Origin of the sequence: Pseudoalteromonas sp. '520P1 No. 423', assembly GCF_001269985.1 — a bacterium.
GTDB lineage: Bacteria > Pseudomonadota > Gammaproteobacteria > Enterobacterales > Alteromonadaceae > Pseudoalteromonas.
The window spans coordinates 3,863,990-3,979,332 of record NZ_BBZB01000001.1 but is presented as its reverse complement, the minus strand read 5'-3'; the positions used below and the strand labels follow the sequence as shown (position 1 = coordinate 3,979,332).

The window sequence follows — 115,343 nt, the reverse complement described above, 5'->3', positions numbered from 1 at the left end:
TCGCTGTCAACTTCTGTATTAACTAATCGTTGACTTAATAATTCATTTTTTGTATCAGAAAATAGCGCATTGAGGGATGGTGCAATGCAGTTTAACGCTTTGATAGTATCTAGGACTTTTAAGAAAGTAAAAAAATTGCCATCAGATAATGATTTATCAAATTCCATCCATACACGCTCTGGTGTCAGTGTATTAAGGTCACCACTTGTAACCATATTAGCCATTAAGGCCATGGTTTCTTCTGCTATGGTAAAACCAAGATATTGATAGCGAGCAGCAAAGCGGGCAACACGTAAAACACGTAATGGGTCTTCACTAAATGCGCTAGATACATGGCGTAGTATTTTATTTTTGAGATCAGCTTTACCATTATAAGGGTCGATTATTTCCCCTGTTTCATCTTGTGCAATAGCATTTACTGTGAGATCGCGTCTAATTAAATCTTCTTCAAGTGTGATACTAGGATTAAAATCACATATAAAACCGGTATAGCCACTGCCTTGCTTTTTTTCTGTTCGTGCTAAGGCGTGTTCATCCTTGGTTTTTGGATGTAAAAATACCGGAAAGTCTTTACCGACTTGTGTAAATCCTTGATGTTTCATTTGAGCAATTGTCGCGCCAATCACCACATAATCACGTTCTTTGATTGTTCGATTCAATAATGCATCACGTACAGCACCACCTACTAAGTATATTTTCATTTTTAAATTTAAACTTGTCAGTAATTACGTTATTTTATCAGATTATAAATTGATTGTTTTAGTTTATGGGTAATATAGAAACCATAAAATATCATGTGGTTTTCCTTATTTGGTACTAAAAGCCGTTTAATTTATGTTTTATTGTATTTTTGTGAGCTGATTTTTGTCATTATAGTGTGGATTATCTTGTATATTTTGCAGTGAGGTTATTTGTGTATTTAAGCTTTTTTGGTTTAGAAGAAAAACCGTTTTCTATTGCCCCTAATCCAGAATACTTATTTTTAAGTGATAGACATAAAGAAGCTTTAGCGCATTTAACATTTGGCTTAGGTGATGCGGGAGGTTTTGTTTTGTTAACCGGTGAGGTTGGCACAGGTAAAACAACTGTTACTCGGTGTATGCTTGAAGAGCTGCCTGATACCACGCAGGTAGCCTTTGTATTAAACCCATCTTTGTCTGAGTTGGAGCTGCTTGCAAGTATTTGTGATGAGCTTCGCATTAGATATAAAAAATCTGATGCAAGTTTAAAAAATTTAACAGATAAAATTAAAAATAGACTGTTGAAAAACCATCAATCTGGTGGTCATACTATGTTGATTATTGACGAAGCACAGCATCTTGCACCTGCAGTATTAGAACAGTTAAGACTATTAACCAATTTAGAAACCAACCATAAAAAGCTATTGCAAATAATTCTAGTTGGTCAGCCGGAATTACAACAATTATTAAAACGTAATGAATTGCGCCAATTAGCACAAAGGATCACTGCGAGATATCACCTTTTACCTTTAACTGAGGCGCAGGTATTTGCTTATATTCAACATAGATTACATAAAGCGGGTACTGACGCTCCTATATTTGCAACTAATTCAATTAAATTGATCCATCAGCTTACAGCAGGGATCCCGAGGTTAATTAATTTATTATGCGATAGGGCACTGATGGGCGCATTTGCTAATCAGCAGCAATACGTTAATAAGCTCATAGTAAAACAAGCCGCAACAGAAGTGCTGCCTTTACAACAAGAGCAAGAGCCAAGTAAAATCACCTCTCCAGTAATGCTGTCTATTGCTGCATTATTGTGCATTACAACGGGTTTTGCTTTGTCATTTATTTTTTAAAAAGATCTGCTGCGTATCTCTATAAAGATCACTACGTGGTATGTATTACAAATTAATGCCCTTTTTCAAAGTTGAATAAGAGGCTAACAAATCCTGTTTTTACGGGAATTGAATTAGGATAGGATTTCATGTCATATTTATTAGATGCATTAAAGCAGTCAGAGCAAGGTGAAGTGAGCCGAGCTGCGCAAAATGCAAAAGATACAAGCCAAAATTATTCACAGCAAAAAGATTTGAATTTTTACCGTAAATTGGCTTTTTCATTAATAGCTGTATTGGCTTTAGTTGTTATTTTATCTGTTGGTTTTATGGCTGGAAGATGGTTTCAAGAGTCAAAAATTCCTACATCTAATATTGTAAAACAAAACTCTGTTGAAGCGATTAATGAAACATTAGTGACAAAACCACAGGCCCAAACATTGACCATGCCTGTGCAAACAGCGCCAGTTATTGTTCAGCAAACTATGCCAACACAATATCAATTAGTGCCAGTACAAAATAATTTTAATGGTCAAGCTTATCAGCCTATTGTCCAAAATGCGTACCCTAATAATCAAAAATTGCAGGTTGAAAATACACAACAAACACAGATTGATTACAGTAAATATAAAGTAGTTGGTAAGCCGATTGAGCAACTTTCTACAAACGTAAACAGTGCGCAAACTAATAGTGATAATAATGAAATCGCGAAATTACCAGACTCGTTGAAAACTGCATTTGCGAGGGCTGTTGCAGCAACCCAAGAAAATGATAGCTATGAAGTAACAACTGCAACCAAAGACTCAGCAATGGCGCAGCCAATTCAGTTATTGCCTGATGTAATACAAAGTTTAATTCCTGAAATTACTTATCAAGCTCATATTTATGCAACTGATGCTAGCAGACGTTGGATAAAATTAAATAATAAGGAATTGTATGAGGGAGATAGTTTAGGGCCTATAAAAATATTAGAGATAGCCCCTGAAATGACTTTAATGAGTATTGAGGGTTATCGCTTTAGTATGTCAGCTATGGATGATTGGTTACTTTAGCTTTATATACTATAAATAAACTTATATATATTGCTCTAACGCAAGTTTGTTATCGCTTTTATTTATGGTCGCTTCAATAGCATCTTCAATAAACTCTGCGTATAAATCAATATCAGATGCTTCTATATGATGGTTAAAGCGTGCATTAAAAAAACAGTGCACAATAGGCGAGCTTGCTGTATCGAGTTTAAACTCTTTTACATAACCGACTTTTCCAGTTTTGAGTTTGACTAAACTGCCAGCGACATACACACCACTACTTTTAATGATGGCTTGCAATAAATCGGGATCAAAAACTCTGGTGATTGAGTCATTAAATATTGATATGCCGAAGTCGAGCCTCTGGCTTATTTTTAAAATTTGCATTGTTAATTTAACATGTTGTTGCCGTTGAATATTCATTTCTTTAGTGAATGAATTAGAAGTTCTTTGTAGCTTTGTTTACAGTAATAATTTCCCTAAATCATGAACTAAGCCAGCTAATACAATTGGGATAGACTCTGAAAAATTTACTTTTCGTCTGGTTTGTTAAGTGTTTTTTTTCTTTTTGTTGTCGATCTAAATCTATAACAACTTCAATCACTCCTTCTCTTTTAAGCTCTGAGGTAGCCTTTTTATCTTTCACCCAGCCTGTTTTTATTATTGTACTTGGCTAAGTTGCTTAGATACTTTTTCTACATAAGAACCAATAGTGAGTTTAGTAATAGATACTTTTTTAAGATTATCCATTTAATTTAAAAATACGGTTTTAAAAAAGTGCATTAATTCGATATTAAAATCTTCTGGTTTTACTGATCTTTCGATTTCATCCGTGCAGTTTTTTTTGGATAAATCAATATCTTTCACTTCTGTATGGTGATGGTGTTTTGCACTATAAAATAATTTAACGCATGGCTTCAAAGGGTTTTGGAAGTTACTTTTAGATACAATACCTAGTTTTTGACTGGTTAATTTAACTAAAGTACCCACTGGATGAACTCCGATACATGCAATAAATTTATTTAACAGTACTTCGTCAAAACAGGCTGGAGTGTCTTTTTTTAATATTTTAAATGCTTTGATTGGTGGCATATCATTTTTATAAACACGTTTGGCTGTGAGCGCATCATATACATCCACAATTGAAATCATGCGAACATACTGGCTGATTTCATCTCCTTTTAAGCCATATGGGTAGCCATTACCATCAAGTCGCTCATGATGGTAACCAGCAATTTCTACAGCGATCCCTGATAATCCAGCCTCCTCGAGGGTTTCTTTGCTATAGCGGGCGTGATTTTTCATTTCATCAAATTCGCTATCTGTGAATTTTCCTGGTTTATTTAAAATTTCATCTTCAATTTTTATTTTTCCGATATCATGCAGCAAAGCACCCGTTGCTAGCTCATGAATTATTTCACGGTCTATATGTAGGTGTTTGGCGAAAATTGTCATTAATACAGATACATTGATAGAGTGCTCTAAAAGATAAGCTTCTTTTTCTCGAATACGGGTAATGCAAGCAAGTGCATCTTGATTACGAAATACTGAATCAATAAAACTATTGGCGACTTCTTTAAAAGGTTCTATTTCAACCTTTCTACCTGCTTTTATACTTTTAAACGCTTTGGTTTGTAGATCTTTGGCTTCTTTATAAAGTTTTTTAGCTTTGTTAATCTCTTTATCTAGGCTAACACTTGCATATGTTGGATCATAAGGTGCTTCATTTATCGGTTCTTCCTCTTCAGTTTGATTATTTGTTTTTTCAATAATCGTTTTACTTGAATCAATCTCGACTTCAAGAATACCTGATTTTATCAAATTATTAATGCTTGATTGTGTGCGTACCCAACCTTGATTTTTAACTTGAACACTGCCATTTTGCTTAGTCACATTATTGACAAACATTCCGGGTTGTAATTGACCTATCGATAGTTTCTGTAACATAAAGATTTGAAGAGCCAAAGCGCAGTAGATAGATTAAAACTAGCAAAATATAAGGGATAATTCCAATTTTAAAACTGAAATTTAAAATGTGGGAAGTTTAAAAATAATGTTAGCGAAGGGAGAGCTCCCTCCGCTAAATTTTCATAAGATAACTGAAATTAAGGTTTAATCTTCTTCAGTTAAAGTCATTAGAGAAGTATTGCCACCTGAGGCCGTTGTATCGATACTTACAGTTTTTTCAGTTACCAAACGATTAATTAACGTATCATAATACTCAGAACTGATCACAGGTAGAATCGCGCCACTGCGTGCAGCTAACTGCTCACTAACAAACCCTTTACGCTCACAACCGCTGCCTATCACTGAACCAGCCAATTTAGGATGTGCAAGAAGTGATTGTAAGTGACTTAATTTAGTTACTTGCAGTACACCTTCAGCAACACCAGTCGAAATTAATTTATCTCTAAATGCTAGAGCTTCGTCATGGAATAAGTCAGAAACGACTGTGATCACTGTATTACCCGTAGCAAGTGCTGTAACGATAGATAACACCCAAAAATTAAATGAAGTATCTTTATCTGCGTAACATGCAACACAGCCGCGAGGCTCAAGGTAAAGCATATTAGATTCGCCAGTTGGTCCTGGTAAAACAGTTGCCTTAGCTAAGCGTTTTTCAATGTTGTTTAATTGCGTGCGCGCATCAGATAACGTCAGTGCTAAATCATCGGCTAATTCATTTACGATCTCAACAGTTGCTACTTTTGCAAGTAGTTGACGTATGGCTGAAATACGATCATTAAGCGGTGCCATGCGCCATAAATTTTCTACTTTCATTGCATTTGTTAGTAGTTTATTTACTTGCTCTTGCGCTGAAGGTAAATTAGACATTTCAGTATCTGTCGCTTTAACACTTGTTGACTGAATGCTTGTTGGTGATGCTTTTTCAGTTACTAAGCGTGTTAAGTAATTTGGACCACCAGCTTTAGGGCCAGTTCCAGATAGACCGCGACCACCAAATGGTTGTACACCAACAACAGCGCCAATCATATTACGATTAATGTAAACATTACCGGCACGAGACATTTTAGCTAAGTAATTTGCGCGTTCTTCAATACGAGTATGAATACCCATAGTTAAACCAAAACCTGTGGCATTAACTTGGTTTATAACATTTTCTAAATCAGAGCCTTTAAAACGTATTACATGAACACATGGGCCAAATACTTCTTTTGTTAGTACTGATAAGTCACTGATTTCGTATAAACGAGGTGCAAAGAAGAAATTGCCTGTATCACCCATCTCTGGCGTTTTACATTCATAATGTAAAGTAGAGCGACCTTTAAGGTACTCAACGTGATCATTTAATGCATCAAATGCTTTTTGATCGATTACGGGACCAACATCTGTTGAAAGCATTGCTGGGTTACCAATATGTAGTTCTTGAAGCGCGCCTTTGAGCATTGTAATTACTTTATCAGCAATTTCTTCCTGAACAAACAATACTCTTAATGCTGAACAACGTTGACCTGCACTTTGAAAACCAGATGAAATCACATCATCAACAACTTGCTCAGGTAAAGCGGTAGAATCGACGATCATACAGTTTTGACCACCAGTTTCAGCAATTAATGGCACTTGATCGCCACCACGTTCAGCCAGTGTTTGAGAGATACGAGTTCCCGTTTCTGTCGAACCTGTGAACATTACTGCTTTAACACGGGTATCAGGCACAATCACTTGGCCTACTTTGCTACCGCGAGCAATAACTGCTTGTACTACGTTTTCAGGTAGGCCAACAGTTTTCATTAATTCAATAGTACGAAGTGCTACTAAACTTGTTTGCTCTGCTGGCTTAGCAATTACTGTATTACCAGTCACAATCGCTGCAGCAACTTGACCTAAGAAAATAGCTAGCGGGAAGTTCCATGGGCTGATACATAAAATCACACCGCGTGCTTCAAAGCGATCATCTTTTGCTAGCTCTTCGGCGCGAGCTGCGTAATAACGACAGAAATCTACTGCTTCACGTACTTCATCAATACCATCTTGTGGGATTTTACCCGCTTCTTTAATACAGATAGCAATTAGCTCATCGCGATGACGCTCTAAAATATCAGCTGTACGGCGTAATAACTCGGCTCTTTTTGCTATCGGTGTCGCAGACCAATCAGTATAAGCGGCTTCTGAATTAACAATCAGCTGCTTCATTTGTGCTTCATCGTGATGGGTTAAGTGGCCAATAATCTCATCATGATTTGCAGGGTTTAAAACCGCATGTGCACCTTCTGGTACATCAGATTTACTAATTTGATTTTCAGTGAACCACTTATCAAGATTTTCTTTGAAAGGTGAAATGTGGTTGATATCAGTTAAATCCATGCCTTTTGAGTTATCACGCTCTTCACCAAATATCTCAATCGGTAGTGCGATTTGTGTATTGGCTTTGTTTTTAAGAGACTGTGTTTTTTCTACCGGATCATGTAATAAAGTTTCAACTGGCTGTGTTTCATCAACAATCGCATTGACAAATGACGAGTTAGCACCATTTTCAAGTAAACGACGTACTAAGTACGCTAATAAGTCTTCATGTTCACCTACTGGTGCGTATATACGACATTGCACTTTATCTTCAGCAATAATTTGCTTGAATAAAGACTCGCCCATACCGTGTAAACACTGGAATTCAAAGTTAGAATGATTGTCACCAGCCATTTCTAAAATCGTTGTTGCTGAGTATGCGTTGTGCGTTGCAAATTGAGGAAAAATTACATCACGTGCATTCATTAACTTAATGGCACAGGCTTTGTAAGATACATCTGTAGATGCTTTACGTGTAAATACTGGGAAGTTTTCTAAACCATCTTGTTGAGATGTTTTAATTTCTGTATCCCAATATGCGCCTTTTACTAAGCGCACCATCATTTTACGGCCAGCTTTGTGTGCTAAGTTTACTAACCAATCAATTACAAAAGTAGCGCGTTTTTGGTATGCCTGAACAGCTAAACCAAAACCATTCCAGTCACCTAAATTATTATCTGAAAAAACAGCTTCAATGATATCTAAAGAGATATCTAAACGGTCAGCTTCTTCTGCATCAACTGTAAAACCTATATCATAGCTTTTAGCTACGAGTGCTAATTCTTTTACTTTAGGAATTAACTCTTCTACAACACGCTCAGAATGGCTAAATTCATAACGGGGATGAAGTGCAGATAATTTAATTGAAATACCTGGGCTTTTTATTGGGCCACGACCATTTGCCGCTTTACCAATAACATGAATCGCATTCATGTAGCTTTGGAAGTAACGCTCAGCATCCGTCATAGTACGAGCGCCTTCGCCTAACATATCGTAAGAGTAGGCATAACCATTTTTTTCTTTTTCAGTAGCGCGCTCTAAGGCTTCGTTAATATTACGGCCCATTACAAACTGTTTACCCATGATTTTCATCGCAACACGTACAGAACGACGAATAACAGGTTCACCTAAACGGCCTATGGTTTTTTTCAATAAGCCAAATTGCTCTTCTTTGCTTCTATCCGAGTAGTCTACAACTTTACCTGTTACTAATAGGCCCCAAGATGACGCATTTACGAATATAGAGTCGCTGTTGCCTAAGTGAGAACTCCAGTCGCCGCCTGATAGTTTATCGCGGATCAAAGCATCTTGTGTATCGCTATCTGGCACACGTAATAAAGCTTCAGCTAAACACATCAGTACGATGCCTTCTTCAGAAGACAGTGAAAATTCAATTAGTAAAGCATCAACACCGCCTTGACCTTGTTGATCTTCACGTATATTAACAACTAGTTGACGCGCGCGTTCCCATGCTCGGCTTCTTGCTGATACACCTACTTCAGCTAATGGTAAAATATGATCTATTACTTTATCTTCATCAATGCGATAAAAATCGCGGATCTTTTGACGAATTTCGCAATCTGTTTTTAAGTTGCCGTTAAATAACATGGGATGACCCTCTAAAATTCGGTATATATTATCAATTGGTGAGCATTTTATAGAAATGACAGCAGGATGTGCTGGCGAATTTTGCCAATATCCGCTATTTTAGTGGGTATTGATTTAATTTAACCGCAGATTATGCTGATATGTCTATTTCTATTAAAACTCGTGTACTAGATCGAATCGATTTAGCAATTTTAGATGCTTTACAGAAAAACGGTCGAATTTCGAACGTAAATTTAGCAGAGCAAGTGAATTTAAGTCCAAGTCCTTGTTTAGATCGCGTAAAGAAGCTAGAAGCTGATGGCTATATTGAGGGTTATTTTGCCAAGCTAAACGCAGAGAAACTAAATCAAAGCTTAGTATCTCATGTACAAGTGACACTTGAGAAATCAACCACAGAAGTATTTACAGAGTTTAGAAAGCATATTTTTGCGATACCGCAAGTAGTAGCGTGCGACATGGTGGCGGGAGGTTATGATTATTTGCTTAAAATAAGAGTTGCAGATATGGCGCAGTATAGAGAAGTTTTAGGTGATTTAGTTGATATACCGGGCGTTTCTACCCATCATACATATATGGTAATAGAAAATATCAAGCATGATGATGGTGTCGTAGTTCAAGAATCTTAATTACAGTGTGAGATAGCATAGGTCGAAAGTTCTGTGCGTTAATCGTTTTGAGGTGGATAGATGTTTTAAGTTAGCGAGACTTTGTTGTACTCGCTAACCCTATTTAATGTTCAATAGCTTATGCCCAACCGCTGCGTTTACGACGTGACAACATTAAAGTAAGCAAAATACCGATAAACAAACCGGTGAACGCAATACCACCACCATAAAGTAACAATTGTTGTTTTTCTTTTTCATTAGCGGCTTGTGTTGAATTTGATTGCTGCTCTATTTTATCATTCAGTGTTTTTATTTGTTGTTTTAAATCTGTATTCTCAGTTAACAAAATGGCACTTTGTTGTTGTAGCTTAGGTAGTTGAATCTGTGCTTCTCTTAAATCATTTTGTGCAATTGTCATTATTTGCGTTAATTCTTGATTTTTAAAAGCCAGTCCTGGCGTTTTAGAGATATAACGTTTATCAACCCAACCCGTTCTACCTTTAGTATCTTTTACTTTTGTGAAACCAGAGTCATCATCCTGTTCTAAAAAATCAAGTTCAGTGCCTGCATTAACAGAGCCTAATATTCTAAAGTTTTTACCAGCACCTGCATGCATATATATATAAAGGCTATCAGTAATATATATTTTTTTAGCATCAGTTTGCTCTGTATTGATTATATTGTCTTCGGCAACAACATGGGAGGCAAAGCTTAGCAATGCGATGACAAAAATGAATGGTTTTAACATATTGAGCCTTTGATTATTTTTTAAGATGAAAAGCGCCTTAATAATATGAAGTTAAAGGTTTAATAGCAAGGGTACATAATTTAGAAGGCATATTATTTTCCAAAAAATTTGCTTTTATACTAAGGATTAGTTTATTTTGACTACTTGTTTACTTATTAAAGTCATTTTCCAAACCGAATGGATACAGAACTAACGGATACTGAGATAGAGCTTAAATTTCTAGTCTCAGATAATGTCATCGCTCACATTCCTGCTATTATCACTGAATTTGCTAAAAAAGTGATAAATAAGCCATCTAGAAATTTACAAAATGCATATTTTGATACTGCTAGTCGAGAGTTTAGAGCGCTTGATATTGGATTAAGAACTCGCTGCTTTGGTGGTGAAACATGCAATGATAATCAATGTGAGCAAACCATTAAACTTGCCGGGAAAGTTGTTGGTGGCTTGCATCAACGACCAGAATACAATTTACCTTTAGAGGGTAAACATCCTGATTTATCATTATTTGACGCAAATATCTGGCCTCATGGTATGCAGATTGATGCAATAAATAAAAACATCTATCCAATATTTAGCACTAACTTTATACGCCGTACTTGGATCTTAGAAACTGAATCTGGCACTAAAATAGAGCTTGTTTTAGATAAAGGGGAGATCAGCGCATCAAATCAAGTTGAAACCATTTGTGAAGTTGAAATGGAGTTGGTCAGTGGTAGTCGTTCAGATTTATTTATACTCGCTCAAAAATTAATTTCGCATTCAGAGGTTAGGCTTGGATTATATAGTAAAGCTGCGCGAGGATATCGTATTGCAGACAATAAACCGCTTATCGCTGATAGCACATTAAACTCGGTGTCTTTAGCGCCAGATAGTACGTTAGAACAAGCATTTAGCGCATGTTTACAGTATGGTATCGAGTTTGTGCAAAAACATGAGCAATGTTACTTTGATGCCCCGGCTTTACATACTTTAAAGCGCATTAATGATGGTGTAAGCGTTATTATTCATGCTTTTGGTTTGTTTAGTAATATTTTAAATAAAGATAAAATCAAACCTTTATTAGATGAATTAAACTGGCTTTTAAAAGAGTTGAGTTGGGTTGAAACGGCTGTTCAACTAAAAAATTACACTTCAAAAAAACATGCTTATTATAAAAAGATAAAAAGCGCACCTGAGTTAAATCAAGTTATAGATAACTTAAAGCTACAACATCCTGACGTCAGCAAAATGCATCAAGTATTTTGTAGTGCGCGATACAATCATTTAATTTTAAATTTGACTATTTTTTTAGTTGATGAAAAATGGCAAAATGATTGGAATGCCACACACTTACTATTAGCTGAGCAGAAAGTAACAGATAAAGCCGCGAGTTTATTTGAAAAAGATTGGCATGAAATTAGAGGTTTAATTGGTTCAGAACAGGATATATCAGAAAAAACCTATATAGCCCAAAAAGAACAATTAGAGCGGAATTTATTAAGCGGCTGTTGTTTAGGTGACTTGTTTAATCAAGCATTAAGAGAAGAATTTAGAACTCCTTGGTTAGATATAATTGATGGCATTGATGAATTATGTACTTTAGATTACCTTAAACGTTTATGCTCAGCGCAAAATGATGACAGTTTAAGTAAAATCAAAATCTGGCTAGAACAAAAATCAGAAAATTTGCTTTCAGCAATGGAGCAAAGTCGTTTAGCGACATTTAAATCAGCACCATATTGGCGCTGAATACTGATGATGCGAAATGATTAGTAACTTGCTTATTAATGGAAAAATAAAATTATACTTGTTATTTATGCTTACTGTATTAAATATAAGCATGGCATATTCAACTGAGCCTTGGGTATTATATAAAAATAAATCTGGGATTAAAGTTTATAAAAAAAATACGCATACAGGCTTAGTTAAATTAAAAGCTCAGACGACATTAAAGGCTAAGGTAAGTGACTTTGTCTTTTTACTTGAAGATACTGAGAATGCCACACAATGGTTAGATGGTGTTATATCGGTATCTGTTATAAAACATTTATCTGAAGTTGAGAATATTGTTTATAGTGTATTTAATGCTCCTTGGCCTTTTAAAAATCGTGATATGCTGACTTATTCTATTTATCAGTATTATGACGATGGGAGCTTATTGATTAAAATGAAAACGGCTCCACCCAGTTTAACTGATGGCATTGAAAAAAATGGTAACAATATCGCTATAACGGGGGTTGAAGCCAGTTGGCGATTAACTCCAGTACAAGATGGTATGCTTGAAATAACTTATATGGCTTATGCTGAACCAGGTGGTTCATTACCGAACTGGTTAATTAACCAGTTCGCATTGTCAGGGGCATTTAATACATTCAAAAACTTATTCAAAGCGTTAAAATCTACTCCTTAAAAAAATCTTGCTCATTTGCTGCAAGCATGGCTTCAATATCCTCTATCATATCTGCAGATATTTCAGCATCAACTTTCATAGGTGACGAAATTTTATTATTCTCAAATGACCACTCGCCTAAATCAATTAATTGACAACGCTTAGAACAAAAAGGGCGATGTTCTGATTTTTCATTCCAAACAACTTTGTTTTGGCAAGTAGGGCAGTTTACTTCTAATGTCATGTTAAATAGTCTCGTTTTAAATTTTTGGTTTTGTAAATAAAAGCTCAATCTGCAGCTATTTTATCACTTGCTCTAAAGTCAGATATTTATAATATTTTACCTAATTTTAGCTTAAAGTGGATTGAAATATAAGTAATAGGCGTATATATCCTAAGCGATAGGAGGTTATTGTTAATTAAAGAACCAGCTTAGTATATGAGTAATATTGACTAGTTTATTAAGTCGCCTATTATTTGATTAGTGGATTTTTCATAATAAGTTGCAATGAGTAAAACGCGTTGCAATTCTTCATCAACAGTCATATTTTGTTTCTTAAATAATATTTTTACCGCCTGTATAACATTTGCATAATTTTTTAAATCAATGGATTGCTGTGCTGTTTCAATTTCAATTAAAGCTAATAATGCGGTGAACTCATGCGCAGGCAAAGTATTTAAATTAGTATTTGCCAGCATATATGCTTCTATTGGTGTTAAGTTTTTATAATCTCTTTGTGTTAAAGCAGAGCTGAGTGATTCATTACTTTCAAATAACATCATAGAGCGTAAGTAGTTAAATGGCGGTAACTCTGAGTATTGTGCTTTACCCACTAATAAAAAGTGCAGAGCATTTCTTTGTTGCTGATTTACTTTACTAAAATTGTCATTTAGCTGTAGTGCAGGCGTAAAAAAACTTAATGCGTCACTCGTATTAATTTGATTTATCAGTGTTTCGGGTAAGCCTTTTGATTCTATGAATTTAGTTGCAATTTGCTGGTAAAACTCAAACACAGATAAAGACTTTTGACCTTGCTGATATACAAATGCTAATTGGTCTATATTTTCAATCTCGTTAGATTGCTGGTAAAAAGCTAAAAGCGCTTTAAAGTCTTTTTTAGTCAATAAAGTGAGCAGTGTCTGAATATGTGGTTTCATTAAAAGGAAGCTTTAGATTAATACTTAAAGTTATTGTAATCATAGTTAGTAAGTGTCACAAATTTAATCTAATAAAATATGTGTAAAAGAATTTAAACACTAAAAAGCCGTACTTTAAAGTGCGGCTTTTTAGCTGATGACTGATTCTCAGTTTAAAGTTATTTATTACATATAACTTTAAATTTTAGCGATATATTGTGCCGGTTGTGTGCGGTAGCTATTAATTTTTTTAGCGACTTTATTGGCACCTTGTTCTTGTGCGAAGCTGGCAATATCAAGTCCATTACAGCTAACTACATCAGCGACTTTTTTCATTGAAAGGCGTGACTTTGTAACTGCTTGGCTAAACTTCATAAGCTTGCCTTTTGCTGCAGCAACACAAATTTCAGTTGAAACTGAGTTATCAGTCGCTTGAATATGTTTAGTATCTGCCATTGCAGAGCCTGCAAGTGTTACTGAAGATAATGCGATAGTTGCTGCTAATACTTTTAATGTTTTCATAGTCGTTCCCTGTGCTATATAAGCGTTAAATTATTGATGACTGTTTTGTTTTGATAGGTCTAGATTAGCGTTTTTAAAAAGAGAGATGAGACTTATGTGTTAAACGGATAAATTTGGTGATTAAGGGGGAAATTAAATGATAAATATGAGAATCAATTTAATACAGTTCTTTATATGGACTGTATTAACTTGTTTATATTTTTATTTTCTTTTATAAAAGTACATTTTAGCTGCGCCACTGCTCGATGCTTCGCTTAATGTATAAAATCCACTGCTATCTTGTTTCCATGCGATTGCTTCACCTTGTGGTTCGGCTTTATAGGGCAAACGTTGAGGTGCTGTTGTTAATAGTTCTTCAATGGACTCATTAGCTTGTTTTTTCCAGTAATAAATATTTTGATAGTCTTTTAATAATACTTCATTGCCAGCAACTGAAATATCACCCGCGACTATTTTATGGATATCAAGGGTTGCTACCTTAGTTAATATATTTATCTGTGTTGTTGATTGTGGGTAGCGAGCAACATAAACACCGACTTGCTTTTCTCGTTTTGAAATAACAAAAATATCTTTGGTGATCGGATCTACCATTAAAGTTTCAGCATCTCGCTTGCCATCAGGGAATTCGAAGGTGATAGTATCAATATGCTCTTTTGCAATGTTGATTTGGTTATCACTGGCTTGCTGACTGACATTAGGCTCCATAAAACGGTAAATTACTTTTTCTTTGTATTGAGCGCGGTTATCACCAATATCACCCACGTATAAATAGCTAGTATTAGCTTTGGGGCCTGGTCCTATACTGATATCTTCCCAATCTCGAGCAATCGCACCTTCTAAGGTATAAGTGCCTAGGTTGTCACCTGATTGAGATATTAAAAAAATGCGATTTTTATCTCCACTGTCGTTATGAGTCCAAAAAGCTCTTGGATTATTATGACTTGCGACTAAGCCGGATGCTTCATCTATCTCATCTAATTTGAGTTTGCCATGGTTAGCTGCTTGTTCAAAGAGAGCGCTATTTAAAGTGACATTTTCATTAACTTCATTTTTAGGAAGGTTGTGATAAACACCAATAGAAGCAACTATGATAATAACTGTGATAATCGTTTTTTTCATTATATTGTTTTAAGTGAGATTTAATGCAATTGAGTATACGTAAATGTGAAGAATAAAAAAGCCAGGATAACCTGGCTTTTTATAAAATATCTAACGCTTTGGGTATTATTTATGGCTGGTAATAAATAGGTGAACCAGGACCTACAGGCATATTAAAAACAAATACCCAAACATAAAATAAAGCAACCCAACCAAAAAAGAAGACAATACTATAAGGCAGCATCGTGGCGATAAGAGTACCTATGCCCATATCTTTTTTATATTTAACTGCTACCGCGAGAATTAAACCAAAATAACTCATCATAGGGGTGATTAAGTTTGTTACGGAATCGCCAATTCTATAAGCCGCTTGAATGGTTTCTGGTGCGTAACCAATTAACATTAGCATCGGCACAAAAATGGGTGCTGTAATAGCCCATTGTGCAGAAGAAGAGCCTAAGCTTAAGTTTACAAAGGCACACATTAGAATGAATAGTACAAATACTTCAGGACCTGTTAAGTTCATCGCTTGTAACAATGTCGCGCCATTTACCGCTAAAATAGTCCCTAGGTTTGTCCATTTGAAAAACGCAACAAATTGCGCTGCAAAAAAGACTAATACGATATACATGCCCATAGAACTCATGCTTTTAGACATCGCATCAATGACATCTCTATCATTACGCATAGTGCCAACAACACGACCATAAACAAAGCCAGGAATGGCAAATGTGATAAAGATAAATACAACGATGCCTTTTAAGAAAGGAGAGCCTGCTACTAGGCCTGTGTCTGGATGTCTTAAAATACCGTCACTTGGTGCGATTGTAAGTGCTAATAAGCCAGACATCACTAATAAAGCAATACCTGCATATTTTAGGCCTTTTTTCTCTGTTACAGTTAAGTGATCTATGCTGTTTTGGCTTAAATCAATACTGGCTTCATTGTCGTTATATTTACCTAAACGCGGCTCTACAATTTTTTCTGTAACAAAGGTGCCCAAAATAGCGATTAATACAGTTGAAATCATCATGAAATACCAGTTAGCCTCAGGACCTACTTGGTAATTAGGATCTATCATTTGCGCCGCGGGAGTTGTAATACCTGCAAGTAAAGGATCTATCGTGCCTAATAATAAGTTAGCACTATAACCACCAGATACGCCGGCAAATGCAGCTGCAAGACCCGCTAAAGGATGGCGACCTAAACTATGAAATATCATAGCGGCTAATGGGATCAGCACAACATAGCCTAGCTCTGATGCGGTATTAGACAATATAGCTGCAAATACCACCATAAAGGTAACTAATCTTTTTGATGCGCCCATTACCATGCCGCGCATTGATGCAGATAATAAACCTGAATGTTCAGCAACACTTACACCTAATAGTGCAACTAATACTGTGCCTAATGGTGCAAAACCGGTGAAGTTAGTTACTAAACCCGTAACGATTCTTTGTAATCCATCAGCACTCAATAAACTGACAACTTCAATCACGCCATCAGCTTCTCTACCTGCGGAACCTATTGGGCGCGGATCTATTGCAGATAAACCAAACCAACTGGCAATGCCGCTGAATATGATGATGGCTAAACAAAATAAAGCAAACAAGGTAATAGGGTGAGGTAACATGTTACCTAAAAATTCAACCGTAGCTAAAAAGCGATTAAACCAACCTTTTTCCTTATTAGGCGCTGAGACTGTAGTTGTCGTCATTAAAAAGTACTCAAATTTCAAAATTTCGTAACCATAACATTAATGGAAAAAATGACCTATTAAAATTGCGGTGAATTTTATTTTTTTACGATGTATAACTGAGGGTTTAAGTTTCATTAGTTAAAATTTAGGTTCTGTTTATATTTTACAAATTATAGCGGGGGTTTAAAAGGCAAATTAAATTTGCCTCAGTGTGGATTAAGTGTTTTTAGTGAGTAGGTAAATTACTAAATCATTATATTGACTTTGATTGCTAATTTTATGTGTTTCGACTTTATATTTGCCGTTAATAATTACCGTTGGTACAGTTGTTACGCCTTGTTTTCTTAAAACTGCGGTTTTTAGTTGTGCCTTATTAAATTGTGTTTTCACGGCAAAGCTATTAAAAGCTTTATCAAAATCCTTTTCTTTAATGCCATTTAATAAAAATATATTTTTAATGTCTTTGATGGAATTAAAGTTAGCTTTATTTTTATGAATATAGCTAAAAATAATTGGCGTTATCTGCTGTTTTACTTTAAGGATATCAGCCGTGATCAAAGCTTTAGTAAGTGCTTGTTCAATTTCTAAATTTTTACCTGGCATGCCATCAACATGATTTTTCTTAAAAATAACATCACTCGGTAAATTAGCGATGAGATTTTTCATCACGGGTTCTTGTTTATAACAATGCGGGCAATAAAAAGAGAAGAATTCAATAACAGACTTTTCTGTTTTAAAGGGGGTTTTAACTTCAGTATAATGTTCACCCAGTTTGAATTGTGTTGCATTAGCTAATGTTGAAACGAATAAAATAACTAAGGCTAAAAGTTTATATTTCATATCAGTTCCTAATTAAGAATTTGAGTGAGTTGCTTTGTTGTGAGGTATCCTGGAGTTATCGAGCCATCTGGAAATATGATTGTTGGCGTAGAATTAATGCCAAATTCAGAAGCTAAAGCAAGCTGCTGTTTTAAATTACTCTTGCATGCGTTATGAGTGCTAAATTGATTATTCATAGCCAAAGTCATATTATGTTGCGGGTTATCAGAGCACAATACGGAGTTTGTTTTATCAAATGAGGGAGAGTTTAATCCTGCTCTAGGTAACATAATGTAATTTACTGAAATTCCCCTGGCATTGAGTTCTGGAATTTGTTTATGAAATTGTCTGCAATAACCACAATCTATATCAGTAAATAAAGTGATTAGATGTTGCTCTTCAGTAGTGGATGCAAAGCTGAGTTGCATATTTTTAGATAAATTGTCTAATTTAAATTTTCTATTTTGTTTTTCTTTTAATTCAACAATGTTTGTTTTGCTGTGAGTATCTATTATTGCGCCAGCAAAAATATATTTACCATCGCTGCTTGCAAATAGTGTTTTAGTCCCTAAATTAATTTCAATTAACTGTGAATCGTACTGAGTTATTTTCAGTTCTTTTTTAGTTTGCAATAGTGCGATTATTTTATTTTTTATACTGGGTTCTACAATGATTTTAGTTTGGCTTTGAGCAAGATTGCTGCTTGAATAAAAGCATAATGAGAGTGCGAAACTCAGTGATTTTAATTTCATAATTTAACTCCTTTATTGTTAAGGAAGTTATATTATAAATTGTGTATATAAGTGAGTTAATTAATCTATAAAGACCTATAAATATCTATATATTAAGCTTAAACAATAGCTTATGAATTAAACGAGTCTTTCAGATAAATCGTGTTTGAAAGTAAAAATTCAGACTCTTTTAAAGGAATACATACTGCTTTTTTATCATGGATTGAGAGCTTTTTAATTTGATCGCACATATCTGAATATAATTTGTTTTGTTTTAAATCATCTTGATAGTTTTCGTTATTTTTATAATAGCTTTCGGCTATTTTATCTTTTTGTTGCTGAGAGTTATGGCTATCACCTATTACTTTTAATAATGATGTGACTCTTTCGTCAGTAGCAGCGATAGAGCATACCGATTGAGAGGCTTTTAAAACATTTGCACCATTAATCGCATATTGCAGTGCATCAAATACCATACCTTGCTTGTCGTAAATTCGACTTAATAGGTCTGAAGCCATCGAGTAGTTATATGATGAGGCTATTTTATTATTTAATATTTCTCTGGCGTATGACTCTGAAGCAGTTAATTTATTTTGTTGAAATAAACTTTCAGCTAATAACAGTTTTGTTTCTGTTGATTCTGGATTTTCTTTTAAGCTAAATTGCAACCACTTTTGAGCTTCTTGATTATCACCATGAGATAAAGCCACAACAGCTTTTGAATAAGCAGTGATTGCAGGTAAATTAGTATTGTTAATATCTGTTTGATTATTGCTTGTAAAAAATAAAGCAGATGAAGCGAGACATAAAATACTTACAGCTATGCCAAGGTATGCTTTTTGTTGTGTATTTTTAATTTCGCTGGTGGCAGCCACCCATTGGTAACCTAAATTAGGTTGTGTACGAATAAGCTCATTATCGGATAGTTTTCTTATCTCACTGATCACTTGAAATAAAGTATGGTCTTGCACATGCTCTGTCAGCCATACTGATTTGAATAGCTCTTTTTTACTGATTATTTTATGTCTATTTGCAATTAAATAAGCCAAAAGCATTGCAGTTTTTGGGCGAACAGTATGTTTGATTTTATTTTTTGTTAACTGGTAGTTTTCACTATTGAATTGAAACTGTTCAAATTTATATTGCGACATAAAAAATACTTATAACTTTTGTTTGTTAAAAGTTAGCAATTTATTTTGGTTGGTGCAATATTGTTACAATTTAGTTTTTATATAATGTGTATTTATCGCTCTGTTTTTTGAAATAGTTACTAGGTTTGTATATTATCTGCCAACTAATTTTATGAAGGTTTTTTATGACGCGTAATATTCCATTGCTACTAATAATAATGTTATTTAGTTGTAATGTTTTTTCTCAAAAGGTTACTGTTCCCAAGGTGCCCCAACCTTTAGAGGTTTACGCAAATCATATACCGCCTTATTCAATAATTGATAATGGTGAAATATCCGGTTTTAGTGAACTTATTTTTAGGCGTTTAACAGAAAAAACACAGTATCAGGTAAATTATAATCAAATTAATTGGGCTCGTGCTTATAAAAATATTACAACAGAACAATACGCTGTGATGCTTGCTTTATCACGTATACCAAAACGAGAAGCTTTATTTCATTGGGTTGGTAAAACGGGGCGCCTAACACCAAGTATTTGGTGTAAAAGTGAGAGAGCTAAAGAATATAATATTATGTTTGAACATGACATTTCTAATTATACATTTGCTGAAGTGAGGGGGTTTAGGTTTCATAGTTATTTAGAGTCATTAGATGGTTTCCCTAAAAAAAATTTACAGTTAACACGAGACAAAGATCAAGCTATTGGTTTGTTAATGAAAGAGCGCGTTGATTTCATGGCGGGGGATGAGCTCGTCTTAAGGTGGCGATTAAAAACATTAGGGCATAGCTTTACTGATGTTTCGCGTGTTTATCAATTTAATAATACAACGAATAATTTATATATAGCTATGAGTAAAAATACGCCATTAGAAATCGTTAATGATTTTAAGCAAGCATATGAGGAGCTAAAAACATCTGGCGAATTAGCTAACTTGCACCAAGCTTGGTTAAATAAATTAAATGTGGAAATAGATAAGAAATTATAAGTGCTTATCTATTTTTAAGGCTATTTAGCTTTTAATGCCAGGGCTTTAAATTCAATACCTTGCCAGCCTGTTTTCATAAAATTCCTGATATTTTGATGGTCGGTATTGGAAGGATTTTGCAATACATCATCTCGGTAATATTTACCAAAGTAAGCCAAAGTTTGTTCTTGGGTCAATTGGTTTAATTTAGCAAATGAAAAAATTTTACATGAGCCTGAATTGTCACCTGCTTGATTGACTAAATCACCATTTTTAAATTCTTGCGCTGTGAATTCGTAATTTTCATCTATAACAGCCATAGTATCAGTGAATTCAATTGTATTTTCTGCAAAGTTAAGTTTTTCTAAAAAACTATTCATTTCAATCCGTTATTTTTGTTCACCAGAGATATTTATTTCTTGCGCTATATGTAATCTCTTTGCTCAACCAAAAGTAAAGAGGAAACAACCTATGCGAGATTATAAAAGTTTGACCCATACAAGATGGGATTGTAAGTACCATATCGTTTTTATTCCTAAAAAATGTCAAAAATTGATATATGGAGCAATAAGAACATTTAGGTGACACTTTTCATGAATTAGCAAAACGAAAAGGCGTTATTATAGAAGTAGGACACTTGATGAAAGATCATGTTCATATGTGAATTAGTATTCCACCAAAATTTTCAGTTTCAACAATTGTTGGTTATATAAAAGGTAAAAGCGCGATTTCGATAGCAAAAAACTTTAGAGGAAAGCAACGAAACTTCAATGGTGAAAATTTCTGGGCTAGAGGGTATTTTGTTTCTACGATAGGTTTGGATGAAAATATGGTGATTGAGTATATTCGAAATCAAGAAAAAGTAGATGAGCATCGAGCTCAACTGAAATTTGGAATTTAATACGCCTTGGGCGTTAACTTTAGCCTTTCGAGGGCGTAATCAAATAAGCCTCCGGCTCTGCCGGCGGTAATTTAACTTAAATAGATTGATTTTTCTAAAGTAATTAGGTACGAGTTACGTTGGATTTTAATTTGAAGATATTGATAAATAATGAAAAAAATAAAATTACATGGAAAGTACATTAAAACAGCTTTCATTACTGCGACATTAGTTACAAGCTTTTTTGCTCAGGCAAATTTTGTTGAAGAAAAAATAGCAATAGATAACCCTAAAACTTGTTTTAGAGGGCCTTTTCAAAGTCATGATAAGTGGACTGGCTTTTTAAGCAAAAAAAAGGAAAACTTTAATAAAAATAAATTTAATGAAATGTTTCCACCAATAAAGTTCGAGCAGGTAAAAAACACAATTGAATGTATTGATTTCACTTATCAAGTAGACGGCTTTACAGTTGCTGGCTTTTACCTAAAGCCTAAGTTTATAAAAGGAGAAAAGCTACCTGTAATCATTTATAACAGAGGTGGAAATGGATCTTTTGGTGTAACTAAATTTATCACAAAAGTTGATAAGTTAGCTTCACTCGCTAAACAAGGCTTTATAGTTATAGGTAGTCAGTATAGAGGCAGCTCAAAGCATATTAAAAATAATGGTAAGGATGAATTTGGTGGTGCGGATGTTAACGATGTTTTAGCTTTGACCCAGTTGTTAGATGAAATACCTGATGCAGATAGTAGTAGAGTTGGTATGCATGGCTGGAGTCGTGGTGGTATGCAAACTTATATTGCGGCTAAATCATTACCTAATATAAAAGCAATTGCAGTTGGGGCTGGTAATAGTGATGAAGAAATGGCATTAAAGATACGTCCTAAATTTGAAAAAATGCTTATAAAAAGAGTGCCTAACTTTAAAGAAAATAGAGCTGAAGAATTAGAAAAACGTTCAGTTATTAAATGGACTGATAAATTACCAAAAAAAGCACCTATTTTGTTACTTCATGGTGATAAGGATTGGCGTGTCAATGTAGAGCAGTCTATTCAATTAGCTGCAGTACTAAAAAAAGAGAATCATCCTCATAAGTTAGTGGTTTACCCTGGTGGAAATCATGGGTTGACTAAACATCGACAAGAAGTAAACCAAGAATTAATAACTTGGTTTAAAAAATATTTATAAACAGATAAAAGGGGCTCAAAAGCCCCTTTAGAACTTAGCAATAATATCAATTACCAAGCTTTATCTTGTTCTATGATTGCTTTTGATACACTTGTTTGCGGTAATACCATCATTCTTGTTTGATCTGTCAAAATAATATTACTTAAAGAGTAAGGGCCTTTTGTTAGCGTGGAGACTTTAAAAGGCATATTTAAGCTTTCATCAAATGATAAAAATTTTGCAACTTCAGCTGTTGCGATATCTATTTTTTGATTGTTCAGAGTATAACCTTGCAAAGTGGCTTTTACGGCAAAACGACCTTCTTGAGCAATGTTTACTGGTACATTTACATTGATCAAACCTTTATTGTTAGACTGAATGTTTATATCTGTTGTCACTACATTTGCAGTTTGGGCCGTTTGAATAAAAGGCACCTTGATGGTTCTTTTTATTTTATTGGCTAAGTGTTTTGCACTGACATCAAGCTCTACTTGGTATAGTCCTTTTACTGCTCCTAGTTGCTCTAACTCATTAGAAAAATCTATCTTGCCTTGATTATATTTAAGCTCAACAGATTCACCTAAAGGGCTAATTAAACGCGCACTTACATCGGTATTATAAAACTGTTTATTAGTAAGCTCAGCTTTGATTGTTAATTGCGGTTGAAATTGCTTTTTAATTTCAAGCGGAGCAGTAACGTTTAATTTAAATGCTGAATTTTTATCTTTAACATGCACTATGTATTTATCGTCAGCAATAAGCGGTTGAGCATACTTTAAAACGCTAGGTGCATTGAGTGATGCATTTTGTACTTTTAAAGCAATACTGCCATCTTTAAATCCAGCTAATGCCATTTCTTTTTGTGCTGCAAGCTGTACTAACTTTTGCTTACTCGCTAGGTTATTTCCTAATTGAATGTGATTAAGTTCTAAATTTTGAGGCTTAAATACTGCTCCTTGATCAAATCTTGCTTTAGGGGTGAGTTTCACTAAAGTAGACGCATCGCTAAGATACACTTTAATGCCATTGTTTAGCTGGGCACCAGTTACAACTTGCCAATATTCATTACTGGTATATGTTTTTTTATTTTGTGTTGTTAGATCTGTTTTATAGCTAGATGGCCATTGATAAAATGTCGCCTCATCGTTGTTAGCTTGTGCATGTGAAGCACAAGATATCGCAATTGCTATTAATGTGACGGCTGTAGATAACTGATTTATTGTTTTTGAAGTTTTCATTGCTATCTCCTAAATACGATTACGTAATAAGCTATCTAAACCAAAACATTTACGTCGACTTTGCTGGTGGCTTAGGGGTTCTTTGCCATTTGATTTTTCTTTGTCTGTAAACCAAACACTGCCAGCAGCAGATTGTGAACTACAGTTTAAAAAGCCATCAGAGCAGCTGTCTAACCAATTTTGAGTCACCTCTAGTGCGACTTGGTACTGATAGCCTGCACAGTAGCTATCGCCATCCCAAAAAGCGGAATCTACATCACTTCCAACGACGGCTTCAAAGGTCGATTGCAAATTTGGTCTACCTGAGGTGCCAAATAACCATTGTTGGTTATAAAAGTTCATCCAACTCACTTGTTGCTGTTTTACCGCATCGCTGCCATAGCCTAATATCCAGCCTAAGCTGGTTTCAAAAGCATTGCCTGCAACAGCTGCATCGGCAAGGGGTGTTCCGCCGCTTGATGGTGCGAGTGCAATTGTATGCTTTACCTTGTTAATGATATTTGGATAGCGACTGTCATAAGTTGGATTAGATAAAATCCAACGAACAATGTTGCCGCCATTTGAATGTGTTATAAGTTTTAACTCAGTGATCCCTTGATTTGAAATGAAGTCTGTTAATCCCTGGGCTAAGCAACCAGAAGCATTTTCATTCCACATAAATTGATCGAAATCACAGTTTATGACTGTGTATTTATTTGAGTTAGGTAAGCCTTGTCTGACAGAGTCTATAAACTCTGATGTCCAGTAGTCATTTTTAGCATCGGTTTGTTTACCGGTACCATGAATGAATGCTAACCCTGTATTGGCATTTGCGACACAAGTCATTAGTGAAGCAAATATGAGTCCTGTTTTTATTGTTTTTTTCATTGTGTGTTCCTGTAAATTGATTATGTATTTACTGGTTGGAGGTTTGACCTTCGATCACAATTTATACAGTGAAGTTTAAAAAAACAACATTTATTTACATTTAAATTACAAGTGTACCGCTTTAGCTTGGTGTTGTTCGGCTTTTAACAATAGATGGTTGCTGAGTTTTAGCTCTAATTTGGCTGGGAAATTTTTTTATTTAAATATCGTTTTTATAAACACAATTTTTAAAAATATGAGTATCATATGCCTCTTTGGTTTTAATGCTTTATTAGTAGCGTTTGCGGTTTCGAGCAGATATGCCGGTTTTATAAAACCAATTTTAGGAATTATTTTATCTGTGATAATTATGAGGTTATTTCAGCTTTATAATATACCGGCGCTTACCGCGCCATTTATATTGTCCACTTGGATTATCTTAATTTTTAAATTCAATTATTTACACAGTTTTAAAAACTGGTTGTAATAAACAAAAAGTGAGCTGTTAACTTTATAAGTTACAGTTTTATTGTATTGATAATAATTTCTCATTAATTTTGTAGATGCTTTAGGTGTAAACTATTTAAATCAGCTATACTTAACTTGTTTCATGAAGAAGCTCATAACGGAATATTATTTAGCTTCGTTTTAGCTCACTTGCTTACCCTAGTGGGCTTCTTTCCTCTTAAAATATTCGTTTTATATTTCAATAGCTAAATTTAATAGAGCGTAGCGAAAAATCCTGGGGGCTTGCACCCGTGCTCAATAGTGTAGACTGAGCTTGCCTCAGTCTGTCGTATCCACTACATGAAACTTTAAAGAAATTCTCATCATGTTTTCAGACTAATGTATTACTTTGTGTGGATACCTAAGTATCGACGTAAAGTTTTTTCTGAGCCTTAGCGTGAAGCGATAAAAATTATAATTAAAAAAATTGGCTATGACTACGATATAGATATAGTCGAATTGGAAAAACCTGAAGACCATATTCATATGGTGGTAAGAAGTGAGCCAAAGATTTAACCAAGTCAGATCATGCAGGTGATAAAAAGTATTTCAGCCAGAGAGTTTTTCAAATTATACCCAGATATCAAAAAATGTTATTTCTGGGGAGGTAAACTTTGGACTCAGAGTTATTTCGTTGAAACAATTGGAAATGCAACGGAAGATACAATTCGAAAATATTTGCAAAACTAATTGATTGAATTGGATAAAAAAGAAGCTCACTGAAATTAGTTAGGACTCTTTTAAACTCGGTCGCTTGCGGCCGATTCTTTTATCTCTTTCTGATAGGCCACCCAATTTTTCACATAATCACAATTAGGGTTCACTTTTAAAAACGCTTCTATTGAGTCGTAAAAGTTAACTTCAATATCAATATCTTTCCAAGTGTCTATAAGTACATGTTTAACAAGGTTATTGCTCGGCATTAAGTAGTCGACTTTTTTGTAGCCTCTCGTAATCATATTTTCAAAATATTGTTTTGCGAGTTTTCGACTATCGTCAGTAACAAGCTGCCAATCAGATAAATTTACCACGGCATGGTTTGTGATGCTTTTAGGAAGGAAGTTAGTTGCAGCATACATTTCCTGAAAGAACTTATTCAATCCCTGTACGTTGAATTGACCTATTAATTCAACGTACATTACAGAGCCTTTAATATGATATGACCAGTCTCCATGAGCCATGAACATAAGCTTTCCTTTAATTTATTTAACCTGAGGTTTGGATAAGAGTTTTGTAACCAGTTTAGATAAAATAGCGTTATTGGGCAAATTATCTTATCTAAATTTCAGGTTGTTTAGCATATAAGTAATTAAACCAAAGTGGATTACTTTAAACAATAAAACCTAGACAAAAGTCTAAGCTTAATTTAACTAAATTTGTCACTATTCACTAGGGGCTGTTGATCTTTGTTTGAATTTTGAGCGTAAGTAACAATCTCATATAATTCACTTCGCCAAAACCAAACTAAACGAGATTGTCATGCCCCGATTAATGCCCACTGATGAACTGTGGTCGAAACTAAAAGCTATATTGCTTGAAGATAGAGTTTATAACAGGCTTGAACATCGAAAAACGCTAGAAGGAATACTTTATCGCTTACGTGTTGGTTGTCCGTGGCGTGATTTGCCTGAATATTTTGGGTTGTAAAATACCATTTATCGCCGTTTTCTTCTTTGGTCAAGAAAAGGCATATTAATGAGAATGTTCAAAACGTTAGCACAAAATAGTGATACTGAGTGGGAATTTATTGATGGTAGTTATATTAAAGCACACCAACACAGTACAGGTGCTGCATCTAAACACGAGCAAGCGATAGCATTAAGTCGTGGCGGTAATACCAGTAAAACTTCACCTTCAGGCAAATTGATAGCGGCGATAGACCCACCAAAAGAGACTAACTTATCATCGCTAATAATAGGTGCATAATTAAATCTAGTATTAAAGTTAAGTTGTTCATCTCCACCTTTATAATGATTTACATCTTGTCCATAGACACCATAATTTAAACTCCAATTATCACCCCATTGACGATCTGCAACGCCAATTGCACGATTTAAACCAAAAGCTTCAATAACTGTTGAGCGCTCTATGAAAGTAACGTCATTTGAGCTTGTTTTTGGTTTCATTGTAAAAGCTTCAATTTGGCTACCAATGAAAACTTCGGTGTTGTTAAAACCTTGTTATACAACATAAGCATCTTTTATTACCTCACTATAAATAAAGTCATATTGCAGTTTATAACCCCAATCTTCTATGTTGCCTTTTGCTGCAAATCGCGATCTTCTGACTTCGGTGCCATTATTTAAGTCAATGTCATCACTGTGATATACAGCTGCATCAGCTTGAATTCTACCATTAAATTTAAAGCTGTATTTACCATCATTAGACTTAATACCAAAACCACCTTGTGTGGTTGTTGTTGCTGAAAAAGCCGTAAACGAGCAAAAAATACTTGTAAAAAATAATGAATTTATCTTAAAAGTCTTATAAATAAGGGGTTTCCTAAAGTAAGGCAACAGGTTTAAAATAGGTATAGAGATGTTAAATTTTGAGTAATTAATGCGTAAAACAGATAAGAAAATAGATAACAATATTCGCAATGTTTTAAATCAAGTTTGCGAACAAGCACTAATAGAAGTAGATGGTTTTGTGTGGCTAACGCATCAGGTAAATTATGATAAGTTTCCCGCTAGTTTATCTATAGTATGTGTATTTGAATCAAATGATGATTTGATTCAAGCTAAATCATCTTCACTGGATGTGTTTTTGGTAGATTTAATAGTTAAGAAACTTGCTTCACTGAAAATAAAAATTAAACCGGAAAAACAAATTATTTTTGATACCGAAGAAAATTGTGCAGATGAACATAGCGGAAATTGGCAATTAAGATTGCGCACTTAAATAAAAATAAGAGAAAAAATGAATCAAAAAACATCAAACGAAACTCAGCAGCAGGCAATGGCTGTTGCCAAAAGTATTCAAAAATCAGGACAAACTAAAGAGCAAACAAAACTAATTGCTAAAGGTATAGAGAAAGGCATTAGTGAATTTAAAAAACAACAAAAAATAAAGTCTCGTCAAAGAGATAAATTTAAAAAGCAACAAGCAAAATCAAAATCTCAAGAAGATTCAACTTTAGAAGTTAAGGTCGAATCAAGTGTTGATTTTAAAAGTACATTGCCTTGGGTTTTGCTTGTAGTGAGTTGGTTTGGTTTTATTTTTTATTCGTTTTTTAGGTAGTATGAATAGGGATGCGGCGTCGACCAAAGTATTGACGGCTTTGACTAAAGTGACAATGCAATCGTTATGATAAAGCACAGTTATGTAAATTAGTACGCAAGTCTTTATCATATTCAATAAATAAACAGCATTATATTCCCTCGATACCTCCTACCTCTGAAGTTTTAAATCAAAAAAAGCGAGTTTTGTAACGCTTTATACACAAGGGGGGTTAAAAGGTTGTATGGGTACATATATTGCTGATGCACCTTTGTATAAAGATTTATGTGATCATACATATAGCAGTGCCTGCGAAGATCCATGCTTTTTACCTTTAACCCAAAGTGAACTTAAAACAGTGAGTTTTCATATTTCAATTTTATCTGAATTAGTTGAAATGGAAAACTTAGGTGAAAATATCTTATTTAAAAAATTAAAGCCCAAATTAGATGGCCTCATGCTAAAGCAAGGTAGTAAACGAGCTATTTTTTTACCTTTTGTGTGGGAGCAACTAGCAACAGTGGAAGAGTTTGTAACTGCTTTAAAACAAAAGGGAGGTTGACGAGCTGAATATTGGAGTCAAGATATTGAGCTATTTAAATTTAATGTATGCTCAATTGAAGCTGACTATGAATAATGGGTTTTATATCTTAAAAAGTATTTTTTACCGTTAGTAACCATTGTGCAGATTCAACATCTTCTGATTTATCTAATGGGATCGCTAAATCTATATGTATGACGGTTTTAGAATTAGCCTTAGAAGGCGCCAATCTAAGCCCTATACCGATATCTTTGAGTGTGCCACCATTAATGCCATTGTCTTTATTTGAATACCAGGCTCTGCCAATATCAAAAAAAGCAGCACCACCAACGCTAAATAACTGTAAAAAGTTATACTCCCAATAATAGCGCTTTTCTATATTAAATAAGACACTTTGATCGCCATTTTGATACTGAATAGGATAGCCTCTAAGACCTGTATCGCCTCCTAAAGTTAATTGGTTATCTAAGGTTAAGTTTTTACTATATTGCACTTTTAGTTTTGCATACCAAGATTGACTTAGATTGGTATTGTAATGTACTTGTGCTGATGAACTTAAGAGCGCATTTTCTATTTCAGCATGTTTAAAATTCCAATACCCATAAAGCCCTGCATTAAAACGCCATAGAATATCTTTTGATTGAAAGTGAGCTTTATTTATAGATGTTTGGTAAATGAGTCGATTATCATCATTAGATAAATTTTTATCTGAATAGCCCATTTTTGCTGAAAAATCCCAGCCTAGATTTAAGTCTTCGGTGCGGGATATAGAGTCAAAGTTATTTATTTTTATATAGTTATCTTGTAGCCACCTAATAGAGAACCAAGGGTAGTTGAGATTACGATCTTCTGCGACTGGGATTGTTGAATTTATTAGCTCTGAAAATTCATGCTTTTCTATTTGATAACCAAATGAAATTCTTTTTACCCATGTTTGCTCTCTAGATGATAAGCCAAAATGAAATTGGTTGATTTGTGTGTTTTGTGAAAATTCAGAAATAACTTCGCCACGATTATAAATCTGCTCGGTACGTCTATTTGAATAAGTTTTAAAGCCATAGCTATAAGGTGTACTTAAAGCAAAAAAAGGATAGTTAATGTCAAAATAATAGTGTTCGCCATCAGAGTTATCTGAGTATTCTAAATGGCTACGATACCTTGAATTTAATATATTGGGATCGTCATATATAAATAAGTATCCATCTCGATCAGCATTTGATGTTTTTGATATAGAGATGCGTTTACCTAAGCCAAATAAATTAGAATCTCTAAAACCAATTTTTGATTTATTTTCGCCTCCCGAGCGACTAAAATTAATTTCGGGTACTAATGTCCATAGCTCTTTAGTAATGACGTTAATATCTACTGTGTTATGGCAATTTATTTCAGCTGTAATTCGTGCATCGTATAAATAAGATGCATTTCTTAATAAGCGTTCTGATTCTAATAATATTTTTGGAGAATAAAGTTCATCAGGTGCAAAAAGTAGTTGTGATTCTATCACGTCCTCTCTTGTTGCAAGGTGCAGTTTATTGGCCAACCTGAATAGTGCAATATCTTCATCTGGGTTTGAAGTATCAAAAATATCGAGGCGCTTAAATGTGATTTTTCCTACTTTTAGACCCGGTAATGCTTTAGGTAATGTATAGCTATTATCTAATATAGCGTGTGCTTCTTCATTAGACTTACCATCTTTTGGTGTTTTTGATTTACAACTATTGGCTAACTTTATTGGCAATGGGGCATCTTGTGCAAAGCTAAGCATTGCACATGTAAATAAATAACTCATTGATAATATTATTAATAGTTTAATTGCAAAAATAACCTGTTCAATAACTTTTATATTTATAGTGTATCGTAATAGATTATTTTTGCTTGATATTTAAGCGTCTATTCTTTATCGTTTATAACAAATACCTAAAATAAATTGAATATCAATGACTTAATAGGTACTGATATAACTCAGGTAATAATGCTTCGGCTTCTATACCGTCAGCTGTGATCCAAACACTTTCACTGTAATGTTCAAAGTTAAGGTTAAATCTTTGATTTTCATATATAAATCTCATTAAGTGAATGTCTGCACCTTGTTCAAATTCACATTTTGAAAAAGCATCATGGTGTAAAAATATGCTAGCCCATAGTTCAAAGTCATCATCTTGCGGAGGTACATCGTTTAAAATTAATAATAATTGATGTTCAATATCAAATTGAATCTTTGTCATTTCATTACCTAAGTACATAAAAAAATAAAAGAGTCGTATTTTGCAAAAATACTCCTATAACTCTCAGATTTTCTTAATAAGTTGCTTTTTTTGCGTTAACGCAAAGTTTTTTTAAGTGTTTTATTCTACACTAAACAATGATCATATTAATTAAGTGCCCATAATCACTTATACTAATTTGATTCAAACAATTAAATTAAGCAATGTGAGTAAGTAAAATGATAAAAAAATTATTATTAGTTTCAGGGTTAGCGTTAACAGCAATTAATGTTCAAGCAGCAGACGTTGCTGCAGGTAAAGCAAAATCAGCAACATGTGCAGCTTGTCATGGTGCTGCAGGTATTAGTGCTATACCTATGTATCCTAACTTAGCAGGACAAAAAGCGGTTTACACTGTTAAACAATTAAAAGCGTTTAAAAGCGGTACTCGTAAAGACCCTGTAATGGCGCCTATGGCTTCTATGTTATCAGATGCAGATATGGAGAATATTGCGGCATATTACGCAAGTTTAAAATAAAATTAGATAATACCAATTCCAATAAATATATGATCAATCTAAATGGTCTAAATATACAATAGCTGCGTTGCCTGCATGGATGTAGGTACTTAGGTTTAGTCTTGAACTATAAACCTGTGCTTTCAATCCCAATAGCCAGCTATTGCTCAATCAAGCGCCTTGCCTATATGGATATAGGTACTTAGGTTTTGTCTGGAACAAAAAACCTGTGCTCTTGAAAATTTATCCTAATTTATATTAGGTCACTAACTTAATAGAATTGGTATAATTAAACCACTTAACAATAAGTGGTTTAATTTTTAGAACCTAGAACCTAGAACCTAGAACCTTACCCTTTAGCTAGATAATCCTGAATAGTTGTTAAGAATTCATGACCGTATTTAGTGAGCTTAGTGAACCCCACACCAGATACCTTCAAAAAATCAGAATCATTGGTAGGTAGTTTTTGTGCCATTTCGGCTAACGTCGCATCATTAAATACCACATAAGGTGGTAAGTTTTCATTATCTGCGATAGTTTTTCTTAACGCACGTAATTTGGCAAATAACTGTTTATCATAATTAAATCGTGCCAATTTATCTTTATATACGTGTTTTGCATTTAATCGAGGTTCAGCTAAATTTAACGCGTACTCGCCTTTGAGAACGGGTCTAGCAGCTTCTGTTAAACGTAAAATTGAGCCTAAGGTAATATCTTGGCGTAACAAGCCTTGGTGAACAAGCTGGCGTAAAATGCTGAGCCAATATTCTTGAGATTGCTCTTTACCTATACCAAAAATAGATAGTTCATGATGATTGTTATCTCTTACTCGGGCAGTATTGGCGCCTCTTAAAAGCTCAACTACATAACCCATCCCAAATCTTTGATCTGAACGGTAAACTGATGATAGCGCTTTTTGCGCAACAACAGTGCCATCAAATTGTTTTGGAGGGTCTAGGCATATATCACAGTTGCCACAGGCTTCTCGTTGATATTCTGAAAAGTAATTTAATAATATTTGTCTTCGACACGTTGGCGCTTGTGCAAAGTTAGCCATGGCGCTAAACCTTTGCTCTTCTACTTTTCTTCTTTGCTCATCTTGAATATCTTCAAAAAAACGTTTAACTCTAGGTATATCAGCAGGATCAAAATATAAAATAGCCTCAGCAGCTAAGCCATCTCGACCCGCTCGACCAGTTTCCTGATAATAAGATTCAATATTTTTAGGAATGTCATAATGAACTACAAACCTAACATTAGGTTTGTTTATGCCCATGCCAAAGGCTACAGTGGCAACTACAATATGAATATCATCACGAGAAAAAGCTGTTTGTACAAATTCTCTTTGCTCGTTTTCCATGCCTGCATGGTAGGCAGCTGCGTTATAACCTGCATCAGATAGTTTTGCTGCAATATCATCAACACGTTTACGACTAGTGCAATAAATAATGCCACTTTGACCTTTTTGACCACGTAAATAACGTAATAACTGAGATAAAGGTTTAAATTTTTCTTCTAACGTATATCGGATATTAGGTCTGTCAAAACTGCCAGTATGAATATGTGGATTGTTTAAAGCTAATTGAATCACAATATCTTGGCGAGTCGCTGTATCTGCAGTTGCAGTGAGCGCCATCATAGGGATATTTGGGAAATACTGTTTTAGTTGCTGTAAACGGCAATAGTGAGGTCTAAAGTCATGGCCCCAATGAGATACACAATGGGCTTCATCAATAGCAAATAAACTAATATTTAAATGTCTAATACGTTCTAAAAATGCATTTTGTAATATTCTTTCTGGTGCAACATAAAGTAATTTTAATTCAGCGCGATAGAGTTGTTGAAATATCTCTTGTTGTTCTTGGTATGATTGGCTTTGGTTTATATAAGCGGCAGATACGCCAGCTGCTTTAAGTTGTGCAACCTGATCTTGCATTAAAGAAATTAAAGGCGAAATAACAATTGTAAGTCCAGGCATTAATAATGCGGGGATTTGATAACAAAGAGACTTGCCGCCACCCGTTGGCATTAAAACTAAGGTATCTTGGCCTTGCATTGCGGCATCTATAACAACATCTTGACCAGTTCTAAAATCATCATAACCAAATACTTCTTTTAGAACATCCTTAGCTGATTTATTTTGGTTTACATGTGCTGCAACTTCTTGGGCTTCACTCATTGATTGATCTGGCAGATTGTTATCTAAAAATATAAAAGGCATTTTAGAGTTTTTTAGTTTGATTGTCTTTAAATCTGTTTGCTTATTTAATGATTAATACCAATTCCAATAAATATGTGACCAATCTAAATGGTCTAAATATACAATAGCTACGTTGCCTGCATGGAAGCAGGTACTTAGGTTCAGTCTGGAGCTATAAACCTGCGCTCTTGAAAATTTATCCTAATTTATATTAGAACACTAACTTAATAGAATTGGTATAAATAGCTTTTACTTGTTGTAAGTAAATTTACTTCATTCTATGTAATAGTTTTACAGCTAATAAATTGTTTATATTGAATAAAAAAATATCTTGTATTTAATTTATTACAAAATGCTAATGCAAAGCTGTTATGTTTACTTTTATTCTTTTATCTTATCGCTCAAAAAACCAGTGAAAAGCTATCCAAGATGCTAGGTGATCGGATATTATGCGCCTCCTATTTCTTAGATGTGATAATTTAATGACAAGTACGCAACAAAAGCAGGGTATATATTACGCGTTAGCGGCTTTTATTATGTGGGGATTAGCACCCATATATTTTAAATTAATTGACTCAATCGGAGCATTAGAAATTTTAGCGCATCGTGTTGTTTGGTCATTTGTATTTATAGCGCTTATTATTGCGATTAAGAAAAACTGGCATAAAGTGCAGAGCATTTTTAAACAGCCTAAGCTTTTGTTAATGCTATTGCTCACCTCAACTTTATTGGGGTTTAACTGGGGGTTATTCATCTGGGCTGTTAATAGCGGGCATATGCTAGATGCCAGTTTAGGTTATTATATTAACCCTTTATTTAATGTTTTACTTGGCATTTTATTTTTAGGTGAAAGGTTAAGGTTATTTCAGGGGGTAGCAGTAGGTCTTGCAGCTTTAGGAGTGATCATTCAGCTTGTTAGTTTTGGTTCATTTCCTATTATCGCTTTTGGTTTGGCGACATCTTTTGCGATTTATGGCTTATTAAGAAAAAAAATGGCTGTAGAGTCATTACCCGGTTTATTATTAGAATCATTAGTTTTAGTGCCGTTCGCTTTGGTTTACTGGTTCTTTTATGTAGATTCAGCAAGTGCTGATCTGAGTGTGAATAATTGGCAATTGAACGTATTATTAATAAGCGCAGGTATCGTAACTACTTTGCCTTTATTATGTTTTACTGCAGCAGCGAAACGTTTACAGTATTCAACATTAGGCTTTTTTCAATATATTGGGCCTAGCTTGATGTTTTGTTTGGCTGTGATGTTTTATGGTGAAAAAGTGGGCGTAGATAGGCTCGTTACTTTTGGTTTTATTTGGAGTGCATTAGCCCTATACACATGGGATGCAATTCTAAGTAGCAAGAAAAAGAAAAGTTAATCCTCGTCACTAATAACGATATTACGGCCAGATTCTTTGGCCGTATATAAATGCTGATCTGCAATTTTCAAGACTTCATCAATATCATAATTAGCTTGCTGTGTTAGTCCAATAGAAATTGTAAATGAGACATCATGAATTGTGATTTCTTCGATATGGGACCTGAATGACTCAAGTCTATTTCTAACAGATTCAAAATTAATGTTATCAAAATATATTGCAAACTCTTCTCCGCCTAATCGAGCAACAAGTTGATCTGAAAATAGTGTCATAAATATTTTTGCTAATCCTTTTAGCACTTCATCGCCTACATCGTGCCCTAAATTATCATTAATTGCTTTGAAGTGATCTATGTCTATCATAGCTAGAATAACGGTTCTATTATTTGATTTTTTTTTATTTGAAATAATTTTAGCTTGTTCAAAAAAATATCTTCGATTAGGTAAATTTGTTAAGTAATCACTATTAGCTTGTTTTCGAATAGTGGCAATATTATCCATCATTTCAATGTTATGCCCTAATCGGCAATAAAATTCTTCTGGGTAAAAAGGCTTTCTTAAATAGTCATTAGCGCCACTTTTTAAAAATCTCGCAGATACATAATTATCTTTAGTGCCTGAGATACCAATAATGATTTTTTCGTCGTTAGTAAATTTTTTCCGAATTCTCCCTGTTAACGTAATACCGTCCATCACAGGCATTTCATTATCTGTAATAATGACCTTAATGTCTGAGTGCTGCTCTAACTGCTTAAGAGCCAGTTCGCCATCTGCTGCTTGAGCAACTTTATATTTATGGCGAATAAGTAAGTTGTTTAAATGGTTTCTTGTTGCTAAAGAGTCATCAACAATTAATATACGCACCTCTTTATTTTTAGGTAAACGAGTAAGTTGTGTTTCTAAGTATCTATAAGCTTGATGGCTTTCTTTAGTAATATAATCAACAATTGGGTAACGAGATACATAATCCCTTGTACTATTGTCTAGTTTACCTGTCATGACAATAGTCGGTATTTCAGCGCCAATGGTTAACTGTATTGCTTCACCATGAGGTGCGTCAGGTAATACAAAATCAGTTAAAGCACAAAAATAATTATGCTGTTCAATTAAGTCAATTGCTTCAGCCAAACTTGCGGCAACATCCACTTCAAAGCCTATTTTTAGCCCTATCTGTTTTTGTACTTTCGCAATTGTGGGGGTATCTTCAATTATTAGTAGTTTATAAGTCACTATTATCCTTTCAAAATATATAAATTAAATTATTCTACTTCTTTATAATGTAGCTACTGATTTAAATTATGTAGTTTTTATAATAATTTTATTTTTGAACTAAAATTAATGTCAGTTGTAATATTTCTGTCATCTAGTCGTGGCACACTACGCCCAGATTTTAGAACTACTTCTTAACTAATTTGATTCTTTGAGGAATTTATTATGAAAATGGCCAAGACTGCACTTGCTGTTTCTCTAGTTACTTTATTCGCACAACCTGTTATTGCTGCTGATCTTACTGTTTACGGTAAAGCTAATGTAACAGTTCAATCATCTGATGATGGTGAAGGCTCTTTCACTGAAATTAAAAGTAATGCCTCTCGTTTTGGTGTTAAAGGTGGTCAAAAAATAGATGATGGCTTATCTGTTGTTTATAAAATGGAATGGCAAGTTGATATGTCTGATAAAGACAAGTCAAGCGATGATCATCTTAAAGCTCGTAATCAATATGTTGGTTTAAAAGGCGGTTTTGGTGAGGTTTTAATTGGTCGTAACGATACGGCACTTAAGCAATCACAAGGTAAAATTGATTTATTTAATGACCTTGAAGCTGATATAAAATACCGCTTTAAAGGTGAAAACCGTATGGGTGATTCTATCACTTATAAAACACCTAAAATGAATGGCTTTCAGTTTATCGGTACAGTTATTGCCGAAGATGAAAAAGATGCGGATAACGGTTACTCAGCAGCTTTATTATTTGGTGATAGCAAGCTTAAAAAGTCTAAGTTTTATGCATCGGTTGCTATGGACAGTGAAGTAAAAGGTTATGATACTGTCCGTGCTACTGTTCAAGGTAAAGTAGCAGGTTTTAAATTAGGTGCTTTATACCAAACTCAAGAAGCATCTGAAGGTGGTAGTGAAGCTGACGGTTATGTTTTAAATGCAGCATACGGTTTAGGTAAAGCAACACTTAAAGCACAATACCAAACAGTTGATTTTGATGGTAGCGACAAAAAGAATGTTGCATCTGTAGGTGTTGATTACAAACTCGCTAAAAATACTAAATTATTTGGTTTTTACTCTACTTTTGATAACGATTCTTCAGAAGATGAAAGCTACTTAGGTTTAGGCATGGAATACAAATTCTAATAATTTAGTTAGACGTAACAAAATTATTGATAAAAAAGCTTTCTAATTTAGAAAGCTTTTTTGCTTTAAAGACCTTTTAAGATAATTTTAAATAAACACTTTTATTATTTGGTGTATCAATTTGATGTTGTTTAGCTAACTCAACGATATAACCAGAAATAGCAGAAATTTCAGTTTTATTACCTAAAGCATGATCTCTATTCATAGATGAATAGTTTTGCGCTGTGGCTTGCATCACGGTATAAGCCGACATTAATACTTTAGAAAAATGCATATCAACACCTTCTTTTTTTGCCACTAAATAAGCTTCATGCAAAAGCTGAAAAACTTTCAATGCAAATCTAGGCTGATTTAACTCACCGTTTTTAACATTATAAATGGCAGACAATGGATTGATGGCAATATTGATCATTAACTTATCCCACAATAACTTTTTAATATTATTTGATAAACTTAAATTTGGAATACATTTTGATAAAGCTTTAAAAACTGGAGCTTGATTATTAATAGCAACTTGGTTGATTGCTCCTAAGGTGCTTGGCCCAAAACCAGTGTGTATTACATGGTTTGCGTCTGATTTATAAGCGCCCATAGTGGTTGTTAAAAAGAATAGGCTTTGATTATTGCTTAAGTGAGGTTTTAATTGCTCTATTGTGCCCATGCCGTTATGGCATAAAATAATCACAGCATTGTCAGTGAGTCTCGCTTTTGCATCTAAAAAAGCAGTTAAAACATCATAAGATTTTGTGGGAATAATTAAAAATTTAATTTTTTCATCAGGATTATTACAATGAGTCAGCGCGATATCTTGGATTAAATCTTTGTTTTGATATTTGAAAATAGACTTTTTTTGACTTTCTCTGAGGCAAAGCTTTACTGAGTTTTTTGTGTTTTTTGTTAGGTAATAGCTTAGCAATAAACCAATCGCACCTTTACCTATAATATGAATATTTGATGGTTTAATTAAGCTTATTCCACTTTGTTTTTTTTGCATTTTTTTTGCCAAATCCAATAGCTAGTAAAATAAAATATTGCACCTAATAGATCGGCTACAAAGTCAGGAAAAGAACCTTGGCGATGAGGTAGGGTGCTTTGCATCATTTCAATGCCTGCACCATAGCTGGCTAATAGCAGAATGTGTATCCAAATAGGTGCTTTAAATGCACGGTGCATAATACCTGCTAAAACAACAAAAATACCAAAGTGGGCGACTTTATCTATATGGGGAAATAATATAGCAACGGTTTTAACTTCTTTTGCGAATAATGCGGTACACGCTATTAGTACAGCTAAAAACAGCGCTTGATATAAACGACGAGTCACAAATTATTCCATTAAAGTTGATAAGGATTGTGATTATATCAAACAAAATACAGTAAAGCTTTGTTCAATTTATAACGCATGGGTATAATTCATATACTATAGATTTGAATAAATTATTTTGGAGAAAACCATGCCTTCTTTTGACATCGTATCTGAAGTTGAAATGACAGAAGCTTTAAACTCAGTTGATAATGCTAATCGTGAATTAGAAACGCGTTTCGACTTTCGAGGTGTAGAAGCCTCATTTAAGCTCACTAAAGAAACGATTTTAATGAAAGCGGATGCTGAATTTCAATTAGTGCAAATGTTTGAGATATTAGCAAGTAAAGCGGTAAAACGTGGTTTAGATGTAAAAAGTTTTGAACTAGAAGACGTTGTTCATACAGGAAAAACTTACAGCCAACAAGTTGTTATCAAGCAAGGTATTGAGCAAGATATGGCTAAAAAAGTTGTTAAAACAATCAAAGATGCCAAATTAAAAGTGCAATCAGCCATTCAAGGTGATGAAGTACGTGTTACTGGTAAAAAGCGTGATGATTTACAACAAGCAATGCAACTTATCCGTACATCTGAATTAGGTCAACCTTTCCAATTTAAAAACTTTAGAGACTAAAAGCCCAATTAACGAGTGAAGATCGCTTCACTCGTTCAAATCAAATAAGCCCTATATTTATAATTGAGGCGTAATGAAAAATTCAACACCTACTGAACCCATATCTAAAAGCTGGTACCTACTCTTTTTTGCTTGGTTTTTAGCAACAAACGGTACATTAATTAGTTTGTTTTTCAGTGAAGTGCTAAAGCTTCCTGTATGTGTATTATGTTGGTATCAACGTATTGCACTGTATCCTTTAGTGTTAATACTACCATTAGCATTATTTCCTTTTGATCCCAAAGTCGTACGTTTTGCTGGTGCCTGAGTCGTTTTTGGTTGGCTTACTGCACTCTTTCATGTGCTTTTAATTACAGGTTTTATTCCGCAAAGTGCACAGCCTTGTGTTGCAGGCATTCCTTGCTCTGAAACTCACTTAAACGTATTGGGTTTTTTAAATATGGCTATGATGTCATTACTTACTTTTACAACTCTAGGTATTTTACTTTTATTATCTCATATTCAATCTTCAAGGAATCATCATGAATAAAAAAATGCACCGATTAAAGGCTATAAAAAAGCAAAAGTGACGATTGTTGAATTTTTTGATCCTGCGTGTGGTACCTGTAGTCAGTTTTACCCTTTTGTTAATGACTTAGTAAAGAAATACCCAGGTAAAGTGAAAGTAATGATGCGTTATGCACCATTGCATGAAGGCTCGGGTGATGTGGTTAAAATGCTTGAAGCAGCACATATGCAAGGGCAGTTTTGGCCTGCAGTTGAACTTTTATTTGGCAATCAAAATCGTTGGGTTGAACACCATGTCTCTAATCCACAACATGCTTTAGCAGGATTAAAAACTTTGGAGTTAGATCATGCGAAACTTGAAGCCGATTACCAAAGCGCTAAAGTAGCTAGAATAATTGAGCAAGATATAAAAGATGGTCAAACATTACAAATTAGAGCGACACCAGAGTTTTTTGTAAACGGTAAACCTTTAATTAGCTTTGGTTATAAGCAACTAGAAAAGCTGGTCGAGGAGGCTGTGGCTGAGGCTTATAAATAAATTCAGCTTAAATAAGTCGTTTAAACTTAGCCTCGTAATTACGAGGCTTTTTTATTGGCTGATTATTAAAGTAAACGTATTTAAACTCAATCGAGCATTAGACGTCCAAACGTCCATTGACTTTTTATCCACTTATCATCACAATACGCGCCGTTATTACCTATTTTAATAAATAGGTTTTGATTCGAGGTGCTATTCAATGATTTAAACATTCCCAGGGCGATAGGGAGTATTTATCTTTAAGTGAATGGATAATCGGGAAGTTGGTGATAAAAATAACTAGGACGTTACTTTAATCCAACGCTGCCCCCGCAACGGTGATATATCAGTTTATAGACTGTTATTCAGCCCGGAGACCGGCCTTGTTTTACTAGTAACACGAGACTTAATCCTTAAATACTTTAAATTTGTGCGGTGGGCACAATGGAGCAAACATGTTCAATAAATCTAAAGCAGCCTTAGCTGTTGTATCTGCGATCTCTATATTTTCTTCTTCAATGGTAGTGGCTCAAGCGGGTGACAACCTTGAGCATATTACTGTTACTGCAAACCGCACATCTCAATCAATTGCAGATACTTTAGCAAGTGTATCAGTCATTAATCGTACTGATATTGATGCAAGCAACGCGAGAGACTTGGTCACTTTATTAAATAGCCAAGCGGGCATTCAAATTGATCGTAAAGGTGGCTTCGGACAAACAAGTTCAATATTACTGCGCGGTGCGCAAACTAAGCATAGCTTAATTTTAGTTGATGGTATTCGTATTGGGTCTGCAACTTTAGGTTATAAAAATATCGCTAATTTACCTTTAAATACAGTTGAGCGTATTGAAATTGTAAAAGGCTCTCGAGCTGCACAATATGGTTCTGATGCCATTGCCGGTGTTATTAATATTATTACACGTAAAGGCGAAGGTACTCAGCTTAGCGCAACTGCAGGTAATAATAATTATCAAAATATACAAGCTACGAGTAACATTAACACTAAAACTTATAAGCTATCGTTAAATGCCGGTTTTGAAAAAACTGATGGTTTTGATGCTGCTGAAGGCTCAGATAAAGATGATGATGGTTATGAAAATCTTAACTTAGGTTTGAACTTAGATTATACATTAAGTGATGATAGTGCTCTATCTTTAGTTGCTCAATACAGTGAAGGTGAAACGAAATACGATACAGCTTTTGGTGGAAATGATTTCGTAGAGTTTGAAAACTACTTTTTGAAACTAGGTTTTAATAAAATTCATAAAGATGTAACTCATAATATAGACCTATCAGTATCACAAGACAGTGATTTAAACCAAGGTGGTATTGAGTGGGATGGTGCTGCGACACCTGATAGTCAATATGAAACGGATCGTGTACAAGTTGATTACCTCGCAAATCATGAATATTCTGAAGCTTTGACGGTAAATGGTGGTTTTAATTGGTATGAAGAAGATGTAAGTGAAACAACCCAAGCATATGATAAACAATCACGTGATGTATTAGCTATTTTTGCTGGTGCTTATTTTAATTATGAAGATTATTTAGCAAACTTATCACTTAGAAATGATAAAGATGACCAATATGGTAGTGCATTTACCTATAACGCTGCACTAGGTATGAAAGTGACGGAAAAAGCGACATTCCGTTTAAGCCGTAATATGGGTTTTAAAGCGCCTAGCTTTAATGATTTATATTACCCAGGTTTAGGTAATGATGCCTTAGAGCCTGAAGAGTCAGTTAATCTTGAATTTGGCTTTCGTTTAGATTTAGACAATGCAAGTTATGATGTGGCTATATATAATAATGAAGTAACAAACTTAATTGACTGGGCACCAACAGTTGAAGACCCTAATGTTTGGAAACCTTCAAATATTGGTTCAGCAACGATGCAAGGCTTTGAAATAACAGCAAGCTACCAAGTTTTCGGTTTTAACAATGATATCAACTTAACTTACACAGATGCAGTTAATGATGTAACTGGTGCTGACTTGGCTAATCAATCAGATAAGGTATTTAATTGGGCTGTTTCTAAAGGCTGGCAGCAAGTGAATGTTGCACTTGATTTTCAATATCGCTCAAGTCGCCCCGGTAAATATTACAATGCTGATTTTAGCTTAAATGAATTAAGTTCATATACTTTATGGAATCTAGCGGCAACTTATCAAATCAACGATGATTTATCAGCTAAAGTAAGAGTAGAAAACTTATTTGATAAGGAATATCAGGCTGCTGAGTCTTCTCAAGACTGGGGTACTTCTGAAATTTCTTATTATAATACTGCTGAGCGTCATTTCTTTGTGGGTATTGATTACCGCTTATAATCTATGAATTAGATATTAAAAAAGGAGTGCTATTGCACTCCTTTTTATTTTAATAAATCTGAATTATAGGCTTATTTTTTAACAAACTTAGTTAATATAACAATACGTTGGCCATCAACACGGCCTTCAATATGTTCAGGATTGCTTGTTAAACCTATATTGCGAACTGCTGTACCGCGCTTAGCTGTTATGCTGCTGCCTTTCACATCTAAATCTTTAATTAATACAACGGTATCGCCCGCATTTAAACGTACGCCATTGCTGTCAATATGCTGCACATCATCATCTTCAGCAAGTGTTTTTTCAGCCCAAACTTTTGTTTCTTCTTCAAGATAAATCATATCTAATAAATCTTTAGCCCAACCTTCAGAACTTAAGCGAGATAACATGCGATAAGCCATCACTTGCACTGCAGGTGTTTGACTCCACATACTGTCGTTTAAACAGTGCCAATGGTTTACGTCTAAATCTATGGTATTTTCGATTTGACCTTTACAGGTATCACATAATAAAACGCACTTATCTGAGTGTGCTTCAGCACCTGGTGGTACTTCATAAACACTTAAGTTGTCTGTTGAGCTACATAGCTCACATTTGTTGTCATTACGTTCTAATAAAGTTTGCTCTATGCTCATTGCGTGCGCTCCTGATTTTAATGGCGCCATTATACCTCTGCATCTTTAAAATGCGAGTTAGCGGCTTATTTTACTTATTCAATTGGGTTTTAGCTTATTTACTGGTTAAAAGTGGCAATCAAAGAAACTTATTATTTATTCCTATGCTTAGCATTATGATGCTACTTGATTTGAGTATTTTAATAAGCGCTAAAAGTGGTGAAATTATGCTTGCTAAGCATTTAATGAATACTGCTGTGCTGGTTTTTACGATGTTAATAACTTTACTCGGAGGTCGTGTAATTCCATTTTTTACACGAAACCAATATAAAAAATATTGGCTTAGAAATATCAAATAATAATGCAGCAACTTGGATCGAAATAATCACGCCAGTTTTAACTTTCATTACGGTGATCAGTTATTTTAGTAGCTACTTTGTTGATTTAGGTTTTGTTATTACTTGGCTATTTGTTTTATGTGCTGTATTTCATTGTGTGAGAGTGATTGCTTGCCTAGTAAGCGTTATATTATGGTCTATTGGCTTTGGTATTTTTGTATTTAAATATGCACCTATTTTATTAAAAGCGAGGGTAGATGGTGCAATTGGCTAAACCTGTTTAGTTAAATTAGACTAAAGTTAATATATCATGTTAGTTTTATCTTTAGTCTTATAAATAAGTAGCAGGCTATTTAATGGGTAAAACAAAAACAGAACTTACAAAAGACAGTGCGCAATTTATTGCTCGCCAGCCTATTTTCGATAATCAAAAAAAATTATTTGCGTATGAGCTTTTATATCGTGATTCAGAAGCAAATTACTTTCCACAACATTTAACTGATTGCCAAGCAACAGGCCGTATGTTTTTTGATGCTATTTTATTACATGGATTAGATAAACTTACAAATAATCATACTGCCTTCATTAATTTATCTACTTCAGCATTAATTTTAGAATTGCCAAATTTAATATCACCAAATCAAGCTGTTATTGAAATAGTTGAGCGCACAGAAGAGCTTGAAGATGTGACTCATTTTGTATCGGATATGAAAAAGCAAGGATATACCTTTGCATTGGATGATTATGATGGCGACGAAAAGTGGCAAGTAGTTTTAGAACAAGTAAATTTTATTAAATTAGAGGTTGAAGAACCTTTAATGCGTACTATTTTACAAGCTAAAAAACTAAAAAGAAAATATCCAAAAACTAAAATAGTGGTAGAAAGAATTGAAGATAATGATACTTTTAAGCAGCTTGCTGATGCAGGAGTTGATTATTTTCAAGGATACTTTTTTTCTAAACCAGAAATGATGAGTTTGCAAAATATTAGTCCAACTAAAATGGTTGTACTGGAGCTATTAAAGTTATCATCACAATCCGACTTGGACTTCACTTTAGTACAACAGAAGGTTGCTAAAGATCTGAGTTTAACGGCGAGAGTATTAAAGTTGGCAAATGGTGTATGCGGCGATACGCAAATAAGTTCATTATCGCAAGCAATTATTTATTTAGGTGAAGATTTAATTCGCCAATTTATTACAGTATTGGCATTAAGTGAATTAGGTCAGGATAAACCTTCTGAGCTAACAAAGTTAGGTTTAGTGAGAGCTAAATTTATTAACTTAAGGCTAGAAGGGCAAGACCACCAGTTACTAAATGCGGGTTATTTGGTGGGTTTAGTATCAGTGCTTGACGCTGTGTTAGATACACAAATGGATAATATTGTTAAAGACTTTAAACTCAGTGATGTTTGTAAGCAAGGCTTGCTTGGCAGTAAAAGCTTAATTGGCAATGCACTTAATTTATGTAAAGCCATTGAGGTAGATGATTGGGAACTGATCGAGACGCAATTACAAAAAGAAGGTATAAATGCCAATCAACTAGCTGTGAGTTATACCAAAGCATTATTTTACGCTGATGATATTTTGGATGAAATTAAATAGTAGCCATAAAAAAGCTCTGATAAATCAGAGCTTTTATTTTAGCCGAGGAGATAATATTAATTATGTCTTAAATATTAAGGTTGTTGTTTTGTTGCAGCAACCACTATCTCTCTAATACAAATATTTTGCGGTTGGTTATAAGCAAAAGTCACTGTATTTGCGATATCATCTGGCGAAATTACACCACCCATGCTTTCTTTCCAAGATTCATAACCATCCTTAATTTCATCAGATGTAGTGTGTGATAAAAGCTCAGTTTCAACTGCACCAGGAGCAATTGTTATTATACGTACATTTGAGTCTGCAACTTCTTCTCTAATATTTTCTGAAATAGCATGTACTGCAAATTTAGTTCCGCAATATGCTGCATGATTACCAAATGTTTTTCGTCCAGCAATTGAACTGATATTGATAATAGTACCTGTATTAGCTTTGATCATAGGCGCTAAAACAGTTTGCATGCCATTTAATAAACCCATTACGTTCACATCAAACATAGTTTGCCACTCCGATGCTGCTTGGTCACTTACTTGGCCTAATAACATTACGCCAGCGTTATTAACTAAACAATCAACAGGGCCATATAATGCTTGTGCTTTTTCTATTGCTGTTTCAAATGTTGCCTTGTTAGTAATATCAACCTGTTCACATAAAGTGTTTGGTAGATTAAGAGCTATTAGATTTTCTAATCTGCGAGCAATAAGTAAAAGAGGGTGGCCTAAGTCACTAAAGTGTTTTGCTATTGCTTCGCCGATACCTGAACTTGCGCCTGTAATTACGATTAATTTTTTCATATGAATTCTCTTTTAAATTGATGAATTTCGTTTTGATGGGAGTATTATATGGATATGTTTATTGTTGATATATGGCGTTAAAGTAATATCATTGTTTACATATGAGTTCTAATTGGTTTTGTTCTTAAATGGCAATAAAAAAAAATATTAATTTAGAAGATATAAGAGCTTTTGCTTTGATTGCACAACATGGTAGTTTTACTGCCGTAAGTGAATTACTCTTATGTTCGCGTTCTCACTTATCAAAACAACTTAACAAATTAGAGGCTAGTTTAGGTGTGAAGTTGATCACTCGAACAACACGTTCTCAAAAGTTAACTGAGCAAGGCAAGTTATTTTATGAGCAAATAAGCCAAGGGCTATTAGCCATAGATAATGCCATTGAGCAGGTAGTTGAAAGTTCTGGTGTTATAACGGGTACGTTAAATATTAACTGTATAGGTGGGGTGATTGGCGAGGAGTTGATCACTAAATTAATAAGTGATTTTACTCAGTTGCATCCACAGGTAAATATTAATTTAGATTTTAGTAGTCGAAGAGTTGATTTAATATCTGGTGAGTTTGATTTAGTTTTTAGAATGGGTCAATTACAAGATTCTAGTTTGATATGCCGTAAGCTCACAGATCTTCCAATAAAGACTTTGGCGACTCCTAAGTATATAGCAAATAATGAAAAATTAATTCATCCAAAAGATTTGAAAAATCACCAATGTATTACAGGCTCAGTTAAACATTGGAGCTTTTCAAATACATTAGATACTTCAATTAAAGTCGATATTGCAATAGAAGGGCAGTTTCAATGTAAAAATGGTAGAGCTATGTTGATAAATGCTTTGGCTGATAATGGTATTGCTAGGTTGCCTGCGCTTTATTGTAAGCAGGAACTCGAAAGTGGGGAACTAGTCTCTGTATTTGATGAATGGGAAATCCCCGATACACCTTTGTATATGGTTTATGTGCAAAATAAGTTTATGCCAAATAAGCTTAAGAGGTTTATAGAATTTGTAAAAACTAACTTTAACAACTATTTGTAATAAGTAAGGTCTTAAAAAGGGGTCGTAAAAAGGGGTCGGAGTTAATTAATTTTAATTAACTCCGACCCCTTTTTTGTTTTTGGTAATTTTTTCATAAAAATATACGATATCTGTTGATGTTTAAAATGTTATAACATAACATCTTGCGAAAATTATTATGTTATCACACTTTGTAAAGTCTATTTATAAGAGGCATCATGAAAAAGTTATCACGAATTATGAGTTCATTACTTGCTATTAGTGCAAGCAGCCAGGTTTATGCAGAGCAAGTACAAGGAAAGGTTACTGTAAATAGTGGAGAAGTAATTGCTGGTGCAATTGTAAAAGTAGTTGGTACTAATACTTTTACCCGCACAAATGAGCAAGGTGTATTCAGTTTAGAAGTAAAACCCGGTCGTTATGAGTTGCATATCGTTGCAAATAACTTTGCCCATGAAAATATAGCTTTAGAAGTTAGTGATAATAAAAACACACAAGCGAATATACAGCTTGATAAATCTGCCATTGAAATCATTGATGTCAGTGCCACGCCTTTTCATAGCTCAAATATAGAATCAGCCTTACCCATTACGGTTTTACATGGCGAAACTTTACGTATGCGCCAAGCTAATACTTTGGGTGATACTTTAAGTAAAGAAGTCGGTGTCCATAGTAATTTTCATGGTGGGGTAGCTGGTACGCCAATTATTCGTGGTTTAGATGGACCTAGAGTATTAATCACTCAAAATGGTTTAGATGCTGGAGATGCTTCTCGTGTAGGCCCAGATCATGCAGTGTCTACAGAAACGTCATCAAGTGAACGCATTGAAGTACTTCGTGGACCAGCAACGCTTTTTTATGGCAGCGGTGCAATTGGTGGTGTTGTAAATATTGTTGATGATCGCATTCCAACAAGTACAGACACCAAAGGCGAATGGTTAGCAGAATATAATAGTAATAACGATCAAGAGTTAGTATCGGGTTCATTTACTAGCGGCGCTGGTAATGTTGCTGTTCATGTGGATGGTTTTTATCGTGAGAGTGAAAACTACCAAACACCAGAAAAAAATGGTGTTGATGAAGTAGAAAACTCAGCGGCTCAATCAAGCGGTTTTACTTTAGGGTCAAGTTATTTACTTGATAATGGATACGTTGGTTTTTCCTATCAGAACTTAGAGCAAGAATATGGTATCCCTGGCCATAGTCATGGCGATGAAGATATCGCGGTATTTGCTGATTTAGAGCAAAACCGTTGGCAAATGTTAAGTGAACTTAATTTTGATAACACAGTGATAAAGTCACTTAATACTAAATTAGCCTATACAGATTATCGACATAGTGAAGTTGAGTTAGGTGTCGTTGGTACTACTTTCGATAATGAATCTTTAGAAATGCGTTTTGAGTTATTGCACCAAGATATGTTTGATTGGCGTGGTGGCTTTAGTTTTCATTATAAGAAAAGTGATTTTGAAGCTGTGGGTGCTGAAGCATTCACTCCGCCATCAGAGTCAGAAACAATGGCGCTAGCTTGGATAGAAGAGCGTCATTTTGGCGATGTTTTATTGCAGTTAGGTGCACGTGTTGAACGCACTGAAATCATAGCAAACAAAGTGCGCTTGCCAAGTGTTGAGCTATTCTCTGAACATACTGATGAGCATGAGCATGAGCATGAGCATGAGCATGAGCATGAGCATGAGCATGAGCATGAGCATGAAACATCAGGTGATACCCGCAACTTTGATGTAAAGCATACGTTTACGCCAGTGAGTTTATCTGCAGGATTAGTGTGGGACTTTACTGATGGTTATAACATAGGCTTATCTTTATCTCATTCAGAGCGTGCACCCTCTGCAGCAGAGTTATTATCGTTTGGCCCTCATATTGGCACTCGCTCATATGAAGTAGGAGCTTTGTTTGAGTTACATAATGATGAAGAAGCACATTTTGGTTTAACTGAACAAGATATTGTGATGGAAACGGCCAGTAATATTGATTTAAGCCTTCGTAAATTTAAAGGTGATTTTGGTTTTATCTTAAATGCATTCTATAACCAAATAGACGATTACTATTACGAACAAGCAACTGGTTTTTCTGCAAGTGATGGTCATGATCATAGTGGGCACGATCATGGTGATCATGAAGGTGAGGAAGAACATACTTTACCTTTATATGCATTTTCAGCTAAAGATGTCACTTTGCATGGCTTTGAAGCACAAGCTATTTGGCAGGTTACAGATGCATTTTCTTGGAAAGTTCAAGGAGATATTATTCGTGCTCGTTTAAATTCAGGGTCAGAATTACCACGTACACCACCTGCACGTATTGCAACAGAACTGAGTTATCAAGGTGAGGTTATTTCTGCGGATCTATTTGTGAGCCATTACTTTGAACAAACACATATAGCAGCACTTGAAAGTACAACCGATAGCTATGTCATGGTTGATGCTAACGCTAATTATCATTTTAACGTAGCTGATTATGATCTTTCAGCTTACATCAAGCTTAATAATTTAACTGATGAATATGCGCAAGTGCATACTTCTTTCTTAAAAGACCTTACGCCATTAGCTGGGCGTGCAATTGTGCTTGGCTTACGTGGCACATTTTAGTTTCACTCTTATTTAACGCCCACAATATTGTGGGCTCACACATTAACTTTAAGGAAAATCATGAAAACCATTTCATTAAAAAGCTTATTACTTACATGTGCTACAGCGGCAATAATTGGTTGTGGCGATAGTGATACTAAAATTACTGAAATTGAACCTACGCCAGTCGCCAAAGACGATGGTCATGATCATGATGCAGAGCTAGGTAAAGGACGTTTAGCGATAGCTGATGCAGAACAGGCCGTTATTCACTTTTTTGATTTAGAAGAAAATACACTTGTAGAGTCTGTAAATATTACACATCCAGCTGAATATTTATATGCAAGCCCAGAAAACAGATACGCAGTAGCCGTTCAACGTTCAGTAGATCATGTTGAATTTGTTGATGGTGGTGTATGGCAAGAATTACACGGTGATCACTATGATCAACACCTTGATACTCCTACTTTAACTAGTTTTACATTAAATGATGTAAAACCAACACATTATGTACCACGAGGTGATAAAGCCGCTGTATTTTTTGATGGTGATAAAGAGACAGGTGCAAATGCGGGTTTAAGCTTATTAAGTGATGAAAGCATTGAGCAAGAAAGTGTTATCGCAGAACATCACTTTGATACTTATATGCATGGTACAGCCGAAATTAGAGGTGATTTTGTTTTAACGACTTTACGTGATGCTAGTTCTGAAAGTAGTTTACCTGAGCAAGTTGCCTTATTAGAAATACATGGTGATCACTTTCATCAAGAGCAAGTATTTGAAGAAACATGTCCAGCGCTACATGGCAGTTTTCAGACCGAAAATCATATCGCGTTTGCCTGTGGCGATGGTGTATTAGCGATTGAACAAGAAGGTAATGTGTTTACTGCACATAAAATCGCGAATCCGGCAGGTATGCCTGAAGGCGTGCGTATAGGTTCATTAAAAGGTAGTGCTGAAAATGATGTGATGATAGGGGGCTCTCGTGCTGGTTTATTTTTAGTTGATTTAGCACAAGAGTCAATTACTGCATTTAACTGGGAACCTAGTGAAGATGTATCTTTAGTATCATATGGATTTGATGGACATAACGAACATAGTTTAATTATTGATAGTACAGGGCACTTAAATGTATTTTCAGCTGAAAATAACTGGGAATTAGATAAACGCATCTCTTTATTTACTGATTTAGCCGAAGATGCTAAACCATCAATTGTTGCTTCAAAAGCACATGAGTTAATTTACATTATTCATGGTCAAGAAGTTGTGACTGTTGATTTACATCAAGGAGAAGTATTAGGTCATTTTGATTTAGATTTTACACCAGCTAAAGCAGCTTGGTTAGGTGTTGCATCTGAAGAAGAACATGAACATTAAGCATCAATAAATAAAAAGGGGTCGGAGTCAATTAACTTTAAATGAGCTAATTGACTCCGACCCCTTTTTATTATTTTAGATGTTATCTCATGGTAACAAATTCTTCAGAGCCTGTTGGGTGAATAGCTACAACAGAATCAAAGTCAGCTTTGGTTGCGCCCATTTTCATGGCTACTGCAAAACCTTGGATCATTTCATCTACCGAGAAACCAATACCGTGTAAGCCCATTACTTTTTCATCATCGCCCACACAAACTAATTTCATTTTACATTCTTGACGGTGCCTCGTGACAGCTGTGTACATAGCTGCAAAACCTGAAGTGTAAACTTTTACGTTATCAGAACCGTATTGTTCAATGGCTTGTGATTCTGTTAAGCCTATTGTGCCAATTGGTGGGTGACTGAATACAACTGTAGGGATTAAGTCATAATCCATTTTTGCATTAGGTAGTTCAGGGTTAAATAAACGCTCCGATAATAAACGACCAGCTTTAACTGCAACAGGAGTAAGTTCAACACCGCCTTCCATAATATCACCCACAGCATAAATATTTTTAGCTGTCGTATTTTGATACTCGTCTACTTTTACAAAACCGCGTTCATTTAATGTCACATCAGTAGCTTCGATATTGATTTTATCTGTGCTTGGCTCACGACCAATCGCCCAAATTAATGTATCAACATTGTGTGTCTCACCGTTTTCAAGGTGAAGTGTAATACTGCCATCTTCTTCTTTTGTTACTTTAGAAGGCGTTGCATTTGTATGTAGTGTTGGCCCTTCTTTAGCCATAATATCTGTTAAAGTATCTACAATTAATGGCTCAAAGGTACGTAATGGCGAGTGTTTACGTACAAATAAATGTGTCTCACTGCCTAAACCATGTAATACACCAGCAAGTTCTACGGCAATGTAACCAGCACCAATTACGGCTACGCGTTTTGGTTGCTCGTTTAATTCAAAAAAGCCATTTGAATCTATGCCTAACTCAGCACCTGGAATATTTGGAATGCTAGGGCGACCGCCAACAGCAATTAAAATGTGATCTGCAGTGTAGAGTTCACCATTTACTTCTACTGTTTTGTTATCAACAAATTTAGCAAAACCTTTGATCACAGTTACGCCATTACTCGCTAGATATTTATCATAACCTTTATGAATACGACCTATGTAAGCTTCCCTACTTTCAACTAATTTAGACCAGTTAAAATCTTTTATTTCGACATCAAAGCCATAATCAGGTGCATAGAGCTCAATCGCATCTCTTACTTGAGAGCCATGCCACATTACTTTTTTAGGCACACAACCAACATTTACACAGGTTCCACCCATATGTTCAGCTTCAATAAGTGCAACTTTAGCACCTCGCATTGCAGCACGATTTGCTGATGCGATACCGCCGCTACCACCGCCAATTGCGATATAGTCAAAATGTTGTGCCATGTTAATTCCTTAATCGAAAGTAATATTTTTTAAGCGCTCAGTGTAAATTACGCAGTTTCAATATATAAGATATGGTTATTATGGATTATCTTTCAACCTAATAGCTTGTAATTTATTTCGATTGCCCCAATCTATTTTTATAATCACAGTGAATTGAAAGAAATAATATGACAAATAATCCGCTAATCGGTCTTGAAGGACTTCCACCGTTTTCAGAAATTAAACCTGAACATATCGTGCCTGCATTAAAGCAAGGCATTGAAGCTTGCAGAAAAAAAATTGATGAAGTATTAGAAAATAGCACTTATACCTGGAACAACTTTATAGCACCACTTGAAGCGGTTGATGATCAGTTATCTCGTTTATGGTCGCCTGTATCTCATATGCACTCTGTTGTTAACTCAGAAGAGCTTAGAGCTGCATATGATGAGTGTTTACCGCTTATTTCGGAATACTCTACTTATGTTGGTCAGCATCAAGGTTTATATAAAGCGTATCAGGCCATTAAAGATTCAGAAGACTTTAATTCGTTATCGATAGCGCAACAAAAAGTAATCACAAATACCTTGCGTGATTTTAAATTATCGGGTATTTCTCTGAGTGAAGATAAACAAGTTCGCTATGCTGAAATAAGCACAAAACTATCTGAGCTAGCTGCAAAATTTGGTAATAATGTAATGGATGCCACTCGTGCTTGGCAAAAACATATTACTGATAAAGCATTATTAGCCGGTTTACCAGAGTCAGCTATCGCACTTGCAGAGCAAACAGCACAAAGTAAAGAGTTAGAGGGCTGGTTATTTACTTTAGACTTCCCATCTTACTTACCTGTTATGACTTATGCAGATGATCAAGCGTTACGTAAAGAAACTTACACTGCATTTGCTACCCGAGCGTCAGATCAAGGTCCAGGACAAGGTAAGTTTGATAATTCAGAAGTGATGGCTGAAGAACTCGCTTTACGCCATGAAATAGCACAGTTACTTGATTTTAATAATTTTGCTGAACACTCATTGGCAACAAAAATGGCTGAATCAACAGATCAGGTTTTTAGCTTCTTACATGATTTAGCTAAACACTCAAAAGGCCAAGCACGGGAAGAATTAGCTGAGCTTGAAGCGTTTGCAAAAGATAAACATGGCATAGATAAACTTAATGCGTGGGATTTATCTTATTATGCTGAAAAGCTTAAACAAGAGAAGTACGCTATATCAGATGAAGTTTTACGCCCATATTTCCCTGAAAACCGTGTTTTATCTGGGTTGTTTGCAACTGTAAAACGTTTATTCTCAATTGATGTTAAAGAAGTAGAAGGCATAGATACTTGGCATAAAGATGTGCGTTTCTTTGAAATCTTTGATGTAAAAGGCAAAAAACGCGGATCATTTTATTTAGACCTTTATGCTCGCGAGCATAAACGAGGTGGTGCTTGGATGGACGACTGTATTGGTCGTAAACCTAAGCTTGATGGTTCGGTTCAATTACCGGTTGCTTATTTAGTATGTAACTTTAATCGTCCAGTGGGCGATAAACCGGCTTTATTTACTCATAACGAAGTAACAACTTTGTTCCATGAGTTTGGTCATGGTATTCATCATATGCTTACCCAAGTTGAAGCCGGCTCTGTTGCAGGTATAAATGGTGTTGCTTGGGATGCCGTAGAGCTACCAAGTCAGTTTTTAGAAAACTGGTGTTATGAAGAAGAGGCGTTAGCTTTCATTTCAGGTCATTATGAAACAAACGCGCCACTGCCAAAAGACTTATTAGATAAACTTTTAGCTGCTAAAAACTTTCAGTCAGCTATGGTGATGTTACGCCAAATTGAGTTTTCCTTATTTGATTTTCATATTCATGCTGATTATGACGCTGAAAAAGAATGCCAAATCCAAACTATATTAAATAAAGTGCGTACTGAAACCTCAGTTATAAAAGCGCCAGAATTTAATCGTTTCCAACATGGTTTTAGTCATATTTTTGCTGGTGGATATAGCGCTGGTTATTATTCTTATAAATGGGCTGAAGTATTATCAGCGGATGCATTTTCGCGCTTTGAAGATGAAGGTGTGTTTAATGCGCAAACGGGTAAATCATTTATGGAAAATATCCTAGAAATGGGTGGTTCAAAAGAACCTATGGAGTTATTTAAAGCATTCAGAGGGCGAGAGCCTAAAGTTGATGCACTACTAAGACATAGTGGTATTCGTACGTAAATAGCAATATATGCATTATATAAAAAGCACCTAAGGTGCTTTTTTTCTGCCTGAAATATAATTAATTCAATGATATTTAATTGAATTAATTAGCAATTTAATCAAAGGCAACTATGCTTTTTATACTTATTTTAAAAATGGTATGCGTTGCAACAAGGGTAATTGTTGTATGTCAAAGATGATATTGGCAATTGATGACGATAAATTTATTCACCGTCTAGTTGAAGAAACACTTAAATACTTTTGTAGAGTGATACATGCAAGTAATGGTGAGGAAGGGCTCCGAAGTGCAGTAAAGAATAACCCTGACATTATATTGTTAGATGCAGAAATGCTAGGTATGAATGGTTATGAAGTATGTGAATTATTAAAAAAAGATTCATCAACGGCTGATATTCCAGTGATGTTCTTATCTGGAAAAGGCGCTTTAACCGAGCGTGTGCTTGGTTATAACTCAGGTGGTAATGATTATATTGTTAAACCTTTTTAAGTTGAAGAATTACAAGCCCATATAGATGTTTTATATAAATACAGAAAAAACTGTGATTAGTTAAAAGTAGATGTTGAACAAGCGCAAACTACAGCTGAAATTGCGATGACGGACTCTGGTGATATGGGCAGTTTGTGAATGCAATTCCTAATTTAGGCTTATAAACTGACCAAGAGGAATATGTATTAAATTCAGTTGAACATACTGTTAAATAGTTAGAGTAAAAGTTAGATATCAATGAAGGGTTCAGAACCGCATTTGATGATGTGATACGTTATATGGCGCATATTATGGAGCAAAGAGCCTCTTTATTAGAGCGTTTAACTAATGAAGTAACCTCACAAACAGATATTGAACTGTTTTAAATTTAGTACTCATTTAATGTCGATTAAATCGATGTTGTTTGAATAAAATCAAATTGGTATAATTCTTGGCTCATCTGTAATGGGATTTCCACTTGATTATTCAAAGCAATTTAACCGAAAAACAGCAATATATCACTTTTTTAGAAGAGCAATTTAAGTTAGATGAATGGTTCGATTCAAAAAGTGACTATTCTTTAGTTTATGATGAACTTGGTTTATCTTTATTCAAAACAGATGAAAAAAAGTTAGGGGCCATTAGAGTTGACTTTGTCACTGGTGCTGCAGCCCACCGCCGAAAGTTTGGTGGCGGTAAAGGGCAAGCAATTGCAAAGGCAATAGGGTTAAATAAAGGAGCAACACCTAGTGTTTTAGATGGCACGGCTGGTCTTGGTAGAGATGGATTTGTTTTAGCTGCTTTAGGCTGTAAAGTAACTTTATTTGAACGTCATCCTGTTGTAGCTGCTTTATTGTATGATGGCTTACAAAGATCTTATCAAGATGCTGAAATTGGTTCTTGGATGCAGGAAAATATGCAGATGATATTTGGTAGTAGTCATTATCTTTTACCTTCAACAGATTTAAAACCAGATGTGGTTTATTTAGATCCTATGTTTCCTCATCGTGAAAAATCAGCGTTAGTAAAAAAAGAAATGCGCGTTTTTCAATCTCTTGTAGGTGCTGATTTAGATGCAGATAACTTACTGCCAGATGCTTTATCATTAGCAACTAAAAGAGTGGTAGTAAAAAGGCCTGATTATGCTCCATTCTTAAATGATAAAACCCCTTCAATGAAAATCGAAACTAAAAAAAATAGATTTGATGTTTATGTTTTGGCTGCGATGACCTCATAATTTTTCGTTGTTATTTCCTATTTGTCATATTTATGTCACGTAAGTGACATGATCTTGTAATGTTACAGTCATACCCTTGCGTGCAAATGATACGCGGAGTATGAATTATGCGAGTTTCCTCTTTTACACGTTTATTAGCTATTTTACTGTCTAGTGCAAGTTTAATATTGGCGATTACTTTGTTTTGGGCCAGTAATGCTTTTCTCACTCTTAAAAATCAAGACGATGATTATAATCAGCTTAAAAATACTATTTTAGTATCACTTTCAGCAAATGTTGAAGATTACCTCAGTACAGGTGATAGTTTAGCTTTAAATAAATCTAGCCAATTAATACTAGAGTTAAAAAAGAATCAATTACAAATCCTTCCAACTGAGCTCAAAGAACAGTTAAATATAAAGTTAGATTTACTCATAGTAGGTATTGATGGCAAGTATCGTGCTTTAGGTAAGTTGTCAGGTAATGAGAATGCTTTGTTGGATAATGCTATTCGTCAGATGTCAGGCTCTGCAATTTCACTTATTCATTACGCACAAAAAGCGAAAGAAGATCAAGAATGGCTCGCAGCACAATATACAGTAAAAGGCAGTGACTACTTAAATCATGTTTTGCTGCTATCCCAATTAACTTCCTCCTTATCATCCATCTACTCTCAAGAAAAAGAAAATCAAATTAATCAGTATTTACTTCAGTTAAATCAGCTTGCACTCGAGATAAATCAAATCCCAAACTTAGGTATATTTGAACAAGTTGATGAGGATGAGTTTTTATTAACAGATGATGAGCCTGAAGATTTAGCTGAAGAAATTAAGTCAGAGTTAATTAGTTGGCCAAAACGTTACCCAAAAGAATTAAATAATACTATCAGTCAATCTAAGGAAAGATTAGAAGGTGTAGCACAGCTCAGAAAAGAGATCTCTGATTTAACTGCGGTAGTGCTTAATGCTGAAGTGAAGTTAAGTGAACATCAAGGAAATGTTCAAAAAAATATATTGGTCGTATTTTGCATCAGTATAGGCTGTTTATTTATTCTTGCTGGTATTGTTTATTGGGCACAGTTAAAGCAAGTATTAAATCCACTGATCTCATTGAGGGATGCATTTAAAGATCTTATTGAAAGCAATGATTTAAAAGCAATTGATAATTCAGCTAAGCACACAGAAGTTGGACAAATTGCAAATTATTTTAATTTATTAATTCAAAGGCAGCGCGAACAAGATGATGCAAAAGCTAAGATGCTCAATGTAATAAATGAGTTTATGCAAGAGATGAGTCATAACTTAGAAAACATCACAGGACATTCAAATAAAACAACAACTCGTGTTGATGAAAATGAATTTTTATTAAAAAATATTAAAAAAATTGGTGAACAAGTCAGTGCTGTAAATGTACAAGTTGAAGGTAATGCACAAAACACTTTTGTAGCTATGGATAAAAGCTTGGATTATTCGCAGTCTATGTTAAATGCTAGCTCTTTAACGCAACAAAGGGTAGAACAAGGATTAACGAGTTTAAATGAATTGCTAAAAGGTGTTGCAGATGTTTATAAAGTTGTCGATGTGATTCAAACTATTGCTGAACAGACTAACTTATTAGCATTAAATGCTGCGATAGAGTCAGCAAGAGCGGGCGCGCATGGTAGAGGTTTTGCGGTAGTGGCTGATGAAGTGAGAAAATTAGCCCAACAAACTCAGTGTTCTTTAGGTGATATTAAGGCACAGCTTGATTTATTAACTAAAAGTTCCGATCAAGTTTCAATTCAGATCACCGCATTATCTGATGACTCACAAATGCAAACAAATAATGCTGAACAATTAAAAGTGAATTCAGAGCAAGTGGCTAAAAACGCGCAAGATGCCAGCCAAGTGGCGATGCAAGCAAGAGAATTTGCACAAGAGCAGCATGGTTTACTTGAAAATTTCTCCCATTCGATGGCACAAATGAAACAACAAGTGGGAGAATCAGATAAGTTAGTTGGGCATGTTTATGAAAGTTTGCAACAACAAATGCAAAGTGTACGTAATAGCTTAGGTTTATGTTAGTTTAAGTACTATTAATTAATATTGGATTGATAGCATGATAAAAGTTGGCGATTTACTCCCTGAAGTGACATTTAACTTATTAACAAATGAAGGCATGGACACCCCTTGCACAAGAGATTTATTTGAAAATAAAAAGGTTGTTTTATTTGCAGTTCCAGGGGCTTTTACACCTACCTGTTCGGCTTCTCATTTACCTGGATTTGTTACTTTGGCAGATAAATTTTTTGCAAAAGGCATAGATAATATAATTTGTTTATCTGTAAATGACGCTTTTGTTATGAAAGCTTGGGGTGATAGCCAAAATGCAGAACATATCACTATGCTTGCAGACGGTGACGCGGCTTTTACTAAAGCTTTAGGGCTTGATAAAGAAACAGGTGTTTTTGGTGGTATCCGTTCAAAGCGTTACGCTATCATAGTTGATAATGGTCAGGTGACGCATTTAAATATCGAAGCTGAAAAGCAATTTGAAGTAAGTAAAGCTGAAGCTATTTTAGAATTATTATAACAATTTATAAAAAGTACGGCTGCTTTAACAGCAGCCGTATTGATTAAATATAAAACTTAAAATGATTGATTAAGGCTTATATTGTGCGTCTAAAGTAACACCACTAAATGTTCTGTAGGCATTTAAGCTTAAATGCCAAGTACCAGCTTGAGGGTTAGAGAAAGTACAAGTTTCCGCATTGCCATTTTTATATGGGCGACAATCATAACTACTAGTTGTTGCTTGGCTGCCAAACTTTACAAATAGATCTGCATCACCTGAGCCACCTGATGAAGTAACAGTAAATGAAGCCATACCTGCAGGTACATCAATAGTATAATGCGCCCAGTTACCTGCCGTTGCAGAAACATCATTTACAGTACCGCCGCCAGCTTGAGAACCTCCTCCAGTGCTCCCACCCGTAATATCTGCTTTCAGACTAACGCCTGAATATGCACTATAACCTTTAAGCATTACGTGATAAGTGCCAGCTGTAGGATTATCTATTGAACAAGTTTCAGCATTACCACCTTCATATGGGCGACAATCATAAGTTGATGATGTTGGTTTTGAACCTGCACGTACATAAAGATCGGCATCACCAGTTCCGCCACTCATCGCAAAACTAATATTTGTTGCACCGCTTGGTACTTCAATAGTATAGAAAGTCTCGCTACTTTTAGTACCTGATAATCCTGTTTTAGCTTCTCCATCGACAAGTACATTATCACCTGTTGGAGGTGTCGTTGTGCCACCACCGGCAGCAGCAACAGCTGCAGCTGCATCAACAATACCTGTACCACAACTTGAGCAAGTTGCAGGGAAGCTACGTGTAGTTGTTTTTAAAATAGTTTCAATTTCATCAGGTGTTGCATTTGGTTTTACTTGCTTAATTAAAGCTGCTACACCTGCTACATGAGGAGCAGCCATAGATGTACCTTGGCTGTAATGGTAACTATCAGATGATGGACCATTTGAACCTGAATTATGAGTCGATAACACACCTTCTGAATCATTGGCAAAGCTTTGCGCGCCACCTGGTGCCGCAACATCAATATTATTACCATAATTTGAATAATAGGCACGACCACCATTTCTGCCTGTAGCAGCTACATTTATAATGCCAGAACAGTTACCTGGATTATAGTTTGCTGAGTTATCATTTGAGTTACCTGCAGCAATCACAATTACTGCACCGTTTGCACGAGCAGTATTAATTGCTGATTGTGTTGTTGAGCTACAAGCGCCTTTACCACCTAAGCTCATGTTAATTACATCTGCTGGATTTGTATTAGTTGGCAAACCTGAAACAGAACCACCTGACGCCCAAATGATACCGTCAGCAATATCAGATGTTAAACCACCACATTTTCCTAATACACGTACAGGAACGATTTTAGAATTGTATGCAACGCCTGCAACACCTTCACCATTATTAGTCACGGCTGCTATTGTTCCAGCAACGTGTGTTCCATGCCAACTTGAATTAGAAGCGTCATTGGTACCACATTCATTTTTTGCTACGGCATCACCTGTATCCCTTGCATCAGAATCTCTACCACCGCCATCATTTGCAACTGATATATCCGAGATCATATCGTAGCCAGGTAATAGGTTTGCATTTAAATCAACATGTGGACGATAACCTGTATCTAATACTGCTACAGTGACACCAGATCCAGTTGCACTATCCCAAGCTGTAGGTAAGTTTAATCCACCATTATTTTCAAAGTAGTGCCATTGGCTGCTGTATTGTGGATCATTAGGTGTTGCAAACGGTTTTAGCATTTGATCTATTTCAATAAATTCGACCTGACCAGAAGCTAACATTTCTTGCATATAAGCTTGTGTTTCAGTTGCATTCATTTTTTTGTTTACGCGAACAACATGATGATCTTGCACTGCCATTGAACGTATATATTGTGTTTTGTCTGCTTTATGGGATTTAAAACCTTGAACAAAATTTTGCGCTTTTTTATTATTATTTAGTGCACTTGATATTGATTGTTCACTCATTGTTGCTAAATTATTTTTATATTTAATGATGAATTGTGTAGAACCAAAAGTTTGGCCATTTAACTTCATCTCGGTTTGATTGATATTTAAGTCTGTTGCATGCACATTTGCTGTCGCTAATATTGCTGGAATAGCCATAGCGAGTAGTTTTTTATTAAAATTATTATTCATTTTTTTATTTTCCCTGGATTGTTGTCTTTTATTTACTTTTGATTGAAAAACGATCAAAGTGGGGACAAATGTAAAATAAATGTAATTAAAAAGATACTTTTTTTTGTTATAAAAGGTACAGAAAAGTTATATATAGACGTATAAACGGATAAACATATATCAAAGTTGATTTTTATCTTTAATTACAGAACAATAGCGACTTAAATTTTTTAGGAGTATTTTTATGTTAGCACCAGCTATGGTTGAAAAATTGAACGAACAAATAAATTTAGAGTTTTACTCTTCAAATTTATATCTGCAAATGAGTGCTTGGTGTGAAGATAAAGGCTTTGAAGGTGCTGCTGAATTTTTACGTAAACATGCATTAGAAGAAATGGAACATATGAATCGCTTATTCACTTACGTAAGTGAAACGGGTGCTATGCCGATCTTAGGCACAATTGAAGCGCCACCACATGAGTTTAACTCTTTGGGTGATATTTTCCTGGCAACTTATGAACATGAGTGTTTAATTACTCAGCGTATTAATGAATTAACGCATGTTGCATTTACTGCTCATGATTATTCTACTTTTAACTTTTTACAATGGTATGTTGCAGAACAACATGAAGAAGAAAAGTTATTTAATGGCATTATAGATAAAATTAAACTTGTTGGTGAAGACGGTAAAGCATTGTTCTGGATTGATAAAGATTTAGCTGAATTAGCTAAAACTGGTGCAACATCAATTATGGCTCCAGGTGCTTAATATCCATTACGATAATTAAAGTTTGAACCAAAAAAAAGATGTGCAATGCACATCTTTTTTATAGCTTAGCTTGATAGTAAAAAATTAAGCGAATACTTTTTCAAGTGGTGGAACTACTTGTTTTTTGCGGCTTAATACACCATCTAACCATACTCTGTTGTCAGTTGTTGCTGCAAAAGCTGATTCGATTTGAGATAAGTCATCACTTACAACTAAAAGCTCAGAGCCTTCTTTCATTATGTCAGTTAATAATAAAAGCACAGTGTGTTGACCTTCTTCTTGCTTTAATTTTGCAATATCAGCTTCTAAGTCAGGTTTCATTTCATCAAAAATAGCAAGGTCGATAACTTCTAATTGGCCAATGCCTACTTTTGTGCCATTCATATTAAAGTTTTTAAAATCACGCATTACTAAATCACGCATAGGTGTATTTAATACTGCTGATTTTACTTTAAACATTTCCATGCCTAATTCTTTGTAATCAGTAATACCTGCAATTTCAGCGAGTACTTCAACACAACGGATATCAGCTGTAGTGCAAGTTGGCGATTTAAAAATAACTGTATCACTTAAGATTGCACACATCATCATGCCAGCAATATCTTTAGGAATTTCAACGTTATGGAAATCATACATCATTTTGATAACTGTGTTACTACAACCAACAGGACGGATCCAACACTCAAGAGGCGTATCTGATGTTAAGTCACCTAATTTATGGTGATCAACTATGCCAAGAAGCGTCGCTTCTGCAACATCATCTGGTGCTAATGCAATATCAGAGTGATCTACAATATAAAGGCTTTCACCGGCGTAGCTCATTTTTAGTTCTGGTGCTTCAAAACCAAATTTATCTAAAATGAATTGTGTTTCAGGTGAAAGCTCACCTAAACGTGAAGGAATTACTTCTTCACCAATTGCGTTTTTTAAATATGCAAGAGCGATTGCTCCAACAATTGAATCTGAATCTGGTACTTTGTGTCCTACTACATAAGCTGGCATAAATTAGGCTCCATATAAATTTGGCAGCTATTCTAACAAAACTTACATTATATTGTAATTATACCCTGAGCCTATAAACATGAAGTTTTTAGATATCAGTTAGCCTTATTGTGAATTACTATTAATATAATATTTAAGTGAAAAAAATTCAGTAAACAATTTGTGAAATATCTTCATTGTTATGCTCTCAGAGATTGTGATTTTATTGATACTGGCTTAAAATACGCCGCTTAAAATTGATGGTTATCCTTTCGGAGAAACAATGAGCACTTATAAAGTTTTAGACGTTAATGATGATTTACCTATTCGTACACAAGGTGATGTTCACAGTGGTAAAGTTCGTTCTGTATACTGGTTAACACCAGAAGATAGTGCTCGTTTAATCGAAGAGAAATCTTACGGTATTCCTACAGATACGCCTTTAGCAATTATGATCATTTCTGATCGTATTTCTGCTTTTGATTGTATTTGGCAAGGTGAAGATGGATTAAATGGTGTGCCAGGTAAAGGTATTGCGCTCAATAGCGTTGCCGCGCATTGGTTTAATATGTTTGATAAAGCTGGCCTTGCGGGTAATCATATTGTTGATATTCCACATCCATATATTTGGATTGTACGTAAAGCTAAACCTGTAATGGTTGAAGCAATTGCGCGTCAATATATTACTGGTAGCATGTGGCGTGATTACGCTAAAGGCGTAAGAGATTTTTGTGGTAATGAGCTAGCTGAAGGTTTAGAGTCAAATCAGAAATTAGATAAAGTGTTAATCACACCTTCAACAAAAGGCATTATCATAGGCGTTGATGAAATTCCTGAAGTTGATGATGTTAATATCACACGTAAAAACATTGAAAATAACTTAGATGTATTTAATTTCAAATCATTAGATGATGTCTCTCAATATGAGAAGTTATTAACTGAAGGCTTTAAGTTAATCTCTGATGAACTCGCTAAACTAGATCAAGTATTTGTAGATACTAAGTTTGAGTTTGGCTATGTATCTGAAATCGATGGTACTGAAAAGCTTATTTATATTGATGAGGTAGGTACGCCTGACTCATCTCGCATATGGGATGGTCCAGCTTTCCGTGATGGTAAAGTTGTTGAAAATTCAAAAGAAGGTTTCCGTCAATTACTCATTAAAAACGTACCAGATAGCGATGTTTTATTAAATAAAGATCGTATGGTTGAGCGCTTTAAGTTAGCTGAAGGTTATAAATTACCTGTAGATGTTATGATGAATGTATCAGATACTTATACTGGTATCGCATCTAAGATCATAGGTAAAGAAATTGTGATCCCTGAAGATCCGCGTGCTGAAGTAATTGAGTTATTGGATAAAGAATATGGCTTAATAGTTAAATAAAGCTGCTGAGTAGTTTTATTTAAGGCCACTTTGTGGCAAAAAATATAACTATTAAAGGCTCTTAGGATTATACCTAAGGGCTTTTTTTGTATACTAAGGTTAAGATAAATATAAAAAAGGTTTTAGTATGCAGCTATCAGGTCCTTTAGTTACAACTGATTGGTTAAATGACAATATTAATCATAAACAACTTATTATTTTTGATGCCAGTATGGCGGAAGCTGGATCTAAAGCAGCATATAAAGCAGAAACAATAATACAAGGTGCACGACGTTTTGACTTTAGTAAAGAGGTATGTGATTTAGATTCGCCTATTTCGAATACGATGCCAAGCGAAGACAAATTTCAGAGTTTGATGCGTGAGTTTGGCATAAATAATGATAGCTGCATTATTGTTTACGATGAAAAAGGCATATATAGCAGTGCGAGAGCATGGTGGATGTTTAGAGCTATGGGTTTGGTTAATGTTGCTGTATTAGATGGCGGTTTACCTGATTGGCTAACAAAAGGTTATCCTATCACTGAGTCTTATCAGAAAGTTAAAAATTCAGGTGATTTTATAGCTTGTTATAATCCTGATACTTTTGTAGATCAAAATGCTGTACTGACCCAGCTAGATAACCAATCTTCCCTTGTTTTGGATGCAAGAGGAAAAAAGCGCTTTTTAGGTGACGGAGAAGAGCCAAGAGCGGGAATGAGAGCTGGTCATATTCCAAACGCAAGAAGTTTGCCTTATTCGGATATTGTAAAAAATGGCTTTATGCTTGATAAAGATGCTTTGCAAACTGTGTTTCATAAAAGATTGGCGGCGAATGTAGATGCACTTATTTTTAGTTGTGGTTCTGGGGTTACTGCATGCATTTTAGCACTGGGTGCACACATTGTAGGTTATGAAAACTTAGCTGTTTATGATGGTTCTTGGAGCGAGTGGGGCGCAAGCTCAGAATTACCAATAGAATTGGGTAAAGGGTTAGATATTAAATGATAAAAAAAACAGTTATCAGCATAACTATTTTAGCCTCAATTTTAATGTTTTTATTAATAGGCGGTTTAACTTATCAGCTTTACAGTAAAAAAGTTGTGACCTTGGCTCCTGAGTTAAAAGAAATTTCAGGTATTGAAATGGATAAAGCTGAGAACTTTTGGGCGATAAATGATGGCGGAAATGGGGCGAAATTACACCAAATACAAAAAGATGGTTCTATAAAAAAAACCATTACTATCACCAATGCTAAAAATTTAGATTGGGAAGATATGACTCAAGATGATTTTGGCCATTTTTTTATTGGTGATTTTGGCAATAATGAAAATATGCGTCAATGGCTAACTATTTATAAGATAGAAAATCCGATAGATATCAAAGGAAATACAACTGAAGCTGAAATTATAAAATTCACCTATCCAGAACAAGTTAATTACCCACCAAAGGAATCTGAAAAAAACTTTGATTTAGAAGCGTTTGTTTTTTATAAAAAACAGCTGTATTTATTTTCTAAAAATAGAACAGAACCTTTTGATGGTGATACTAATTTATATAAAATTGGCGATCACGCTGATAATTATCAGGCGCGCTATATCAGTAATTTTAATACTTGTACCACACATGAAAAGTTATGTTGGATCACCTCAGCAGCTTTGAGCCCAGATCGGAGTAAGCTAGTATTATTAGATTCTGAGCGGCTTTGGTTATTCGAAAACTGGACAGGGGATGATTTTTTCTCGGGAGATGCTTACAAAATTAATTTAGGTATAGTGACACAAAAAGAAGCTGTCACATTTTCTGATAATAATACTGTAATTTTTACCGATGAAGAGTTTAAAGGGATAGGACGAAATGCCTATATGATTAAATTAGATGAAGTGGATAAGCAGACAATAAATTAGTTATTAATGGCTCATAAATAAAGAGCAAGATAAAAAACCTGAATCTCAGGAAGGGGTTGTTCTTATACCTAGGAAATTCCTCTTGAAAGCTACTATCTATAAGGCCTGTATAAATTTCTTCATAGATGATTTATAGTCCTAATTAATAGATTGAACGAAAGTTGTGTGTGCAAAAGCAGTCAGTAGAAAAAAAAGACTCAGAGTAATAGTACTGCAACAAAGATAAGTAACTAATAGAATTGATGTCAGCGTGAGGAGTTAACCACCCCTCATTATACTTGTTAAATTATTTATGCGTGATCTTGCCTTGTTTGTCATAAGGACAATGTCTGCATCCATTAGCACAACACTTCCCTCGCTTTAAATGATGCCAAGCACTAAATACATAAAGGCCATTTTCTATAGTGTAATCAATATGTTCAATTAAATTTGTTTTTTTTCTATATGGTTTGGCTATTTCAATTAATAGGTCTAAATTTTTAGTATGGTAAAGAGTGTGTATTTGTTTATTTATTTTCTTAGCGAGGCACTCTTTACATAAGCACTGCGTATTAATTTGATTTGTTTCAAGAGATACGATATTTGGCAGTTCCATGCACCAGCATGAAGAGGCGCTTAAATCTGATTGGCAGCTTAAAGAGGCTTGGCATTCAGCACAAGTTTGATTCATAAGAATTAATAATATACAGCGTGTTTTGAATCATGATATCACTTTAGTGATTGAAGATTATTGAAAAATTTAAAAAAGGATTATTTTACATGATAGATATTGATGCTCAGGTACTTTCTGATTTGTCTCATGGATTTAATTTACCGCCTAAACCAGAAATATTACAACAACTTCAAGATGAATTAGCATTAGAGTCTCCAGAGCTTAATCAAGTGGCTGAAATAATATCTGATGATATAGCTACTTCAGCAGCTGTGCTGAAAGTGATTAATTCACCATTATATGGTTTGGCTAGAACGGTGACAGATATAAAGCCAGCTGTGATGTTTTTAGGTCTCGATAGCATCACAACTTTGGTTACTAGTGTTTAATCAAGCAAGCTTTTAAGCAAGATAAGTGTTGTATCTCATTAGAGCGCTTTTGGGGCTCGGCTTCAGATATCGCTACAGCTGCAACCCTGATAGGGACAAAAATAAAAAGTAAGGTACCAACTGAAAACTTACATATGATAGGTTTATTTCATGATGCTGGGATCCCAGCTATGGCGATGAATTATGATGATTATATTAATGTATTAGCGGAATCGAATCGTGATTATCATGATTATTTAAAACAAATTGATGAAGGTGCTGATCAGTTAACTTTTTCGGCATTAAAAACGGCAAAAAACCTAGTACATGTAAATAAACGTTTTATTGCTTCACCTGATTGGCCCTATATTAAGATGAAGTATTGGACGCATTGAATCTTGATGAAGATGACTATCAAGATATAAAAGACGATGCTGAAGAGTTGTTTTTAGGCGGAGCATAAAAACAGCTTTGCCTTAGACCACAATGAGTACTTATATTGTTTTAAATACACAATATGTGAGTGGACTAATTAACAATTAACCCACTTAATAATTCCAGATAGTGCTCTTCATGAAGGTGTGCTGAGGATTATTTTAAAAACGATATTCCCAACTTGCCTGAAAGGATGTTTTAGTATCTTGATTATCTGCAACTTCTTCATCTAACTTAAATACAGAGCCTGATACTTTTAATAATCCATTAAACAAACCTTGTTGATATCCTAAATCTAGTTGTATACGAGTAGACTCTTCTTGTTTTGCATTGGTTGGTTGAGATGTTTGTTTTATATGACGTAACTTAGCAAAAGCCGCTGTACCACTTGTTTTATGGGCGTTAATACCTAAGGTATAACTCTTAGCTTGCATACCAATGCTGGCACCAATATTTTGATTGTAATGTTGGTATCCAGTATCGAAATTTAAATGTTCATAACTACAATGTAATGACGAGTCATTATTAATTTCGTCTTTTTGTGTACAAGTAGAAACTGTATCTGAGTATTCTAAGTAAGTTTTAATAACTTTATTATTTAAACCTAAATATGCTTCAAGACCAGCTGTAAACATTTTATCTTCAGGTAGCAGACTACTTTTTTTATTACCGGCTAATTCGCCATAAAAAGCAAAGCTTTGGCCTAGTGCTGCACGGCTATATTTGAAGTCAATTGAAGTTAATTGGTTGTATTCATTTATACCTGTATGTTCATCAATTTTATTATGGCCTAATAAGATATTAGATAAATCATCCATATCTGAGCCATTAAACTGTGCGGTTTGACTCAATGCTACTTCTAACCCTTTTAAAGGCATTGAACTAAATCGCATACCGTAAAAATGGTTTTCAGTTTTGGGCTTATCTAAAGTTTTAGGCTGTTTTTGTTGTGAGATTAAAGTAGTTATATTCCAAGGACCAATGAATGATAACCAACTTGGTCCATAATAATCAGTATTTAATCGTGAGACTCTGATCCCAGGCATAGGCGTTGCGTTATTTGATAATAATAGGGCGTTATCATTGGCTGGGCCCCACCAATGAGTTACTTGTTCAGCACTGATACTCCAGTTACCCAGTAATATAGCTAAGTAGCTATCATCGTAACTTAACTTTTTATTGTTATTGGCATCAGTAGCATATTGCACGCTTACTTTTGCGGTAACATTATCACCCATTAAAATGCTATAGCCTTGAATAGCTGACTCTTCTTGGTAACGTTCGCCAAAGCTTTGTAATGTATTTGGCTCGCTATTCATTTTTATTTTTATACCAGAAAGCGCCTGTTTTTTTGCAAATTTTAAAGCATATTGAATATGGGTATAAGCAAATAAAGCATTGTTAGGGACTTCAGCGATATTTAATTTATTGATATCTTGAGCGATACCTTGCCACATTAAAGGGTAGGTATTCACTGGTCGATTAATTAAGCCCTGGCTTACCAATAACTCAATCGCATTTCTAAGATATACATCATCAGTGCCAATCCAAGGTTCTGCTTTAACAGCCTGATTTAAACCTAAAGTGCCTAATATTATTAGGCTTAGCTTTGTAAATTTCATCCTTGTAACTTTTCCTGTAAAGCTTGTGCAACAAGAGGATGAACAAATTGAGAAACATCTCCTTTATGAATGGCAACTTCTTTTACAAGTGTTGATGAAATAAATGAGTTTTCTTCAGAGGGTGTTAAAAATACACTTTCAAGATCTGGGTTTAATCTGCGATTCATATTTGCTAGCTGAAATTCATATTCAAAGTCAGATACTGCACGTAACCCGCGAACTAAAATATTTGCATCTTGCTCTACAGCTAGGTCAGCTAATAGACCTGAAAAACCAATAACTTCAACATTATCTAAATGAGATAAAATATCTTTTGTTAGTTGCACGCGATGATCCAATTCAAAAAAAGGTTTTTTATTTGGATTAAAGGCGATAGCAACAATGACTTTATCAAACATTTTTGCAGCGCGTTCAACCAAATCCGTATGCCCATTGGTAATTGGATCAAAGGTGCCTGGGTAGATAGCTTTAACTTTCATGTCGCTTTAAATAACCTTATGAAAATATCTTGTAAACTCTTTAAGCTGAGTACATTGTTAATTGTTTGATAGTTTATCAGTAATTATCATGAATATCAGCCTTTAAAGGAGCACCTGTTTTGTTATATACTTTTGTTATAAATGGATGTCTGGAAAGCTGAATGAGTACTAAAAATAAAATAATACAAACAAGTATCGCTTTGTTTAATGAACATGGTGAACGTGCAATTAGTACAAATCATATTGCTGCAGAATTGGGGATCAGCCCAGGTAATTTGTATTATCACTTTAAAAATAAAGAAGATATATTACAGCATATTTTTGCATTATATCGCGAACATTTAGAAACTAATTTTCCAATTGTGAATGAAAATGAAGATGTTGTTTCACAAATGGTTAATTACCTAGATTCAATTTTTGAATTGATGTGGCAGTATCATTTCTTTTACGATAATTTAGCTGATATTTTATCTCGTGATGAAACATTAAAAGTAAATTATCTTGCTTTACAAGATAAGTTATTGCTGCAAGCACAAAGTGTTATTACTGGATTAAAACATTTTAATATCATTGATATAGATGATGAAGATATTATTGATTTAGCACATATGGTTAAATTAACAGTTAGTTTTTGGACGCCATATGTAGAAACACAAAGACCTGAAGGTAAGCTGGTTTTATCTGATATTTATACTGGTGTTTTAAAAGTACTGTTTTTATTTAAGCCCTATAGTACAGATAATGGTCGTGATAAAATTGCAGCTCTGCAAAATAAATACCGTGCAATGATCCTTGATTCTGAATAATATTAATTAGAATCAGAAATAGCTCTACTAAAATTTGAGTAGAGCTATTTTAGCTATCTATTTTTATGACAGTTTTCTAATAGTTGTTGCCAAAAATCAATACCTTTTCTACGGGCTAGTTGAATATTATTTTCAGGTATCGAGTCTGGGTCATCATAGCTTTCTAATGCTTGTGCCATGCTTGCTTCTCTGATTATATGTAGAGTGGGAAAGGGGGCTCTATTGGTGTAGTTAGCCGCATCAGATTCATCCGAATCCGCAAATACATAGTCAGGATGAAAGTTGGCAAGCTGATATTGGCCTTCAAAACCTTGTGCGACTAACATGGCATTGGCTAAATCAACCAAATCTAAAAACGCGTCAAAATCTTTAAATCCTTTTTCTAGTATTAATAACGTAGTTTCAATATTTGGATTTTGGTTAAGGTGAATACATTGCTCTATCATTTCTAATACAGCATCTTCAATATTTAAAGTATCGCATACATGATAATGAATACTGTTGTTTTCTACTTCTTTACGTGCAAATGGACAAAAGTTGTATTTAACAATGACATTGGCAACCCAAGATTTCATTTCTGTCGTAGCGTTACTACTTTGTGGCATATCTTTTCTCAGTAATTAGTTCAAATTTTTTACGATAATATTAATGGTTTTTTTGATCGCGCCTTGGTTTTTGTCAACGAATAATGCACCTTGCTGCCCTATATTGTTGCGATAAGATTCATCATTGAATATTTGCAGTAGTTTAGAGAGTATTTGCTCACTAGAATTAACCTTTAAACACCCTTTTGCTTCAATTAGCTCTGGATAAACATGTAAAAAATTAAATATATGTGGTCCGGTTATAACAGGGATGCCATATGCTGAAGCCTCAAGAGGGTTGTGTCCGCCGCGCTCTATTAAACTCCCCCCAATGAAGGCGCATTGCGCTGCACCATATAAAATACTCAGTTCACCCATCGTATCCCCAAGTAATACTTGAGCACGACTTTGATTTGATAATGATGATTTACGTTCAAATGTTAATTTGGCATCTGTAATTAAAGTAGCTACTTTATCAAATTGTTCAGGATGTCTGGGTACTAAAATTAATAATGCATCTGGGTGGGACTTTAATAAATTCTGATGTGTGTTTAGCAATAGTTCATCCTCTCCTGGATGAGTTGAACCTGCAATCCAAATAGGTTGTTTATCGATTAGTTTTTGTTTGATGTTTGATACTTGATCTAATGTATTTTTGTTTATTGTAATATCAAATTTGATTGAACCTGTGGTAATCACTTTATCTCTATCTAATCCTAACTTAATGAAACGAGATGCATCAGCTTCATCATGGGCAGCTAATCGTGTAATGCCTTGCATAATTGATTTACTCAATGGTGCTACTTTTTTATAACCCGCTAGAGATTTTTCAGATAAGCGAGCATTAAGCAAAAGTACGGGGATATTATTTTTTTTACTAATCGTAATTAAATTAGGCCAAAGTTCAGTCTCTAATATGCAAATTATTTTTGGTTGCAGGGCTTTTATGAAACGGTTAACCGCGCCAGGAAAATCTAATGGTAAATACACATGTTCGACAGTATCTAAAAAACTGCGTTTAATTTGCTCCGTGCCTGTTGGTGTATTGCAGGTAATCACAATTGGGTTAGTCGGGTGCGTTAATTGTAGTTTTTTTATTAAAGGTGTGGCAGCAACAACCTCACCAACAGAAGCACAATGAAATACAATTGCATGTTTTTTTATACTGTGTGATTTAACAAAACCAAACCTTTCGTGCCAACGCTTACGATAATCCGGTGATTTTTTACCTCTGAGCCATAAGTGAAGTATAATAAGCGGGCTTAATAAATATAAGATAATAGAATAAAAAAAACGTGCCATAAATGAAATCTTAAATAAAAGGCTTATAGAGAAAAGCTATTTTAGCGCGAACTTGTATATATCAAAACCACTTTTACTTACATTTTTACACAGCTGCTTTGTATTAAGCCTTTTTAAGATCTGTTACTATTTACGCGCCGATTTTCTTTACTAAAAATTAATCAATACTATGAAATTAAAAACCTTATCTTCTTTAGTTTTTGCTTTGTGTACTTTTGGTACTCAAGCAAAACCAACAGCATATTTGCCGATTGCAATGGATGCGCAATTAGAGCAACAAATTGACCGTTTGTTTGCTTTAACGACGGGCTCACCTATGAGTAAACCTTATGCATTACGTGAAATTGATATTGCTTTAAGGCAGTTAAAAAGAATAGATAATCGATTGTATGACTCAGTACGCATTAAATTAAAGCGATACCGTGGTAGTGATGATATAAGCCGTACAGGTATAAAGTTTACGCTAAGTAATGACAAAGACATGTCTGTAGCCAATCAAAGAGGTTTAACTTCTGATGAGTGGGGGCAAGGTTTTTTTGAAGGCATTTGGCGCCCAAGTGACTCAACTTTATTACAAGTCGGTTTAGATTATCGAATAAATAGTAGTGAAATAGTTAACTACAATACATTTTTTAGTATTGCCGGTGATAATTTACAGTTAGATATGGGTTATAAAGAACATTGGTTTTCACCTTTTAAAATGTCATCGCAATTAATTTCAACCAATGCGGAAACATCACCTTCAGTATCGTTAAGTTTTGCTGAGCCTTTAAAAAATTGGTGGAATTTTGATTTCGAATTGTATTACTCACAATTAGAAAAAGTGGAAGATGGCATTCTTTATCAAGATGAATGGCATGATGGTCGCCCAAGGCTAGCTGGTACGCATATCAGTATAGAGCCAATGGATGGTTGGAAATTAGGTTTTAACCGTTTGATGCAATTTGGTGGCGGGCCCAGAGAAGTTAGTTTTAGTGATGTGATGAAGGCTTACTTTGATCCCGCTAGCAATGATAATAATAGTGAAGACTTAGGTAAAGATGATGAACTTGGCGACCAATTAGCCTCTGTCACAAGTTTATTTGCTTTTAACTGGGGCATGCCTGCTGAGCTTTATTTTGAATATGGTGGTGAAGATACCCAAGGTGGCAGTAATTATAGTTTTGGTAATCAAGTGTATTCTGTAGGTGTGCATTTACCAAAATTGACAAATAATATAGCTTTACGCTATGAATTTAATGATTGGAAAACTAAGTGGTATACCAATCATTTGTATAAATTTGGTAATACAAATAATGGCAATGTATATGGTCACTTTGCTGCTGATCAAAGAGATGATGGTGATGGTGTCCCAGCACAAGTTCACGCACTAAGTATTGATTATTTTTCTGATACACAATCATTGTGGCAAACAAAATTGGTTGTGATTAATAATGAAAGTGAAGATGTTGACAAGTATGTTAAAGGCATGGAAATTCAAGTTTTAAATAGCCGTGATTGGCAAGGTAAAAGAGTAGAAACTCAGTTTACTTACGGTAAAGATGTCTATGATGAAAAGTATAGTTACTTATCTGTTTCTTATTTTTGGTAGTATTTTACTTTATATACTTGGCTCAGTTAAAATTTCTTTCTGGGCCAAGTCTTCAAATGAATCAATAATTTGATTTGGACTAATCATATCAACTCTGCCCTTACCAAATAAAACAGTACCTTTACCTAAAGGACGCCAGTGGCGAGCGGATTCTCGTATTAATGCTATTTGAGGTGTACCAACACTTGCTGCTAAATGCATGATGGCTGTTTCAACTGAAATGACATAATCACAGCATTTGATCATAGCTGGTAATTCATAAAAATGACCTGTTGCACTAAATGTTTTAATTGGCAGTTTACTTAGTTGTGCATCATCATTTATTAGCTTGTCAATATTTTCAAGTTGTGAAGGTGGGCTATTGATTATAAAACTTAATTTATTATTTAAGGTAGATAATTTAGTGAGTAACTCTTTTACTTGAGCCCATTGATAGTCACGCTTATGGGTAGTTGATAAGTGATTTATAAAAACAGTTTGTGTATCAACTAAATTATATTCACTTTTAAGTTTACTAAGCGTATATTGCGCTGAAAGTAAATATTTCTTTTCCGGAATTATCTTTAATGCTCTTTTATTTTCAGCAACGTCTAAGCCAATCAGTTTTTGAAAACGTGTTTGGTAAAGGTCTGTAATATGATTATGATTTGTTTGCTGTTCTGAATTTTCAAAATAAAAATTATTAAGGGCTTTAAAGTACCACCAACTTTTAAATGGGCTTTTTAATGGTGCGCTTTTTATGCCGGTTATGAACGCTTCTTTAGATATTTCTCTGGCAATTTGGGCGTAACTTTCTGAGCGTGTCGTTGCTATAAAAAATATCACGTCATAATTTTGTATCTGTGCTTTTTTTATAAACTCAATTCGTTCATTTTGTGTTTTAACGATAGGGTAAATTTGATTGATGTAACTTTCAGAATTTAGCCATTGGCATAAAGTTTTATTTCTATCTGCGTGCCAAGCTTTTGGTTTAGCCCTATTATCATCAATCCAAATATCTAATTCAACATGTGGATTTTGTTCTTTAAATGCTTTTAAAAAAGCGCCTTGATATACAAAGTCCCCGATAGCTAAATGTGTCATATATAAAATACGCTTAGCTTGCTTTAATTGTGCTTTGGAAATGAGCTGGGACAAGTGAATTGTAACCTTTGTAATTCAGAGTTTAATTTAAAGTGTAAAGATATCATTGATAGGGAAAAAAATCCTAGTTTGAGTTGGTTTTTATCTCCTTTTCAATTAATTATTGCTAGTTACTCGAAATATAATTGAAAATTATGGATAATAAGCATCAAATATAATGGTTTCATTATGAAAAAATAAAGGATACTCCTATGAGCTCTCAAAATTGTGTTTCGAATAGCTACTTAAAAAGCTTAGAACGACATCGTAAAGCATTCGACACTATGGAGGCTTATCAAGAGCAAGCATTAGCGCTTTTAGCACAATGCAAAAAAACACTAACAAATGGCGGTAAGGTCATTTGGTTCGGTAATGGTGGTAGTGCGGCAGATTCACAACATTTAGCAGCAGAGTTTATGGTGCGTTATAAAAAAGAACGCGCGCCTCTAGCCTCAATCGCTTTAACAACAGATACCTCAATTTTAACAGCGCACTCTAATGACTACCATTTTGACTCTGTATTTGAGCGTCAAATTTTAGGTTTATGCAGATCTGATGATTTGGTGATAGGCCTGACAACGTCAGGCACAAGCAAAAATATTAACTTAGCGCTTGCTGCGGCAAATAGCATTGGTGCATATACAGTTGCTTTGACAGGCCGTGATGGTGGTGAAGTTAAAAACATCGCAAAATTACCAATTATTATTGAAAATGATGAAACTGCAAGAATTCAAGAAGCACATATGTTTATAGGTCATTGGTTATGTGAAGCACTTGATTTGATTTGTGATGAAATAACAGAGAGTAAAACTTAATGGATTTATCATTTTTAAAGAATTTATCACAGGCTAAGGTATTAGTTGTTGGTGATGTGATGGTAGATCGATACTGGTATGGCGATACTGGGCGAATTTCTCCTGAAGCGCCAGTACCTGTTGTAAAAGTGAATAAACTTGAAGATAAAGCCGGCGGTGCTGCAAACGTAGCTAAAAATATTGCGCACTTAGATGGTCAAGTGAGTTTATTGGGTATTATTGGTGATGATGAATATGGTCGTACTTTAAATAGCTTATTAACTGATGAAAATATAGCGTCACAATTAGTTGTTCAAAAAGATCACCCAACAATAGCTAAAATGCGTATTATCAGTCGTCACCAACAAGTTGTTAGACTTGATTTAGAAGATAATTTCACTCAACAACATAGCCAATTATTATTAGATAAACTTAATAATATAATCAATGAATATGATTTCGTCGTATTTTCAGATTACAACAAAGGTTCATTGAGTTTAATTAAAGAAATGATAACGGTTGCTAAAAATGCTGGTAAAACAGTTTTAGTTGATCCTAAATCTAAAGATTTAAGCCAATACGCGGGTGCAGATTTTATAACACCTAACTTAACAGAATACTCAGCTGCTGGTGGTCAAGTTGGTTCAGAAGAGATCATTGCTGATTCTGCCCGTGAAATCATTAAGACTGCGAAAATTGGCGCTATGTTGCTTACACGTTCAGAGCAGGGCATGTCTTTAATTACAAAAGATGAAAAACATGACTTTGCTGCACAAGTTCTCGAAGTATCAGATGTAACAGGTGCAGGCGATACAGTAATCGCAACTTTATCAGTGATGCTAGCTGCAGGTATGCCCGCAAAAAATTCAGTTGAAGTTGCTAATTTAGCTGCGGGAATTGTTGTGGGTAAATTAGGTGCTGGCACTGTTTCTCCTGAAGAGTTAGGCCATAAGTTAAGTCAGTATCTAGTAGAAACTGGCGAGCATTACCAAGCGCCATTTGATGATGTTTTACAGCATATTGAATTTGCACGTCAAAATGGTGAAACGATTGTTTTCACAAATGGTTGTTTTGATATTTTACATGCGGGTCATGTGCGTTATTTAGCGCAAGCTAAAGCCAAAGGCGACCGTTTAGTAGTGGGTTTAAATAATGATGAATCAATTGCTAGATTAAAAGGTCCTGAGCGTCCGATTAACCCATTAGAAGAACGTGCTATGGTGATTTCAGCTCTCGGCTCTGTTGATTGGGTGATCCCGTTTGGTAAATTAGAAAATAACGATACACCAGCTAAGCTTATAGAGCAGGTTAAACCTGATATTTTGATTAAAGGTGGCGATTATACCGTTGATCAAATAGCGGGTGCAGACTTTGTTTTAGCGAATGGCGGCAAAGTTGAAGTACTTGAGTTTTTAAATGGCTGCTCAACTTCAAATGTGATTAAAAAAATTCAAAAGTTTTAATTTAATAACTATTTAAAGCTGAGTGATAAGGTGCATGGTATAATTTAACAAAATTAAGCCATGCATTTTTTATATATTTTGTGTAATTCCATCCAATCTTTATCTTGCCAATAAAAATGCTTATTTCTACTTTTCTCTTTTTCAAAAGAGCGTTGTAATCGTGAGATATTACTTTTCTGCCAGCTAAGTTTAGGCTCTCTTAATTCACCTCTATCAAAATCAATTAAAAAAACCTCTCCTTGATCATCAAATAAAATATTATTGATATTCAGATCTGCATGATATACACCTGATTGATGAAATGTAGCAATGCACTGTGCAACCTGTGTGTTTTCGTGTTTTGTTAGTTCTCGTTGTTTTAATATATCAAGTACACTTTGTGCACCACTTATTGCTGAAGTAATAATATCACCACGGTAAACCAATCCGTTTTTAGTAACTTGAGCTGCAATAGGTTCTGGCACATTTAAACCTTTTTGTTTAAGTTGAGTTAACAATTCAAACTCTTGAAAAACACGCGTTTTTTCTAAACCTAAATAGAAATACTGATCTTGTAAAAGTTTGCCAATTAAACCCCCACGCCAATAATGGCGTAATACACCTTTAATATTGTTGTGGTAAAAAAACCAAACACTTGCTCGTCCTTTTTTTTGAGCATAAATTTTATCTTGTTCATGCCAGTACTCAGATCTGAACCAGTCATTTGATAAATCACTTGTGTTAAATTGCCAGCTGAGTAAATACTGATTGTTGTTTTTTTGTATTTGGGTATTCATTTAAAAGGGTATGCAATGCAAGATATTACTAGTTTACCGCTGTTGTAGGTAGATGGAAACTTGGTTTGTTGCATTAAGTCATTTAAAATCTCAGTATTCGTATTTTTGCTGTGCTCTTAATTTAAAGGTGAATTGTGGTTCAAACCAATCAGTATCAAGATATATGTATTCTTAGGTTATCTGCTATTGGCGATGTATGTCATGCAGTTTCGGCTGTTCAAGCAATTCAGCGACATAATCCAAAAGCACAAATTACTTGGGTTTTAGGTAAAATCGAAGCGATGTTATTAGCTGATTTACCTGGTATTAAATTTGTTATTTTTGATAAGAAGCAAGGTAAAGTCGCTTATAAAAAGCTGAAATCTGAATTTAAAGGCAAAAAGTTTGATGTTTTATTACATATGCAAGTGGCACTAAGAGCTAATATTGCAGCGGCTTATATTCCTGCAAAAGTAAAAATGGGTTTTGATTGGTCTAGATGTAAAGAGGGCCATGCTATTTTTACCAATAAACGCATTGAGGCACAATCGGAGCCTCATGTTTTAGATGGTTTTCAAGGCTTTACTAAAGCGATTGGCGTGCCGCATTATGAACCGAGTTGGCAAATGCCATATAGTGAGAATGATTTAGCTTTTGCTAATAAAACATTAGGAGATTTTGACTCGCTAAATAAAAAAATATTTGTGATATCAGCTGCTGCCAGTAAAAAAGAAAGAAACTGGTTGCCTGAACGATACGCTGCTTTGGCACAACATGCGTATAAAAAAGGTTTTAAAGTTGTACTAACGGGTGGCCCTGTTGATATGGAAAAAGCGCTTGCCAGTGATATTCAAAGTCATTGTGATTTTGACATATTAAATTTAGTGGGCAAAACCAACTTAAAACAATTGTTATGTATTTTAAAACAAGCTGATTTAGTGCTGGCACCAGATACTGGCCCTGCACATATGGCTGTTACTGTGAATACGCCAGTGATAGGTTTATATGCGCACTCAAACCCTAAGCGCACAGGTCCTTATAACTATCAAGACTATGCTGTTGAAGTTTATCATAAAAACTTAAAAGCACAGTTTGGTAAACCAGCTCAACAATTACCTTGGGGTAAGCGCTGTAAAGGTAAAGAATTGATGTCTCAAATTCAAATAAAAGATGTTGTAGAAATGTTTGATCGCATTGTAAGTGAAAAAGACATCCTGGAGTCTGTATAATGAATAAAGCAGTATTTTTGGATAGGGATGGGGTGATTAACCACGACCATGCCTATGTATCTAAAATTGAAGATTTTGAATTTATTGATGGTGTTTTTGATGCGTGTCAGCAGTTTATAAAACAAGGCTTTATGATCATAGTTGTGACAAATCAGTCAGGTATTGGTCGAGGCTACTATTCAGAACAAGATTTTAATGTACTAACAGATTGGATGAAGTCTGAATTTAACAAACACCAAATACCGATTACAGAAGTCTATTTTTGTCCACACCATCCTAAAAATGCCTTGCCTGAGTACTTAAAAGAATGTGATTGCAGGAAACCTATGCCAGGCATGCTAAATCAAGCTATTGAGCGGTTTGATATAGATGTTAGCCAAAGCATTATGGTGGGTGATAAAATATCAGACCTTCAAGCTGCGCAAGCCGCTGGAATTAAGACTAAAATATTAGTTAAATCTGGAAAGGCTGTTACAAATGAAGGTAAAGAGATTGCTGATGAAGTATGGCAAAGCTTATCTATTAGATAAATCATAAATAATTTTAATATATTACATTGATCTTACTCATATCAATAGAGAGTGCATTTAACAGGCTAAACTTTTAAACTAGGTCAAATTTATTATTAAAACATTTAATTTGCATAAAGTATGCAATTTAGTCAATCATTCGTTCAAATTTTGGAGAAACAGATGAGAGCATCTGCATTTTATGATCAGTTAAAGCAACAAATCGAACAAGTAAAACTTGATGGTTTGTATAAAAATGAGCGTATTATTACTTCTCAACAGCAAGCGCAGATCACTGTAAGTTCTGATGAACAGGTTATTAACTTTTGTGCGAATAACTACTTAGGTTTAGCAAATCATCCTGATTTAATTGCAGCAGCGCAGCAAGGTTTAGATCAGCATGGTTTTGGTGTTGCTTCTGTGCGTTTTATTTGTGGTACCCAAGATATACATAAAACACTAGAGCAAAAAATAAGTAACTTCTTAAAAACAGAAGATACAATTTTATATTCTTCATGTTTTGATGCAAATACGGGTTTATTTGAAACTTTATTAGGCCCAGAAGATGCGATAATTTCAGATGCTTTAAACCATGCCTCTATCATTGATGGTGTGCGTTTATGTAAAGCAAAGCGTTTCCGTTACGCAAATAACGATATGGCTGCATTAGAAGAGCAGTTAATTGCTGCTGATGCTGCGGGTGCAAAAACTAAATTAATCGCAACAGATGGCGTATTCTCAATGGATGGTGTGATTTGTAATTTAGCTGCTGTGTGCGATTTAGCTGATAAATATGATGCATTAGTTATGGTAGATGATTCTCATGCTGTTGGTTTTGTTGGCGAAAATGGCTGTGGTACAGCTGAGTACTGTGGCGTAATGGATCGTGTTGATATTGTTACAGGTACTTTGGGTAAAGCACTTGGTGGTGCTTCAGGTGGTTATACTGCAGCAACGGCTGAAATTGTAGAGTGGTTACGTCAGCGTTCTCGTCCTTACTTATTTTCAAACTCATTAGCACCATCAATCGTAAATGCATCAATTAAAGTATTAGATATGTTAGCTGATGGCGGCGAACTTCGTGCAACACTGTGGGATAACGTTGCTTACTTCCGTGAGCAAATGGAAGCTGCTGGCTTTACATGCGGCGGTAAAGATCACGCTATTATCCCTGTTATGCTAGGTGATGCAAAATTAGCTTCAGATATGGCTGATAAATTACTAGCTGAAGGCATTTATGTAACTGGCTTTTCATTCCCAGTAGTGCCAAAAGGTCAGGCACGTATTCGTACACAAATATCTGCTGCACATACTAAAGAACAACTAGATAAAGCTATTTCTGCCTTTACTCGCATCGGTAAAGAGATGGGAGTGATCTAATAATGAAAGCATTATCAAAGTTAAAGGCTGAACCTGGGATTTGGATGACAGATGTACCAAAACCTGAAGTTGGCCATAATGATTTATTAATTAAAATACGTAAAACTGCAATTTGTGGTACTGACGTACATATTTATAAATGGGATGAGTGGTCACAAAATACCATTCCAGTACCTATGGTTGTAGGTCATGAGTATGTTGGTGAAGTAGTAGATATGGGTCAAGAAGTTCGTGGCTTTACTGTTGGCGATCGTGTATCTGGTGAAGGTCATATTACATGTGGTCATTGTCGTAACTGTCGTGCAGGTCGTGTACATTTATGTCGTAATACTACTGGTGTTGGTGTTAACCGCGAAGGTGCTTTTGCTGAATATTTAGTGATCCCTGCTTTTAATGCTTTTAAAATTCCAAGTAATATCTCAGATGAGCTAGCTGCAATATTTGACCCATTTGGCAATGCCGTTCATACCGCGCTTTCTTTTGATTTAGTGGGTGAAGATGTATTAATTACTGGTGCTGGTCCAATTGGTATTATGGCGGCTGCGGTTGCTAAACATGTTGGTGCTCGCCATGTTGTGATCACTGATGTAAATGAATATAGACTTGAGCTAGCGCGTAAAATGGGTGCAACTCGGGCTGTTAATGTTGCAACTGAAAAGCTTGAAGATGTGATGGCTGAGCTTGATATGACTGAAGGCTTTGATGTAGGCCTTGAAATGTCAGGTGTACCATCAGCTTTTAACTCTATGCTTAATAACATGAACCATGGCGGTAAAATTGCCATGTTAGGTATTCCTCCTTCAGATATGGCTGTTGATTGGAACCAAGTGATTTTTAAGGGCTTAGTGATCAAAGGTATCTATGGTCGTGAAATGTTTGAAACTTGGTACAAAATGGCCAGCTTAATTCAATCTGGTTTAGACTTAAATCCAATTCTTACCCATGAATTCCATATCAATGACTTCCAAGAAGGCTTTGATACTATGATCTCTGGACAATCAGGCAAAGTGATCCTTAATTGGGATTAGTCTTAAGTCGATAGAAAGTATAAAATGATAGCGCAAATTTATTTGCGCTTTTTTATTCGCAAAGTAAATATAAAACAGTTAAAGGTAAATCATGACATTTAAAGCAATTGATTGTGCACAATTAAAAGAACGTTTATCGGAAGATAATTTAGTGATCGCAGATATTAGAGATGTTAACTCGTTTAATGAAGCGCATATTCCAAATTCAATAAATGTTTCAAATGAAAATATTGCACAATTTATGATGGAACGTGATTTTGAACAACCAATTATAGTGGTTTGCTATCATGGAATAAGCTCTCAAGGTGCTGCGAACTATCTAATAGGTCAAGATTTTGAAGATGTATATAGCTTAGTGGGTGGTTTTACTGATTGGGCATCTAAGTTCCCTGGTGATGTCGCTAAGGCTTAAAATTCTTAATATGGATGAGCTCTTTAGTTTTTAAAGATGCTATAAAAGCAACGCAAACTTAAGGTAAGGGTTATGATTTTATTAGCTCAGCTAGATAATATTAGAGCTGCTCAAGGTTTTATTGATTACTTAAAAATGCAAAATATTGATGCGCAACTGGTAAAAGGGCAGGAAAAAAAAGCAGCGATATTAGTGAGTGAAGACGTTTATGAGCAGGCTCATCAATTATGGTTAGAGTTTGATGATGATCCGAATCAAGATAAGTATCTTGCAGCATCATGGGATGCAGGAGTGTCGAATGCGCCATTTCAATACACAGGGTCTTCACTTAATATAAAGCAGCGCTTTAATGCGCTGAGTTGGTTTAATCAAAGTATTACGGTTACTTCGATTGTTATTTATATGGCCTTTATGTTTGGCGGTTTTGAGACTTTATTTACTCTATTACAGTTTCAACCATATAATCCAATAAATTGGATCACACCTGCGATAATTCACTTCTCTGCAATTCATATTATTTTTAATTTAATGTGGTGGATGCAATTAGGTGATCAAATTGAAAAATCTTTAGAAAAATCACAGTTACTAATTATATTTTTAGTCAGTGCGATAGTCAGTAATTGGGCGCAATACTTATTAGTAGGTCCTAATTTTGGTGGATTATCAGGTGTTGTATATGCACTGTTAGGATTTTGTTGGATTTATGGCTGGCTTAAACCGAGCGCAGGCATTGTTATCGCAAAGCCGATTGTTGGTTTTATGCTAGTTTGGATGTTACTGGGTTTTGCTGATGTTTTATTTGTGGGTATGGCTAATTGGGCACATTTATTTGGTTTATTAACCGGTATGCTTTTTGCTTTTTTGAAGGCAAAAATAAATAGCTAACTTTTAATAAGCATAGGGGAGAGCTATTTTATTATAACTCTCTCTAAGAATACCTAGTTATATATGTACTTGGTAAAAAGCACGTCACGAATGATTTCTTGTCCCGTTTCAACTTTTAATAGTTCCTTAATTGCTTCAGCACATTTTTTTCTAATTTCTTCTCGGCCAACCAATGACTTTACTTTATCTTCAGGTTCTTTACTTAAGATCTCTACAATCGCATCTCGTAATAAAGGCGTATGATGTTCAACTATTTCTAGGTTGCTTATATCTAGCAACATAAGTTCAACTGTCACACGAACAAAGCCTAATTTTTTATTAGAAGTACCAATATAATTTGTTGTTATATCTGGCTCAAACCCATAATAACCTAAGTTTGAGGCAGCAGAACTTGTAAAGCTGATTAGGGAAAATGTGATAGCACACAGTAACAAAGCCAAAGGACGCATTAAGTACTCTCTATAAATTTTGATTATTATTAATATATTTAATTAAATAGCTACAATACAATAACTTTTATAAATTATAACAAACTCTGGAAAATAATCTCATAGCTTTATCTATTTTATTCATATCAAATATGGATAAATTATTTTATGATCTCATGTCTTATTTTTTTGGTTGTTGTATCGTGCTCGATTACCCCCTAACACTTGATAATAATTGGTTTGATTCTGTTATTGATGAATTAAATGAAACTGAAATAAACTGGTTGTTTGAAACAAGCTCTCTGACTGCCAGGCTAAAACAAAATAGCCAATATTTTGAAGTTAAAGTATTAAGTGAAATTGTTCAGAAATTAACTTTAGAACAAGCAGATATACTTAAAGTAGATATCCAGAGCGCATTATTTCGTGAAGTGATTTTATACTGTGATAATAAACCACAAGTGTATGCACAAAGTTGGATTCCATTGGATGAACAGCAATTATCAAATCATAACTTAGGGACTTTAGGAACAAAACCTTTAGGAGAGCAGATATTTAAAGATCCTTCCATTAATCGAGATATCATAGAAATAGCAAAGTTTAATGCAATGCATCCAATCGCAAATGTCGCTAAAATGCTAGATCTCGGTGAGCTTAATAATTGGGGAAGGCGAAGTGTTTTATCTTTAGCATCGCAAAAATTATTAGTTTGTGAAATATTTTTGCCGGGCTCTTTTCTTGAAACTAAAACTTAATTTTTAAAAAATAGAATAATCATGATGAAATGGCATTTACAGTTAAGAAACTGGAAATATTATAAACAATTAATGAGAACCGATAAGCCAATCGGTTCTTTATTATTACTTTGGCCAACTTATTGGGCTTTATGGTTGGCAAGTGATGGTATACCCGATTGGTTGCATTTAGTTGTATTTAGCTTGGGTGTTTTTATTATGCGAAGTGCAGGTTGTGTGATCAATGACTTTGCTGATCGTAAAGTTGATGGTCATGTCGAACGTACTAAAATGCGCCCGTTAGCATCAGGAAAGGTGACTTCAGCAGAGGCAATACAGTTATTTATCGTTTTAATATTAGCTGCATTTTCTATTGTTTTATTATTGAGTTGGCAAACTGTCTTATTATCTTTTGGTGGTTTAGCGCTCGCTTTTTGCTATCCGTTTATGAAACGGTTTACCCATTTGCCTCAAGTGATATTAGGAGCTGCTTTTAGTTGGTCTATTCCTATGGCTTACATGGCTGTGCTTGGACATATTCCTATGCAAGCTTGGGTTTTATATTTAGCAAACCTATGTTGGACTGTTGCCTATGACACTATGTATGGCATGGTGGACAAAAATGATGATGTGAAAATAGGTATAAAATCTACTGCTATTTTATTTGGTCGGTTCGATAAGTTCATTATAGGGTTATTACAATTCGTCACGCTGTTTTTATCAGTTTATATCGCTCTAGAATATAAATTATCTGAACTGTTTTATCTCTGCTTGATGTTAGCAAGTGGCCTATTTATGTATCAACAATGGCTAATTAAAAATAGAGAACCTAGTTTATGCTTTAAGGCATTTTTAAATAATCACCATGTTGGATTTATTATTTTCATTGGTATCGCGATATCTTTATAAGGGTTAAATTTGAATAATTTACCAAGTATTAAACAATTACAATACCTTTTAGCTGTACATCAACAGCAGCATTTTGGTCGAGCAGCGCAAGCATGTTTTATTGGCCAATCAACGCTAAGTAGCGCAATTCAAAACCTTGAAGAAAACTTAGGTTGTCAACTTATTGAAAGAGAAAATCGCAGCTTAATGTTCACTCCAATCGGTGAAGAAGTTGTCGAGCGCGCTAAAAAAATCATAGATGATACCATTAGTGTAAAAGAGCTTACTAAAAGTTTTTTAACGCCTTTATCGGGTAAATTAACATTAGGTTTAATTCCAACGATAGCTAGCTTTATTGCTGCTGATTTGTATCATTTTTGTCAAACGGAGTTTCCAGATTTAGAATTAATTTTAATCGAAGATACGAGTGATAATTTGCTCGATAAATTAGAAAAAGGACAGGTAGATTTAACAATTTTAGCTTTGCCTTATGATACTAATAAGTTTCATATCAAAATTTTAGCACAAGATAAGTTTAATTTAGTGATGCACCAAGATTTTGACGCACCAAGCAAGGTAATCGATTTTAATTTATTGCCTAAATCGAGTGTCTTTTTATTGGCACGAGAGCATTGTATGACAGAACATGCTTTAAGTGCCTGCCATTTAAGTGAAAGCCAGTGTATTAACCCATTTGTAGCCACTAATGTACATACTTTACTAAGCATGGTTGAAAATAAGTTAGGCGTGACTTTTTTACCGCAAATGGCAATTAATGCTGGTATTCTAGAGCATAAAAACATGCGTTATATGCCTGCACAAGATGATGCCTATCGTGAGATAGGGCTACTGTGGCGAAAAACTACAGGTAGGATCCGTGATTTTAGACTGTTCAGTGATAAAGTTGCACCATTTATCAAAGATAAATGTCTTTAAAAATTAAACATGATAAATGTTATCTATACCTGCATTAAATAAGGTTTCGCCTAAATCTAACAATTGAAAATCCTCTAAATGTAAAACATCTAAGATTTGAGTGGAGAATTTCTCCCATTCATTATCAGGATTTACGCCAGTGAGGATTTCAGTTGAATTAGTCATATGTTCGGCAAGCTTTAAAATGGCAAACATTTGTTGTTCTGATGCTTCCCCTGTTGCCAGCATAATATTAGGACTATGATGATAAGCAATTACATTGCTTATTTCACTATTTAATCCCCATGATTGCGCAATTAAAAACCCTAAAATTTCATGAGAAGTATCAAAGTTAGCTTCTTCAAATTCACCGATAATGGCGCTATCTAAGTATGCTTGTTTTAATAGCTTTGGATAATTAGCGCTTTGTGAAAAAATAAGCGCCATGCCGGCATTGTGAAATAATCCTGCGGTATAACAATCATCAGAAAAGTCTTTTTCTAACTCAAAGTGTTGCGCTAATATTAGACTTGCATTGCCTATTTTCATTGAACTATTCCATAACTTTTCAGTGAATATCTCTTCACTGCCAGTACTGAGCGTAAACCTTAAAACGATACTATTAACTAATTTAATAAGCCTTTTTAAACCTAAAAACATACAAGCATGTTCTATTGTTGATATTTTCCTTGGTAAACTAAATAGTGGCGAGTTAACTACTTTAAGTGTAAATCCTGCAATGCCAATATCTTGATTTATATATTGGGAGATGGCCTTTAAATTCGGCTCATCTTTTTCAACTTCTTCCTGAACTTGTTTTAACATGTCAGGCCTAGGTGGTATGGTAAACCCCTCTAATGCGCTATCTATTCGGCTCATGTCGAGTGTTAATGACATACTTACTCCTTGTTTACTGGCAATTTTGTTCATGATGCTAAATAGAAGTTTAGTGCAATCTTAATTTTTTTTATTTTTTTCCAAACTTTTTTATTACCAAGTCGACTAATAACAAAAAAATTTAGGGTCTACGTGTTTTTTCAATCAGAAAAAAGCTTATTAATAAAGCGAAACAAGGAGATAAAAAGGCTTGGCTTAAGTTTGTCGAAGAGTTTGAAAAGCCGATTTATCATTACTGCTTAAGGATGTTAGGAAATCCTGATGATGCTGTTGATATTAAGTTAATAATATAAAACAACCTATCTTTATAAGATAAAAGGTGGGTTGTTTTATAGTACAAATTTTATAAATACTGATAACTTTTATTAATTTATAATGCTATTTTCTTCAATATCAGGATGGTTTTTTAGATTAGGTAAGAAAAGTAAATACACTAATACAACTAAATTAAAATAGGGTAAAGTGCCTAAAACTAAAAAGGTAATGACGGGATACCCTTTAAGTTTGGCGTTTAAGTAACAGTAATAGGCAATTAATCCGTTAGCTAACAATAGTAATACTATAAAAATTGTCATTCCTGACTCCTCATTATTAAATCATATCCTTTGAAACTTAGTATAAACTAGGTATCAATTTGAGAAGGTTTAAAAATGAAAAATATGTTTTAAATATTTTAATTAGCTGTTTTTCAAAGTGTTATTTTTTTTAAGTGATCAGCTATATCTTGTGCCTTTAAGGGTTTTGAAATTAAGTATCCTTGTGCATAATCAACTCCAATATCTTTTAAAGCATTGAAAGTTGATAAGTCTTCGACAAATTCAGCAACACATGTTTTATTTAATGAGTGGCTTATATCTTTAATTGCTTTTACTAAGGCGAGATCTATTGGATCGTTAAGCATATCTTTTACAAATGAACCGTCAATTTTAACCTGATCTGCAGGTAGTTGTTTTAAATAACTGAAAGTACTGAAACCTGTTCCAAAATCATCAATTGAAAATCCACAGCCTAGTATTTTTAAATGTTCAATCATAGTACGCGTTGCAGTTAAGTTACTAATACTTGCAGATTCAGTGATTTCAAAAACGATTCTTTTTGGATCAACTTTATAGTGCTTAAGTGTATCTTCAATTAAAGGGAGTAGCCCTTCATCTGAAAATGCTTGCGCTGATAAGTTAATTGCAATTTTATTGAGTATAGGGTGCTGTGCTGCATTTGAGATAGCAGTTTTTACAACACTGTGATCTAACAAGTTCATATCAGATATAAGCTCTAAAGGAGGGATAAATTGATTTGGGTATATTAGTTCGTCGTTAATCCTTAATCTTAGCAAGGTTTCAAAATAGGCAACTTTATGTTGTTTAAAATCCCAAATAGGTTGGAAGTGTAGCTCAATTTGATCTTGCTCTAATGCTAATCTTACTTGGCGAGTCCAAGCTAATTTTGACATCATTTTTTCGCTGTCATCGTCACTCGCACTAAAGCAATGAACTAAATTACGGCCTCTATTTTTAGCAACATATAAAGCAATATCAGATTGTTTAAGGCATTCATTGGCATCTTTGTTATAATTAGAAACCATCGTTAAACCAACGGAGCAGCTAATAGAATAATCGCGCTCTAGAGTTTTAAATTGATATTTTTCGATAGATTGGCATAGGTCTTCTGCAATCGCATAAGCATCTAATAATTCGATATCTTGTAACAGGACTGCAAATTCATCACCTCCAATACGGCATAAAATATGACCTTCAGTTATCACATGTTGAAATAATTTAGCTGCTTTTTTAAGTACAATATCACCTTGTTGGTGGCCCAAAGAATCATTAATAACTTTGAAGTGATCTAAATCGATATAGAGTAATGCATGTTGTTTGTTATCTAATGTATCTTTGCATAATTGATTAAGTGATAAATCAAAGTAGTGACGATTATGTAAACCCGTTAATGTATCGTGTAAAGCCAAATGCTGTAACTGAAACTCAGCCTGTTTACGCTCATGGATGTTATCTATGCTTGCTGTAATGCTTGTGAGAGTTTTATCGCTTTTAATTGATTGTAAACGACATTCAACCCAAATAGGATGGCCTAACTTGTGTTGTAGTTGTAACTGCAGAGTTTGCTGAGCAAACTGTCCACTTAAAATGGCTGCAATACTATTTTGTAATGTATTTTTAAACTCTTGGATACAAAATTGGCTTAAATCTTTTGTTAGACTGCTTTTAAAGTCATGGCCTAATAATGCCTCCCAGGCAGGATTGATAAATCGAATCGTGCCTTGGCCATCTAATTCTATTACTACGGTATTTAAATGATGCAATATTCTTTGGTGTGCTGAAAATAAATCTTTATATCTTTGCTGGCTTTGGCTTAACTGCTCTACCTTTGAAGCAAACTCAGCATAACTCACCATAAAGTCTTCTCGGCGAGCAGCTTGATCACATACTTTATTCAATAAAGGCTGGCTATATGGCACGCGAATAAAATCACTTACTCCAGATAATAAAAGCTGTTCTGCCACATTAGCATCATCAGTATCTATGATGGTTACAATTGCTTGGTTCGCTTTTGCGGTTAAGAATGAGGAAACTAAATCTTCTGCGCAAGGTATTAACTGTGCTATTGAATTTATTAATATAATTGAATATGTATTTTGCTGAAATAATGCCATTGCATCTTTAGCGTTGGTGACTTGGCTAACTATAAAAGTATCTTTTAAGTAAAGTGAGATTTCATCAGCTTGAAGTTGGTTGGGTTCTATTAATAGAAGGGTTAATCGACTACTTTTTTCTAAATGACTAGAAAGTACGTTGGCTAAAATCTGTGGCAACTGCTGCATTTTTTGTTCTGTAACCACAGCATCAATACCATAACTTCGGGCTGTAGTATCAGCAATACGTTCAAAATGATTGGAGGCAGTTAATACGATAGGCGTATTTTTAGGGGTTCTTAATAGACCTGATCGGATCATACGAGCAAATCGCCAACCATCTATGTTACCAACATTTAATCCTGTGATTATTAAGTCGACAGCCTGTTTTTTTAACAAAGATAGTGCTTCGTCACTATTTTTTACTTCTAATACTTTAAATACATTGAGGTGCGCAAGCGCATTTTTTATTATATTTCGTTGTTTCAAGCTTGTATCTAAGATCAATAGTTTAAGCTGAACAGCCATACTCGGCAGCCTCTAGTAAGTGAAGTTATATCGATAATTAGCATAATGCTAATGAAACTAATTTAAAAGAGCAACCCGATGAAAGGTTGCTTTAAAGCAAGGGAATCTCTAAAATTGGCGCGATTTTTAATCTACTTACTCTGATTGTTTCTAGTAACGGAAATTTTGAGAAGTGCCTTTTTAATAGATAGGATATGAACCCTGATGCGTGTAGCTGATTTTAGCTTTGAGTTAACTGATGAATAGCTTGCATGAGATTTCCTTTGAGTAAGTAGTAATAAATTTTAGTCATTTTAATTGATAGGATATAAAACCTGATGCGTGTAGCTGATTTTAGCTTTGAATTACCCGATGAACTGATCGCTAGATTTCCAAAAGAGGATCGAAGTAGTAGTCGTTTATTAAAACTTGATGGTAACACTGGCAAACTTGCTCACCATGTATTCAGTGACATGATAGATTTTGTTAATAAAGATGATTTATTAATTTTTAATAATACTAAAGTGATCCCTGCAAGAATGTTTGGCCAAAAAGCTTCAGGTGGTAAAGTGGAAGTGTTAGTTGAGCGCGTGCTTGATGAACATCGCGTGCTCGCACATATTCGTGCAAGTAAATCACCTAAGCCTGGCAATGAACTGATTTTAGAGGGCATTGCAAAGGCGACCATGGTTCAGCGTCAAGGTTCTTTATTTGAACTTGAATTTAGTGGAGAAGAAAGCGTATTAGATATTCTAGATAAAATCGGGCATATGCCTTTACCGCCTTACATTGACCGCCCCGATACTGAAAAAGATAGAAAGCGCTATCAAACAGTTTACGGTGAAAAGCCGGGCGCAGTTGCTGCGCCTACTGCAGGTTTACACTTTGATGATGCTTTAATGGCAAAGTTAAAAGAGAAAGGCGTTGATATGGCCTTTGTGACTTTACATGTTGGAGCGGGAACTTTTCAGCCTGTAAAAGTTGAAACAATAGACGAACATGTAATGCATTCTGAGTATATTGAAGTGCCAGATACAGTTGTTGAGGCTATTAAAGCAACTAAAAAACGCGGTGGACGTATTATTGCTGTAGGTACAACTTCAGTACGCTCTTTAGAATCGGCGGCCATGAAGTCAGAAGGTAAGTTAGCACCTTTTTATGGTGATACTGATATTTTTATCAACCCCGGTTATGAATTTAAATTAGTGGATGCGATGATCACTAATTTTCATTTATCAGAATCTACATTAATTATGTTAGTAAGCGCATTTTCTGGTTTTGATAATATAAAACATGCTTATCAAGTGGCGATAGATGAAAAATATCGTTTTTTCTCATACGGTGATGCGATGTTTTTAGAGCCAAAAACAAAATAGCGCACATTGGTAAAACCGAGTAGATAAGTTAGTGTATTTTCATTAACTTATCTAATTCATCAAACGGACAAACCCATTAACTGACCTTCTTATAGAATCTAGCTTGCACCATCCCCCCTAAAACATGTAAAATCGCGCGTTTAAACTCAAGCATCTTGGTATGTTTTGAGCGTATAATCCCTAAATTAGTTGGACTGTTTTTCCGGCAAACGAGGTTAAAATGAAATTTGAATTAGACCGTACAGATGGTAAAGCCCGTCGTGGTCGCCTGATCTTTGATCGTGGTGTAGTAGAAACACCAGCTTTTATGCCTGTGGGTACATACGGTACTGTAAAGGGCATGACGCCAGATGAAGTAAAAGAAACTGGCGCGCATATTTGCCTAGGTAATACTTTTCACTTAATGCTTCGTCCTGGTACTGAAATCATTAAACAGCACGGTGATTTACATGACTTTATGAACTGGGATAAGCCAATCTTAACCGATTCAGGTGGTTTTCAGGTTTTCAGCCTAGGTAAAATGAGGAAAATCACTGAAGAAGGTGTAATGTTTAGCTCTCCGGTAAACGGTGACAAAATCATGCTGACACCTGAAAAATCAATGCAAGTTCAGCGTGATTTAGGTTCAGATATTGTAATGATATTTGATGAATGTACGCCGTACCCAGCCACTGAAAAAGAAGCTAAAGAGTCAATGGAATTATCTCAGCGTTGGGCTAAGCGTTCTAGAGCTGAGCATAACAATGTTGAAGACGGTAAAAGTCCGGCTGCGTTATTTGGTATTATTCAAGGCGGCATGTATCCAGAGCTTAGAGCGCAATCTCAAAAAGGTTTAGAAGAAATTGGTTTTGATGGTTATGCATTAGGTGGTTTATCAGTTGGTGAGCCAAAAGAAGATATGATCAATATTCTTGATGAATGTGCTTATAAAATGCCAGAAGAAAAACCGCGTTATTTAATGGGCGTAGGTAAACCTGAAGACTTAGTAGAAGCAGTTCGTCGTGGTATCGATATGTTCGATTGTGTTATGCCAACACGAAATGCACGAAATGGGTTTTTATTCATTACAGATGGCATTGTAAAAATCCGTAATGCAGTACATAAAACAGACACAGGCCCTGTTGATCCTGAGTGTGACTGTCATACATGTAAAAATTATTCTCGAGCTTACCTACATCATTTAGATAAATGTAATGAAATTTTAGGTTCGCGATTGAACACGATTCACAATTTACGTTATTATCAGCGCTTGATGCAAGGTTTACGAGATGCAATCAGTGAAGGTAAATTAACAGAATTTGTTGAAAACTTTTATGCCATTAGAGGGCAAGAAGTTCCTGAACTAAAAGAAAATACTTAATTTGATTACAAGGCAACATATGTTGCCTTGTAATTTATGGGCACAAGCCCAATCTATATCATATTCAAAAATAGTAATACTAAAGAGGTTTTTATGAGTTTTTTTATGTCAAATGCATACGCAGCTGATGCACCAGCAGCAGCGCCAGGTGGCGGTTACGAAATGTTAATTATGCTAGCCCTATTCGGTTTAGTATTTTATTTCTTAATTTATCGTCCTCAAGCTAAGCGTGTTAGCGAACATAAATCATTAATGAGCGCGCTTGGTAAAGGTGATGAAGTACTTACTCAAGGCGGCTTAGTAGGAAAAATCTCTAAAGTTGCTGATGATAAAGATTTTGTTGTTATTGCTTTAAACGACCAAACGCAAGTAACAGTTCAAAAATCAGCAGTTTCAGCTGTGTTACCAAAAGGCACAATGAAATCTTTATAAGATGATTTGTGTGTTAAACAATAGTTTAACTTAGGCTATAAATTTTTATTTATAGCCTACTTATAAAAAATAAGAAGGATACAACAGGTGAATAAGTACCCATTATGGAAGTACTTGATGGTATTGGCGATAGTGATTATTGGTTTAATATACTCATCTCCAAACTTGTATGGTCGTGATCCGGCAATACAAATATCAGGTGCAAAAGGCGCAACAGCCGATTTAGCTGTTTTAGATACTGTATCTAAAACGATGGCTGATAACAATATACAATTAAAATCGTCTGAACTAGTTAAAGATCAAGTTTTAATCCGTTTTAAAGATGTAGATTCACAGCTTAAAGCACAAGATGTTTTAAGAGATGTTTTGGGTGATGGTTATATATCTGCAATTAGCATGATACCAGATACACCTAAATGGTTAGCAAGTTTAGGTGGTTCACCTATGAAGCTAGGCCTAGATTTAAGCGGTGGTGTTCACTTCACGATGGAAGTGGATATGGCAACTGCCGTTAATAAATCTATGGAAACTATGGTTCAAGATTTTCGCAGTGACTTACGTGGTGAAAAAATTCGTTATAGAACGATCCGTCGTGTAAGTGGCCAAGATAAAGTACAAGTAGTAATGCGTACAGATGAATTAAAAGATAAGGCAGAGCGTTTCCTAAAAGATAGATATAGAGATTATATCTTTAGCGATGATCGCAGTAATGATTTAGCCTTTGTAGTTAGCTTAAGTGATATCAAATTAAAAGAAATACAAACTTATGCAATCAAGCAAAATGAAACAATTATTCGTAATCGTGTAAATCAAATTGGTGTTGCTGAACCAAATGTACAGCGTCAAGGTGCTGAACGTATCATTGTACAATTACCAGGTATTCAAGATACTGCACGGGCTAAAGAGATTTTAGGTGCAACAGCTATTCTTGAGTTTCGTTTAGTTGACGAAAATTCAGATGTACGTGATGCCGCTGCTGGTCGTGTACCACCAGGTTCTGAAATTATCATGCATCGTCAAGGTTACCCTGTTTTACTGAAAAAGCGTATTATTTTAGGTGGCTCTCATATTACTGGCGCACAATCTGGTAATGATGAAAATGGTCGCCCACAGGTTAATATTCAGTTAGATAGTAAAGGCGGAAATAAAATGTCAGCCTTTACTAAAACAGCCCAAGGTAAACGCATGGCAACTGTTTTTATCGAATATAAACCGTCAGGTAAAAAAGATAAAAATGGTAAAGCATTGCCACCTATTAAGGTTGAAGAAGTTATTAATGTCGCAACTATTCAAGCCCGCTTAGGCCGTTCATTCCGTATTACAGGTTTAGATAATCCAGCCGAAGCCCATACTTTAAGTTTATTACTTCGTGCCGGTGCACTTGTAGCGCCAATTCAAATTGTTGAAGAGCGTACTGTTGGTCCAAGCTTAGGTAAAGAAAATATTGAAAAAGGTATGACTGCTGTTGTATTAGGTTTCGCTTTAGTACTTGCATTTATGTTTATGTATTATCGTAAATTTGGTTTAGTAGCCAATTTAGCGCTAGGTGCAAATCTTGTTCTGATATTTGGTGTGATGTCACTTATTCCTGATGCCGCATTAACCTTACCAGGTATTGCAGGTATCGTATTAACAGTTGGTATGGCAGTTGATGCCAACGTGCTTATATTCGAACGTATTCGTGAAGAGTTAGCTGAAGGGCGTAGTCCACAACAAGCGATTCATGAAGGTTACAACAGTGCTTTTAGTACAATTTTAGATGCTAACATTACAACATTAATTGCAGCCGTGATCTTATACTCTGTGGGTACTGGTCCAATAGCTGGTTTTGCTGTAACACTTGCAATTGGTATTTTAACTTCGATGTTTACTGCGATAGTAGGTACTCGTGCCGTTGTTAACTTGATCTGGGGCGGAAAACGCCTAGATACGCTGTCGATATAAGAGAGACTATACATGCAATTATTAAATGTTAAAGGCACGATAGGTTTTATGGCGAAACGTAAAATCGCCATGATATTTTCGGCTATATTGATGATATCTTCAATCGGTATATTTTTTGGTAAAGGGTTAGAGCTCGGATTAGATTTTACAGGCGGTACATCTGTTGAGGTTGGTTTTTCACAACCAGCAGATTTAAAGAAAATCCGTACGGTATTATCTGAAAATGGCTTCCCTGATGCATCATTACAATTATTTGGTTCGAGCACTGACGTTTTAATACGTTTAGCGCCACGTGGCAAAGACGTTAAAGCTGAAGTGATTGGCAATCAATTGATGGATGCTATGAAACTTTTTGATGAAAACGCGCAAATGCGTCGAATTGAGTTTGTAGGCCCAAGCGTTGGTGAAGATTTAAAAGAGCAAGGTGGCTTAGCTATGCTTACTGCGCTTATTTGTATCTTAATCTATGTTGCGATGCGTTTTGAATGGCGCTTTGCTCTAGGTGCTGTTGCAGCCCTTGCGCATGATGTTATCTTGACTGTTGGTCTGTTCTCATTACTGGGTTTAGAGTTTGATTTAACGGTATTAGCGGCAATTTTAGCGGTAATTGGATATTCACTTAATGATACGATAGTTGTATCTGATCGTATTCGTGAAAACTTCCGTAAAGTGCGTATTGACGATACGTTAGAGATTATTGATATGTCTCTAACGCAAACTTTTAATCGTACATTAGTAACATCAATCACAACATTACTTGTATTAATCGCCTTATTTGTTTGGGGTGGTCAAATCATTCATGGTTTCGCTACTGCATTATTATTTGGTGTATTTGTTGGTACTTATTCTTCTATTTATGTTGCAAGTGCAGTAGCTGTAGCATTAGGTGTAAGTAAGCACGATATGATACCTGAAGTAGTTGAAAAAGAAGGTGCTGAATTTGATGAAATGCCATAAGCATTTCTAAATTTATCGACCTTTTATAAGCGACTCAATTGAGTCGCTTTTTTTTGCAATAAAACTGTCATGTAAATTTCATACAATCATAGCATCAAATAAATTAGGTACATAGTTATGCGCTCTGATGCAGATTTTTTTACTGAGATAATTAAAAACGAAATGATCACAACTGTATTTCAACCAGTTTTTGATTTTGGTAATAAAACTATTTTAGGATATGAGGCATTAAGTCGAGGTCCTGAAAATTCAGTATTAGAATCACCTGAAGCATTATTTAAACTCGCATCAGTAGAGCAAAAAATATCAGAACTAGAGCTATTATGTCGTAAAAAAGCTATAGTCAATTTTGCTAATTTAAAGCTAGAGGGCAAGCTTCTTTTAAATGTAAGCCCTAATGTTTTATTAGATCCCGCTCACCCAAAAGGAGAAACCTTAAACCTGTTAGCGCAAAATGATCTCGCTACAAATCGTGTGATTATTGAAGTGACAGAACAAGAAAAAGTTGCCGATGATGCATTATTCAAACAAACAATTCAGCATTATAGGGAGTTAGGTTTTGCCATTGCCATAGATGATTTAGGTGCAGGTTACTCTGGATTAAAGCAGTGGTCAGAGTTATTACCTGATATTGTGAAGATTGACAGGTATTTCATAGATCGTTGCGATCAGAGTTTTGTAAAAAAAACCTTTTTGAAAATGATTATTGAATTAGCAAAGGAAACTGGTACACAAGTGATTGCTGAAGGTATCGAAAGAGATGAAGAACTATTATTATTGAAAACCTTAGGCATTAATCTAATGCAAGGCTATTTATTGCAAAGGCCAATAAAACTCCCTCAAACACCACCCGACTTCCCTATATCTAATGTTGATAAATTATTACCAAAGAGCGCTTAACTTTACTTAAACCCCAAAAATATAGTGTGTTAAATCCTTTCAATATCTAAATTTTTTATTAATTAATGTATAAGATGTTGGTAGTAATTACTTTTATTGGTTTCTTTCTTGCATGATTTATAGCTTATCGTTTTCGATTGAAAGCTTGGTTATGAGGTGATAATTTAAATTCAGACTCATATATTTAGCCAATAGCACTTAAAATTATATTTTAAAAGTTAATAACGAAAGCTAATTACTTATTTCATCTAAAAGTGAAAACTATGAAAATACTGCCATTTACGATTTTGTTAATCATATTATTATCTGGTTTTAATTCTCAATCGGTTAATGCTGCCCCTATTATTTCAGGTGTTTCTTTACCTAATTCCATTCATAAAGTTGGTGATAGTGTCACTGTAACAATTTTTGCTGATCAAGTCGGGTTAACTCTTGTTTCAGGTGCAGTTAATTCCGTTGCGTTGACTAATTTTACTGATTTAGGGAATAATAGCTATAAAGCAACATATGTAATAGCTAACGGAGGAACTGATCGAGCTAGCGGAGCTGATATCCCCGTTGATATCATATTAAAAGACAGTGGTAATGTGCAAAGTAATCAATTTACAACGGCTATAAGCCAGACCGAAGATACAATTTACGCTAATTACCCACAAGTAAATTTAAGTGTGTCATCAAATTCAATTTTAGAAAATGGTGGTACGTCAAATGTAGTTGCAACTTTAACTGGTAGTTTAAATAATCAATGGCCAGACCCCATTAATGCAAGTTTGTCTTACACGGGTACCGCTACTGTAGATGTCGATTATACAAAATCAGATAGTATATTAATCCCACAACTTAATAGTAACTCACTTATCGCTATTACTGGACGGGTCGATAATATTCATGATGCAGCAGTTGATGAAACGGTCATAGTTACTTTAGATACGGTATCTATTGGTACAGTTGGCTCAACTAATCAACAAACCGTTTCTATTACTGATGCGCAGTCTGCTCCGGTTGTTTTATTATCTGTAGCTTCAAATACGGTATCTGAACTTGATGGTTCTTCAAATATCACTGCTACTTTAAGTAATGAAACCTATGCAGATGTGATTGTTAATTTAGTTTATTCAGGAACAGCAGCTTCAGGAGCCGTCGATTACAATACGCCAAGTAGCTCTATCACAGTTCAAGCCGGTGCTTTATCTGCAAATGCCGATACAGGTATTACTGCGATAGATAATACGACAATAGAAGGTAATAAAACGATTATTATCGACATTGCGAGTGTCATTGGTGGTAGTGAAGGTGGTGTACAACAGCAAACAGTTACATTAGTAGATGATGAAACCGCTAATGTTAGTTTAAATGTTAATGCAACTTCAATTGCTGAAGCGACAGGTTTTACAGAAATTACAGCAACTTTGAACCAAGCAACATTTGAAGACGTCACTATAACTTTAACTTACTCTGGTACAGCAACAAGCGGTAGGGATTATATAACTCCAAATTCAACTATTACAATTACCCAAGGCCAAACAACTGGCTCAACTAATTTAACTGCTATTCAAGATACTAATGAAGAATCAGATGAAAGCATTATCATTGATATCACAAGTGTTAATGGTGGTGTCGAAAGTGGGGTACAGCAACAAACAGTATTTATTCTTGATGATGATAATGAAACTCAAGCAGATATCGTTTCTGTTAACGAAGATAACCAAGTTTTAATTGATGTACTGATTAATGATGATGGTTTAGGTAATGACTTAAATCCTGCCAGTGTTACTGTGGTTACTGCTCCAACCAATGGCTCAACTACTGTAAATACTGTAAATGGAATTGTGACTTATACGCCAAATGATAATTATTTTGGCTCAGATACATTTAGTTATGTTGTAACAAATCTAAGAGGAACAGTTTCCAGTGCAACGCCAGTAACTATAACGGTTAATAGTGTGAATGATGCACCGATTGCGGTTAATGATACGACAAGCGTAACAGAAGACAATACGGTAGTGATAGCGGTTTTAACTAATGATACAGATGTTGATAACATCGCAGAAATTAGTAGCAGTACAGTTGCAGTGACTACTCAGGCTGCTTTTGGTAGGACGACAGTGAATAGCAATGGTTTAATCACGTATAAAGTGAATGATGATTATTTTGGAAGTGACACTTTTGAATATACTGTCAGTGATATTCATGGTGCGGTATCAAATACAGCAAGTGTTAGTATCAATATTTCAGGCAATAATGATGCGCCTCGAACCGTTAATGATGAAGCAACCACAGAAGAAGATACAAGTGTAAGAGTTAAAGTGCTTGATAATGATGAAGACATTGATGGCTCTATGGATATCACTAGCGTTGCATTAGTGGTAATGCCAAAAAATGGTATTGTAGAGGTTCAATTAGATGGCAGTGTGATTTATACCCCAAATAAAGACTATTTTGGTTTAGATACATTTACCTACACAGTTAAAGATACTGAAAATGCATTATCTAGTGAAGCTGATGTGAATGTAAGCGTTACTAGCATAAATGATGCACCAATAGCTGTTAATGATACTGTCGTACTCAAAGAAGATATTCCGCTAGATATTAACGCAATAGGCAATGATTCAGATATAGATGGTACTATTAAATCAATAAAGGTTTTAGAAGCACCCACTCAAGGTAGTGTGATTATTGATACTTCAACATTGCAATTGACCTATAGCCCAAATCAAAACTTTTTTGGTACTGATAGTTTTACTTATCAAACAACCGATAACCTAGGCGCTGAATCGAATATTGCCACGGTATTATTAACCATTGAAACAGTAAATGATAATCCTTTGAGTAATGATGACGAAGCACAAACTGATGAAGAGGTCGCAGTTGTAGTGGATGTTTTAGAAAATGATCAAGATATTGATGGTCAATTGGTACTTCATTCTGTGATTGTTACTACCGAAGCTCAATTTGGCACTACAGAGGTAAGTGCAAGTGGAAAAATTACTTATACACCGCAATTAGATTATGCTGGAGAAGATTTCTTTATTTATCAGGTCAGTGATGATCAAGATGGTAAATCAACAGCAGCTGTTTATATTCAAATTAATAATATTAATGATGCTCCGGTCTCTGTAGCTGAAACTGTATCTACTAAAGAAGATAAGGCATTAGAAATAGAATTAAAAGGAACAGATCCCGATAGAGATAATTTAATTTATACCTTAATGTCTGAACCTGAAAACGGTACCTTAACGGGGAATGCCCCTAATGTTGTTTATCAACCCAATGAAGATTATTTTGGTGAAGATAGCTTTACTTTTAAAGTCAATGATAGTGTTTTAGATTCAACTAATGCAACTATCTCTATTAATGTTGAAGCCGTTAATGATGCGCCAGTTGGCAACGAAGAAACTATTTTTGCGATAGAAGATCAAATTACAAGTTTTACTATTTCAGGAAGTGATACTGAAAGTGATGGTATTAGTTACTCACTGGTCTCAGACCCAGAAAATGGTGTTTTAACGGGAGAAATACCTAATCTCAACTATGCCCCTTTTGAAAACTACTTTGGAGATGACAGTTTTACCTTTAAGGTTAATGATGGCAATTTAGATTCAGATATAGTCACTATATATTTAGATGTGAAAGCAGTAAATGATATTCCAGTTGGCGATCAGCAATCTTTAGAAGTATTAGAAGATGAATCTATATCATTTAAATTAACCGGTAGTGATATTGATAGCCAAGACTTGATATATAAAATAATTCAAAACCCACCAAATGGCATGATTAGTGGGCAACCTCCATTTTTAGCTTATACCCCAAATGGTGACTTTAATGGCGATGACAGTTTCACTTTTGAAGTACAAGACGGTATTGCAAAATCAGAACCTATCATAATTGATGTTATTGTTGACCCCGTAAACGATGCGCCATTAGCTAATAACGATCGCGTATCTAGAAGTAATTGGCAGACATTTAATATCATGGTGCTTAATAATGATAGTGATATTGATGGTGATAACTTGAAAATAATAGGCGCCAATGCACAAACAGGTTCAGTCTCTTGGGTTGATAGTATTTTAACTTATACACCATTAGAGGGTTTTAATGGGACAGCTGTTATAGAATACCAGATCTCTGATGGACTAGGTGGGGAAGATTCAGCACTTGCTTTAGTTGATATTAATATGCCAGAAAATGAGTTGCCAGTAATTACTAAACCTAACGATATTGAAGTTGATGCTTCAGGTATCTTTACTAAAGTTGAACTAGGCACAGCAACTGCGGTAGATAAAAGTGGCAGCTCTTTGCCTGTTACATTAAAAGACAAAAACGTTTTCTTTAAACCAGGTGTTAATACTGTTTTATGGCAAACAATTGATAGTAATAATCAAATTGCGATTACTAGTCAAAAAGTGACTGTAGCACCTTTAATATTTTTACCTAAAGAGCAAAATGCAACGGAAGGTTTTGCTGTTACTGTTGAAGTTAAGTTGAATGGCCTATCGCCTAGCTACCCACTCGCAATTCCCTATAAAGTCAGTGGTACAGCAGAGACCTATATCGATCATGATTTAGCTAATGGCACTTTATTTATAGAATCAGGTACTGAAGGTGAAATATCGTTTAATGTTTTTGAAGATGAATTAGATGAAGGGGATGAGACGATTATTATTTCGTTAGGTAATGGTGTTAATCGAAGTGTTCAGTCTTCACACACGATTACTATTACTGAAGATGATATTTTGCCTCTAGTTAATCTTAAAGTTGAGCAAGATAATATTCAAAGTACAATTGTTAATAAAAAAAATGGATTAGTTGTTGTAAGTGCTGAAGTAGAACATCCAGATCATAATCAACAATATCAATATAACTGGACTAATACTGAGCTGTTATTAACCGATACAGATAACTCAGACTTGACTTTTAGTTTTGAGCCTAGCCAACTAAATACACGCAATTATCAGCTTAATTTAGAGTTAAGAGATTTAAGTAAACAAGAGAGTATCTTAACAAAAGAAATAACAATTAAATTAGAGATAGAAGCTGCAGATTTAGATGGTTCAGATACTGATTTAGATGGTATTCCTGATAATGTTGAAGGGCAAAATGACAGTGATAATGATGGCATAGTTGATTATTTAGATGCGATTGATGAATGTAATGTTTTGCCATCAAGTTTAGAAACGAGTGGCAGTTTCTTAATCGAAGGCGAAAGTGCTGGCTGTTTACGCTTGGGTGATAAAGCAATAGGTGGGAATATTACCGGTGCTTTAGTCGAAAACGGTGCTGTTGATGATATCGATGCTTTAAATACAGGTGGTGTTTATGACTTTGTTGTTGAGGGATTATCACCTACAGATCAAAGCTATAAAATTGTTTTTCCACAACTTAATCCAATTCCTGCAAACGCTTTATACCGTAAACAACTTGCGAGTGGAGATTGGCAAAACTTTGTTATAACAAGTCAAGATAAGGTATTCTCTACTTCAGGTGATTATGGATATTGTCCTCCTCCAGGCTCTGAGATTTGGGAGTTAGGTTTAATTGCAGGTTATTGGTGTGTGCAAGTTCAGATATCAGATGGTGGACCTAACGATGTTGACCAATTAGTTAATGGTACGATTGTAGACCCTAGCGGTGTTGCGGTTATTTATGATGGTAATCATCAGCCTGTAGCTGTAGATGATGCAGCTCAAACTAGAGTTAATACAGCTATCACGATAAATGTTTTAGCTAATGATACTGATAGAGATAATGATGCTTTAATTATTAATCCTGCGAATGCCGTGTTAGGAGAAGTATCCATCATTGAAAATCAATTGAATTATAACCCTATGAATGACTTTGTAGGTACTGAAACCCTTGTTTATGCAATTTCAGATGGTAAAGGCGGTGCTGACTTTGCTGAAGTAATCATTGATGTTATTGCTAATAAAGCGCCTTTAACAGTCGATGATATAGCAACAACATTTAAGGGTGAATCTGTAATAATTAAGGTACTTGAAAATGACAGTGATCCTGAAGGTGATCAACTAAATCTTGTATCTGGGGTAGCGCAAAACGGCAGTGTGGCTATTAATACTGATAATACGCTGACGTATATTCCAAATAATGACTTTATTGGCTTAGATGAAATTAGTTATACCATTAAAGACTCTTTTAACGCACAAGCTGTTGGTATAATAAAAGTAACGGTATCAGAAAAAGAAGTGACGGAACCTATTCCTGAACCAGATCCTCAAAAAGGAGATAGTGGCGGTAGTTTATATTGGATTTTCATTTTGTTGATAGCGATTGGTTATCGTAGAAATCAATTAAAAGAGTTTTACCCATTCCGATAATTAAGTGACCAGCTAATTAACTGGAATAGTATTAATTAAAACAAAAAAGGAGCCTTAGGCTCCTTTTTCAATATCTATTTTAATCGTTTCAATTAACGTAATAATGTATCTGTTAAATGTGGACGAATTTCTTTAACGATAGCCTGTGATAATTTAGGGAAACCACAAATTAAGTTACCGCTTTCTTTGTAGTTATTGCCGCCTGTAAAGTCCATTAATAGACCGCCAGCTTCTTTAACAATAAGTTGACCAGCGATAGTTTCCCATGGTTTAGTTCCAATTGCATAAAATGCATCAACACGACCAGCTGCAACATATGCTAAATCTAATGCTGTACAGCCTGAGCTACGCATATCCGCAGTTTGTGTAAATAATGCTTGGAAGCTTTTACTATAAGCTTCTAAATGATGTTTATGCTTGTATGGGAAGCTAGTAGCGATAATAGTGCCCATAAGCTCGTTTGCTTTTGAAACACGTAAACGTTTACTGTTTAATTGTGCGCCTTGGCCACGAGAAGAAGTGAATAACTCACCACGAATTGGATCATAAATAACGGCTTGGTCTAAACGGCCTTTTACTTTAAGTGCAATTGAAACTGCAAAGTGTGGGATACCCTTAACGAAGTTTGAAGTGCCGTCAATAGGGTCAATAATCCATTGGTATTCAGTGCTCTTACCTTTATGCTCTCCTAGTTCTTGCCCTACGATGCTATGATCTGGGTAAGATTTTAAGATAGTTTCACGGATAACTGCTTCAGCATCTTTATCTATGTTTGTTACAATGTCATTGCTACCTTTTTGTTGTACTTCAATTTTGTTTGGCTCTTCGAAAGCACGAACAATAACTTTACCAGCGTTACGCGCAGCACGGATCGCAATGTTTAACATAGGATGCATAAGTATACCTTTGGATTATGTATGTAAAAGAACAATAAATCACACTGTGATTTAGCCGCGCTATTTTAGCGATTTTTATACTAAAGTAAATAGCATTTTTGAATTATTGCATTGTTTAACATTTAATCAATAATTTAAACCGATTATTTTTTAAAAGAAATCTAATAGCTGACGATTTTATAAATTATGGTAGAATTTACATAATTAAATGAATTGTTCGGAATAACTTAAATCATGCTTTTAAATGAAGTAAGAGTCGTATTAGTAAATACATCACATAACGGAAATGTAGGTTCTGCAGCTAGAGCAATGAAGACTATGGGGTTGTCTAAATTATATTTAGTTGATCCTGTTAATGAAATTGACAGCCACGCTTCCGCATTAGCTGCAGGGGCAACCGATGTCTTAGGTAATGCAGTTGTCGTTGATACTTTAGAAGAGGCAATAGCTGATTGTTCTTTAGTGATCGGCACAAGTGCTCGTTCACGTACATTATCTTGGCCTATGGTTGAACCAAGAGAGTGTGGTGAAAAAATGATTGAAGGTGCTAAGTCTGGTCCTGTTGCTTTAGTCTTTGGTCGTGAAAACAGTGGTTTATCAAATGAAGAATTGCAACTGTGTAATTATCATGTGTGTATTCCAGCTAATCCTGAATATAGCTCATTGAATCTAGCTATGGCAGTGCAAACATTATGTTATGAAGTGCGTATGTCATATTTAGCATCACAAGAAATTGATAATCCAACTGAAGCAGTTGTTGAAGATGAAAGTAACTACCCAAGTTCAAAACAAATGGAATTATTTTACGATCACCTAGAAACAACATTAAATGATACTGGTTTTATTATAAAGCAGCATCCAGGTATTGTTATGACTAAACTACGCCGTTTATTTAATCGTGCACGCCCTGAAGAAGTAGAACTAAATATTTTGCGTGGAATTTTATCTTCTATTGGTAAAACGATTAAAAAATAGATCTGCTTAGCAGTCTTTATAGCTCATTTTAGACTCATATTTAAATAGCCTGACTATTCTAATGAACATACTTGGCCTTTGATGGAAAACATTGAGGGTTGAGTAATTTATAGAATAGAGACTATGAGTACTTGCCCAAAATTTATAACAAAGATTCCAATTTTTATTATAAATATTAAAGCTCCAAATTAAGGTTTAAACAGTTTAAACCTGAAATTTAATCATGAGGATAATACTTGACTAATTTACTCAGGTATTTAGAATATAACAATACCTGAGCAAATTAGTCGGGTATTTAGTTGTAATGGTAATATAATACTTGACTATGTTAGTCAGGTAATTAAAATTCGCCATTCAAAATTGTTTAATTCTGGGGGCTCAAATGAAATTAACATCAAAAGGCAGATATGCAGTTACTGCAATGCTTGATGTTGCATTACATTCTCAAGTGGGTCCCGTATCGCTATCTGATGTATCAGAACGTCAAGAAATCTCACTTTCATATTTAGAGCAGTTATTTGCTCGCCTTAGAAAACATGGCTTAGTACGCTCTATTAGAGGTCCCGGCGGTGGATATTTATTAGGTAAAGAAGCCGAAACTATTTCGGTTGGCGATGTGATTTCGGCCGTTGATGAATCTGTCGATGCAACAAAATGCCAAGGTAAAGGAAATTGCCAAGGTGGGTCACAATGCTTAACACATAATCTTTGGTTAGAGTTAAGTAGTAGAATTAAAGAATTTTTAGATAATATTACTTTGGGCGAATTAGTAACACACAGTGATGTTCAAGCAGTTTCAATGCGCCAAGACTCACATTTGAGTGAGGCCATTGCACAATTAGAAAATATTCAAATTAGTTATCAATTATAAGCAGGACCGGAGCAGATAAAAAATGAAGTTACCAATTTATTTAGATTACGCAGCAACTACACCGGTAGATCCGAGTGTTGCAGAAAAAATGATTGAATGTCTTACAATGGACGGAAATTTTGGTAACCCTGCATCCCGTTCTCACCGTTTTGGTTGGCAAGCTGAAGAAGCTGTTGATCAAGCACGTCACGACATTGCTGCTTTAATCAATGCAGATCCACGTGAAATCGTATTAACATCAGGTGCTACAGAGTCAAATAACCTTGCAATTAAAGGTGCTGCAAACTTTTACTCAAAAAGTAAAGGTAAGCATATCATTACAGTTAAAACAGAGCATAAAGCGGTACTTGATACTTGTCGTGAATTAGAACGCCAAGGTTTTGAAGTAACTTATATGGACGTTGAAGATAACGGCCTATTAGATTTACAAAAGCTAGCAGATGCAATGCGTGATGACACAGTACTTGTAAGTGTAATGCATGTTAATAATGAGCTAGGTGTTATTCAAGATATCGTGACTATTGGTGAAATGTGTCGCGAACGCAAAATTATGTTCCACGTAGATGGTGCACAAAGTGCGGGTAAAGTAGCTATTGACTTAAAAGAATTAAAAGTTGATTTCATGTCTTTCTCAGCACATAAAGTATACGGTCCAAAAGGCATAGGTGCATTATATGTACGTCGTAAGCCTCGTGCGCGCTTAGAGGCACAAATGCATGGTGGTGGGCATGAGCGTGGTATGCGTTCAGGTACTTTAGCAACACATCAAATTGTTGGTATGGGTGAAGCTTTCCGCGTAGCAAAAGAAAAATTTGAATCTGATCATGCTCATATATCTAAGCTTCGTAAACGCTTAATTGATGGCATGTTAAGTGAACTTGAAGAAGTTTACTTTAATGGCACACCTGATCAATCAGTACCTGGCATTGTAAATATTAGCTTCAACTATGTTGAAGGTGAGTCATTATTAATGGCTGTAAAAGATATCGCTGTTTCTTCAGGTTCTGCATGTACTTCAGCGAGCCTTGAGCCATCTTATGTTTTAAGGGCGCTTGGTCGTAACGATGAGTTAGCACATAGCTCAATTCGTTTCAGTATTGGTCGTTTTACAACTGAAGAAGAAATTGATTACACAATTAAATTATTAAATAGTTCAATTGGTAAGTTACGTGATATGTCTCCTCTATGGGAAATGTTTAAAGACGGTATCGATTTAGATACTGTTGAGTGGGCTGGTCACTAATTTAAAAGAACATTAATGGGTGAATGCCCACTAGCCACTATTAACCGTAGCAATTAATAGTGGTCTGAAATGAATAGTAATAGAGGTAATAAGCATGGCTTATAGCGATAAAGTATTAGATCACGTAGAGAACCCAAGAAACGTTGGCGCATTTGATAAAAATGATCCAAGTGTAGCAACAGGCATGGTGGGCGCACCAGCTTGTGGCGATGTAATGAAATTACAACTTAAAATCTCTGATGATGGCATTATTGAAGATGCAAAATTCAAAACTTATGGTTGTGGTAGTGCAATAGCATCATCATCATTAGTAACTGAATGGGTTAAAGGTAAAACAATTAATGAAGCTGCTGAAATCAAAAATACTGATATCACTGCTGAATTAGAATTACCACCTGTTAAAATCCATTGTTCTATTTTAGCTGAAGATGCAATTAAAGCAGCTATCACAGATTATAAAACTAAGCATAATCAATAAGTAAGTTAACAAATAAAAGCAGGGCATTAGTATGGCAATCACTATGACAGACGCAGCAGCAGCGCGCGTTAAATCATTTTTAGATAATCGTGGCAAAGGTATCGGCTTGCGTGTAGGTATTAAAACCACGGGTTGTTCAGGCTTAGCATATGTTCTGGAGTTTGTTGATGAACTTGCTGAAGGCGATGAAACATTTGAACATGATGGTGTAACAGTTATTGTTGATGCTAAAAGCCTTGTTTATATTGATGGCACTGAATTGGATTTTGTAAAAGAAGGTTTGAACGAAGGCTTTAAATTTGTAAATCCAAATCAAAGTGGCGAATGTGGTTGTGGTGAAAGCTTCACCGTATAGTGATATCACAAAACTAGCATGTTTTTATTCTACATTTAATATTTGGACAAGTATTTCTTGTAAAATATGATAGTGAAATAAGAGCCTCAACTTATATTGAGGCTTTCTTGTTTTTATTGATACAGCTTTAAATTAAGTTAAAGGTTTTAAATGAAGTACTTTGAGCTATTTTCTTTACCAATTGATTTTAATATTGATTTGGCTTTGTTAAACCAAGCTTATTTACAATTACAAAAAGCAGTGCACCCGGATAAATTTGCGCATAATAGTAGTAAGGAACAATTACTTGCAGTGCAAAAATCAGCAGAAATTAACGATGCATTACATGTCTTAAAACATCCACTAAAACGCGCTGAATATATGTTAGCCGAGCGTGGTGTTGATATTCGAGCTGAGCAACAAACATTGCAAGATCCAATGTTTTTGATGCAGCAAATGGAGCTTAGAGAAGAACTTGAAGATATTAGTTCTGCAAATGATCCTGAGGCAGCAATAGAAGCATTTGATAAAAAAATTAAAACGCTTGAAAACGATTTTCATCAGCAACTAAAAGCTTTGATAAATCAAACTGAATTAGCAGAACTAGAGCGTGCGGCAGATATAGTGCGTAAACTAAAATTTATTTATAAATTACGTGATGAACTTGAAAGGGTTGAAGACTCTTTATTTAATGATTAACGTATAACATTAAAATGGCAGTATTTTAAATGGCATTATTGCAAATTGCTGAGCCGGGGCAGAGCGCGGCACCTCACCAACATAAGTTAGCGATTGGAATTGACTTAGGTACAACTAATTCACTAGTCGCAACAGTTTTAAGCGGTGAAGCAAAAACTTTAGCTGATAAAGATAATCAGGTGATGTTACCTTCAGTTGTTCACTATACGCAATATGGTATTGAAGTGGGTGCTAATGCATTTAAAAATGCTGCTTTAGATGCTGAAAATACCTTAGTATCAGTGAAGCGTTTTTTAGGTAAATCTAAAGAAGATATTGAAGCTGAATATGCGCAATTACCTTATAAACTATCAGAGCAAGATGGCATTTTTAATATTGAAACTTGTCAAGGCCCAATCAACCCGATCCAAGCATCAAGTGAAATTTTAAAAACCTTAAAAAATCGTGCCCAAGACTCTTTTGGCGGTGATGATATAACTGGGGCTGTGATAACTGTGCCAGCGCATTTTGATGATGCACAACGTCAAGGTACTAAAGATGCAGCTGAATTAGCTGGCTTAAATGTACTAAGATTATTAAACGAGCCAACTGCAGCAGCCGTAGCTTATGGTTTAGACTCTGGGCAAGAAGGTATTATTGCTGTTTATGATTTGGGCGGCGGCACATTTGATATCTCAATTTTACGGTTATCTAAAGGTATATTTGAAGTATTAGCAACTGGCGGAGATGCTAGCCTAGGTGGTGATGACTTTGATGCTTTATTAATTGAATACTTTAAACAGCAAACTGCGCACTATGAGTTAGATGCCCCAACTTTGCGTTTGTTTATGAGTAAAGCAAAAGCATGTAAAGAAGCACTAAGCCAGTATAAAAAAGTAAATGTTGTATTAGAGTTTGCACAGCAAAGCCACACTGTTGAAGTAACTAAAGAGTTATTCAATGAATTAGCTACGCCATTGGTTAAAAAGACACTGCGCGCATGTCGTCGTACAGTCAAAGATGCGGGTATAACAAATGAAGAAGTATTAGAAGTTGTTATGGTAGGTGGCTCTACTCGTATGCCACTTGTACGTGAACAAGTAGGTCAATTTTTTGATAAATTGCCATTAACTTCAATCGACCCTGATCAAGTAGTTGCTATCGGCGCAGCAATTCAAGCTGATATATTAGTAGGTAATAAACCTGACTCAGATATGTTATTACTTGATGTATTACCTTTGTCTTTAGGTTTAGAGACTATGGGTGGCTTAGTTGAAAAAATTATTCCACGTAATACCACGATTCCAGTTGCGAGAGCGCAAGAGTTTACTACTTTTAAAGATGGCCAAACAGGCATGGTATTAACTGTTCTTCAAGGTGAACGTGAGTTAGTCGATGATTGTCGTGCACTGGCTAAATTTAGTCTAAAAGGTATTCCACCTATGGCGGCAGGCGCTGCACATATATTGGTTACTTTCAAGGTTGATGCTGATGGACTGTTGAGTGTAACAGCAATGGAAAAATCAACTGGTGTACAAGCAGAAATCCAAGTAAAACCATCATTTGGTTTATCAGATGAGCAAGTTGCACAAATGCTTAAAGACTCGATGAGTTTTGCTAAAGAAGATATGCAAGCGCGTATGCTTAAAGAGCAACAAGTAGAAGCGTTACGTGTTATTGAAGCAATTAATGCATCATTATCTGAAGCAAAAGGTTTATTATCAGAAGATGAGCTTGCAACATTAGAAGCTGAAATTAATAAGCTAATGCAGTTACGTGATACAGCAACAACGCCTGAGCAGCTTAAAGTAGGCATTACGCAGCTTGATAATGCAAGTTCAGACTTTGCTGCTCGCAGAATGGATGATTCAATTAAAAAGGCCCTAACAGGTCAATCAGTTGATCAAGTTTAAAGATATTTATTTTAAAAAGATTTAAAGCCGATTTACATCGACGAGGTTTATAATAAAATGCCACAAATTGTTTTTTTACCACATGAAGAGTTATGCCCTGAAGGCGCTGCAATTGAAGCTAAAACGGGAGAAACATTACTTAATGTCGCTCTAAAAAATGGTATATCAATCCCACATGCATGTGAAAAGTCATGTGCTTGTACTACTTGTCATTTAGTGGTTCGTGAAGGTTTTGATTCTCTAGAAGAGAGTGATGAACTTGAAGACGATATGTTAGATAAAGCTTGGGGCTTAGAGCCTGAATCACGCTTAGGTTGTCAGGCGATTATCGCAGATGAAGATTTAATTGTTGAAATTCCAAAATACAATTTAAATATCGTTAACGAAGATCACTAATTAAAGCAATTAGCTAGTAGAGTGAAAGTTTAAAAGCCATTAACGAATGTTAGTGGCTTTTTGTTTTCTAAACTAATTTATTGTCTACATTAACTTAGCGCTTAGTCGCCATTATTTTTGTCGTACGGGTTTCTGAAACCGGCGGAATCACTGTCATGGTATCTAAAGTCACTTTAACACTAACTGCACCGCCACTTTCAATATCCTTCTTATCTAACTCACAATTAAACTCCCCTAAAATGCTAGCGTAGTAGGTTTCAAAGTGCTCAAATTGAACCCACCAGTAATTAGCGCTATCTTCTGGTTCGTGTGTCCAAAATGTCACTTCGCCAATACCAATAGTTTCACCTGGTTCTATTTGTAATGTTTTTCCTGCATTGTAAGCATCGTTTTTATAGTTGTGTAAAAAACTTACATGAAAAATTGTTTCTCCAGTTAAATTAGTGATTGAAACGTTTAAATTACCTTTATTCATAGAGCTCACCTAAATTTATTGTTTTTTGTTTAATTTAAAAAACTGCTTAAGCAGTGTCTTGATAAGCATAGGCAAGATTTTCATAAATACAGGTTTAAATATAAAAAAACCCCTATAAATATGATATTAGCTACATATAAAATACAAAATTCAATTTTCTGCTTGTTAATAAATACACTATAATATTTCCGGCGTGCTTAAAATAAGGATATAAAATGAAACAAAATAGACGAAATAGCGAATTAATTAATGAAGAAGTTCTATTTGAAGATAATGAAGAATTAGTATCTACGACAGACTTACGTGGTGTTACCACTTATGCAAATGATATTTTTTGCCAAATAGCAGGGTATGAAGAAAGTGAGTTAATAGGTAAAAATCATAATATTGTAAGACATCCAGATATGCCAGCTGCTGCATTTAAAGATATGTGGGATCACCTTAAGCAAGGTAATTCTTGGCGTGGTGTCGTAAAGAATAAATGTAAAGATGGACGCTATTATTGGGTTGATGCTTATGTAACACCTATTATTGAAAATGGCAAAGTGACAGGCTATCAGTCCGTCAGAGTGAAACCTAGTGAGCAATTAAAGCAAACAGCGCAAAAAGCATATGATAAAATTAATAAAGGTGATTTAAGTGGGGTTTCAGAGTTAACCACTAGTAAAAAGCAGATAATCTCTTTAAATGTTATAGGTTTATTAAGCTTTTTATTTGCCTATAAATTTGGTTTTTTAGCGATGGGAATGTTTATATTTTCTTTAGTTATATTAGCGATAATTTTCAGAGGTGAACTGGTTCAAACTCCGCAAAAAATATTACAATTGCAAAACGATTTTGATAGTGTAAGTCGCTTTATATATTTTGGTAAAGGCATGACTTCTGTAATTAATTTTCACTTGGGGCTACATCAAGCAAAAGTGAGAACCATATTGGGTCGATTTGTCGATTTAAGCAAAAACTTACAACAAGTCGGGCACAAATTAGATTCTACTTCAAATCAAGCGCAAGAAAGTATCGAAAATCAAAAGTGTGAATTAAACCAAATCGCCGCAGCGATGGACCAAATGGCTGCATCAACAAGTGAAATCGCACAAAACTCTGCTGAAACGCTAAATAAAGTCGAAGAAACATCAAGTATATGTGTTGAAGCTAATCAATTGATAGAAACTAGCTCTCAAAAAATTGATAAATTATCTGAAGATGTATTATCTACCGCTTCTTCTGCGGATGGTTTAAAAGTTGAAATTAGTAAAGTAAATGACATGATGAATGAAATTAATGGCATTGCAGAACAAACCAATTTACTTGCATTAAATGCTGCAATTGAAGCCGCTAGAGCAGGCGAGCAAGGCAGAGGTTTTGCGGTTGTAGCTGATGAAGTACGGTCTTTATCAACAAGAACACAAAAATCAAGTGAAGAAATTCAATCTTCTATTAGCTCAATGGTAAAAACAATTGAAAATTGGACTGCAGTTATGGAGCTGAACGTATTGCAAGCCAAAGAATGTAATGACTCGACATCAAGTTCACAACAATTAATGGCTCAAATAAATGAAATGATGAATGAGGTAATAGATTATTCATCTCACATTGCAACGGCTGCACAGGAGCAGGGCGCTGTTGCTGATGATATTAATCATAATGTACGTACAGTTAACGAACTGAGTGAAGAGAGCCTAAATAATGCTAATATCGTTGCACAAAATGCCCATGAAATTAGTCAAGCACTAGATTATATAGAAACAGTAAGCAATACCTTTAAAGATTAGCTTTAATTTTAGAGCAAATATTATTAATAAAAGCCAATAACTGCATGTTATTGGCTTTTTTATTGCTCTAAGGTATTTAAAATACTACTTTTATAGTAAGCGCTAGAAACAAAAAGGCATAAATAATGGGCTTACATTGGACTGATTCGTTTGGTATTGCTGAATCACTTTGTGATAAATACGCAGAGCAAGATCCTACTAAAATTAGATTTACAGAGTTAAGGCAATTAGTACTTAATTTAGATGAATTTGATGATGACCCGGAACATTGTGGTGAAAGGGTTCTTGAAGCGATCCAGCAGGCTTGGATTGACGAAGTAAGAGAATAAGCAATATAGATTGATTGAATTCATAGTAATCAAAAATAAAGCTAGGTAAAATTAAAGCCTATATTTTATATTTTTGATGAATGTTTGAATGTCAACAAAACAAGAAAAACTTACCTTAGTGATATTAGCAGCAGGGCTTGGCACACGATTTGGTGGATCTAAGCAATTAGCTGAAATTGTAGGGCTCGATCGTACAATTATGGAACTGAGCATCTGTGATGCAGTAAAAGCAGGTATTACGCATCTTGTACTTGTGATAAATGAAAACATTAAAACAGCAATAGAGCAGGATGTGTTACCCCGGTTACCAACAGGCTTAAATGTAAAATTAGCCATTCAAGATCGTAAGAATATTCCCCTAGACTTTGAACATTTAGCTGTAGATCGCATAAAACCTTGGGGAACGGGTCATGCGTTATTATCCGCTAAACCTTATGTATCCGGTAAGGCTATTGTGATCACTGCGGATGATTATTATGGCAAGTCGGCATATCAATTATTAGCAAATGAATTATTAGCCGATAGACCAAATAAAAACTCTCAATGGAGCTTAGTTGGTTATCCTATTTTAGATACTTTATCTGAGCATGGTAGTGTTAATCGTGGTATTTGTCAGGTGGATGAAAATAAGCATTTACAACAAGTAAACGAATTTTTAGAGATCACGTATCAAGAAAATAAACTTTCAGGATTAAATCACACTCAGGTAAGAGAAGCCATATCAACTGAAAGCTTAGCCTCGATGACAATTTGGGGATTTGATGAGACTTTATTTGACTACTTAGAACGTGGTTTTGTTGAGTTCCTATCAAAATATGACAGCGCTGTCCAAAAAGAGTATTATTTACCTGATCAAATACAAAAAGCCATAGATACTGAGCAAAAAAAAGTAACGGTATTACGTGCCAACGAGTCTTGGTTAGGAATGAC

At 34.9% G+C, this 115,343-nt stretch carries 106 protein-coding genes, 7 pseudogenes and 1 riboswitch (2 of these 114 running past the window's edge); of the genes and pseudogenes, 70 read left to right on the top strand and 43 right to left on the bottom strand.

What is annotated here, in order from left to right; all coding sequences use genetic code 11:
- Positions 1-701, bottom strand: the 5' portion of a protein-coding gene (locus PSA_RS26900) for a CCA tRNA nucleotidyltransferase (RefSeq protein WP_042147033.1). It extends 406 nt beyond the left edge of the window; only the first 701 of its 1,107 coding nucleotides appear in the window; its start codon is at positions 699-701; the stop codon falls past the left edge of the window.
- A 212-nt stretch (positions 702-913) separates the two neighbouring features.
- On the opposite strand from PSA_RS26900, the gene PSA_RS18135 reads away from it, so the two are divergent.
- Positions 914-1,822 carry an ExeA family protein gene (locus tag PSA_RS18135; protein WP_042147036.1) on the top strand — a complete coding sequence of 303 codons (909 nt, stop codon included), beginning with the start codon at positions 914-916 and terminating at the stop codon, positions 1,820-1,822.
- Positions 1,823-1,950: 128 nt separating this feature from the next.
- Positions 1,951-2,853 carry a general secretion pathway protein GspB gene (locus tag PSA_RS18130; RefSeq protein WP_052380055.1) on the top strand — a complete coding sequence of 301 codons (903 nt, stop codon included), beginning with the start codon at positions 1,951-1,953 and terminating at the stop codon, positions 2,851-2,853.
- A 21-nt stretch (positions 2,854-2,874) separates the two neighbouring features.
- Here PSA_RS18130 and PSA_RS18125 read toward each other — a convergent pair whose 3' ends face one another.
- The 3 genes from PSA_RS18125 to putA all read right to left on the bottom strand — a co-directional run bounded on the left by PSA_RS18125 (position 2,875) and on the right by putA (position 8,745).
- A complete protein-coding gene (locus PSA_RS18125; RefSeq protein ID WP_157575791.1) occupies positions 2,875-3,219 on the bottom strand; it encodes a hypothetical protein in 345 nt (114 codons plus the stop codon).
- A gap of 363 nt (positions 3,220-3,582) precedes the next feature.
- Complete coding sequence (locus tag PSA_RS18120) at positions 3,583-4,779, bottom strand: HD-GYP domain-containing protein (protein ID WP_042147041.1); 1,197 nt, start codon at positions 4,777-4,779, stop codon at positions 3,583-3,585.
- A gap of 165 nt (positions 4,780-4,944) precedes the next feature.
- Entirely contained in the window at positions 4,945-8,745 is a 3,801-nt protein-coding gene (gene putA / locus PSA_RS18115) for a bifunctional proline dehydrogenase/L-glutamate gamma-semialdehyde dehydrogenase PutA (protein WP_042147044.1), read from the bottom strand.
- A gap of 140 nt (positions 8,746-8,885) precedes the next feature.
- Here putA and PSA_RS18110 point away from each other — a divergent pair, with 140 nt between their 5' ends.
- Entirely contained in the window at positions 8,886-9,371 is a 486-nt protein-coding gene (locus tag PSA_RS18110; RefSeq protein WP_042147046.1) for a winged helix-turn-helix transcriptional regulator, read from the top strand.
- A gap of 118 nt (positions 9,372-9,489) precedes the next feature.
- Here PSA_RS18110 and PSA_RS18105 read toward each other — a convergent pair whose 3' ends face one another.
- Positions 9,490-10,098, bottom strand: coding sequence for a TIGR04211 family SH3 domain-containing protein (locus PSA_RS18105; RefSeq protein WP_042147047.1), 609 nt, complete (start codon positions 10,096-10,098; stop codon positions 9,490-9,492).
- 177 nt (positions 10,099-10,275) lie between these two features.
- On the opposite strand from PSA_RS18105, the gene PSA_RS18100 reads away from it, so the two are divergent.
- Positions 10,276-11,829 (top strand): inorganic triphosphatase, encoded by a 1,554-nt coding sequence (locus PSA_RS18100; protein ID WP_042147053.1) that lies wholly within the window; start codon positions 10,276-10,278, stop codon positions 11,827-11,829.
- Positions 11,830-11,845: 16 nt separating this feature from the next.
- Positions 11,846-12,490, top strand: coding sequence for an START domain-containing protein (locus tag PSA_RS18095; RefSeq protein ID WP_059364981.1), 645 nt, complete (start codon positions 11,846-11,848; stop codon positions 12,488-12,490).
- Here the strand turns inward: PSA_RS18095 and yacG are convergent.
- From yacG to PSA_RS18055, 8 genes are all read right to left on the bottom strand, one after another.
- Complete coding sequence (gene yacG / locus PSA_RS18090) at positions 12,480-12,713, bottom strand: DNA gyrase inhibitor YacG (RefSeq protein ID WP_042147191.1); 234 nt, start codon at positions 12,711-12,713, stop codon at positions 12,480-12,482. The genes PSA_RS18095 and yacG overlap by 11 nt on opposite strands.
- Positions 12,714-12,922: 209 nt before the next feature.
- Positions 12,923-13,627: a hypothetical protein gene (locus PSA_RS18085; protein WP_042147058.1), complete on the bottom strand. Its 705-nt coding sequence runs from the start codon at positions 13,625-13,627 to the stop codon at positions 12,923-12,925.
- A gap of 177 nt (positions 13,628-13,804) precedes the next feature.
- Positions 13,805-14,128, bottom strand: a complete 324-nt coding sequence (locus PSA_RS18080) for a DUF3718 domain-containing protein (RefSeq protein ID WP_042147060.1) — start codon at positions 14,126-14,128, stop codon at positions 13,805-13,807.
- Positions 14,129-14,329: 201 nt separating this feature from the next.
- Positions 14,330-15,247 (bottom strand): hypothetical protein, encoded by a 918-nt coding sequence (locus PSA_RS18075; protein WP_197276833.1) that lies wholly within the window; start codon positions 15,245-15,247, stop codon positions 14,330-14,332.
- Between the two features lie 109 nt (positions 15,248-15,356).
- Entirely contained in the window at positions 15,357-16,943 is a 1,587-nt protein-coding gene (locus PSA_RS18070) for an AbgT family transporter (RefSeq protein ID WP_042147197.1), read from the bottom strand.
- A 198-nt stretch (positions 16,944-17,141) separates the two neighbouring features.
- Complete coding sequence (locus tag PSA_RS18065; protein ID WP_042147063.1) at positions 17,142-17,765, bottom strand: thiol:disulfide interchange protein DsbA/DsbL; 624 nt, start codon at positions 17,763-17,765, stop codon at positions 17,142-17,144.
- 8 nt (positions 17,766-17,773) lie between these two features.
- Positions 17,774-18,496, bottom strand: a complete 723-nt coding sequence (locus tag PSA_RS18060; RefSeq protein ID WP_042147064.1) for a thioredoxin fold domain-containing protein — start codon at positions 18,494-18,496, stop codon at positions 17,774-17,776.
- A gap of 110 nt (positions 18,497-18,606) precedes the next feature.
- On the bottom strand, positions 18,607-19,626 hold the full coding sequence (locus PSA_RS18055) for a winged helix-turn-helix domain-containing protein (RefSeq protein ID WP_042147067.1): 1,020 nt from the start codon (positions 19,624-19,626) through the stop codon (positions 18,607-18,609).
- Positions 19,627-19,790: 164 nt separating this feature from the next.
- On the opposite strand from PSA_RS18055, the gene PSA_RS18050 reads away from it, so the two are divergent.
- Positions 19,791-20,591, top strand: a complete 801-nt coding sequence (locus tag PSA_RS18050) for an ABC transporter substrate-binding protein (RefSeq protein ID WP_059364979.1) — start codon at positions 19,791-19,793, stop codon at positions 20,589-20,591.
- Positions 20,592-20,611: 20 nt separating this feature from the next.
- Here the strand turns inward: PSA_RS18050 and PSA_RS18045 are convergent, their stop codons facing one another.
- On the bottom strand, positions 20,612-20,950 hold the full coding sequence (locus PSA_RS18045; protein ID WP_193216532.1) for a HopJ type III effector protein: 339 nt from the start codon (positions 20,948-20,950) through the stop codon (positions 20,612-20,614).
- A 91-nt stretch (positions 20,951-21,041) separates the two neighbouring features.
- On the opposite strand from PSA_RS18045, the pseudogene tnpA (PSA_RS24755) reads away from it, so the two are divergent.
- Positions 21,042-21,471, top strand: a pseudogene (tnpA, locus tag PSA_RS24755) (IS200/IS605 family transposase).
- A gap of 150 nt (positions 21,472-21,621) precedes the next feature.
- Complete coding sequence (locus tag PSA_RS18040; protein WP_042147077.1) at positions 21,622-22,638, top strand: S9 family peptidase; 1,017 nt, start codon at positions 21,622-21,624, stop codon at positions 22,636-22,638.
- A gap of 50 nt (positions 22,639-22,688) precedes the next feature.
- On the opposite strand, the gene PSA_RS18035 is transcribed toward PSA_RS18040, so the two are convergent.
- Together PSA_RS18035 and PSA_RS18030 are read right to left on the bottom strand one after the other, a co-directional pair.
- Complete coding sequence (locus PSA_RS18035; protein ID WP_042147080.1) at positions 22,689-23,855, bottom strand: DUF4785 domain-containing protein; 1,167 nt, start codon at positions 23,853-23,855, stop codon at positions 22,689-22,691.
- A gap of 9 nt (positions 23,856-23,864) precedes the next feature.
- On the bottom strand, positions 23,865-24,722 hold the full coding sequence (locus tag PSA_RS18030) for a hypothetical protein (RefSeq protein ID WP_042147083.1): 858 nt from the start codon (positions 24,720-24,722) through the stop codon (positions 23,865-23,867).
- Positions 24,723-24,957: 235 nt separating this feature from the next.
- Here PSA_RS18030 and PSA_RS27290 point away from each other — a divergent pair, with 235 nt between their 5' ends.
- Positions 24,958-25,188 carry an urea transporter gene (locus PSA_RS27290; RefSeq protein WP_371257864.1) on the top strand — a complete coding sequence of 77 codons (231 nt, stop codon included), beginning with the start codon at positions 24,958-24,960 and terminating at the stop codon, positions 25,186-25,188.
- A gap of 425 nt (positions 25,189-25,613) precedes the next feature.
- Positions 25,614-25,898, top strand: a pseudogene (gene tnpA / locus PSA_RS27285) (IS200/IS605 family transposase).
- 50 nt (positions 25,899-25,948) lie between these two features.
- Here tnpA (PSA_RS27285) and PSA_RS18020 read toward each other — a convergent pair.
- On the bottom strand, positions 25,949-26,395 hold the full coding sequence (locus PSA_RS18020; RefSeq protein WP_052380056.1) for a hypothetical protein: 447 nt from the start codon (positions 26,393-26,395) through the stop codon (positions 25,949-25,951).
- A gap of 292 nt (positions 26,396-26,687) precedes the next feature.
- On the opposite strand from PSA_RS18020, the pseudogene PSA_RS26480 reads away from it, so the two are divergent.
- Positions 26,688-27,053, top strand: a pseudogene (locus PSA_RS26480) (IS5 family transposase); the annotation flags it as partial.
- Here PSA_RS26480 and PSA_RS25400 read toward each other — a convergent pair.
- Positions 26,966-27,376: pseudogene (locus PSA_RS25400) on the bottom strand (porin); the annotation flags it as partial. The pseudogenes PSA_RS26480 and PSA_RS25400 sit on opposite strands and share 88 nt — an antisense overlap.
- 12 nt (positions 27,377-27,388) lie before the next feature.
- Positions 27,389-27,724 carry a hypothetical protein gene (locus tag PSA_RS18010; RefSeq protein WP_059364977.1) on the bottom strand — a complete coding sequence of 112 codons (336 nt, stop codon included), beginning with the start codon at positions 27,722-27,724 and terminating at the stop codon, positions 27,389-27,391.
- Positions 27,725-27,767: 43 nt separating this feature from the next.
- Here PSA_RS18010 and PSA_RS18005 point away from each other — a divergent pair, with 43 nt between their 5' ends.
- The 3 genes and pseudogenes from PSA_RS18005 to amrA form a co-directional block, all read left to right on the top strand.
- Positions 27,768-28,109, top strand: coding sequence for a hypothetical protein (locus PSA_RS18005; protein ID WP_042147092.1), 342 nt, complete (start codon positions 27,768-27,770; stop codon positions 28,107-28,109).
- Positions 28,110-28,127: 18 nt separating this feature from the next.
- Complete coding sequence (locus PSA_RS18000; protein WP_042147095.1) at positions 28,128-28,448, top strand: DUF2956 domain-containing protein; 321 nt, start codon at positions 28,128-28,130, stop codon at positions 28,446-28,448.
- Between the two features lie 175 nt (positions 28,449-28,623).
- Positions 28,624-28,989 (top strand): annotated as a pseudogene (amrA, locus tag PSA_RS17995) (AmmeMemoRadiSam system protein A); the annotation flags it as partial.
- A gap of 88 nt (positions 28,990-29,077) precedes the next feature.
- Here the strand turns inward: amrA and PSA_RS17990 are convergent.
- A complete protein-coding gene (locus tag PSA_RS17990; protein ID WP_042147097.1) occupies positions 29,078-30,757 on the bottom strand; it encodes a BamA/TamA family outer membrane protein in 1,680 nt (559 codons plus the stop codon).
- 145 nt (positions 30,758-30,902) lie between these two features.
- The gene (locus PSA_RS17985; protein WP_042147202.1) at positions 30,903-31,193 is read right to left on the bottom strand and encodes a DUF3630 family protein; all 291 of its coding nucleotides are present in this window, start codon (positions 31,191-31,193) and stop codon (positions 30,903-30,905) included.
- 218 nt (positions 31,194-31,411) lie between these two features.
- Here PSA_RS17985 and PSA_RS17980 point away from each other — a divergent pair, with 218 nt between their 5' ends.
- The gene (locus PSA_RS17980; RefSeq protein ID WP_042147101.1) at positions 31,412-31,711 is read left to right on the top strand and encodes a cytochrome c; all 300 of its coding nucleotides are present in this window, start codon (positions 31,412-31,414) and stop codon (positions 31,709-31,711) included.
- Between the two features lie 328 nt (positions 31,712-32,039).
- On the opposite strand, the gene recQ is transcribed toward PSA_RS17980, so the two are convergent.
- Positions 32,040-33,869, bottom strand: coding sequence for a DNA helicase RecQ (gene recQ, locus PSA_RS17975; RefSeq protein ID WP_042147204.1), 1,830 nt, complete (start codon positions 33,867-33,869; stop codon positions 32,040-32,042).
- A 503-nt stretch (positions 33,870-34,372) separates the two neighbouring features.
- On the opposite strand from recQ, the gene rarD reads away from it, so the two are divergent.
- Entirely contained in the window at positions 34,373-35,263 is an 891-nt protein-coding gene (gene rarD, locus PSA_RS17970; protein ID WP_042147104.1) for an EamA family transporter RarD, read from the top strand.
- Here rarD and PSA_RS17965 read toward each other — a convergent pair.
- The gene (locus PSA_RS17965; protein ID WP_042147107.1) at positions 35,260-36,492 is read right to left on the bottom strand and encodes a diguanylate cyclase; all 1,233 of its coding nucleotides are present in this window, start codon (positions 36,490-36,492) and stop codon (positions 35,260-35,262) included. The genes rarD and PSA_RS17965 overlap by 4 nt on opposite strands.
- Before the next feature lie 204 nt (positions 36,493-36,696).
- On the opposite strand from PSA_RS17965, the gene PSA_RS17960 reads away from it, so the two are divergent.
- Complete coding sequence (locus PSA_RS17960) at positions 36,697-37,626, top strand: porin (RefSeq protein WP_042147109.1); 930 nt, start codon at positions 36,697-36,699, stop codon at positions 37,624-37,626.
- A 76-nt stretch (positions 37,627-37,702) separates the two neighbouring features.
- On the opposite strand, the gene PSA_RS17955 is transcribed toward PSA_RS17960, so the two are convergent.
- Complete coding sequence (locus tag PSA_RS17955; protein WP_042147112.1) at positions 37,703-38,620, bottom strand: ketopantoate reductase family protein; 918 nt, start codon at positions 38,618-38,620, stop codon at positions 37,703-37,705.
- A complete protein-coding gene (locus PSA_RS17950) occupies positions 38,596-38,949 on the bottom strand; it encodes a VanZ family protein (RefSeq protein WP_042147115.1) in 354 nt (117 codons plus the stop codon). Before PSA_RS17950 ends, PSA_RS17955 begins: the two co-directional genes overlap by 25 nt.
- Before the next feature lie 130 nt (positions 38,950-39,079).
- Here PSA_RS17950 and PSA_RS17945 point away from each other — a divergent pair, with 130 nt between their 5' ends.
- The 5 genes from PSA_RS17945 (at position 39,080) to PSA_RS17930 (ending at position 42,916) form a co-directional block, all read left to right on the top strand.
- Complete coding sequence (locus PSA_RS17945) at positions 39,080-39,562, top strand: YajQ family cyclic di-GMP-binding protein (protein ID WP_042147118.1); 483 nt, start codon at positions 39,080-39,082, stop codon at positions 39,560-39,562.
- Between the two features lie 73 nt (positions 39,563-39,635).
- Positions 39,636-39,869 (top strand): disulfide bond formation protein B, encoded by a 234-nt coding sequence (locus tag PSA_RS26475; protein ID WP_231665290.1) that lies wholly within the window; start codon positions 39,636-39,638, stop codon positions 39,867-39,869.
- Positions 39,870-39,902: 33 nt separating this feature from the next.
- Entirely contained in the window at positions 39,903-40,091 is a 189-nt protein-coding gene (locus tag PSA_RS26470; protein ID WP_231665288.1) for a hypothetical protein, read from the top strand.
- A 12-nt stretch (positions 40,092-40,103) separates the two neighbouring features.
- Complete coding sequence (locus PSA_RS17935) at positions 40,104-40,607, top strand: thioredoxin domain-containing protein (RefSeq protein WP_082305772.1); 504 nt, start codon at positions 40,104-40,106, stop codon at positions 40,605-40,607.
- 200 nt (positions 40,608-40,807) lie between these two features.
- Positions 40,808-40,987: riboswitch (cobalamin riboswitch) on the top strand.
- 54 nt (positions 40,988-41,041) lie between these two features.
- Complete coding sequence (locus tag PSA_RS17930; RefSeq protein WP_042147122.1) at positions 41,042-42,916, top strand: TonB-dependent receptor domain-containing protein; 1,875 nt, start codon at positions 41,042-41,044, stop codon at positions 42,914-42,916.
- Between the two features lie 71 nt (positions 42,917-42,987).
- On the opposite strand, the gene PSA_RS17925 is transcribed toward PSA_RS17930, so the two are convergent.
- Positions 42,988-43,551 (bottom strand): alkylphosphonate utilization protein, encoded by a 564-nt coding sequence (locus PSA_RS17925; RefSeq protein ID WP_042147209.1) that lies wholly within the window; start codon positions 43,549-43,551, stop codon positions 42,988-42,990.
- Between the two features lie 20 nt (positions 43,552-43,571).
- On the opposite strand from PSA_RS17925, the gene PSA_RS17920 reads away from it, so the two are divergent.
- The 3 genes from PSA_RS17920 to PSA_RS17910 all read left to right on the top strand — a co-directional run bounded on the left by PSA_RS17920 (position 43,572) and on the right by PSA_RS17910 (position 45,472).
- Positions 43,572-43,889, top strand: a complete 318-nt coding sequence (locus PSA_RS17920; protein ID WP_082305771.1) for an NnrS family protein — start codon at positions 43,572-43,574, stop codon at positions 43,887-43,889.
- 52 nt (positions 43,890-43,941) lie between these two features.
- Entirely contained in the window at positions 43,942-44,142 is a 201-nt protein-coding gene (locus tag PSA_RS17915) for a hypothetical protein (protein ID WP_042147128.1), read from the top strand.
- A gap of 82 nt (positions 44,143-44,224) precedes the next feature.
- On the top strand, positions 44,225-45,472 hold the full coding sequence (locus PSA_RS17910; protein ID WP_042147130.1) for an EAL and HDOD domain-containing protein: 1,248 nt from the start codon (positions 44,225-44,227) through the stop codon (positions 45,470-45,472).
- Positions 45,473-45,546: 74 nt separating this feature from the next.
- On the opposite strand, the gene PSA_RS17905 is transcribed toward PSA_RS17910, so the two are convergent.
- Positions 45,547-46,266 (bottom strand): SDR family oxidoreductase, encoded by a 720-nt coding sequence (locus tag PSA_RS17905; RefSeq protein WP_042147134.1) that lies wholly within the window; start codon positions 46,264-46,266, stop codon positions 45,547-45,549.
- A gap of 128 nt (positions 46,267-46,394) precedes the next feature.
- Between PSA_RS17905 and PSA_RS17900 the strand changes: the two genes are divergently transcribed.
- From PSA_RS17900 to PSA_RS17890, 3 genes are all read left to right on the top strand, one after another.
- A complete protein-coding gene (locus PSA_RS17900) occupies positions 46,395-47,300 on the top strand; it encodes a LysR family transcriptional regulator (protein WP_337589997.1) in 906 nt (301 codons plus the stop codon).
- 197 nt (positions 47,301-47,497) lie between these two features.
- Entirely contained in the window at positions 47,498-49,888 is a 2,391-nt protein-coding gene (locus PSA_RS17895) for a TonB-dependent receptor (RefSeq protein ID WP_042147137.1), read from the top strand.
- Positions 49,889-49,948: 60 nt separating this feature from the next.
- Entirely contained in the window at positions 49,949-51,244 is a 1,296-nt protein-coding gene (locus tag PSA_RS17890; protein WP_052380057.1) for a hypothetical protein, read from the top strand.
- Positions 51,245-51,326: 82 nt separating this feature from the next.
- Here the strand turns inward: PSA_RS17890 and gorA are convergent, their stop codons facing one another.
- The gene (gorA, locus tag PSA_RS17885) at positions 51,327-52,685 is read right to left on the bottom strand and encodes a glutathione-disulfide reductase (RefSeq protein WP_042147143.1); all 1,359 of its coding nucleotides are present in this window, start codon (positions 52,683-52,685) and stop codon (positions 51,327-51,329) included.
- A 167-nt stretch (positions 52,686-52,852) separates the two neighbouring features.
- On the opposite strand from gorA, the gene prlC reads away from it, so the two are divergent.
- The 5 genes from prlC (at position 52,853) to PSA_RS17860 (ending at position 59,151) form a co-directional block, all read left to right on the top strand.
- Positions 52,853-54,895: an oligopeptidase A gene (gene prlC / locus PSA_RS17880; protein WP_042147146.1), complete on the top strand. Its 2,043-nt coding sequence runs from the start codon at positions 52,853-52,855 to the stop codon at positions 54,893-54,895.
- A gap of 169 nt (positions 54,896-55,064) precedes the next feature.
- Positions 55,065-55,385 (top strand): response regulator, encoded by a 321-nt coding sequence (locus PSA_RS17875; RefSeq protein WP_052380058.1) that lies wholly within the window; start codon positions 55,065-55,067, stop codon positions 55,383-55,385.
- Positions 55,386-55,842: 457 nt separating this feature from the next.
- The gene (locus tag PSA_RS17870) at positions 55,843-56,601 is read left to right on the top strand and encodes a class I SAM-dependent methyltransferase (protein ID WP_042147149.1); all 759 of its coding nucleotides are present in this window, start codon (positions 55,843-55,845) and stop codon (positions 56,599-56,601) included.
- A 107-nt stretch (positions 56,602-56,708) separates the two neighbouring features.
- Complete coding sequence (locus PSA_RS17865; protein ID WP_042147151.1) at positions 56,709-58,643, top strand: methyl-accepting chemotaxis protein; 1,935 nt, start codon at positions 56,709-56,711, stop codon at positions 58,641-58,643.
- A gap of 34 nt (positions 58,644-58,677) precedes the next feature.
- Positions 58,678-59,151 (top strand): peroxiredoxin, encoded by a 474-nt coding sequence (locus PSA_RS17860; protein WP_042147153.1) that lies wholly within the window; start codon positions 58,678-58,680, stop codon positions 59,149-59,151.
- A gap of 69 nt (positions 59,152-59,220) precedes the next feature.
- Here the strand turns inward: PSA_RS17860 and PSA_RS17855 are convergent, their stop codons facing one another.
- Positions 59,221-61,317 (bottom strand): S8 family serine peptidase, encoded by a 2,097-nt coding sequence (locus tag PSA_RS17855; protein WP_042147154.1) that lies wholly within the window; start codon positions 61,315-61,317, stop codon positions 59,221-59,223.
- A gap of 223 nt (positions 61,318-61,540) precedes the next feature.
- Here PSA_RS17855 and ftnA point away from each other — a divergent pair, with 223 nt between their 5' ends.
- Positions 61,541-62,065: a non-heme ferritin gene (gene ftnA / locus PSA_RS17850; RefSeq protein WP_042147155.1), complete on the top strand. Its 525-nt coding sequence runs from the start codon at positions 61,541-61,543 to the stop codon at positions 62,063-62,065.
- Positions 62,066-62,149: 84 nt separating this feature from the next.
- Here ftnA and PSA_RS17845 read toward each other — a convergent pair whose 3' ends face one another.
- The gene (locus tag PSA_RS17845; protein ID WP_042147157.1) at positions 62,150-63,067 is read right to left on the bottom strand and encodes a manganese-dependent inorganic pyrophosphatase; all 918 of its coding nucleotides are present in this window, start codon (positions 63,065-63,067) and stop codon (positions 62,150-62,152) included.
- Between the two features lie 262 nt (positions 63,068-63,329).
- Between PSA_RS17845 and PSA_RS17840 the strand changes: the two genes are divergently transcribed.
- The 3 genes from PSA_RS17840 (at position 63,330) to PSA_RS17830 (ending at position 66,317) form a co-directional block, all read left to right on the top strand.
- Positions 63,330-64,433: a phosphoribosylaminoimidazolesuccinocarboxamide synthase gene (locus PSA_RS17840; RefSeq protein WP_042147159.1), complete on the top strand. Its 1,104-nt coding sequence runs from the start codon at positions 63,330-63,332 to the stop codon at positions 64,431-64,433.
- A gap of 127 nt (positions 64,434-64,560) precedes the next feature.
- Positions 64,561-65,418, top strand: a complete 858-nt coding sequence (locus PSA_RS17835) for a sulfurtransferase (protein WP_042147161.1) — start codon at positions 64,561-64,563, stop codon at positions 65,416-65,418.
- Positions 65,415-66,317: a hypothetical protein gene (locus PSA_RS17830; RefSeq protein WP_042147163.1), complete on the top strand. Its 903-nt coding sequence runs from the start codon at positions 65,415-65,417 to the stop codon at positions 66,315-66,317. The genes PSA_RS17835 and PSA_RS17830 overlap by 4 nt, the downstream gene beginning before the upstream one ends.
- 286 nt (positions 66,318-66,603) lie before the next feature.
- On the opposite strand, the gene PSA_RS17825 is transcribed toward PSA_RS17830, so the two are convergent.
- Positions 66,604-66,987 (bottom strand): DUF5522 domain-containing protein, encoded by a 384-nt coding sequence (locus PSA_RS17825; RefSeq protein WP_197276831.1) that lies wholly within the window; start codon positions 66,985-66,987, stop codon positions 66,604-66,606.
- Positions 66,988-67,076: 89 nt separating this feature from the next.
- Between PSA_RS17825 and PSA_RS17820 the strand changes: the two are divergent.
- Positions 67,077-67,800: pseudogene (locus PSA_RS17820) on the top strand (HDOD domain-containing protein).
- A gap of 133 nt (positions 67,801-67,933) precedes the next feature.
- On the opposite strand, the gene PSA_RS17815 reads toward PSA_RS17820, so the two are convergent.
- Together PSA_RS17815 and coaD are read right to left on the bottom strand one after the other, a co-directional pair.
- Positions 67,934-69,394, bottom strand: coding sequence for a capsule assembly Wzi family protein (locus PSA_RS17815; RefSeq protein WP_042151715.1), 1,461 nt, complete (start codon positions 69,392-69,394; stop codon positions 67,934-67,936).
- Complete coding sequence (coaD, locus tag PSA_RS17810; RefSeq protein ID WP_042151717.1) at positions 69,391-69,873, bottom strand: pantetheine-phosphate adenylyltransferase; 483 nt, start codon at positions 69,871-69,873, stop codon at positions 69,391-69,393. Before coaD ends, PSA_RS17815 begins: the two co-directional genes overlap by 4 nt.
- A 161-nt stretch (positions 69,874-70,034) precedes the next feature.
- Between coaD and PSA_RS17805 the strand changes: the two genes are divergently transcribed.
- Positions 70,035-70,679 (top strand): TetR/AcrR family transcriptional regulator, encoded by a 645-nt coding sequence (locus PSA_RS17805; protein ID WP_042151720.1) that lies wholly within the window; start codon positions 70,035-70,037, stop codon positions 70,677-70,679.
- 53 nt (positions 70,680-70,732) lie between these two features.
- Here the strand turns inward: PSA_RS17805 and PSA_RS17800 are convergent, their stop codons facing one another.
- Together PSA_RS17800 and waaA are read right to left on the bottom strand one after the other, a co-directional pair.
- Positions 70,733-71,284, bottom strand: coding sequence for a DUF1415 domain-containing protein (locus PSA_RS17800; protein WP_042151724.1), 552 nt, complete (start codon positions 71,282-71,284; stop codon positions 70,733-70,735).
- A 15-nt stretch (positions 71,285-71,299) separates the two neighbouring features.
- Complete coding sequence (gene waaA, locus PSA_RS17795; RefSeq protein WP_042151728.1) at positions 71,300-72,565, bottom strand: lipid IV(A) 3-deoxy-D-manno-octulosonic acid transferase; 1,266 nt, start codon at positions 72,563-72,565, stop codon at positions 71,300-71,302.
- Positions 72,566-72,734: 169 nt separating this feature from the next.
- On the opposite strand from waaA, the gene PSA_RS17790 reads away from it, so the two are divergent.
- A complete protein-coding gene (locus PSA_RS17790; RefSeq protein ID WP_052380228.1) occupies positions 72,735-74,156 on the top strand; it encodes a capsule assembly Wzi family protein in 1,422 nt (473 codons plus the stop codon).
- 9 nt (positions 74,157-74,165) lie between these two features.
- Here the strand turns inward: PSA_RS17790 and PSA_RS17785 are convergent, their stop codons facing one another.
- Positions 74,166-75,293, bottom strand: coding sequence for a glycosyltransferase family 9 protein (locus tag PSA_RS17785; RefSeq protein WP_042151736.1), 1,128 nt, complete (start codon positions 75,291-75,293; stop codon positions 74,166-74,168).
- A gap of 197 nt (positions 75,294-75,490) precedes the next feature.
- Here PSA_RS17785 and PSA_RS17780 point away from each other — a divergent pair, with 197 nt between their 5' ends.
- Both PSA_RS17780 and hldE read left to right on the top strand, forming a co-directional pair.
- Positions 75,491-76,093, top strand: a complete 603-nt coding sequence (locus PSA_RS17780; RefSeq protein WP_042151739.1) for an SIS domain-containing protein — start codon at positions 75,491-75,493, stop codon at positions 76,091-76,093.
- Positions 76,093-77,535: a bifunctional D-glycero-beta-D-manno-heptose-7-phosphate kinase/D-glycero-beta-D-manno-heptose 1-phosphate adenylyltransferase HldE gene (hldE, locus tag PSA_RS17775; protein ID WP_042151742.1), complete on the top strand. Its 1,443-nt coding sequence runs from the start codon at positions 76,093-76,095 to the stop codon at positions 77,533-77,535. Before PSA_RS17780 ends, hldE begins: the two co-directional genes overlap by 1 nt.
- A 53-nt stretch (positions 77,536-77,588) precedes the next feature.
- On the opposite strand, the gene PSA_RS17770 is transcribed toward hldE, so the two are convergent.
- On the bottom strand, positions 77,589-78,311 hold the full coding sequence (locus PSA_RS17770; RefSeq protein WP_042151744.1) for a 3-deoxy-D-manno-octulosonic acid kinase: 723 nt from the start codon (positions 78,309-78,311) through the stop codon (positions 77,589-77,591).
- Between the two features lie 134 nt (positions 78,312-78,445).
- On the opposite strand from PSA_RS17770, the gene PSA_RS17765 reads away from it, so the two are divergent.
- The 6 genes from PSA_RS17765 to glpG all read left to right on the top strand — a co-directional run bounded on the left by PSA_RS17765 (position 78,446) and on the right by glpG (position 83,733).
- Positions 78,446-79,519 carry a glycosyltransferase family 9 protein gene (locus PSA_RS17765; RefSeq protein WP_042151748.1) on the top strand — a complete coding sequence of 358 codons (1,074 nt, stop codon included), beginning with the start codon at positions 78,446-78,448 and terminating at the stop codon, positions 79,517-79,519.
- A complete protein-coding gene (gene gmhB / locus PSA_RS17760; protein ID WP_042151751.1) occupies positions 79,519-80,049 on the top strand; it encodes a D-glycero-beta-D-manno-heptose 1,7-bisphosphate 7-phosphatase in 531 nt (176 codons plus the stop codon). The genes PSA_RS17765 and gmhB overlap by 1 nt, the downstream gene beginning before the upstream one ends.
- A gap of 162 nt (positions 80,050-80,211) precedes the next feature.
- On the top strand, positions 80,212-81,408 hold the full coding sequence (locus PSA_RS17755; RefSeq protein WP_042151754.1) for a glycine C-acetyltransferase: 1,197 nt from the start codon (positions 80,212-80,214) through the stop codon (positions 81,406-81,408).
- 2 nt (positions 81,409-81,410) lie between these two features.
- Positions 81,411-82,436, top strand: a complete 1,026-nt coding sequence (tdh, locus tag PSA_RS17750; protein ID WP_042151757.1) for an L-threonine 3-dehydrogenase — start codon at positions 81,411-81,413, stop codon at positions 82,434-82,436.
- Positions 82,437-82,527: 91 nt separating this feature from the next.
- Positions 82,528-82,848: a thiosulfate sulfurtransferase GlpE gene (glpE, locus tag PSA_RS17745; RefSeq protein ID WP_042151760.1), complete on the top strand. Its 321-nt coding sequence runs from the start codon at positions 82,528-82,530 to the stop codon at positions 82,846-82,848.
- Between the two features lie 72 nt (positions 82,849-82,920).
- The gene (glpG, locus tag PSA_RS17740) at positions 82,921-83,733 is read left to right on the top strand and encodes a rhomboid family intramembrane serine protease GlpG (protein WP_042151763.1); all 813 of its coding nucleotides are present in this window, start codon (positions 82,921-82,923) and stop codon (positions 83,731-83,733) included.
- 53 nt (positions 83,734-83,786) lie between these two features.
- Here glpG and PSA_RS17735 read toward each other — a convergent pair whose 3' ends face one another.
- Positions 83,787-84,182, bottom strand: a complete 396-nt coding sequence (locus tag PSA_RS17735; protein WP_042151765.1) for a flagellar basal body-associated protein FliL — start codon at positions 84,180-84,182, stop codon at positions 83,787-83,789.
- 182 nt (positions 84,183-84,364) lie between these two features.
- Here PSA_RS17735 and PSA_RS17730 point away from each other — a divergent pair, with 182 nt between their 5' ends.
- The 3 genes from PSA_RS17730 to PSA_RS17720 are packed head-to-tail and all read left to right on the top strand — an operon-like array spanning position 84,365 to position 86,719.
- Complete coding sequence (locus PSA_RS17730) at positions 84,365-84,916, top strand: chorismate lyase (RefSeq protein WP_042151842.1); 552 nt, start codon at positions 84,365-84,367, stop codon at positions 84,914-84,916.
- Positions 84,917-84,937: 21 nt separating this feature from the next.
- A complete protein-coding gene (gene ubiA, locus PSA_RS17725; RefSeq protein ID WP_042151768.1) occupies positions 84,938-85,804 on the top strand; it encodes a 4-hydroxybenzoate octaprenyltransferase in 867 nt (288 codons plus the stop codon).
- 9 nt (positions 85,805-85,813) lie between these two features.
- Entirely contained in the window at positions 85,814-86,719 is a 906-nt protein-coding gene (locus PSA_RS17720; RefSeq protein ID WP_042151769.1) for a hydrogen peroxide-inducible genes activator, read from the top strand.
- A 3-nt stretch (positions 86,720-86,722) separates the two neighbouring features.
- Here PSA_RS17720 and PSA_RS17715 read toward each other — a convergent pair whose 3' ends face one another.
- Positions 86,723-87,595 (bottom strand): HDOD domain-containing protein, encoded by an 873-nt coding sequence (locus PSA_RS17715; protein WP_042151772.1) that lies wholly within the window; start codon positions 87,593-87,595, stop codon positions 86,723-86,725.
- A 143-nt stretch (positions 87,596-87,738) separates the two neighbouring features.
- Here PSA_RS17715 and PSA_RS25395 point away from each other — a divergent pair, with 143 nt between their 5' ends.
- Positions 87,739-87,888: a helix-turn-helix domain-containing protein gene (locus PSA_RS25395; protein ID WP_127924234.1), complete on the top strand. Its 150-nt coding sequence runs from the start codon at positions 87,739-87,741 to the stop codon at positions 87,886-87,888.
- A gap of 72 nt (positions 87,889-87,960) precedes the next feature.
- Here the strand turns inward: PSA_RS25395 and PSA_RS17710 are convergent, their stop codons facing one another.
- A complete protein-coding gene (locus PSA_RS17710; RefSeq protein ID WP_042151775.1) occupies positions 87,961-88,170 on the bottom strand; it encodes a hypothetical protein in 210 nt (69 codons plus the stop codon).
- Between the two features lie 113 nt (positions 88,171-88,283).
- Positions 88,284-90,773: an EAL domain-containing protein gene (locus PSA_RS17705; RefSeq protein ID WP_042151779.1), complete on the bottom strand. Its 2,490-nt coding sequence runs from the start codon at positions 90,771-90,773 to the stop codon at positions 88,284-88,286.
- A gap of 317 nt (positions 90,774-91,090) precedes the next feature.
- Here PSA_RS17705 and queA point away from each other — a divergent pair, with 317 nt between their 5' ends.
- The 7 genes and pseudogenes from queA (at position 91,091) to PSA_RS17670 (ending at position 104,053) form a co-directional block, all read left to right on the top strand.
- Complete coding sequence (gene queA / locus PSA_RS17700; RefSeq protein ID WP_042151780.1) at positions 91,091-92,128, top strand: tRNA preQ1(34) S-adenosylmethionine ribosyltransferase-isomerase QueA; 1,038 nt, start codon at positions 91,091-91,093, stop codon at positions 92,126-92,128.
- Positions 92,129-92,348: 220 nt separating this feature from the next.
- Entirely contained in the window at positions 92,349-93,488 is a 1,140-nt protein-coding gene (tgt, locus tag PSA_RS17695; RefSeq protein ID WP_042151783.1) for a tRNA guanosine(34) transglycosylase Tgt, read from the top strand.
- Positions 93,489-93,581: 93 nt separating this feature from the next.
- The gene (gene yajC / locus PSA_RS17690) at positions 93,582-93,920 is read left to right on the top strand and encodes a preprotein translocase subunit YajC (RefSeq protein ID WP_042151844.1); all 339 of its coding nucleotides are present in this window, start codon (positions 93,582-93,584) and stop codon (positions 93,918-93,920) included.
- A gap of 87 nt (positions 93,921-94,007) precedes the next feature.
- Positions 94,008-95,864 (top strand): protein translocase subunit SecD, encoded by a 1,857-nt coding sequence (secD, locus tag PSA_RS17685; protein ID WP_269432812.1) that lies wholly within the window; start codon positions 94,008-94,010, stop codon positions 95,862-95,864.
- 12 nt (positions 95,865-95,876) lie between these two features.
- The gene (gene secF, locus PSA_RS17680; protein WP_042151789.1) at positions 95,877-96,821 is read left to right on the top strand and encodes a protein translocase subunit SecF; all 945 of its coding nucleotides are present in this window, start codon (positions 95,877-95,879) and stop codon (positions 96,819-96,821) included.
- A gap of 117 nt (positions 96,822-96,938) precedes the next feature.
- Positions 96,939-97,661 (top strand): annotated as a pseudogene (locus PSA_RS17675) (EAL domain-containing protein); the annotation flags it as partial.
- 323 nt (positions 97,662-97,984) lie between these two features.
- A complete protein-coding gene (locus PSA_RS17670) occupies positions 97,985-104,053 on the top strand; it encodes a tandem-95 repeat protein (protein ID WP_042151792.1) in 6,069 nt (2,022 codons plus the stop codon).
- Positions 104,054-104,145: 92 nt separating this feature from the next.
- Here PSA_RS17670 and suhB read toward each other — a convergent pair whose 3' ends face one another.
- Positions 104,146-104,949, bottom strand: coding sequence for an inositol-1-monophosphatase (suhB, locus tag PSA_RS17665; RefSeq protein ID WP_042151796.1), 804 nt, complete (start codon positions 104,947-104,949; stop codon positions 104,146-104,148).
- Between the two features lie 234 nt (positions 104,950-105,183).
- On the opposite strand from suhB, the gene trmJ reads away from it, so the two are divergent.
- The 8 genes from trmJ to fdx all read left to right on the top strand — a co-directional run bounded on the left by trmJ (position 105,184) and on the right by fdx (position 111,837).
- On the top strand, positions 105,184-105,924 hold the full coding sequence (gene trmJ, locus PSA_RS17660) for a tRNA (cytosine(32)/uridine(32)-2'-O)-methyltransferase TrmJ (RefSeq protein WP_042151799.1): 741 nt from the start codon (positions 105,184-105,186) through the stop codon (positions 105,922-105,924).
- Between the two features lie 382 nt (positions 105,925-106,306).
- Complete coding sequence (gene iscR, locus PSA_RS17655) at positions 106,307-106,795, top strand: Fe-S cluster assembly transcriptional regulator IscR (protein ID WP_042151802.1); 489 nt, start codon at positions 106,307-106,309, stop codon at positions 106,793-106,795.
- Between the two features lie 22 nt (positions 106,796-106,817).
- On the top strand, positions 106,818-108,038 hold the full coding sequence (locus PSA_RS17650) for an IscS subfamily cysteine desulfurase (RefSeq protein ID WP_042151805.1): 1,221 nt from the start codon (positions 106,818-106,820) through the stop codon (positions 108,036-108,038).
- Positions 108,039-108,132: 94 nt separating this feature from the next.
- Positions 108,133-108,516 (top strand): Fe-S cluster assembly scaffold IscU, encoded by a 384-nt coding sequence (iscU, locus tag PSA_RS17645; RefSeq protein WP_042151807.1) that lies wholly within the window; start codon positions 108,133-108,135, stop codon positions 108,514-108,516.
- A gap of 31 nt (positions 108,517-108,547) precedes the next feature.
- Positions 108,548-108,871 (top strand): iron-sulfur cluster assembly protein IscA, encoded by a 324-nt coding sequence (iscA, locus tag PSA_RS17640; RefSeq protein WP_042151810.1) that lies wholly within the window; start codon positions 108,548-108,550, stop codon positions 108,869-108,871.
- A gap of 150 nt (positions 108,872-109,021) precedes the next feature.
- On the top strand, positions 109,022-109,549 hold the full coding sequence (hscB, locus tag PSA_RS17635; RefSeq protein ID WP_042151813.1) for a co-chaperone HscB: 528 nt from the start codon (positions 109,022-109,024) through the stop codon (positions 109,547-109,549).
- A gap of 29 nt (positions 109,550-109,578) precedes the next feature.
- The gene (gene hscA, locus PSA_RS17630; protein ID WP_042151816.1) at positions 109,579-111,441 is read left to right on the top strand and encodes a Fe-S protein assembly chaperone HscA; all 1,863 of its coding nucleotides are present in this window, start codon (positions 109,579-109,581) and stop codon (positions 111,439-111,441) included.
- A 57-nt stretch (positions 111,442-111,498) separates the two neighbouring features.
- Positions 111,499-111,837, top strand: a complete 339-nt coding sequence (fdx, locus tag PSA_RS17625) for an ISC system 2Fe-2S type ferredoxin (protein ID WP_042151819.1) — start codon at positions 111,499-111,501, stop codon at positions 111,835-111,837.
- Positions 111,838-111,931: 94 nt separating this feature from the next.
- Here fdx and PSA_RS17620 read toward each other — a convergent pair whose 3' ends face one another.
- Positions 111,932-112,312 (bottom strand): hypothetical protein, encoded by a 381-nt coding sequence (locus tag PSA_RS17620; RefSeq protein WP_042151821.1) that lies wholly within the window; start codon positions 112,310-112,312, stop codon positions 111,932-111,934.
- A gap of 215 nt (positions 112,313-112,527) precedes the next feature.
- Here PSA_RS17620 and PSA_RS17615 point away from each other — a divergent pair, with 215 nt between their 5' ends.
- From PSA_RS17615 to PSA_RS17605, 3 genes are all read left to right on the top strand, one after another.
- Positions 112,528-114,084 carry a methyl-accepting chemotaxis protein gene (locus tag PSA_RS17615; protein ID WP_042151823.1) on the top strand — a complete coding sequence of 519 codons (1,557 nt, stop codon included), beginning with the start codon at positions 112,528-112,530 and terminating at the stop codon, positions 114,082-114,084.
- A 125-nt stretch (positions 114,085-114,209) separates the two neighbouring features.
- Positions 114,210-114,413 (top strand): Fe-S cluster assembly protein IscX, encoded by a 204-nt coding sequence (iscX, locus tag PSA_RS17610; RefSeq protein ID WP_042151826.1) that lies wholly within the window; start codon positions 114,210-114,212, stop codon positions 114,411-114,413.
- Between the two features lie 88 nt (positions 114,414-114,501).
- Positions 114,502-115,343 carry the 5' portion of a sugar phosphate nucleotidyltransferase gene (locus tag PSA_RS17605; RefSeq protein ID WP_042151829.1) on the top strand. It continues 88 nt past the right edge of the window, so 842 of the gene's 930 nt are visible here — the first part of the coding sequence; the start codon lies at positions 114,502-114,504; its stop codon lies beyond the right edge, outside the window.

What these genes read in the sequence shown, in the direction of transcription:
- PSA_RS18065 (WP_042147063.1), bottom strand. Translation starts at nt 17,765, where the DNA reads ATGAAATATAAACTTTTAGCCTTAGTTATTTTATTCGTTTCAACATTA.
- PSA_RS17835 (WP_042147161.1), top strand. Translation starts at nt 64,561, where the DNA reads ATGCAGCTATCAGGTCCTTTAGTTACAACTGATTGGTTAAATGACAAT.
- PSA_RS17910 (WP_042147130.1), top strand. Translation starts at nt 44,225, where the DNA reads ATGGGTAAAACAAAAACAGAACTTACAAAAGACAGTGCGCAATTTATT.
- yajC (WP_042151844.1), top strand. Translation starts at nt 93,582, where the DNA reads ATGAGTTTTTTTATGTCAAATGCATACGCAGCTGATGCACCAGCAGCA.
- PSA_RS18035 (WP_042147080.1), bottom strand. Translation starts at nt 23,855, where the DNA reads ATGAAAACTTCAAAAACAATAAATCAGTTATCTACAGCCGTCACATTA.
- PSA_RS17860 (WP_042147153.1), top strand. Translation starts at nt 58,678, where the DNA reads ATGATAAAAGTTGGCGATTTACTCCCTGAAGTGACATTTAACTTATTA.
- hscB (WP_042151813.1), top strand. Translation starts at nt 109,022, where the DNA reads ATGAAGTACTTTGAGCTATTTTCTTTACCAATTGATTTTAATATTGAT.
- PSA_RS17865 (WP_042147151.1), top strand. Translation starts at nt 56,709, where the DNA reads ATGCGAGTTTCCTCTTTTACACGTTTATTAGCTATTTTACTGTCTAGT.
- PSA_RS17980 (WP_042147101.1), top strand. Translation starts at nt 31,412, where the DNA reads ATGATAAAAAAATTATTATTAGTTTCAGGGTTAGCGTTAACAGCAATT.
- PSA_RS17945 (WP_042147118.1), top strand. Translation starts at nt 39,080, where the DNA reads ATGCCTTCTTTTGACATCGTATCTGAAGTTGAAATGACAGAAGCTTTA.
- PSA_RS18020 (WP_052380056.1), bottom strand. Translation starts at nt 26,395, where the DNA reads ATGTTCATGGCTCATGGAGACTGGTCATATCATATTAAAGGCTCTGTA.
- PSA_RS18080 (WP_042147060.1), bottom strand. Translation starts at nt 14,128, where the DNA reads ATGAAAACATTAAAAGTATTAGCAGCAACTATCGCATTATCTTCAGTA.
- iscX (WP_042151826.1), top strand. Translation starts at nt 114,210, where the DNA reads ATGGGCTTACATTGGACTGATTCGTTTGGTATTGCTGAATCACTTTGT.
- PSA_RS17925 (WP_042147209.1), bottom strand. Translation starts at nt 43,551, where the DNA reads ATGAGCATAGAGCAAACTTTATTAGAACGTAATGACAACAAATGTGAG.
- PSA_RS17840 (WP_042147159.1), top strand. Translation starts at nt 63,330, where the DNA reads ATGAGCACTTATAAAGTTTTAGACGTTAATGATGATTTACCTATTCGT.
- trmJ (WP_042151799.1), top strand. Translation starts at nt 105,184, where the DNA reads ATGCTTTTAAATGAAGTAAGAGTCGTATTAGTAAATACATCACATAAC.
- PSA_RS17955 (WP_042147112.1), bottom strand. Translation starts at nt 38,620, where the DNA reads ATGCAAAAAAAACAAAGTGGAATAAGCTTAATTAAACCATCAAATATT.
- rarD (WP_042147104.1), top strand. Translation starts at nt 34,373, where the DNA reads ATGACAAGTACGCAACAAAAGCAGGGTATATATTACGCGTTAGCGGCT.
- coaD (WP_042151717.1), bottom strand. Translation starts at nt 69,873, where the DNA reads ATGAAAGTTAAAGCTATCTACCCAGGCACCTTTGATCCAATTACCAAT.
- PSA_RS17930 (WP_042147122.1), top strand. Translation starts at nt 41,042, where the DNA reads ATGTTCAATAAATCTAAAGCAGCCTTAGCTGTTGTATCTGCGATCTCT.
- PSA_RS17960 (WP_042147109.1), top strand. Translation starts at nt 36,697, where the DNA reads ATGAAAATGGCCAAGACTGCACTTGCTGTTTCTCTAGTTACTTTATTC.
- PSA_RS17805 (WP_042151720.1), top strand. Translation starts at nt 70,035, where the DNA reads ATGAGTACTAAAAATAAAATAATACAAACAAGTATCGCTTTGTTTAAT.
- PSA_RS18120 (WP_042147041.1), bottom strand. Translation starts at nt 4,779, where the DNA reads ATGTTACAGAAACTATCGATAGGTCAATTACAACCCGGAATGTTTGTC.
- PSA_RS17735 (WP_042151765.1), bottom strand. Translation starts at nt 84,182, where the DNA reads ATGCGTCCTTTGGCTTTGTTACTGTGTGCTATCACATTTTCCCTAATC.
- PSA_RS27290 (WP_371257864.1), top strand. Translation starts at nt 24,958, where the DNA reads ATGAGTATCATATGCCTCTTTGGTTTTAATGCTTTATTAGTAGCGTTT.
- PSA_RS17815 (WP_042151715.1), bottom strand. Translation starts at nt 69,394, where the DNA reads ATGAAATTTACAAAGCTAAGCCTAATAATATTAGGCACTTTAGGTTTA.
- PSA_RS17905 (WP_042147134.1), bottom strand. Translation starts at nt 46,266, where the DNA reads ATGAAAAAATTAATCGTAATTACAGGCGCAAGTTCAGGTATCGGCGAA.
- suhB (WP_042151796.1), bottom strand. Translation starts at nt 104,949, where the DNA reads ATGCATCCTATGTTAAACATTGCGATCCGTGCTGCGCGTAACGCTGGT.
- PSA_RS17670 (WP_042151792.1), top strand. Translation starts at nt 97,985, where the DNA reads ATGAAAATACTGCCATTTACGATTTTGTTAATCATATTATTATCTGGT.
- tdh (WP_042151757.1), top strand. Translation starts at nt 81,411, where the DNA reads ATGAAAGCATTATCAAAGTTAAAGGCTGAACCTGGGATTTGGATGACA.
- iscR (WP_042151802.1), top strand. Translation starts at nt 106,307, where the DNA reads ATGAAATTAACATCAAAAGGCAGATATGCAGTTACTGCAATGCTTGAT.
- PSA_RS17825 (WP_197276831.1), bottom strand. Translation starts at nt 66,987, where the DNA reads ATGAATCAAACTTGTGCTGAATGCCAAGCCTCTTTAAGCTGCCAATCA.
- ubiA (WP_042151768.1), top strand. Translation starts at nt 84,938, where the DNA reads ATGATGAAATGGCATTTACAGTTAAGAAACTGGAAATATTATAAACAA.
- hldE (WP_042151742.1), top strand. Translation starts at nt 76,093, where the DNA reads ATGGATTTATCATTTTTAAAGAATTTATCACAGGCTAAGGTATTAGTT.
- PSA_RS17895 (WP_042147137.1), top strand. Translation starts at nt 47,498, where the DNA reads ATGAAAAAGTTATCACGAATTATGAGTTCATTACTTGCTATTAGTGCA.
- PSA_RS17790 (WP_052380228.1), top strand. Translation starts at nt 72,735, where the DNA reads ATGAAATTAAAAACCTTATCTTCTTTAGTTTTTGCTTTGTGTACTTTT.
- PSA_RS18125 (WP_157575791.1), bottom strand. Translation starts at nt 3,219, where the DNA reads ATGCAAATTTTAAAAATAAGCCAGAGGCTCGACTTCGGCATATCAATA.
- PSA_RS17755 (WP_042151754.1), top strand. Translation starts at nt 80,212, where the DNA reads ATGAGAGCATCTGCATTTTATGATCAGTTAAAGCAACAAATCGAACAA.
- PSA_RS17855 (WP_042147154.1), bottom strand. Translation starts at nt 61,317, where the DNA reads ATGAATAATAATTTTAATAAAAAACTACTCGCTATGGCTATTCCAGCA.
- PSA_RS17650 (WP_042151805.1), top strand. Translation starts at nt 106,818, where the DNA reads ATGAAGTTACCAATTTATTTAGATTACGCAGCAACTACACCGGTAGAT.
- PSA_RS18110 (WP_042147046.1), top strand. Translation starts at nt 8,886, where the DNA reads ATGTCTATTTCTATTAAAACTCGTGTACTAGATCGAATCGATTTAGCA.
- PSA_RS17845 (WP_042147157.1), bottom strand. Translation starts at nt 63,067, where the DNA reads ATGCCAGCTTATGTAGTAGGACACAAAGTACCAGATTCAGATTCAATT.
- queA (WP_042151780.1), top strand. Translation starts at nt 91,091, where the DNA reads ATGCGTGTAGCTGATTTTAGCTTTGAATTACCCGATGAACTGATCGCT.
- glpE (WP_042151760.1), top strand. Translation starts at nt 82,528, where the DNA reads ATGACATTTAAAGCAATTGATTGTGCACAATTAAAAGAACGTTTATCG.
- PSA_RS17875 (WP_052380058.1), top strand. Translation starts at nt 55,065, where the DNA reads ATGTCAAAGATGATATTGGCAATTGATGACGATAAATTTATTCACCGT.
- yacG (WP_042147191.1), bottom strand. Translation starts at nt 12,713, where the DNA reads ATGACATTAGAAGTAAACTGCCCTACTTGCCAAAACAAAGTTGTTTGG.
- recQ (WP_042147204.1), bottom strand. Translation starts at nt 33,869, where the DNA reads ATGAGTGAAGCCCAAGAAGTTGCAGCACATGTAAACCAAAATAAATCA.
- iscA (WP_042151810.1), top strand. Translation starts at nt 108,548, where the DNA reads ATGGCAATCACTATGACAGACGCAGCAGCAGCGCGCGTTAAATCATTT.
- PSA_RS17705 (WP_042151779.1), bottom strand. Translation starts at nt 90,773, where the DNA reads ATGGCTGTTCAGCTTAAACTATTGATCTTAGATACAAGCTTGAAACAA.
- PSA_RS18040 (WP_042147077.1), top strand. Translation starts at nt 21,622, where the DNA reads ATGAAAAAAATAAAATTACATGGAAAGTACATTAAAACAGCTTTCATT.
- PSA_RS17780 (WP_042151739.1), top strand. Translation starts at nt 75,491, where the DNA reads ATGAGCTCTCAAAATTGTGTTTCGAATAGCTACTTAAAAAGCTTAGAA.
- PSA_RS18055 (WP_042147067.1), bottom strand. Translation starts at nt 19,626, where the DNA reads ATGTCGCAATATAAATTTGAACAGTTTCAATTCAATAGTGAAAACTAC.
- PSA_RS17900 (WP_337589997.1), top strand. Translation starts at nt 46,395, where the DNA reads ATGGCAATAAAAAAAAATATTAATTTAGAAGATATAAGAGCTTTTGCT.
- prlC (WP_042147146.1), top strand. Translation starts at nt 52,853, where the DNA reads ATGACAAATAATCCGCTAATCGGTCTTGAAGGACTTCCACCGTTTTCA.
- PSA_RS17715 (WP_042151772.1), bottom strand. Translation starts at nt 87,595, where the DNA reads ATGTCATTAACACTCGACATGAGCCGAATAGATAGCGCATTAGAGGGG.
- hscA (WP_042151816.1), top strand. Translation starts at nt 109,579, where the DNA reads ATGGCATTATTGCAAATTGCTGAGCCGGGGCAGAGCGCGGCACCTCAC.
- PSA_RS18105 (WP_042147047.1), bottom strand. Translation starts at nt 10,098, where the DNA reads ATGTTAAAACCATTCATTTTTGTCATCGCATTGCTAAGCTTTGCCTCC.
- secF (WP_042151789.1), top strand. Translation starts at nt 95,877, where the DNA reads ATGCAATTATTAAATGTTAAAGGCACGATAGGTTTTATGGCGAAACGT.
- PSA_RS18095 (WP_059364981.1), top strand. Translation starts at nt 11,846, where the DNA reads ATGATTAGTAACTTGCTTATTAATGGAAAAATAAAATTATACTTGTTA.
- PSA_RS17990 (WP_042147097.1), bottom strand. Translation starts at nt 30,757, where the DNA reads ATGAGTTATTTATTTACATGTGCAATGCTTAGCTTTGCACAAGATGCC.
- PSA_RS18045 (WP_193216532.1), bottom strand. Translation starts at nt 20,950, where the DNA reads ATGAATAGTTTTTTAGAAAAACTTAACTTTGCAGAAAATACAATTGAA.
- PSA_RS18000 (WP_042147095.1), top strand. Translation starts at nt 28,128, where the DNA reads ATGAATCAAAAAACATCAAACGAAACTCAGCAGCAGGCAATGGCTGTT.
- gorA (WP_042147143.1), bottom strand. Translation starts at nt 52,685, where the DNA reads ATGGCACAACATTTTGACTATATCGCAATTGGCGGTGGTAGCGGCGGT.
- iscU (WP_042151807.1), top strand. Translation starts at nt 108,133, where the DNA reads ATGGCTTATAGCGATAAAGTATTAGATCACGTAGAGAACCCAAGAAAC.
- PSA_RS18085 (WP_042147058.1), bottom strand. Translation starts at nt 13,627, where the DNA reads ATGAAACCACATATTCAGACACTGCTCACTTTATTGACTAAAAAAGAC.
- glpG (WP_042151763.1), top strand. Translation starts at nt 82,921, where the DNA reads ATGATTTTATTAGCTCAGCTAGATAATATTAGAGCTGCTCAAGGTTTT.
- waaA (WP_042151728.1), bottom strand. Translation starts at nt 72,565, where the DNA reads ATGGCACGTTTTTTTTATTCTATTATCTTATATTTATTAAGCCCGCTT.
- tgt (WP_042151783.1), top strand. Translation starts at nt 92,349, where the DNA reads ATGAAATTTGAATTAGACCGTACAGATGGTAAAGCCCGTCGTGGTCGC.
- PSA_RS18050 (WP_059364979.1), top strand. Translation starts at nt 19,791, where the DNA reads ATGACGCGTAATATTCCATTGCTACTAATAATAATGTTATTTAGTTGT.
- PSA_RS18130 (WP_052380055.1), top strand. Translation starts at nt 1,951, where the DNA reads ATGTCATATTTATTAGATGCATTAAAGCAGTCAGAGCAAGGTGAAGTG.
- PSA_RS18100 (WP_042147053.1), top strand. Translation starts at nt 10,276, where the DNA reads ATGGATACAGAACTAACGGATACTGAGATAGAGCTTAAATTTCTAGTC.
- ftnA (WP_042147155.1), top strand. Translation starts at nt 61,541, where the DNA reads ATGTTAGCACCAGCTATGGTTGAAAAATTGAACGAACAAATAAATTTA.
- PSA_RS18075 (WP_197276833.1), bottom strand. Translation starts at nt 15,247, where the DNA reads ATGAAAAAAACGATTATCACAGTTATTATCATAGTTGCTTCTATTGGT.
- PSA_RS17830 (WP_042147163.1), top strand. Translation starts at nt 65,415, where the DNA reads ATGATAAAAAAAACAGTTATCAGCATAACTATTTTAGCCTCAATTTTA.
- PSA_RS17615 (WP_042151823.1), top strand. Translation starts at nt 112,528, where the DNA reads ATGAAACAAAATAGACGAAATAGCGAATTAATTAATGAAGAAGTTCTA.
- putA (WP_042147044.1), bottom strand. Translation starts at nt 8,745, where the DNA reads ATGTTATTTAACGGCAACTTAAAAACAGATTGCGAAATTCGTCAAAAG.
- PSA_RS18070 (WP_042147197.1), bottom strand. Translation starts at nt 16,943, where the DNA reads ATGACGACAACTACAGTCTCAGCGCCTAATAAGGAAAAAGGTTGGTTT.
- PSA_RS17620 (WP_042151821.1), bottom strand. Translation starts at nt 112,312, where the DNA reads ATGAATAAAGGTAATTTAAACGTTTCAATCACTAATTTAACTGGAGAA.
- PSA_RS17985 (WP_042147202.1), bottom strand. Translation starts at nt 31,193, where the DNA reads ATGACAAAGATTCAATTTGATATTGAACATCAATTATTATTAATTTTA.
- PSA_RS17770 (WP_042151744.1), bottom strand. Translation starts at nt 78,311, where the DNA reads ATGAATACCCAAATACAAAAAAACAACAATCAGTATTTACTCAGCTGG.
- PSA_RS17920 (WP_082305771.1), top strand. Translation starts at nt 43,572, where the DNA reads ATGGCGCCATTATACCTCTGCATCTTTAAAATGCGAGTTAGCGGCTTA.
- PSA_RS26475 (WP_231665290.1), top strand. Translation starts at nt 39,636, where the DNA reads ATGAAAAATTCAACACCTACTGAACCCATATCTAAAAGCTGGTACCTA.
- PSA_RS17800 (WP_042151724.1), bottom strand. Translation starts at nt 71,284, where the DNA reads ATGCCACAAAGTAGTAACGCTACGACAGAAATGAAATCTTGGGTTGCC.
- PSA_RS17710 (WP_042151775.1), bottom strand. Translation starts at nt 88,170, where the DNA reads ATGACAATTTTTATAGTATTACTATTGTTAGCTAACGGATTAATTGCC.
- PSA_RS18060 (WP_042147064.1), bottom strand. Translation starts at nt 18,496, where the DNA reads ATGAAATTAAAATCACTGAGTTTCGCACTCTCATTATGCTTTTATTCA.
- PSA_RS18005 (WP_042147092.1), top strand. Translation starts at nt 27,768, where the DNA reads ATGCGTAAAACAGATAAGAAAATAGATAACAATATTCGCAATGTTTTA.
- PSA_RS17890 (WP_052380057.1), top strand. Translation starts at nt 49,949, where the DNA reads ATGAAAACCATTTCATTAAAAAGCTTATTACTTACATGTGCTACAGCG.
- PSA_RS18030 (WP_042147083.1), bottom strand. Translation starts at nt 24,722, where the DNA reads ATGAAAAAAACAATAAAAACAGGACTCATATTTGCTTCACTAATGACT.
- gmhB (WP_042151751.1), top strand. Translation starts at nt 79,519, where the DNA reads ATGAATAAAGCAGTATTTTTGGATAGGGATGGGGTGATTAACCACGAC.
- fdx (WP_042151819.1), top strand. Translation starts at nt 111,499, where the DNA reads ATGCCACAAATTGTTTTTTTACCACATGAAGAGTTATGCCCTGAAGGC.